Origin of the sequence: Marvinbryantia formatexigens DSM 14469 (genome assembly GCF_025148285.1) — a bacterium.
Taxonomy (GTDB): domain Bacteria; phylum Bacillota; class Clostridia; order Lachnospirales; family Lachnospiraceae; genus Marvinbryantia; species Marvinbryantia formatexigens.
Genome location: NZ_CP102268.1, coordinates 3235596 through 3350938 on the forward strand (window position 1 = coordinate 3235596; position 115343 = coordinate 3350938).

Genomic DNA, 115343 nt, shown 5'->3' on the forward strand with positions numbered 1-115343 from the left:
AAAAATCCCCGGTCTCTTTCAGATAAGCGGCTACGGCGGCAATCAGCCAGAGCGGGTCGTCGTTGAAGCCGCTGCCGATGTCCAGATTTCCCTTCTTTGTAAGAGGCTGATACTGGTGATAAGCGCTTCCGTCCTCAAACTGGGTGGCGGCGATATCCAGAATCCGCTCTCTGGCGCGCTCCGGAATCAGATGCACAAAACCGAGCAGGTCCTGGCAGGAATCGCGGAAGCCCATCCCGCGTCCGGTGCCGGATTCGTAATAGGATGCGGAGCGTGACATATTAAAAGTAACCATGCACTGATACTGGTTCCAGATATTAACCATGCGGTTGACATGTTCGTTGCCGCTCTCGACCGTAAAACGGGAGAGAAGCCCGTCCCAGTATTCGTTCAGCTGCGCGAACGCCGCCTCTGCCTGACGGGGTGTGGCAAAGCGCGCAAGAAGCGCGTGTGCGCCGTCCTTGCGGATAACGCCGGGCGATTCCCATTTTTCCTCTTCCGGGTTTTCGCAATAGCCGAGCACAAATACAAATTCCTTTTCCTCGCCCGGTGCGAGAGAAAGATTGATCTGATGGCTGGCAATCGGATACCAGCCGCTGGCAACAGAGCCGCGGCACTTCTTTTCCCGGACGGCGTCCGGAATGGCGTTTCCATTGCCTGCTCCGAGAAAGACGTCCCGGCTGGTATCAAAACCGTCCACGGGAACATTTACACTGAAGAAGCTGTAATGATTCCGGCGCTCCCGGTATTCCGTCTTGTGATAAATGGTGCTTCCCTCGATTTCCACTTCTCCGATGCTTAAATTGCGCTGGAAATTGTTCATGTCATCGATGGCATTCCAGAGGCAGAATTCCACATAGGAAAACAGAGAAATCTGTTTCTTTGCGGAAGAAGTATTTTTCAGCTTCAGATGGTTGATTTCGCAGGCGGCGTCCACCGGAACGAAAGCAAGCAGATTGGCTTCCAGTCCGTTTTTGGAGGAGCAGAAGCGGCTGTAGCCCATACCGTGACGGCATTCATAGGAATCGACCGGTGTGCGGGAGGGCATGGTTCCCGGATTCCAGATGGTTCCGTTATCATTAATATAGTAATATTTCCCGTTGGAATCCGGCGGGAGGGAATTATAACGGTATCTCGTAATGCGCAGGAGCTTGGCATCCTTGTAGAAGCTGTATCCGCCGCAGGTGTTGGAAATAAGGGAGAAGAAGTCACGGCTTCCCAGATAATTAATCCAGGGGAGCGGAGTGTCCGGTGTAGTAATCACATATTCTTTTGCCATATCATCAAAATGACCGAAGTTCATAGCGAGACCTCCTAAATTATTTTATAATACGAAATACAATTCGGGAAAAAACGGAAAAATTAAAAACGAAAACGAATAAGTTGAGAAAAAATAAGAGAAAGCACGGCAAAGAAAAACTCTGTCTTTTATAGTATAGCGAAAATAATAGGAAAAATCAATAATAATCTGAAGGAAAAATGAAAAAAAGAAGATGAATTGCACGAAAAGAGAAAGCGGAGGATTCAGCCGTCCGAAAAAATCGGAAAGAAGAAATCAAAACACTTGGTTACGAAAATTTTCGTAGAAAAATGGTTTTTGTTATAAAAATGACATAAAAATGTAAAAAAGAGAAAAGCAAAAATTGTGCAGTAGGGAGAATGAATGCAAAATGCACAAACAAATGGAAAAAAGACTTGATTTTTTGTGCCAGATAGAATAAAATGAGTTTACGAAAACGATTAAGGGAAAAGAGAAAAGAAAGAGAGAGGATCCCGATGGTTTCCATGAAAGAAATTGCCCGCCGGTGCAATGTTTCGGTAGCCAGCGTCAGCAAGGCTATCAATGGATACATGGACATCGGCGAAGAAACCAGAAACTTCATCTTAAAAACGGCGTCAGAAATGGGATATTTCCCGAATTCCTCTGCGAGGACGCTGAAGACAAAGAGAAGCCACAATCTCGGAGTGCTGTTTATGGATGAAGCAATGAGTGGTCTGACACATGACTTTTTTAATCATGTGCTGGAGAGCTTTAAACGCACAGCAGAGGAAAAGGGTTACGACATCACCTTTACAAACGGAAACATTTCCGGACAGAAGATGACCTATTACGAACACTGCCGGTACAGGGGTGTGGATGGCGTGGTGATTGCCTGTGTGGACTGTAATTCGGAGGAAGTACGGGAGCTGGTCAATTCCGAGATTCCCGTAGTCACAATCGACCATATATTTGATGGAAGGATTGCGGTCGTATCGAATAACGTCCAGGGAATGCAGGAGCTGGTTTCCTACATATACAGTATGGGACACCGCAAAATTGCCTACATCCACGGAGAGGATGGATCGGCGGTAACAAGGAACCGTCTGGGCGCGTTCCACAGAACGCTGCATCTGCAGGGAATAGAGGTGCCGGATGAGTACACGATTATGTCTCCCTACCGTGATGCGGACGGAGCTGCGGCGGCAACCGGACAGCTTCTGGATCTGAAAGATCCGCCCACCTGTATCTTATATCCGGACGATTTTGCTGCCATTGGAGGAATCAACGAAATCCGCGAAAGAGGACTGAGAATCCCGCAGGATATTTCTATTGCGGGATACGACGGAATCATTGTTGCAAGGGTTCTGGAGCCGAAGCTGACAACTATCTGTCAGGACACGGAGGCAATCGGAAGAATTGCGGCGGAGAAGCTGGTGAACCTGATAGAGCATCCCAAAACCGCTCTGATAGAAAGGTATACCGTAGACGGCATGTTGTTCAAAGGCGCTTCTGTAAAACGGATAGAACCGTCGCAAAGCAAAAACAAAATTTAAGGAGGAAGTAAGAATGAAAAAGAGACAGATTATCAGCACGGCACTGGCAGCTACGATGGTTGCTTCACTTGGTCTGACCGCAGGTGCGGCTACGGATGTGGCAGTGAATGACCTCGCTTACACAGGCGAACTTGAGATTATGCATTATTCGACCTCAGAGGAAGCGGAAGGCAACGGCGGTTCGGACGGATTCCGTACAACGCTGGCTGCATGGAAAGAAGCGCATCCGGAAATCACGGTGAACGAAAACGTTCTGGCGAACGCAGAGTACAAGACACAGATCGCTACGCTGGCGGCGGCGGATGACCTCCCGGATGTATTCCTGCTGCAGGGTATGAATACCATCGACTGGGCGGAGCAGGGACTGGTTTACGACCTGACAGACACCATCAAGGCGTCACCGTACTACGACGATTATAACCAGGCATACTTCACCCCGTTTACATACAACGATTCCATCTACGGCTATCCGGCGCTGACAGGCGGCACCTGCACCGTAGTGATTTACGACAAGGCTATGTGGGCTGAGGCAGGCTACGATACCTTCCCAAGCACATGGGAAGAGGTAGAGAAGGCTTCCGAATACTTCAATGAGCAGGGCATCTACACGATTGCATTCGGAAACGGCGGCAAGTGGCAGGCGAACTCCGACTTCCTGTCCACGCTGGGCAACCGCTACACCGGTGCAGACTGGTTCATCAGCCTGATTGAGAAGAGCGGCGCTGCTTTCACAGACGAAGCATTTGTGAACGCGCTGACAGAGATGCAGAGACTCTTCACAGAGACCTCCATCTTCAATGAAGATTTCAACGTAGTAACAAACGAAGATGCACGTGAATACTACATTTCCGGTTCTGCTGCAGCATTCATCGGCGGTAACTGGGATGAATCCTACATTGCGGCTACACTGGGCGGAACAGATGAAGTAGAAGGAACCGACCCGGAGAAATTCGCGAACATCGGATTTGCAGTGCTTCCGCAGCCGGCGGACGCTACCGAGGCTCCGAATTCCCAGAATATCGGTCTTGGCTATGCGGTAGCTATCAGCTCCAAGGTTGCTGAGGACCCGGATAAGCTGGCGGCGGCAATCGACCTGGCACAGGAACTTACCGGACCGGCATTCTCCAGCTTTGTAGCAGAGAACTATGCACTGAGCGGACTGACAACGGTTGACGAGGTTGACCTTTCCAGCTTCGACCAGATCACACAGGATTTCTACAACTGGTCCTATGTTGACACAGAGCCGTGCGAGATTTATGACTCCTATCTGACAAACGCTGTATGGGATGTTCTGAATACAGACCTGCAGACCATGCTCAACGGAGAGATAACTCCGCAGGAGGTTGCAGAGAACGCACAGGCGGCATATGAGGCAAATTATTAATCATGGCAGGCCGGGAAGCTAAAAAGGCGGCTTCCGAAAACAGAACGATGTGAAAAAGTGTGGAACCGTTCTGCCCGCGGCAGTGGGCAGAACGGTTTTTAAACGGCAGGAAAGCGAGGAGTAAAGAATGTTAACGACAATTAAGCCGAAAGGCAAAACAATTTTTTTGTACCTGCTGATTCCCGTGGCAATGTTTGTATTCACCGTGTTTGTACCGCTGATCACCGCGTTTGTGTACAGCTTTTTTGAGTGGAAGGGCGGACCGCAGAAGACCTTTAACGGTCTGGAAAACTATATAACGCTGCTGCACGACAGCACCTTCTGGGAGTCATTCGGGCACAATATGTATCTTGTTGTGGCGTGTATTATCGGTCAGGTCGGCATTGCGTTTGTACTTGTTATGATGGTAAATTCCAAGCTTGTCAGATTCAAGGCGATTCACCGTACCTTCGGGTTCTTCCCCAGCACGATTTCGGCTGTATGCCTTGGCCTTATCTGGAACATGATTTATCACAATCAGTATGGTATCATCAACTGGTTTCTGCGTGCCATCGGGCGCCCCGATCTGTGCCAGGTGTGGCTGAACAATACGAAGCTTGTCATGCTGCTGGTAACGATTCCGCTTATCTGGCAGTATATCGGTTATTATATGGTCATTATTCTTTCTGCGATTGCATCTATTGATACGGACATTTTTGAGAGCGCGGAGCTTGACGGAGCCAACGGTTTCCAGAAGGCGGTTTACATTACGCTTCCTCTCATTAAAAATACAATGCTGGTATGCATTACGCTGTGTATCGCCGGCAATATGAAGGCTTTCGATAATATTTACGTTATGACAAAGGGCGGACCGGGTACCGCATCAATGGTTATGGCAATGTACGGCTACCAGATTTCGTTCAATCAGAGTAACATGGGATACGGAAGCTGTATTTCCGTGGCGATTTTTGTTCTCTCGCTGCTGGTAATCGGCGGATCGCGCGGACTGATTGGCTGGCTGACCAGAGAAAAGGAGGCGTAGGCATGAAGGGTATAAATGGTACGAAAGTAAAAAGAGGCATTCTCGGTTTTTTCATGAACGCCATCCTGATTATATTTTCATTTTCCTGCATTTTTCCGATTATCTGGATGTTCTATTCCTCACTGAAGGAAAAGCGCGCATTTAATGCAGATATTATCGGACTTCCGAAGGACCCGACGCTGAGTAACTATATCAGGATTCTCACCAATCCGGATTACCATCTGGGAGAATCCATGTGGAACAGTGTGCGCACGACGCTTATTTCGATCATACTGATCGTGCTGTTCAGCTTTATCGTCGGCTATATTCTGGCAAGAATAAAATTTAAGATGAACCGCGTTTTATACGTGATGTTCCTGATGGGTATGCTGATCCCGATCCACTCTCTGCTGGTTCCGATTTACGTCGTATTCCAGAGATGCGGAATTTCCAACAAATGGTTTACCCTGATTCTGCCTTACGTTTCCTTTGGATTGCCGATGGGGATTTTCCTGGTCGAGGGCTTTGTCAAGTCGGTCCCGGTATCGCTGGAGGAAGCGGCGGCGATTGACGGCAGCAGCTTCAGCCGTACACTGTGGACGGTTATTTTCCCGATCTGCCGTCCGATTCTGGTGACGGTGGCGATTATCCAGGTATTCAGCTGCTGGAATGAATTTTCCTTCGCGCTGGTACTGATCAAGGACGTATCCCTTCAGACCGTGCCTCTGGCGCTGACCCAGTTTAAGGGACAGTTTGCGTCGGATTATCCGAAGCAGATGGCGGCGATGCTGATTACGATGGCGCCGATTATCGTGCTGTACTTCGCATTCAGCAAACAGATTATCAAAGGTATGGTTTCCGGAGCCGTGAAAGGCTGAGTTTTCTTATGGTCCTTGCAGCGGATGCAAAGACCTGCTTAAACTGTTACTATAGGGCTGCACAAAATGAATTTCAAGGATTCTGAAAATAACCCTTCATCCATTTTGTGCAGCCTTTTAAGATAATGACAAAAACATGTGGCATAAGGAGGACAAAGAACATGAAATTTACAGAAGGCTACTGGCTGCGCAGCGAGCGTGCCAACGGACTGTTTGCTGCGGAAGCATATGCGGTTGAAAAGATTCCGGGCGGTATGCGGGTGGTTGCGCCGGTCACAAGAATCGGCAGCAGGGGCGATACGCTGAATATGCCGGTGATTACCATAGAATTCCGGGCGTGCGCGAAAGGGACGATATCCGTAAAGGCATGGCATTATGAGGGCTATGACAGCCATCTTCCGCAGTTTGAAAAAAAGGAGGACATCTATGACGCTGATGTGCAGATAAGCGAAGAGGAGGCGGTGCTCGACACCGGTCTTCTGAAGGTGCGCGTCAGCCGGAAGAATTTTGGCTATTCCTTTGAGGCAGATGGAAAGGTACTGACCTCCTGCGGGTTCCGGAACCTTGGCTATATGCGCTGGGACAGGCAGGTCAGCACCATGTATCCGGCGGATAATTATCTGACGGAAGCTCATAAGCCCTACATGGTGAACGAGCTGTCTCTTTCCGTGGGCGAGCGGGTGTACGGCTTTGGCGAGCGGTTTACGGCTTTTGTGAAAAACGGACAGACGGTGGATATCTGGAATGAGGACGGCGGCACGGCGTCCCAGCTTGCGTACAAAAACATTCCGTTTTATATGACAAACAGAGGCTACGGCGTGTTTGTGGACTGCAGCGATCATGTTTCCTTTGAGGTAGCGAGCGAGAAGGTGGAGTATGTGGGCTTCTCGGTTCCGGGCGAGTCTCTTTCCTATTATTTCTTCTACGGACCGCAGCCGAAGCAGATTCTGAATGCTTACACGGCGCTGACCGGGCGTCCTGCCCTTCCGCCGGCGTGGTCGTTCGGGCTCTGGCTGTCCACTTCTTTTACAACAAATTATGACGAGGAGACGACCAGCTTCATGATTGACGGGATGGCGCAGCGCGGGATTCCGTTGCGGGTGTTCCACTTTGACTGCTTCTGGATGAAGGCTTTCCACTGGTGCGATTTTGAGTGGGATAAGGACTGTTTCCCGGATATCCGGGGCACGCTGGCGCGTTATCATGAAAAGGGACTGAAAATCTGCGTGTGGATCAATCCGTATATTGCCCAGGGAACGCCGTTTTTCAAAGAGGGCGCCCAGAACGGCTATCTGCTGAAGAGGGCGGACGGAAAAGGCGTATGGCAGACGGATAACTGGCAGGCGGGCATGGGACTGGTTGATTTTACAAATCCGGACGCTGTCCGCTGGTATACCGGTAAGCTGAAAACGCTCCTGGACTGCGGGGTGGACTGCTTTAAGACGGATTTCGGCGAGCGGATTCCGGTGAATGTCTCTTATTATGACGGAAGCGACCCGCATGCGATGCACAATTACTATACCTTCCTTTATAACAGGACGGTATTCAACCTGCTGAAGGAAGTAAAGGGCGAGCAGGAGGCTGTGCTGTTTGCGCGGAGCGCGACGGCGGGATGCCAGCAGTTCCCGGTGCACTGGGGCGGCGACTGCTTTGCCAATTATCCGTCGATGGCGGAGACGCTGCGCGGCGGACTCTCCTTTGCCATGAGCGGCTTTTCCTTCTGGAGCCATGATATATCGGGCTTTGAGAGTACGGCGACGCCGGACCTGTATAAGCGGTGGGCGGCTTTTGGTCTGCTCTCGACGCACAGCAGGCTTCACGGCTCCAGCAGCTATCGTGTTCCCTGGAATTTTGACGAGGAGGCGTGCGACGTAGTTGCATTCTTTACGAAGCTGAAATGCAGGCTGATGCCGTACCTTTACGCAAAGGCGGTTGAGGCGCACCGGGAGGGAACGCCGGTGATGCGCCCGATGGTATTTGAGTTTATGGAGGATACAGCCGTGGCTTATATCGATACGCAGTATATGCTGGGCGAGGCGCTGCTGGTGGCTCCCATATTCCGGGAGGATTCCGTGTGCGAATATTATCTGCCGGAGGGAACCTGGACGCATCTGCTCGACGGCGGCGTAAAGGAAGGCGGCATATGGCGCAAAGAGACTTACGATTATTTTTCGCTGCCGCTGTATGTGCGTGAGAATACGCTGCTGGCGCTGGGCGCGGACGAGACGCGGCCGGATTATGCGTATGAAGAGGGAATGTCCCTGCGGCTCTATCAGCTTCAGGACGGACAGACGGCGGTGTGCCGCGTGCCGGATACCGCCGGGGAGATTGTAAACGTGATTACCGCCCGGCGAAAGAATGCAGAGATCACCCTGTGCCTTGAAAAAGCCGCCGGGGATATCCCGCTTACCATATATGACGGGGAATGCACAAAGGAGACGGTGATTCCGGCGGGAACCGGAGAACTTCAGGTTTCACTGGAGGACTGACAGCGACAAAAAAAGTTTCCGGCTGTGCTGCCAGATGACAGCCGCACGGCCGGAACAGCTTTGACAGATGAGAAGGAGCGCAAAATATGATAACACAGAGTTTAAACGGTATCTGGCGGATGCGCCGCGTGGGAGACGATGGCTTTCAGGAGGCTGTTGTTCCCGGAACGGTTTATACTGATCTGCTCAGAAACGGGCAGATGGAGGACCCGTTTTTTAAGGATAACGAGCAGAAGGCGCTGAAGCTGATGGATGAAGACTACGAGTATGTGACAGAATTTCCCTGCGGAGGCGGACTGTCTGCGTGCGACCGTGTTCTGCTGCACTTTGACGGAATCGATACGCTGGCGGATATTTATCTGAACGGAGTGCATCTGGGGGACGCCTGCAATATGCACCGCATCTGGGAGTTTGAGGTGAAGCAGCTTTTAAGACCGGAGAAAAATGAGCTGCGCGTCGTCCTGCACTCCCCGACAAAATATATCGCAGAAGCTTTTAAGGTGAGCCAAACGCACGGCTCCGAGGATGCGATGGACGGCTTTGTTAATATCCGCAAGGCGCACTGCATGTTTGGCTGGGACTGGGGCGCACATTTGCCCGACGCCGGACTGTTCCGTCCGGTCACGCTGCTCGGCATCGATGAGGCGAGACTGGAGAGCGTTTACATCCGGCAGGAGCACGGGGCGGATGCGGTGACGCTGCATTTTGAAGTGGAGGCGTCCGGCGGCGGATGCGGCAAAGCGGATGCGCGGGGACTGCATTATGAGGCGGAGACAGACGGCGGCGGATGCGGCAAAGCGGACGCGCAGGGACTGCATTATGAGGTGACGGTCACGGCGCCGGACGGCACGAAGATAACGGCTGCGGGCAGCCCCGGAAAGCTTGTGATAGAAAATCCGCAGCTCTGGTGGCCGAACGGCTACGGAGAGCAGAATCTGTATACCGTGGAGGTTGCACTGTATGCCGGGGCGGAGGCGTGTGGAGACCAGATGGAACATCAGACGCAGCCCCGCGCGAAAAAACTGGATGTCTGGGAGAGAAGAATCGGTCTGCGGACCATGACGGTACACCGCGAGAAGGACCAGTGGGGCGAATCCTTTGCCTTCCAGGTGAACGGCATCGACATTTTTGCGATGGGAGCGGATTATATTCCGGAGGACCATCTGCTTGGCAGAGTGACGCCGCAGACCACCCGCACCCTGCTGGAAAAGGCGAAATGGGCGAATTTCAACTGTATCCGCGTCTGGGGCGGCGGCTACTATCCGGAGGACTGGTTTTATGATATCTGCGACGAGCTTGGTCTTGTCGTTTGGCAGGATTTCATGTTCGCCTGCGCGCTGTACGATTTGACACCGGAGTTTGAGGCGAATATCCGGGCGGAATTTATTGACAATATCAAACGGCTGCGCCATCATGCGAGCCTGGGACTGTGGTGCGGAAATAATGAGATGGAGCAGTTTGTGTTCGAACGCAATGAGTGGCTGACGAAGCCGCAGGAGGTGCGCGATTATTTCCTGATGTACGAGCGCATCATTCCGGAAATTCTGCAAAAATATGACCCGCAGACCTTCTACTGGCCGGCGAGCCCGTCGTCCGGCGGCAGCCTGGATTTTCCGCAGGACCCGGACCGGGGCGACGTGCATTACTGGGAGGTATGGCATGGCAATAAGCCGTTTACAGAGTACCGGAAGTATTTCTTCCGCTTTGTGTCGGAGTTTGGCTTCCAGTCCTTCCCGGCGATGAAAACGATTGAACAGATCAGCGATGACCCGTCCGACTATAATATCTTCTCCTATGTTATGGAGAAGCATCAGCGCAACGGCAGCGCGAACGGAAAGATTATGAACTACATGCAGCAGACGTACCGGTACCCGTCGGATTTCCGGACAGTTCTGTACGCTTCGCAGCTTTTGCAGGCGGACGCCATCCGCTACGGGGTGGAGCATTTCCGCAGAAACAGGGGACGCTGCATGGGAGCGGTATACTGGCAGCTTAATGACTGCTGGCCGGTAGCTTCCTGGTCGTCGGTGGATTACTGCGGGCGTCTGAAAGCGCTGCATTATTACGCCGGAAGATTTTTTGCTCCGCTGCTGTTATCCTGCGAGGAGCAGGGACTGATGACCTCCGGCAAGGACCTGAACCGGGAGCATTTTACGTTTGAAAAATCTATCCGCCTTAATGTGGCAAATGAAACCAGAGAGGAGGCGGTGGTGACGGTGCGTTATGCCCTGCGCAATCCGAAAGCGGAAATCCTGCGCAGCGGGGAAGAAAAAGTAATGGTGCCGGCGCTGACCAGCGTGTGGCTGGATAAGGTGGAATTTCCGGATGCCGATATTTACACGGAATACATCAGCTACGAGCTGGAAAAGGACGGGGAGATTCTCTCGGACGGAACCGTAAACTTTTCCTATCCGAAGTATTTCCGCTATGAAGATCCGGAACTTACGTACCGGCTGATTGGCGATGAGATAGAGGTTTCCGCGAAAGCTTACGCAAAGAGCGTGGAGATTCTCAACGAAGAAGAAAATCTGCTTCTGAGTGATAATTACTTTGATATGAATGCCGGTACAAAGCGTGTAAAGATTCTTGGCGGGGAGCCGGTGGGAATCCGCCTGCGCAGCGTTTACGATATTAAATAATGAAAGTATGTCGGCTGATGCCGGTATCATTTCACAGAAAAGTCGATTGCCCCGCGGTTTTGCCGCGGGGTATTTGAATTTTTGCAGATACATGGTAGAATAAGAGTGATTTGTACGGATAAAAAGAGGGACGGTGAGAGACGTGTGGAGTTTTTTGCTGGGGCTGGCAGTGGGGCTGTGCGCGGCGTTTTCTATATACCGGCGATACCGCGCGCAGCGGCAGGAGCTGCGCAGGCTGAATGAGGAAATTGACCAGATTCTGCATGGAAATACGCATCTGGAGCTGAGCCGGTTCCGCGAGGGAGATATCAATGTCCTGCGCGACGAGATTTATAAAATGACGGTGCGCCTGCGGGAGCAGACGGAGCGGCTTTCGGAGGATAAGTGTAATCTGGCGGACGCCCTGGCGGACATTTCCCATCAGATTCGCACGCCGCTTACTTCTCTGAATCTGATGAACGCCCGGCTTATGGGCGGCGGGCTGACCGGGGAGGAGCGGCAGCGCATCTGTCTGGATATGCGCAAAATGCTGGAGCGGATTGAATGGCTGGTGACATCGCTTCTGAAGATGTCGAAGCTGGAGGCGGACGCGATTACCTTTAATATAGAAGAAATCCGCATGGAAGAGTTTGCGGGGGCGGCGCTGGAGCCGTTTCGCATCCAGGCGGAAATCCGCGATATCCATCTGGAAACAGCGGGGGAAGCGGATGTCTCTTTCCGGGGAGACCGCGCCTGGACGCTGGAGGCTGTCGGGAATATTATTAAAAACTGCATGGAGTATACGCCGGAGGGCGGCAGCATCCTTGTTGCCTGGGAGGAAAATCCGCTGTATGTGCAGATAGCGGTGACGGACAGCGGACCCGGCATTGCACCGGAGGATCTGCCGCATCTGTTTGAGCGCTTTTACCGCGGGAAAAATGCCGGGGAAGGGAGCTTTGGCATCGGGCTGTCGCTGGCGCAGATGATCGTCAGCCGCGAAAACGGCGTCATCCGCGCGGAAAATGCGCCGGAGGGCGGAAGCCGCTTTGCTGTGCGGTTCTATAAAAGTACGGTGTGAAGCAGCAATTCAGCCATATGAAGTGACAAATCTGTCACCGGAAAGTCATGGTATTGTCATCTGCGGACTTTATACTGTGAGCATAAAAGGAGCGCAGTGCAAAGCCCGCCCGCAAAAGTACGGGCGGGGAGGAAAATGCAGACTGCGCACATGCAGAAGGGAGCGGTATCATGGAGATATTGAAGGTAGAGCATCTGTCGAAGGTGTATGGAAAAGGGGAAAACGCGGTGGCTGCCCTGCGGGATGTGTCCTTTTCCGTGGACAAAGGGGAATTCGTGGCGATCATCGGTTCCTCCGGTTCCGGAAAATCAACGCTGATCCATCTGATCGGCGGGGTGGACCGTCCGACGGGCGGAAAGGTTTTTGTGGACGGCAAAGATGTTTACGCGCAGGACGAGGAGGCGCTGGCGATCTTCCGGCGCAGGCAGGTGGGGTTGATCTATCAGTTCTACAATCTGATCCCGGTGCTGGATGTGGTGGAGAATATGACCTTACCGGTGCTGATGGACGGCAGACAGGTAAACGAAGAGCGTCTGCAGGAAATGCTGGACATTCTCGGTCTGGAGAATCGTAGGCATCATCTGCCGAACCAGCTTTCTGGAGGACAGCAGCAGAGGGTTTCTATTGGAAGAGCGCTGATGAACGCACCCGCCCTGGTGCTCGCGGATGAGCCGACGGGAAATCTGGACTCGGCAAACAGCCGGGAGATCATGCAGCTTCTGCGCTATTCTAATGAAAAGTACCGGCAGACGATGATCGTGATCACCCATGACGAGAGCATTGCACTGCAGGCGGACCGCGTGCTGGAGCTGGAGGACGGGAGCATTGTGCGAAATGAGGTGATCCGCAGATGAAAAATATTTTTTTTGTCATCACCTTAAAAACAATGCGCCAGAACCGCGCACGGACGATCGTCACCATTATCGGCGTTATTCTGTCGACGGCGATGATTACGGCGGTGACGACCTTTGGAATGAGCATTCTCGGATTTCTGCGCGATTATGAAATCGAACGGAGCGGAAACTGGCACGTCATGGCGCAAAGCGTTCCCACGGAAAAGGTGACAGAGCTCACCGGGGATGAGCGTGTGGAGGCTGCCGTACGCATGGAGGAGCTCGGCTGCATAAAATGGGATAAGGCGATGGATAAAGGAAACGCCTGGGGTTATCTCTGCCTGGAGAGTCTTCCGGCAGAACGGCAGGATATGTTACCTGTTACGCTGCGGGAGGGAAGAATGCCGGAAAATGAGAACGAAATCATTATCCCGTCGTATCTGGCGGTCAATGAGCCGGCCGGAGAGGAGACAAAGGTCGGCGATGTGCTGGAGGTGGAGGCGGGAGACGTTTATATAGACGGTGAGCGCCTTTCTCCGGCAGTCTATGTGGAAAACGAGCTGGCGGGAACGGAAACGCTGGAAAATACCAGGAAGCTGATGCTGACGGTAGTGGGCGTGTACGATTACGTTCTGTTTGAGACATACTGGAATGCTATCGCCACATTTATGGTGTATTGCGGTCCGGTTTCTCAGCCGTCTGCGTATGCGGATGTGCTGGTGCGCATGAAGGATGCGCGGGAGGTTTACCGCTTTGCAGAGGACATGGAGGGAATCGCAAAGAAGTATTCTTTTAACAGCTCGCTGCTGCAGTGGGAGGGCGCGGCTGACAACAGTAATTATCAGAGCGTACTGACAGGGCTGGTGGCGATTGTGACCGGACTGATTATGGTGGGAGCAGTTTCACTGATTTACAATGCATTTTCCATTTCCCTGCGGGAGCGGACGACGCAGTTTGGACTGCTTTCTTCCATCGGCGCGACAAAAAGACAGCTTCGCCGGTCACTGCTTTATGAGGCGTTTTATGTAAGTATTATCGGGATTCCTGTCGGTGTGCTTTCGGGAATCGTGGGAATCGGCATCACGCTGCGGTATGTCAGCTACGGAATTACCGGGATGATGCACGGCGTGCAGCGCCAGATCGCGCTGAGAACGTCGGCGCCGGTGCTTGCGCTTACCGTGCTGCTGGCGCTGCTGACGGTGCTTCTGTCTGCCTGGGTGCCGTCCCGGCGCGTCAGCAAAATCTCTCCGATAGAGGCGATCCGCGCCAGCCGGGATATCAGGGTTCCGCCGCAGAAGACGCCGGCAAAGAGAGGATTGGCGGGACTGTTCGGGCTCTCCGGTATGCTTGCCGACAAAAATTACCGCAGAGACCGCAAAAAATACCGGAGTACGATTTTCTCACTCACGCTCAGCATTGTACTGTTTGTCTCGGCAATGAGCGTCAGCGATGCGCTGAAAAGAACCGGCTCCTTTGTTCTGGAGGCGCCGGAGGTGGAGCTACAGTATGTGATCGACAGCTATCCGGAAGGGCAGACGCGGGAGAGCATCCGGACGCTTCTTACAGAGCAGGACGGCGTGCAGAAGGTGATCTGCTATCAGAGAGGCGTCCGGTATCTGGGATTTACGCAGAAGGTGCTGGAGGAGCAGGTGGAAATGAAGGATTACAGTACGCCGACGCTGCTTGAAGGAGAGCAGGCGGGAGCGGTTCTGGCGTATGTTCTCATCCTGCCGGACGATTTGTTTGACGCGGCGCTGCGGGGACAGGGGCTGGACCCGGCGGATTATCACGGACAGGAGACGCTGACGGCGGCGGTCTATGACACATACCGGTATTTTAACCCGGAAACGGAGCGCTATGAGCGGTATGAAATGTTTTCAGAGCTTCCGGCGGCATGTGAGATGGGATGGCTGGAAACGATACAGAAAACGGGAAGCGGTACAGACGATGAGACCGGTGCAGAGAAGGAAAGCGGCGGAAAGGAAACGCTGGTGCTGAACCGGCAGAATTCTCTGGTGCTGCAGGGCAGGCTGCAGGAGCTGCCGGAGGGAATCGTGGACAGCTATGAGAATTCTCCCCGCGTGCTGGTGCCGGAGAGCGAGGCGCAGCGCTGGAATCTGACGGCGGAGGAATCCGGGGGATTCTCCGAACGTTTTTCAATCATGTGCAGCGATTACCGGACTCTGTATGAGAAGCTGGAGGAGGACGGGAAAGAGATGGGGCTGCCGGATGTCAGCGAGCAGACGCTGCTCAATCTGGCGGCGCAGTACGAGCAGGACAGAAGCTTTCTGATGGCGATGGATATCCTGTCCTTTGGGTTTGTGACGCTGCTGACGCTGGTGGCGGCGGCAAATGCGTTCAACACGATTTCCACCAATCTGCTGCTTCGCCGCCGGGAGTTTGCGATGCTGCGCTCGATGGGAATGTCGGGGCGCGGTCTGAAAAAAAAGATGTGCTTCGAGAGTATTCTGTATACGCTGCACTCCATCCTGCCGGGAGCTATCCTGGCAACGGGCGTCAGCTATCTGGTGTATCTGGTGCTCCATGTGGGAGCGGATACGGTATTCCGTATTCCGTGGGCGGCGATCGGGCTTGCCGCGGCGGGCGTATTTGTGATTGTATCGGGAACCATTGCTCTGACCATGCGGAAAATACAGAAGGCGGATATCTGCGAAGAACTGAAAATGAATGAATAGAGGGCGTACAGAAATATTTACGGCACCAGCAGATAAAATCTGCCGGTGCCGTAAACATTTAGAGGATATAATGTATGTAAACTTCCGTCCCGCAATGGCTTTGGGAAAAGGAAGATTGTTGTTTGTCGAAGCCGGTTTGATGCAGACGCGCCGTACACCGCGTCGGCTTCATTTGATGTTTTTAGTATAGGACAGGTTTGTGTCCAAATGTTGTTTGAATTCGAAAAAAACTCTTAAAGAAAAGCAAACAAAGTAAAAACTGAAAATTGTAAACTGAATGAAAAAATATAGTTGACAATCGGGCGCTCTTTGTGTACAATCGCAATGTAAACAAATAATAAAGAAATGGTTTACAATTCTTCCGCCGCCGGAAGGACTCCGGGCGGAGAGAGTTTCTGACAAGATGAGGAGAGCGTGATTATGGAAAACAAAAAAAGAATTTCAACAAGAAATGTAGTTTTTACCGGCATGTTTGTAGCGGTGCTGGCGGTACTTTCGCAGATAGCGATTCCGATGCCGTCCGGTGTTCCGGTGACGCTGCAGACCTTTGCGGTGGCGCTGACGGCGTATGTGCTCGGCTGGAAAATGGGGACGGCGGCGACAGCGGTCTACATACTGCTCGGCGCGGTGGGCGTTCCGGTATTTGCAAATTTCAGCGGCGGCGCGGACAAGCTGGTCGGCATGACCGGCGGTTTCATCTGGGGCTTTCTGTTTATGGTGATTCTGTGCGGGCTGGGAATGAAGCAGAAAAATAAAATCCTCCTCGTGGTATTAAGCGCGGCGGGGCTGGCAATCTGCCATCTGCTCGGCATCTTCCAGTTTATGGCGGTGATGGAAATGGAGTTTGTTCCGGCGGCGCTGGCGGTTTCCGTACCGTACCTGGTAAAGGACATTATCTCGGTAGTGCTGGCATATTTCGTGGCGCTGGCGGTGCGCAGAGGACTTTCTGCGGCGAACCTGGCTTATGGAATGTAGTCTCAGGCTGCGCATTCATCATCTGCTGTGCATCCCGCTGTTTGTAGGATACGGATACAGCGACGGCTTCTGCAGAAATATGGAGAACATGATTGGAATGCTGGAGGCGCATCAGGATGAACCTTTGAATGCGGTCTGCGCGCCGGATATCATCTGCGCAGGCTGCCCGAATCTGACGGCGGAAAACACCTGCCGGACGAGCGGAATGCAGGTGGAGAAGAAAGACGCCGCGCTGGCGGAAGCGCTTGGCATAGAGCAGGGACAGGTCTATACTTACCGCAGGCTGAAAAAACTGGCGGCGCAGAAGCTTACGGAGGAAATCTTTACCGGCTCCTGCAAAAACTGCCAGTGGTACGCAAAAGGTTTGTGCTCTTTTGAAAAATGGAAAATATTTTCAGACATCAATGCAGGAAAAAGCGAATAATTTTGAAGAAATATATTGACAAACGCACAAAAATGTGTTAAAAAAATATCAAAGAAAAGGGAGTAGCTTACATCGTACAGTCGAATCAGATGGTACATGCGGCGTCAGAACGATATTATTATCCGCCTCATGTGAGCAAATAGCGAGACTTTTGTTTCAGGGTATACACTGAAATGAAAGTCTTTTTTTACACAGAAAATGATTCTGAAGCTTTTTGTGAAACAAGTCGCTTTGCCGGGATGAGCGCGGAAAGCTCCCTTCTCTTTGGAACCGCAGACAAATGCACATACGGGAGGAAAAGGTATGACAGAATTCAGAAACGAAGGCGACTGGACGGGGGAACCGGAGGAGCTGAAGAAAAATGAACAGAAGAGAAGAAAAGGCAAAAAGGGGAAGGGAGCAGTCAAGATTGGCATTGCGGCTGCTGCCGCTGTGATACTGGTGGCGGTATTCGCGGGCGATTCCTTTTATCAGATTGGCGAGGAGGAGCAGGCAGTCCTGGTGACGATGGGAAAACCGAAGGCGGTGCCGGAGACCGGACTGCATTTCAAGATTCCGCTGATTCAGTCGGTATACAAGGTAAATACGACGATACAGGGCTTTCCGATCGGCTATGACCTGGCGACGAACGAGAACGTGGAGGACGAGAGCCTCATGATTACCTCGGACTACAATTTTATTAATGTAGACTTTTTCGTGGAATACCGGATTACGGAGCCGGTGCAGTATCTGTACGCGGCGGGCGAGCCGGAGGCTATTCTGAAAAATATCGCCCAGAGCTCCATCCGCACGGTGGTCGGCAGCTATCAGGTGGACGATGTGCTGACCACGGGAAAAGGGGAAATCCAGTCGAAAATCAAAGACATGATTACGCAGAAACTGGAGGAACAGGATATCGGCATCCAGCTCGTGAACATTTCCATGCAGGATTCCGAGCCGCCGACAGCGGAGGTTATCCAGGCATTCAAGGAAGTGGAGAATGCGAAGCAGGGCAAAGAGACTGCGCTGAATAACGCGAACAAATACCGCAACGAGCAGCTTCCGGAGGCGGAGGCAGAGGCGGACCAGATTATCAAGGAAGCGGAAGCGCAGAAGCAGACGCGCATCAACGAGGCGGAAGCGCAGGTGGCGAGATTCAACGCCATGTACGAGGAATACCGCAAAAATCCGGTGGTCACCAAGCAGCGTATGTTCTATGAAACGATGGAGGAGGTGCTGCCGGGCATGAAGGTCGTGATCGACAGCGGAGACGGCGTACAGAAGGTACTGCCGCTGGATTCCTTTACCGGGGAAGACGCGGCAGCAGCGCGGGAGAGCGCGCAGACAGAAGCGGAAACAGAGACAGGAGGAAGATAACTATGAAGAAAACAGCTATTGCGGCAGCGGCGGGAGCGGTTCTGGCAGTGGTTCTGCTTGGTTCCTCCCTCGTGGTGACAAACAAAGACGAATACAAGCTTATCCGGCAGTTCGGCAAGGTGGTAAAAGTGGTGGACCAGGAGGGCGTCAGCTTCAAGGTGCCTTTTGTGCAGAATGTTTCCACGCTGCCCAAGCAGACTCTTTTGTACGATCTGACGCCGTCGGACGTCATTACGAAGGAAAAGAAAACCATGATCAGCGACAGCTACGTGCTCTGGCGCATCAGCGACCCGCTGAAATTCGCGCAGTCGCTGAACTCGTCGATATCGAATGCCGAGAACCGTATCAATACAGCGGTGTACAATGCCACCAAAAATACCATCGGCAGCCTGTCACAGGATGAGGTAATCAGCGGACGCAACGGAAAGCTTTCCGAAGCGGTGATGACGAGCGTGGGGGACAATCTGACGCAGTACGGTATTGAGCTGCTGGAATTTGACATGAAGCAGCTCGACCTGCCGGACGACAATAAGGCTTCCGTTTACGAGCGTATGATTTCCGAGCGCAACAACATTGCGGCGACCTACACAGCGGAAGGAAATTCGGAAGCCAAAGTCATCCGCAATACCACGGACAAGGAGGTCGCGATCCAGATTTCCGATGCAAAGCGGCAGGGCGAGATCCTGGTCGCGGAAGGCGAGGCGGAGTACATGAGGATTCTGGCGGACGCCTACTCGGATGAGGACAAGACCGACTTCTATTCTTATGTGAGAAGTCTGGACGCGCTGAAGGCTTCCATGACCGGGGAAAACAAAACGATTGTGCTGCCGGCGGATTCGCCGATCGCGCAGGCGTTTACCGGGGAATAGAGGAAAAAACCTGAAAAATTTTTGCATTCTTCTGGACAAGTGAAAAATATTGGACTATAATGTATGACGTAAAATTAAATAACATTTGCTGGTTTGAAGCCAGCCGTTGCAAGTTCCGCAAGGATTAATAGAGAAACCGGTGCAAGTCCGGTACGATCCCGTCACTGTGATAGCGAGTCTGAGAGCATTTATGTCACTGGATTTTGATAAAGAAGATCTGGGAAGGCGCTTTTGGGCGATGAACTTAAGTCAGGAGAACTGCTTGCGATTGTTTTTCGTTTGATTCTTACGGTCGATAAGAAGCAGCAGGTAATTTGTGTGTGAAATTATGCCCGTATCAGTCTGTGATACGGGCATTTTTGCAGGCGGGAACTTAGTGAGAGCTAATTTCTGCGCAGCAGGGAAATTTTGCGCAAAAATGCGCAGGCTGTCATGCCTTACATTCAGATATGATACATATTTGCGGTGCCGCGGGAAGAGAAAAACTTTTTCTGCGGCTGTTTTGTTTTAAAACGGGAAATGTAGGAAGGAGAAACAATGTCAAAGAAACAAATTGGAAAAAGGCTTCTGCAGATTCTGGTAGTCCTGTTTGGCGTCACCTTTTTCACCTTTGCGCTCACCTATCTTTCCCCCGGCGACCCGGCGGAAATCATGCTGACAGAGTGCGGAAACCTGCCGACGCCGGAGCTGCTGGAGCAGACCAGGCATGAGCTGGGACTCGACCAGCCGTTTCTGGTGCAGTATGGAAACTGGCTGAAGGGCGTCCTCACCGGGGACATGGGCAATTCCTATGCTTTTAAGATTCCGGTGGCGGAGAAGCTGATGAAGTGCTTCTGGCCAACCATGAAGCTATCGCTGTTTGCGCTTCTTCTGATGATTGTATTTTCGATTCCCTGCGGAATCCTCTCGGCAGTTTATCAGAACAAGTGGCCGGACTATCTGATACGCGGCATCACCTTTATGGGCGTATCTATTCCGAGCTTCTGGATCGGTCTTGTGCTTCTGAGCATTTTCGGCGTGCAGCTGCGCTGGGTAAACGTGGCGGGCGGTACGACGGACTTTAAGGCGATGATTCTGCCGGCGGTCACACTGGCGATGTCCATGTCCTCCAAGTATACCAGACAGGTGCGCAACGCTGTTCTGGAGGAGCTGCGGCAGGACTATGTAACAGGCGCCAGAATGAGAGGAATTAAGGAGGGGGCGATTCTCTGGAAGCATGTGCTGCCCAACGCCATGCTGCCCATCGTTACCCTGCTGGGACTGTCCCTTGGCTCTCTCCTTGGAGGTACGGCAGTCGTGGAGATTATCTACAACTGGCCTGGTATGGGAAGCATGGCGATCAAAGCGATTTCCTGCCGCGACTATCCGATGGTGCAGGGATATGTGCTGGTGATCGCGGTGCTGTATATGGCGATTAATATTCTGGTTGATCTGTCCTATACCTGGCTCGACCCAAGAATCAAGGAGGTCAACTGAACATGAAAAAGAAGAACTTTTTTCTGGAGCATAAACAGTTTACCATTTTCTTTATTCTGGCGCTGGCTATCGCGGGCGTAGCGATTTTCGCTCCCTGGATCGCGCCGAAGGACCCGCTGGAGGCTGTTATGACGGATTCCCTGAAGGCTCCCTGCAAGGAATATCCGCTGGGCGCCGATAAGCTGGGAAGAGATCTGCTCTCCAGGGTAATCTACGGCACCAGAACCTCTCTGGTATATACGCTGATTCTGGTGGCGACGATTTTCGTTACGGGAACGGTGCTGGGTATTATCGCGGGCTATTTCGGCGGCTGGATCGACCAGGTCATCATGCGCGTTGCCGATATGATGATCTCCTTTCCGGGAATGATTCTTGCGATCGCGATTGCCGGTATGCTGGGTGCGAGCCTCCGAAACGGCGTTATCGCCATTACGGCGGTGAGCTGGCCCAAATATGCCCGTCTGGCGCGCAGTATGGTTTTAAAGCTGAAACGGAATCTGTACGTGGAGGCTGCTGTGGTAAACGGTACCAGTACGGCAAAAATTTTGTGGAGGCACATCCTTCCCAACATGCTGACGACCATGACGGTGACAGCGGCGGCGGATATGGGAACGATGATGCTGGAGCTGGCATCGCTCTCCTTCCTCGGTTTTGGCGCGGTGGCGCCCACACCGGAATGGGGACTGATGCTGAACGAAGGAAGAACCTATATGGCGAAAGCTCCGTGGCTGATGATCGCGCCTGGTATCGCCATTGTAATTGTAGTAGTTGTGTTTAATATGCTCGGCGACAGCATCCGTGACATTCTGGATCCGAGACAGGAAAATTAGAGGAGGAAGAACAAATGAAGGTAAGAAAGATGAAAAAATTAGCGGCGGCAGTGGCAGTCGGCGCAGCCGTAATGGCGGCGGGCGCGGTGGTTTCCGCAGCAGGCACGATGACCATCGGCGTGACCAGCTTTGCAGATACGCTGGAGCCGACGGAGCAGTATTTCAGCTGGGTAATCTCCCGTTACGGCGTCGGACAGGGTCTGACAAAATTTGACGAGGAGGGCAACATGGTTCCGTGTCTGGCGACAGAGTGGAGCAACAGCGAGGACGGAAAAACATGGACCTTTACCATCCGCGAGGGCGTGAAGTTCTCCAACGGCAATGATATGACGCCGGAGCTGGTGAAGGCTTCTCTGGAGAGAACCTTTGAAATGTCCAACCGTGTGCCGGAATTCTTTGATGTGGCAAGCGTTGAGGTAGACGGGCAGAATCTGATTTTCAATCTGAACAGAGCAAACGCAAACATGGCAGGCTGCCTTGCGGACCCGCTGTTCCTGATTATGGACACCAGCATTGACAACTCCAATATTGCCATGTCCGGTCCTGTCTGCACAGGTCCCTATGCTTTCCAGTCCTTCGACCCGTCGGGTGATACGGTTGTGGTGCGCAACGAGTATTATTGGGACGGTGAGGTGCCGAATGACAGCGTGACGCTGCGCATCATCGGCGACCAGACGACCCGTTCGATGGCGCTGCAGTCCGGCGAGATCGACGTGGCATATAATCTGAAGACAGAAAACGTATTTGAATTTGACGGCAACGATGCTTACACCATCCAGTCTCTGGAATCCCTGCGCTCCACCTATGCATTTATGAACCAGAACGGCGCGCTGGGTGATCTGGCGCTCCGTCAGGCGCTGCTGCGCGGTCTTGACAAGGAGACCTACACAAGCGTGCTTCTGGAGGGCGGCGCTACCCCGGCAAAGGCTCCGGTTCCGCCGACACTGGATTATGGTTATGACGAACTGAACGACGCAAATGCTTATGACCCGGAGGGCGCAAAGCAGCTTCTGGCGGATGCCGGTTACGTGGACAGCAACGGGGACGGCTATGTGGAGACGCCGGAGGGCGAGCCGCTGGAGCTGACCTTCGTATATTATGACAGCCGTGCAGAGCTGGGCGTTTACGCGCAGGCGGCACAGGCGAGCCTGAAGGAAATCGGTATTAACATCAAGCTTGACTGCGTGTCCTACGAGACGATGCTTGATCGCCGTGATTCCGGACAGTATGATCTTCTGATCTGGAACGTGCTGGTTGCAAACACCGGCGACCCGGAGAACTATCTGCGTGAGAACTGGTACAGCACCTCCGCAAACAATACAGCGGGCTATGCGAATGCGGACGTTGACGCATGGCTGGATGAGCTGGCGGCGACAATGGATGCCGATGCGAGAAGAGAGCTGATTATAAAGATTCAGCAGGCGATTATGGACGACGCGGCAACCGTATTCTTCGGATATGAGAATACCTTCCTGATTTCCAAATCTTCTGTGGAAGGACTGGTTATGTATCCGATGGATTATTACTGGGTAACAGCGGACATGAAAATGGCGGAATAAACGCGGCGCGCATCAAAGGAGCGGAAACTATGCTGGAAATTAAGGATTTGGCAGTTCAGTATGGGAAACAGTCTCCCACCATCGAGCATTTTAATCTTTCCATGAAGAAGGGCGAGATTATCAGCGTGGTGGGAGAGAGCGGAAGCGGAAAAACCACGGTCATCCGTGCAGTCCTCGGCGCACTTGCCGGGGGCGGCCGGGTGACGCAGGGCGATATCACGTTTCACGGGGAATCCCTGCTGAAGTATTCGAGAGAGGAATGGCGGAAACTGCGCGGCACGAAGATGTCCATGATTTTCCAGGATTGCGGCGGGACACTGAATCCCATCCGCAAAATCGGCAGTCAGTATGTGGAATATATCTGTACGCACAGCAGCCAGTCGAAAAAGGAAGCGTGGAAGCTTGGCACCTCCATGCTGGAAAAGATGCGTCTGCCGGAGGCGGAAAATGTGATGAACAGCTATCCGCATCAGTTGTCGGGCGGTATGCGCCAGCGCGTCGGCATCGCGATGGCGATGACTTTTAATCCGGAGCTGCTGCTGGCGGATGAGCCGACCAGCGCGCTGGATGTGACGACGCAGGCGCAGATCGTGCGGCAGATGATGGAGCTGCGGGACAAGTCGCAGACAGGCATTATCATTGTTACGCATAACCTGGGCGTGGCGGCTTATATGGCGGACAAGCTGATCGTTATGCAGTACGGTAAGGTGGTGGACGCGGGCACGCGCGACGAGGTGATGAACCACCCGACAAACGATTATACAAAGAGGCTGCTGGCGGCAGTACCGGAAATGGAGGGAGAACGGTTTGTTTCATGAAGCAGATGTTGTGATGAAAGCAGAGCACATTGTAAAACAGTTTCCCGCCTCCCACGGACGGACGCTGACGGCATGTAATGATGTGAATCTGACGGTGTATAAGGGAAAGACGCTTGGCATCGTGGGCGAGAGCGGATGCGGAAAGTCTACCTTCGTGCGGATGGTGATGTCGCTGGACGACCCGACGCAGGGAAAGATTCTCTATCACGGACGGGATATGGCGTCGATGACGAAGAAGGAGCGCTGGGAAAACCGGCAGAATATCCAGATGGTATTCCAGGACCCGCTGGCGTCCTTTAATCCCAAGATGAAGATTATTGATATTCTGACGGAGCCGCTGATGAATTTTGGAAAGCTGAAGCGGAGCGAAAAAGAGGCGAAGGCGCGTGAGCTTCTGGAAATGGTGGAGCTGCCGGCGGATTTTATGTACCGTTACCCGCACAATATGAGCGGCGGACAGCGGCAGAGAGTCAGCATTGCCCGCGCACTGTCGCTGGAGCCGGAGATTCTGGTGTGCGACGAGGCGACGTCGGCGCTGGATGTTTCTATCCAGAGAACGATTATTGAGCTGCTGGTGCGCCTGCAGGAAGAAAAAAATGTCAGCATGATTTTTATCTGTCATGACCTGGCGCTGATTCAGTCGTTTGCGCATCAGATTGCCGTGATGTATCTGGGACACATTGTGGAGGTGATTCCGGGCGCGGATGTGGCGACGAAGGCGGTGCATCCGTACACGCAGGCGCTGCTGGGCGCGCAGTTCTCCATTCATATGGACCAGAATAAGAAGATTGAGAGCATTGAGAGCGAGGCGCCAAGTCCGCTGGATGTTCCGAAGGGCTGTCCTTTTGCAGACCGCTGCGAACACTGCATGGAGAAATGCCGGTCGCAGAAGCCTGTGCTGCAGGAGATTGCTCCGGGGCATGAGGCGGCGTGCCATTATGTGGCACAGCAGCAGGCGCACGCCTGAGCGGATGGGTGCGGCGTGTTGGAGGATGTCTGGATGGCGGACCGGCGCGCCGCACCTGGATGGAAATAATGGGGGACTTTTGACCCCCGATATCATATTATAGATAGAAGGGCAGACGATATGAGAAAAAGAAGGTTTGCGGTATTTGGAATCATGCTCTGCTTTTTGCTTCTGTTCTGCGTGGGCGCGCAGGCGGAGGAGGCATCGGAGGATGGCACGGAGACGATGAAAATCGGCGTGGTCGTATATGACCCGGACAGCTCGGAAATGAGTATGTTCAGCAATTATTACCGTGATTATATCCAGGAGGGTTTTCCGGTGCAGTTTTTCTTCTCCGGCGCGGTTGCGACAGCGGAGGAGGAAAATCAGTTTATAGAAGCGGCAAAGGAGCAGGGGGCGGAGGGGATCATTTCCTTCTGCGGTTATGATCTGGAGAGCACGCTGGCGGTGTGCGCGGAAAATGAGCTGTATTATGTGCTTGGCTCAGGTATTGTTGCGGATGAGGCGTTTGACGCTGTGAAGGATAATCCGTGGTTTCTCGGCTCGGTAGGACCAGATCCGGCGGATGTGTACCAGACAGGTGTTAATATGGCGGAGTATTTTCTGGAGAAGGGCGCAAAGTCTTACGTGATTATGACGGGCGGCGCGTCCAGGGGAAATGCCACTCACGCATCCCGTGTGGAGGCGATGCTGGAGACATTTTCTGAACAGGCGGGGCTTGTGCTGGACGGCGAGGCGTCTGAGCTTGCCGCGGCAGAGGTGAATACGACGCTGACAAGCGCCGACGGAAGCATGACGGTGACGCTGGTGCCGGATTATACGGAGAACGGCGCCGGGCTTCAAAATCTGGAGGAGGCGTTTGCCGCCGGGAACTGCGATGCGCTGATGAGCGCTTTTCATGCATCCACGTATCTCGATAAGATTGCAGAAAAGGAAGCGGCGCAGGGAAGTAATATTATGGTAGGCGCGATTGACAGTTTTACGGAGGAGAATTTCGAAGCGATTAAGACGAAGGATTCTTTTGGAAATCCGCCGATTGATTATGTGGAGGGCAAGTATGCCTCTATGGCGGGTCCGGCTTTTGCGATGCTTTATAATGCGGTTTCCGGATATCCGGAAGCGAACTCGGAGGATGGCGGGGCAATCCGCCTGTATCAGGGATTCTGGGTGGCAAAGAGCCGCGAGGAGTATATTGAGCTGTACGGCTATACGACCGGTATCTATGAGAACGCTTATAGCTGCGAGGATCTGATGCAGGTAATCCGGGTGTTTAATGAGGAGGCGTCGCCGCAGGCGCTGAAGGAGCTGACGGAAGCGTATACTGTGGAGGATGTGAAAGCGCGGATAGTGAATGGCTGAGTAAATGAGTAATTGAGTAATTGAGTGGCTGAGTGGCTGGGCGGTGGAAACCGCCCGGCTTGTTGCTGCCATGCATACGACAAAAACGTCCAGTGGACGTTTTTTGGTTTATGCGTGTAGCTGCGTCTGTCGGATATGTTGCGCTGCATGCGTGCGGCTGCGTCTGGTAGATATGCTGTGCTGCATGCTTACGGCTGGACCCGGCACCATGCCTTCCGCCGCAGACACGTTGCTCTTTTTGACCTTGCTGCGCCGCCTATTGGCAGCAATTTTGCCTCCATAGAAGCTGGTCGGACAAAATTGCTGCCGCTATGCTCGCAAGGTCTGCAAGAGCTGCCTATCGTCTGCGGCGGAAGGCATGGCGCCGGGTCCGCCTGTCAGCGGCAGAGGCAGTATATTTGGCAGAAGCAGAAGCGGGAGGCGACGGCGGTTATTTTGCCGGATGTACAGTTGACAGAGTGCCATATCGGAAGCGAAAATGATAGAGCGAGGTGTCGGGCGTTTTGCCGGATGCAGAAGCGGCAGGGAAGGGCGCCGACGGTGTGCAGTGTTGGATGCGGAACAGAAGGCAAGGCGCCGGCGGTGTGCAGTGTCTGATGCAGGGGCAGAAGGCAAGGTGAGGCGGAGTGCAGTGCTGGATGCGGGGCAGAGGGGAGACGCCGACGGTGTGCAGTGTTGGATGCGGGGCAGAAGGCAAGGCGCCGACGGTGTGCAGTGTTGGATGCGGGGCAGAGGGGATGGCGCCGACGGGGGTGTGTCTGATACAGGGGCAGCCGGGAAAAATTGACAGATTGTAATGAGGAGGATGTGCATGAGGATTGGAAGTATGGAGATTGGACCGGGAGAGAAGAAAGCGGGCTGGATTCCGGTGGAGGGAACGTCCTGGCGGCTGCCGGTGACGGTTATCTGCGGCGGCGCGGGGAAGACGACGCTGATTACGGCAGGGATTCACAGCGCGGAGCATGTGGGCGTGCAGGCGGTGATAGAGCTGGCGGGAGAGCTGCAGCCGTCGGAGCTTGACGGGACGGTGATTCTGGTTCCGGTGGTGAATGTCAGCGGTTATGGATACCGCGGGACGAGCATGGTCCGGGAGGACGGAAAGAATCTGAACCGTGAGTTTCCGGGGAGCAGGGAAGGCACTACGGCGGAGAAAATCTGCCGGACGGTGACGGATATTCTCTTTCCGGCTGCAGATTACTATATTGATTTGCATTGCGGGGATTATTTTGAGGATTTGTATCCGTATGTGTATTATGTGGGACCGGTGGAGGAGAAGGTGCGCGAGGTGGCGCGGGCGATGGCTTCTTGTGTGGATGTGAAGTATGTTGTGGAATCGCAGATTACGACAGGAGGCGCTTATAATTATGCCAGCGCGGCGGGAATCCCGTCGGTTCTTCTGGAGCGCGGCGGCAGAGGACTGTGGAGCCGTGCGGAGGTGGATGCGGATAAGGCGGATGTAAGGCGTGTTCTGGAGCATATTTATGGCTCTGCATGGATGGCAGAGAGTGAGCAGGCAGGACGGGCAGATAACGGGCGGCAGTCTGAACAGCCGGCGGGAGATGGCAAGAATATACGTCCGGTGGAAGCTGGTCAGGCAATGCGGCAGGCAGGCGTCGGTCAGACGGTGCTAACAGATGTCCGCTATATAGATGCGCCCGGAAGCGGGTGCTGGTATCCATTTTTTTCTGCCGGGGATATTTGCGGGAAGGGCGCGGTTCTCGGTGAGGTACGTGATTATTTTGGAAATGTGATTCATATTTGCCGGGCGGCGGAGCGCTGCGTCATTTTGTACCAGACGGTGAGCCTGAATCTGCCGGCGGGCAGCCCAATGGTGGCATACGGGGTATTGTAACGCGTCCGCGGAAAAGGCTAAGTCATGCGGGAAAAGCAAAGCCTGCGGGAAAGGAAAAGACCTGCGGGAAAGGCAAAGCCTGCGGAAGAGGAAAAGCCCTCCGGAAGAATCCGGAAGGCTTTAAGGCAATGTCAGAGCGCTTTTTCGGCGTTCTGTCTCCGTTTTTCCAGTGCGACGGTCATTTCTTCGCGGATGCCGTCCAGCTTATAAAAGTAGGTAAGTATTGCAATCAGCAGACAGAGAACGATTGGAATCCAGATGAAGCATATCTCTATGTAGGAGAGTGCTTTTTCTGTCTGCACGGCGTTTGCCACGTAGCCGCCGCTTTTTAGGAAGATACCGATGACAAAGCTTGTCAGTCCCATTCCGCCTTTTACGAAGAAGCCCTGGAAGGCGGCAATCAGTCCGGATACGCTGGCGTTCTTTTTGTATTCCGAATAATCGATGACATCCGGCTGCATGGCAAAGGTAAGACCGAAGATGCCGTAGATTCCCAGTCCGGTTATTACCAGACCTGTCAGCAGACAGACGGCGGAATTTTTTCCGGCAAATATGAGCAGGTCCCCGGCGATGTATAAAGCGACACTGAAGAACATCAGACTTCGTTTGCTGAACCGTTTTTCCAGCTCCGGCAAAAGCAGCAGCATCGGGAGTCCGGACAGAATGCCGAGGATTCCGACCAGAGAGAGCCAGTCCGGTCTGTTCAGGTTGTACTTAAAATAGTAGATGACCGTGGTGCTTCTGACAACGTAGAGTGAAAAATAGAACAGGTTCAGCAGAAACAGAATCCATGCCTGCCCGGTCAGCCCTTTGAAGTCGTCGAAGATAGAAGTGTGCTCGCGGCTGACGGATGGCGGAACGACTTCCTTTGTGCTGGCAAATGTCACAAAGAAAATCAGCATGGCAGCGATTCCGTAGATGGTCATGGTTATAAGATATCCACGCGCTTCGTCCCCTTTTCCGAAAAAGGATACCAGAGGCGAGGTGATGGACATAACGATGGCGGTTCCTGCCATTGCGCACACCATTCGTGTGGATACCAGAATGTCGCGCTCATGGACGTCGGAGGTAAGACGCGGAACAATAGTGTTCAGCGGAATATTTACCACCGTGTACGCTGTGCAGAGGAGGCAGTAGGTTATGTAAGCCCACACCAGCTTTCCGGTGCTTCCGAAATCCGGAATATAGAAGGTGAGAAATGTAAATATGGCAAACGGGACGGCGCCAAGCAGGAAGTACGGTCTTCCCTGTCCCCACTTTGAGTGTGTCCGGTCGACGATCAGTCCCATTCCGGTGTCTGTTATTGCGTCAATAAATTTTGTTACAAGCATCATAGTGCCCGCCGCTGCGGCGGTAATTCCGAATACATCTGTATAAAAAACCATCAGATAGGATGCCATCGTACTGAAAACAAGATTACATCCGAGGTCCCCAATACCGTATCCAATTCGCTTTCCCCATTTTTTCATGGCGTTCTCCTTTTCGATTTTTATTCCCGCGGGCAATGAGCCGGGTGCCGTGCCTGCCGCGGGGTATTTCGTTGTATGATGCCAGGGTCAAAAGGTCTGAGCTCACATGAGCTTGCTCATAAGTGGGCGTAAGACCTTGGGACCCGCCCCGATATGAGCATAAAAGTGGGATGTATATCCCACGATATGCGAATAGCGGGTAGGATTGTGGAAGTGCGAAGCACGTAACAATCCGTAGGCATCATATTTAGGGCTTTTGCCCCCAACATCGTTGCATTATGCGGATGGTACGTTTTGTTAAAAATACCTCCGGCTGCGGATGCCGCCGGAGGGTAGTATTCCCGCATGCAGCAAAACAGGTGGCTGAATCTGTGCGGATATCTGGCGGTGCGGGGATTTGTTCCCCGCGGTTTGCTGCACGCAGCATTTTGCGTCCCGCAGTTTTTCTGCGGGGTATTGACTCATTTTAGAAGCAGGTGAATGCTCCGTCGATGATGAAGTCTGAGCCTGTTGTGAAGGTGCTGGTATCTCCGGCGAGATATACGCAGATGGATTCCAGCTCTTCCGGTTTGCCCATTCTTCCGAGCGGTGCCATTTCGTTCCATTTCTCAATCAGCGGAATCAGTGTCGGGGAGTTCAGAGTAAGCTCTGTTCCGATGTATCCCGGACTGATGCTGTTTACGCGCACGCCGCGCTTTGCCCATTCAATGGCGAGCGATTTTGTAAGCTGGATGACGCCGGCCTTGGAAGCGTTGTAAGCGCACTGCGGCTGCGGAACATTTACAATATGTGCGGACATGGAAGCGGTGTTGATGATGGAGCCGCCGCCGTTTGCCAGCATGTATTTTCCGGCTGCAATATCCGTGAGGAAGATGCCGTTCAGATTGATGTTGATGACTTTGCTCCACTGCTCCCAGGTCATTTCTTCCGCCGGGGCGTTGATGCAGATGCCTGCGTTGTTGTGGCAGAAATCAAGTCCGCCGAGCTCCTGCACGACCTGTGCGACCATCGCGTCTACCTGGTCTTTGTCTGTGCAGTCGGTTTTGATGGCGATTACCTTTCTGCCTGTTTTTTCTGCGATTTCTGCAGCGGTTTTCTTTGCTTCTTCGATGTCAAGGTCTACGATTGCCACATCCGCGCCAGCTTCAGCGAAGGCGGTTGCCGTACACTTTCCGATACCTCTGGCAGCGCCGGTAACAAATCCTTTTTTTCCATCCAGTCTCATTTTTTCAATAATACCCATGTTCGTTCTCCTTTTCTTTTTGTAAAACTGTTTATGAATTTAATTTTGTAAAACGGTTTTATTTATTGTGATATTATAGTAACTCATTTTGCAAAATAGGTCAATATTACATTGTTTACAAAGTTGAATGTCGATTTTTGTATATAATTACCAAAGAGGGGCGATGCACGGCTGTGAACGGAGTGAACAGCAGCCGGTATCCGGGGTATTCCACCTGTCCGGGGGATTTTTGTTGAAATAGAAGAAGATAAATTGTATAATGATTTTAGCAAATGGTTTTGCGAATATGACACCGGGGAGGAGCCTGCTATTATGAATACATTTTCGCTTACGGATATAAAGAAGAAAAATCTGTCGGATGTTTATCATTTTATTTATTATCATCCGGACTGCTCCAAGCAGTCGATTGCCAATGCGCTGGAAATCAGTCTGCCGACGGTTTCGCAGCATCTTTCCACGCTGTTGGAGGAGAGGCTGATTGAGAAAGCGGGGCAGCTTGCGTCGGCGGTGGGACGGCGTGCGGCGGCATACCGGATTATTCCGGACGCCCGGATTGCCGTTGGAATTGAGATACTGGATAAGAAGGTTTATATTACCGCGCTGAATCTGTATGGAAAGAAGGAGGCGAAGGAGCGGTATAGTCTGGTTTTTCATGCTGACGATTTGTATTTTGATGATTTGCAGAAGCTTGTGAAGGAGTTTATGCAGAAGTACCGGTACCGGGAGGAGCAGCTTCTTGGAATCGGTCTGGGTATCCAGGGGCTGACTTCGCCGGACGGCGCGCGCGTTACTTATGGAAAAATTCTTGACTGTACGGGATGGTCTATCGGGCGGTTTGCCGGTTATTTTCGTGTGCCGTGCAGATTTCTTCACGATGCGGAGTGCGCGTCGAACAGCGAGCTCTGGGAGAATCCGCAAATCAGTGACGCGATTTATCTTTCTATCGGGCAGCATCTTGGCGGTGCTGTGATACTTGGCGGCGAGTTGCAGAAAGGGCTTACCGGAAAATCCGGTACCTTCGAGCATATGTCGCTGGTGCCGGACGGGCGGACGTGCTACTGCGGAAGGAAGGGCTGTGCCGAGTGCTACTGCTCCGGTGAGTTTCTTGCAGGACCGGGGATGGAGCCGGAGGAGTTTTTTGCGAAAAAGGAGCAGGGCGACGCCGCCTGCCTGGAAAGGTGGGAGGAATATCGCCGGTATCTGTCCATGCTGATTAATAATCTTCATATGGTTATGGAAAATACGATTATTCTCGGCGGCAATATCGCGTCGCTTTTTTCGGAAGAGGATATTGCGGCGGTGCGGGCGGATGTGCTGCAGCGCTCCACCTTTCTGGATGATGTTTCTTATATCATTCAGGGAAAGTGCCGCAGCGATGCCGTGTCTATCGGAGCGGCGCTGCCGTTCATAAAAGAATTTCTCCGGGACATCGGGACGGAAGCCGCGATGTGAACCGTGTGTGGTCTGCGGCTGTGTGCATGACTAAGGCGTGTTTTTGACCGTACTTACAGTATGGCACCGGGATCGCCTGCCAGCAGGACGGGTGAAAGATGGGATGCAGTTCTAAGAAGTATGTGTGGAGGGATAATTAACCTGCACTTGACCTGTTACTATAGGTCAAGTGCAGGTTAAGTTGAAAAACTAATAATATGATTTTTCCGGTTTATATTCGTGGTCGTCGAGGAGGTTTTTTTCAAATTGCATAATATCCTGCACTTTGCAGTCCAATATCTGGCATAGTACGTCGATCGTATGAGTGTTTACATACGCGTTTGCGCGCAGGCGGCTTAATTGTCCGGCTGAGAAGTTATGCTCTTTAATGAGTTTGTATTGTGTAATGCCTTTCTTTTTCATTGTTTCCCAAAGTGGTTCGTAAGTTATCATTATCTGGCTGTCCTTTCAAGTTTAGTTTCTACTTGAATATTAGCCAGTTGCGGGGTATAATAATATTAGCCATATATGGCTAATATAGAAAGGAGAGAGAAAAATGAGAAAAAAGAAAGGGAAAATGTGGAAGCTGCTTTTAAAGAGCCTGTTTCTGTGGGCGATGATTGTTTTTGCCCTTCCAGGGGTCAAAACGGATGCGGCAAAGATTACGCTCAACAAAACGAGCGTTTCTATTTATGAGGGAAAAACGTATAAGCTGGCTTTAAAAAATGTGACAAAAGGGAAAAAGGTAACATGGAAATCAAGTAAAAAAAGTGTAGCAGTAATTAAAGCAAACGGGACTTCCTGTACGATTACTGGAAAAAAGAATGGAACGGCTGTTATCAGCGCAAAAGTTGGAACAAAGACATATAAATGCAAAGTAACAGTGAAAAAATTGCCAGTAGCTTTGTCGGCCAAGACAAAAACCGTAAATGCAGGTTCCTCTTTCACACTATCTTTGCAAAATACATCTTCTACTGCAAAATGGAGCGTTTCAAATAAAAAAGTTCTGTCACTGAAGAAACTTGGAAAAAACAAATATAAGATTAGCGGTTTAAAGGCTGGGAAAGCAAACGTATATGCGCAAATTGGCAAAAAGAAATATACTTGCGCAGTGACGGTTAAAGCAAAGCCGGCTTCAGCAAAACCAGCGCCGACCTGTGTAGCAAATCAGACAGTGTATGTACATGACACAAATATCCTTGATATTCCAGACTGTTTTATTTTTATTAAGAATCTGGATAAAAATGCAGCGATTACAAACATTAAATCTTCAAATACATATATAAAAGCTAAAAAAAGAAATGGGATGGATGCTATTCAGGTAGCAGCTGCTTCTTATCGCGATAATGCCGACCTTGCAAATATGACATCAAAGATTTCATTTTCGGTGATCCAAAATGGGAAGACTTATAATTTGTCATGTAATATTATTGTGAAAGAAATGGAGTCACCTTTCAGCAGCTTTAAAATCGGGGAACAGGAGTTTGCAGGGCAGTACAAAGGAACTATGAGTGTGAGTGCAGAAATTACTGGCAGAAAAGTGATTTCCGTAAAAATGGCACCGGGATATATATTAGATCAGATTCTGGTATCTTACGGCTCAGATTCTAAGGAAGTGAAGAATGGTTCGGCTGTTGATTTTGATAAAGGAGATAATGCACATATAACTGTAAATTATCATATGACAAAAGCTCCGGTGAATTATGTTGCGCCCACATCATGGGATGCTGTGTCAAAGTCACCTCTGCATAGCTGGATATATTTCATTGGCTGGTCGTTTTAGAAAAGGATGATAAAATCTGCTTTTTTAATTTGGAATGCAGCAATATGCGTAATGCGCCCCCGGAACGAAAGTTTCGGGGGTTTGTAATAGTAATAGGAGAAAGCCGTGCAGTAAACTTCGTGGCAGAGCCGCTCAGTCACGGGCATTCGCCCTAATGAAAAATCTGTGAGGAGCAGAAAGGAGCTGTCTTGAAAACTAGTTTCAGAAACAGCTCCATAAGGTTATTTGGTAATTTTTACACGTTTGGCGCTACTCCAGCTTGAGTAATAGGTGGTCTTTCCGATGGTTTTGTAGCCTCTGACAGAGATTTGGTATGTTTTTCCTTTGGTCAGTCCGGTCAGTGCCTTTTGGCGGACGGAAGCCTTCACCTTCACGGTTTTTGTGACGGAGCCTGTCTTGTAAGCTATCTGGTAGCCTGTAACACTGGCCGTCTTCTTCCATATGACGGAGATTTTTTTGCCGGAAATGTTTTTCGCACTGGTGAGAACAGGCGTCTTCAGCTTGACGGCATGGCAGTATTTGCAGGTATTATTTTTATACGTGTGCTTGGCTGTCACTGTCTTTTTGCAGGTCTTGCACACGGCCTTATGTTTGGTGTTGCTGGCAATCGTGTAGGTATACTTGTGACCCTTCGCTTTGCTCTGTACTATTTCTACGCTTTCTTTTATAGAAAGATTTCCCAGTGTAGCGGATGCGGTATAGATGGTACTTCCGGCTTTCGTGCAGGTGGCCGTGGTTTTTTGGGTAACGGTACATTTTACGGTTTGGGTGCTGCCGCAGCTACTGCAGGTAAAAACAGCATTGCATGAAGTAATCCCTCTCCATATAAGTTCCGGGTTTTCATATTGATGTCCGGTAGCGGGGATACTCTCTCTTTTTTTCGCGCCGCAGACGGTACAGGAATAAGCCTTTGTTCCGGCAGCCGTACAGGTGGCGTTCTTCTCAAGTTTCGGGTTTTCATATTGATGTCCGGTAGCGGGGATGCTCTCTTGCTTTTTCGCGCCGCAGACGGTACAGGAATAAGCCTTCGTTCCGGCAGCTGTACAGGTGGCATTCTTCTCGATTGTAGCGCTTGCCGAATACTGATGACTTCCGAGGGGACCATATTCCTTTCCGCAGAGAACGCATACCGCCTTGTGCTGACAGGTAGCGGTACCGCCTGTGTGCTGGCAGGTGGCGGGTGTGGTTGTCGTATCACTCAGTGAGAAGAAATTTACCTGGTACTGTACGGACAGATTCGTTCCGGTAATAGTGACCTGGAAAAGGTCGCCGGAATTGTAATTACCAATCCCGGCCGGTCTGAAAATAATACATCCTTTCTGACCGTAATTAGAATTCTCGATATAGAAATCACCGTTCGAGGAGCTTTTGGAGAACGACCAGGTACGTCCGTCGTTAAGTCTTTTCAAGGTTACGGATGCATTTGCGACCGGGGTACCCATAGAGATACTCCAGGGCATCGCCTGGTCAAAAAATTCAAGCGGCATATTTTGAGCCGGCCAGGCGACTCCTTTGTATGCCGTAGGCTGGCCACTGCCGTCAAAGGCATACATGGCATAATAGTCATTGTCAATGCCAAAGCCTGTATATTGCATGGTCGGGTTTAGGCACCATCTTCTGTGACCCACACGGTCGATGTTGTTGCTTTGCTTATCGGACATCCAGCCAAAGACGATTTCGTCATACAGCGTTTTGTATCCCCAGCCAATATTGGAGGAGCGCGCGCCCTGCGAAGCCTTCTCGTACATCGCATCGCTCATGCCGGGGAGCTGTGCAGGATCATGGGATAAATATCCCTGTACATAATTAATCAGCGCCGCTGCCTGGGCCAATTCTTGATAATCGGTTTTGATCTGTACATTATAGGGAATACCTGCAATGTAGCGAACCATATTCAGTGTGTTTAAGCCGTTTTGGAGCGTCGCTGAGCTGACCTGTCCGAGACTGTATGGCGCTGTGTTTACGGGTGGATTCGTATAACTGGTTGCCAGTTTTCTGGGGTTCAGTTTTTTCATCATTGCCTTGATTTCGCTCTGTGAGTGGACATCTACGCTGATGCCGGTTGCGGCACGCGCCTGTCCGGCGGGAAATACAAGGCATAGCAGCATTAGAATACAGGCGAAAGCTGTTTTCATGCAATAGTTTTTTCTCTTTCCTGATTTCATACATTTTCTCCCTTATTTTGCAAGTTTACAGTTATAAATTTTCATTTTTATCATAGCATACTTGACGGGGTGGTTCAAGCAATAAACAGCTATATTCGCATGGTCATGATTTTTACGGTTACCTTCCACGGGGGAAGTAATCGGATTTTTTCCCTAAGCCTGGAAGCTTATAATTGTTTCAGTAGTTCTTGTGATTACTTGGAATTTTTTGTAAAGTTTTTTTATATAGCGTAATACGGAGCAATAATCAAACGCCCGAACGGCATTTACTTTGCTGCTATTTTGATACTGGATGCCCAGACCTTGATATTTTTGATGAAAACGGTCCCTTTGTTGATTATAAGGGTAACAAGACGGAGAAAAAGCTGTGCAAGCTCCCGCAGGCGATTACCAGAGTGCCGCGAGCCGTGCAGTGAGCTTCGCGGCAGAGCCGCTCAGTCACGGGCATTCGCCCTATATGTCCCATCCGCCAGATGCCCGTTTGTGCGCAAGCGCCCACGGGCGATTACCAGAGTGCTGCGAAAGCCGTGCAGTGAACTTCGCGGCAGAGCCGCTCAGTCACGGGCGTGCGCCCTATGCATCCATCAAGGAAAGTTGTCTGCTGTGAGCAAGCTCCCGCAGAAACTTTCCTTTTTGGATGCGCACGGCTTTCTTGTATCGTGAAAAGTACAAAAAATGTGATTTTTTGCGCAAGGGAAAATAGACAAGTTACCGGATTTGTGATATGATAATTCTATATGAGAAGCTTCGGGGCTGCCTGGAGAGCATTGTGCCGCGCAAAGCGGCTGCGCTGTCCGGCAGACTGGTATGCCGTATGGACATGCTGTATGGGTATGCCATATGAGCGGGCAGAGCCGGGGCTTCGGGTCATATGGTTCACATATGAAAGCCAGAACCCTCCGGGGTTCAAAAAAATAAGGAGGAATATCAAAAATGGCAAGAAAAATGAAAACGATGGATGGTAACCATGCTGCAGCTCATGCTTCTTATGCATACAGTGATGTGGCGGCTATCTTCCCCATCACCCCGTCATCTGTTATGGCTGAAGCCACAGACGAATGGGCAACCCAGGGCAGAAAGAATATCTTCGGACAGGAAGTCCAGGTAACGGAAATGCAGTCCGAGGCAGGTGCAGCAGGTGCCGTACACGGTTCCCTGTCAGCAGGTGCTCTGACAACTACCTACACAGCTTCCCAGGGTCTTCTTCTGATGATTCCGAACCTGTACAAAATCGCTGGTGAGCAGCTTCCGGGTGTATTCAACGTATCCGCCCGTGCAATCGCAAGCCATGCGCTGTCCATCTTCGGAGACCACTCTGATGTTTACGCATGTCGTCAGACAGGTGCAGCTATGCTGTGCGAATCTTCCGTACAGGAAGTTATGGACCTTACACCGGTTGCACACTGTGCAGCAATCAAGGGACGCATCCCGTTCATCAACTTCTTTGACGGCTTCCGTACATCTCACGAGATCCAGAAGATCGAGACATGGGATTACGAAGACCTGAAGGATATGGTAGATATGGATGCGGTTGAGGCATTCCGCAATCATGCGCTGAATCCGAATCATCCGTGCCAGAGAGGTTCTGCACAGAACCCGGATATCTTCTTCCAGGCAAGAGAAGCATGTAACCCGTACTACGATGCTATGCCGGCAATCGTACAGGAATACATGGACAAAGTAAATGCTAAGATCGGCACAAACTACAAGCTGTTCAACTACTACGGCGCAGAGGATGCTGAAAAAGTTATCGTTGCAATGGGTTCCGTATGTGATACCATCGAAGAGACCATCGACTACCTGATGGCAGCAGGCGAGAAGGTTGGTGTTGTAAAGGTTCGTCTTTACAGACCGTTCAGCGCAGAGGCTCTGATCGCAGCTATCCCGGAGACTGTTAAGCAGATCACCGTTCTTGACAGAACAAAAGAGCCGGGCGCTATGGGCGAGCCACTGTTCCTGGATGTTGTTGCAGCTCTGAAGGGCTCCAAATTCGATTCTGTTCCGGTATTCACAGGACGTTATGGCCTTGGTTCCAAGGATACCACACCGGCACAGATCGTTGCGGTATACAACAACACAACAAAGCAGAAATTCACACTTGGTATCGTAGATGATGTTACCAACCTGTCTCTGGAACTGGGCGCTCCGCTTGTTACCACACCGGAAGGAACCATCAACTGCAAATTCTGGGGTCTGGGTGCAGACGGTACCGTAGGTGCTAACAAGAACTCCATCAAGATCATCGGCGACAACACCGACATGTACGCACAGGCTTACTTCGATTATGACTCCAAGAAGTCCGGCGGTGTTACCATGTCCCACCTTCGTTTTGGTAAGAAGCCGATTAAATCTACCTACCTTATTCATAAGGCAAACTTCGTTGCCTGCCACAACCCGTCCTATGTACGCAAGTACAACATGGTACAGGAGCTGGTAGACGGCGGTACATTCCTTCTGAACTGCCCGTGGGATATGGAAGGTATCGAGAAGCATCTTCCGGGACAGGTTAAGAGCTTTATCGCAAACCACAACATCAAATTCTATGTAATTGATGGTATTAAGATCGGTAAGGAAATCGGTCTTGGACAGCGTATCAACACTGTTCTGCAGTCTGCTTTCTTCAAACTGGCGAACATCATTCCGGAGGAGCAGGCAATCGACCTCATGAAGGCTGCTGCAAAGGCTACCTACGGACGTAAGGGTGACGCTATCGTTCAGATGAACTACGACGCGATCGACGCCGGCGCAAAGCAGGTTGTTGAGATTACCGTTCCGGAGAGCTGGAAGAATGCTGCTGAGGAAGACATCATTGCTAAGGATGTTACCGGAAGCAGAAAAGACGTTGTAGATTTCGTAAATACTGTTCAGCATGCGGTAAACGCACAGGAAGGAAACAACCTGCCGGTATCTGCGTTCAAGGATTACGTGGATGGTTCCACACCGTCCGGTTCCGCAGCATTCGAGAAGCGCGGCATCGCGGTAGATATCCCGGTATGGAATCCGGATAACTGTATCCAGTGTAACAGATGTTCCTATGTCTGCCCGCACGCTGTTATCCGTCCGATCGCTCTGACAGAAGAAGAAGCAGCTGCAGCTCCGGAAGGCATGAAGACTCTGCCGATGACCGGTATGGCTGGCTACAAGTTCGCTATGGTAGTATCCGCTTATGACTGTACCGGATGCGGCTCCTGCGCAAATGTCTGCCCGGGCAAGAAGGGTGCAAAGGCGCTTACTATGGAGAACATGGAAGCAAACGCAGGCAGCCAGAAGTATTTTGACTATGGCGTAACACTGCCGATCAAGACAGACGTTGTAGAGAAATTCAAAGAGAACACCGTAAAGGGTTCCCAGTTCAAACAGCCGCTGCTTGAGTTCTCAGGCGCATGCGCAGGCTGCGGTGAGACACCGTACGCAAAACTGATCACCCAGCTGTTCGGTGACAGAATGTACGTTGCAAACGCAACAGGATGCTCCTCTATCTGGGGTAACTCCTCACCGTCCACACCGTACACCGTAAATGCTAAGGGACAGGGTCCGGCATGGTCCAACTCTCTGTTCGAGGATAACGCAGAGTTCGGTTATGGTATGCTGCTGGCTCAGAAAGCACTCCGTGACGGTCTGAAAGTAAAGGTACAGGCTCTGCTTGACTGCGACTGCTGCGGCGAAGATGTAAAGGCTGCTGCACAGGAATGGCTGGATACCTTCAGCGTAGGCGGCGCAAACAGCGTAGCTACCGACAAGCTGGTTGCAGCATGCGAGGCATGCGGATGCGACGACTGCCAGGAGGTTCTGAAGCAGAAAGACTTCCTCGCTAAGAAATCCCAGTGGATCTTCGGTGGTGACGGATGGGCATACGATATCGGATTCGGCGGCGTTGACCACGTTCTTGCAAGCGGCATGGACATCAACGTAATGGTATTCGATACCGAGGTTTACTCCAACACAGGCGGACAGGCTTCCAAGGCTACACAGCCGGGTGCTATTGCACAGTTCGCTGCTGCAGGTAAAGAAGTGAAGAAGAAAGATATGGCTTCCATCGCTATGTCCTACGGCTATGTATACGTAGCACAGATCGCTATGGGTGCTGATTACAACCAGACCGTAAAGGCTCTTGCAGAGGCAGAGGCTTATCCGGGACCGTCACTGATCATCGCTTACGCTCCGTGTATCAACCACGGTATCAAGAAGGGCATGAGCAAGGCGCAGACAGAGGAAGAGCTGGCTGTAAAGGCTGGTTACTGGCATCTGTTCCGCTTCAATCCGCAGGCGGAGAACAAGTTCACCCTGGATTCCAAGGCTCCGGACTACACCGGATACGAAGAGTTCCTCAACGGAGAAGTACGTTACAACTCTCTGAAACGTGCAAATCCGGAAAGAGCTGCAAGACTCTTCGCAAAGAACCAGAAGTGCAACGAAGAAAGATATGCATATCTGAACAAACTGGTTGGGCTGCACGCAGCAGACAAAGAGTAATTTCAGATAATTTACGGGGATCGGCGCATATGCGCCGGTCCTTTTTTACAGGTTGCCAAATATCCGGAGGGAGCTGCCAGTGGCAGCTCCTGCAGGTGCGGCGTTTCCGCCGCCGGGTGCAGTATGCATTGGTTTCCAACGCAAATATGTTGATTTCCTTGTTTTGCTGCGCCGCCTATCTGACAGCTTCCTTCGCAAACTCGCCTGTGTTCCACAGGCTCAGACATGCTTCGGAAACTGTCGCTATGCTCGCAAAACTGCGAAAATCTGCCAATTATTTGCTTATGGAAATCGATGATACCTGCACCAGGGCAGGCGGAAATACAACGCGGAGACCGTATGCATCGAAATCTTTCGTGACGTTATTTGTTATGGCAAAAGTGGAGTGTGAGAGTATGAAATTACTTGCTGAAATTGCTCCGGCGGAGTTTGATGTATTACACTAAGGTGCCATTGCTGAACTAAAAGTGAAGAAAAATTCAAAAATACAGTTAATTCAATGATTTGACGCTCTGCTTTGCGTATATAAGCTTCTATCGCAAACCTGCCTGCGGCTTGCAGCTTCGGGGATATTGATGTATACGGGAATCCGCTGCATATGTCCTGCCGCAGACAATAGGAAGCTTTCGCAGATTTTGCGAGCATAGCGGCAGCACCCGGAGCGTGTCTGAGCCTGCATGGCAGGCGAGTTAGCGGAGGGGCTGCCCGATAGGCGGCGCAGCAAAATCAAGAAAAGCAACGTGTCTGAGGAAGGACATATGACAGACGGATTCCGGAGAACACCCGGTGCAGTTCCCGGATACGTACCTGCAGGATCTGCCACTGGCAGCGCCTTTCGTATGCATGGCAACTAAAAAACGTCCGCCGGACGTTTTTGTCATATGCATGGCAACAAAAAAAGCTGACAGGCAACCGTCAGCTTTTTCTGCATATTTTTAGGATGTCAACTGGCTTTTTTAAGCGGCCTTCACTTTGGTTTTCTTCATATACAGAGAAATCTCTGAAAATACGAAGCTCAGTACCAGAAGTGCGGCGCAGGTGTAAAGCTCGTTCATGTGCTGGAAGGGCTCGATGCCGTAAATCGTATCGGAAATCGGCCAGATCATTAGGCGCACGAACATCAGACAAGCGATGCCGCTGCCTGCGCAGAGCACCACCGGAGCATATGCCGCGATCTTATTGATGAGCAGCATAATGATGGCAACCGCTGCCGTGATGCCAAGCAAAAGGCATACATTTGAATCATAAATTTTTTCCTTATATGTGATAGAACTGAATTTCATCCCATATACGACGGCAGACGCAATGCAGAGAACGGCTGCGATAATGCCGACATAGAAGCCCGCTGCTTTCTTAACGGGACCTTTTTGTGTGTTTGTCATAAGAAAACTCCTTTCCCTCTCGAAACCTTAGATTAGGAATACCTGGAATACTTAAAAAAGCAGAGCGGCCGCATTGTGTGCCGGTGTCCAGACAGGCGGGCTGTGCCGTTTTAAGGCTTTTTGTATGCGTGCATATCCTGCAGAAGGCTTTCAGAGGGCATCCGGAAACCGCATTTTCCGGGCGCCGGCGCGAAAAATCCCGGCAGAAGAGCCACACATATTGTCAAAAACAATTATGACATGGAATAGAATTTCTGTCAAATTGCCAGAGCAAAAATCGGCGGTTCCGGGAAAGAGAAAAACAGCAATTTACGTCAGTGAAAAAAGAATACACGACAAAAATATTGACTTATGAAAAGAAAATGAACGTGAATGAACCGGATGTCGCATTGCGGCGTAGTGCGAATTGTACACGACATCGGGCAGACCTTTCCAAAAACGGGAAAAATGCCTATAATAAAGACAACTATATGTATTTGTTTTGTATAAAAATACCCTTGCGTCCGTCGCGCATCTTATCCGGTGTGATGCAAAATAGACGGAAGTTATGCAAAACAGCGTGCGCGCTCCCCGCATGGAGGCGTACAGATACGAAGTTAAGGCATGGCAGAAATCCCATTGCGGAGCGATTCGGAACGGATTTTTGCAGACACCGGTCCAGCCAGACCGGACCGGTACACACACAATTTCAAGAAAGAGAGGAGACTGTATATGAGGTCCTCAAAGAAAAGAACGCTCAAGAAGGTATTAACGAACATCTTTGTCATTCTGCTGGTGCTCGTGTATTTCGGCAGCTCGGTTGCAAGCGAGTTTACCGGACAGATTAACTCTTTCCTGGGCATTTCCACATCAAAAATGGTCAACAAGGATGGCAGCCCTGTTGATGAAAATGCATATGCCAGATACTATGAGAGCGAGTTTACATCGGTTGCCGACCTGAAGGCTGCCGGACTTGCAAAGGTGCGTGAGGTGGAGGGCGAAGGCGCCGTTCTGCTGAAAAACGACAACAACACACTGCCGCTGCAGGGAACAGAAGTATCCCTCTTTGGTGCAACGGCAATCTCCCCGGTATACGGCGGTACCGGTTCCGGTGCGGTATCCTCAGCGGATGCTCCTTCCTATAAGGACGTCATGGAGGAAGGCGGTTTCACCGTTGTCAACAGCGAGCTGCTTGACTGGTACCTTGCAGAGGAATACGGGCGCGACTTTGATGAAGGAAACATCAACGAGGCTTCCTGGAAATCTATCCAGAAGTCGGATGCGGTAGATTCCTTCGGAAACGGCGAGGCGGCAATCTTCGTTGTCGGCCGTGTCGGCGGCGAGGCAAACGACCTCAAGAGCGTAAACCATGATGACGGACAGAACGGCGACTATCTGAGACTGAACAAGAGCGAGCGCGCTGTCCTGGAGGGTCTGAAGGAATATAAAGATGAAGGAAAGATTTCCTCCATCATCGTGCTGATTAACAGTGCGAACCCGATTTCCGCAGACTTTATCAACGAAGAAGACTACGGCATCGACGCGGCGCTGTGGATTGGTTCTGTGGGACAGACCGGTCTGTACGCGGTGGCGGACATCCTGTCCGGCGCGGTAAACCCGTCCGGTTCTCTTCCGGATACCTGGTGGATGGATAACCTGCTTGACCCGGCGATGGCGAACTTTGGAAGCTACACTTATGAAGGTTCAGAAAACTATGACTTCGGTTCCCACGGACGTGTGTACAATATGTACGTTGTATACCAGGAGGGCATTTATGTCGGCTACCGCTACACCGAGACGCGCTACGAGGATGTGGTGCTCGGCACGGAGAACGCGGGCGACTACGAGTATGACGAGGTTGTGGCATATCCGTTCGGCTACGGTCTGAGCTATACTGAGTTTGAGATGTCCGACATGGAAGTAAGCAAGAGCGGCGAAGGTCAGGATACCACCTACACAGTATCTGTCAATGTGACAAATACCGGCGACGTGGCGGGCAAGAAGGCCGTACAGATTTACGCGCAGAAGCCGTACACCGATTACGATAAGGAAAACCAGATTGAAAAGGCGGCGGTAGAGCTGGTCGGCTACGGAAAGACCCAGATGCTCGAACCGGGCGCAAGCGAGACCGTTACGGTAGAGGTACCGGAATACTTCCTTACCTCCTACGATGCATACGGCACCGGCGTTTATATTCTGGACGAAGGTAAGTATTACTTCACGGCGGCGGACAACTCCCATGTGGCGGCAAATAATATTCTTGCGGCAAAGGGCATGAAGGTGTCTGACGGCATGACAGAAGAGGGCAATGAGGACATGGTTTACGATGTGGACTATGACTTCGACAGCGAGACCTATGCGACGGCATACGGCACCGGCAGCGAAGTGACCAGCCTGTTTGCGGATACGGATATCAACCGCTACGAAGGAAGAGGCGACAACTCCGTTACCTATATCAGCCGCAGCGACTGGGAAGGCACAACGATGCTGTTTACCCCGGATGATGACGAAGGCTACAATACAAACTATGTAAAACTGACGATGACAGATCAGATCGCGGCGGATGTTGTGCTGGATGATTCCGACCTGCCGGAGAACGACGGCAACTGGCCGACGATGGGCTCCACAGAGACCACCTACCAGTTAATCGATATGCTCAATGACGAGAGCGGCAACCCGATTCCGTACAGCGATGAGAAATGGGAAGAATTCCTCGACCAGCTCACCTACAGCCAGCTCAGCCAGCTCTGCGCAGTCGGTCTGCGTATGACGGTTGCGGTACAGGAAATCGGTAAACCGGAAACCCTCGACCACAACGGGCCGAGCGGTGTGACACAGGCGTACAGCATCGGACCGAACGGTTATGCAACGCAGACGAACGACCCGGATAAGAGCCTGACAGGTACCTGCTATCCGTGTAACGGCATTATCGCGGCAACCTTCAACGACCAGCTCGTGGAGGAAGTCGGCACACTGATCGGCGAGGATGCAATGTGGGCAGGCTACGCAGGCTTCTACGGTACTGGTCTTAATATTCACCGCACCCCGTATGCAGGACGTGTGTTTGAGTATTATTCGGAGGATGGTATCCTCACCGGTCTGATTGCAGGCGTGGAGACAGCGGCGATCCAGTCCAAGGGCGTTTACGTTTACAACAAGCACTTTGCGCTGAATGACCAGGAAGAACAGCGTCAGGGTATCGGTACCTGGTGTAACGAGCAGGCGCTGCGTGAGCTCTACTTAAGAGCTTTCGAGCTTCCAATCGTAAATGCGGATGCGAAGTGTGTGATGACGGCGTTCAACCGTCTCGGCGCACACTGGGCAGGTTCCTATTATAATCTGATTACGTCATGGCTGCGCGGAGAAGCCGGCATGACCGGTTTTGCAGTAACCGATATGTATGACGGCAGCTACATGTCCAAGCCGCATGAGGTGCTGGCAGGAAACGATATTCCGGATAACTATCCGGGTGTGAGCGGAACAAATGTGGAGAACGCGGCGAGCGACCTCGGTTTTGAGTTTGCTGATTATGGTCCGGGCGCTTCCAAGGAGAACGCACAGATCGCGCAGGCAATGAGAGAATCCGCACACCGCATTCTGTACACCGTTGTACATTCCCGCGGTATGGACGGCATCAGCGCAGACACCATGATCGTGCAGGTAACGCCGTGGTGGTCCACGCTGTTGACGGTTCTGACCTATGTATTTGCGGTACTGTCACTGCTTTCCGCTATCTGGCTGGTTCTGGATATTGCAGGCATCAGCTTTAAGAAGAAAAAGAAGGCGTAATTCCGGCATACAGGTCCGGGCAGAAGCTGCCCGGACCGTAAAAAGAAAGGAAAAAAATTATGAGAAGACGTGAAAGTCTCCTGGACCGGGAATGGCAGTTTGCCGGACCTGGCGGAAAAACTACAACCGTCCGCCTTCCCCATACTTGGAATAATATCGACGGACAGGACGGCGGCAACGATTATTACCGCGGCACCTGCACCTACACGACCACCTTTGCGGCGCCCGCTTTTGCGGCGGATGCGGAGTGCGTTTATCTGGAATTTGACGGAGTGAACGCGACGGCGGACGTCACGCTGAACGGGCATCCCTGCTGTCATCATGACGGCGGCTATTCCACCTTCCGCGTGGAGGTGACGGATCTGCTGCAGACGGAAAACAGCCTGCAGGTGGCGGTGGACAACAGCGTGAACGACCATGTGTACCCGCAGAAGGCGGATTTTACCTTTTACGGCGGCATTTACCGTGACGTGAAGCTGATCGTGGCGAACAAAAAGCACTTCGATATGGACCACTTCGGCGGACCGGGCGTGAAGATTACGCCGGTCGTGGACGGAGAGGACGCGAAGGTAACGGTGGAGAGCTGGAACAATGCGCCGGAGGCGGAGACGGTCATCACCATTCTGGACGCTGCCGGAAAGCCGGTGGCGGCGGGTGCGGGAAGCAACGCGGTGATCGTGATGAAAAAGCCGCACCGCTGGGACGGCGTGAAGGACCCGTATCTGTATACGGCGGTCGCGGAGCTGAAGGAAGACGGAAACGTGCTCGACGAGGTGCGTCTGCGCTTCGGTGTGCGCGCGTTCCATGTAGATAAGGATAAGGGATTTTTCCTGAACGGGCGCTGCTACCCGCTGCGCGGCGTGTCGCGCCATCAGGACAGAAAAGGGCTGGGCAATGCGATTACGCAGGCAGAGCACGATGAGGACCTGGAGCTGATACGGGAAATGGGCGCAACCTCCATCCGTCTGGCGCACTACCAGCACAGCCAGTATTTTTACGACCGCTGCGATGAAATGGGTTTTGTGGTGTGGGCGGAGATTCCCTATATTTCCGAGCACCTGACGAATGGACGAGAGAACACGATTTCGCAGATGAAGGAACTGATTACGCAGAACTATCATCATGCCTGTATCGTGTGCTGGGGCGTATCGAATGAGATTACGATTTCCACAAAGGATAAAAAGGATATGCTGGACAACCATCACGTGCTGAACGATCTGTGCCACGAGATGGACTCCACCCGCCTGACGACGCTTGCCTGCTACGCAATGTGCGGACCGTTCAACAAGGTGGCGCATATCACGGATATTGTGGGCTGGAATCTGTATCTTGGCTGGTATGTTCCGGGACTGTTTTTAAATGACCTCTGGATCAGCTTCTTCCATCTAGTATATCCGAAGCGCTCCCTGTGCTTTTCGGAGTACGGCTGCGAGGGAATGCCGAATCTGCATTCGGCGCATCCGCGCCGCGGCGACCACACGGAGGAGTACCAGGCGAAGTACCATGAATTTATGCTGCGCTGCTTTAACCGCCATCCGTATATGTGGGCGAATTATGTGTGGAACATGTTCGATTTTGCGGCGGACGCGCGTGACCAGGGCGGCGAGCCGGGCATGAATCACAAGGGGCTTGTGACCTTCGACCGCAAGACGAAGAAGGACAGCTTTTATCTGTACAAGGCGTTCTGGAGCGACGAGCCGTTCGTGCATATCGCCGGAAAGCGCATGGCTGACCGCACGGGCGAGAACACGAAGGTGAAGATTTATACGAACCAGCCGCATGTGAAGCTGTATAATAATGGCAAGGTGATGGGCGAGGCGGATGTGGATAAGGTTGTTACCTTTACCGTGCCGCTCTCGGATGTGAATAAGCTGGAGGTGCGTGCGGGCAAGCTGCGCGATACGGCGGTGCTGAAAAAGGTGAGCAGCCCGAATCCGTCCTACAAGCTGAAGAAGGATAAGAATAAGCAGAAGAGCAACTGGGTGTAGCGCGCTGTCCTGCTGAAGAAAAAATGAAAGGAGTCTGTAGAAATGAGTGATTCTGCAAAGACGACCAGAACAGAAAGCGTGAACCGCGCGAAAGCATACCAGCTTGTGCTGTTTCCGCTGAATAACGGCGCCACGAACGTATACTTTGTGCTGGTACTTTCCTATATTGCCATGTTCGGCAACGGAGTGCTGGGGCTGTTGATGGCGTTTGCAACTATCATGGTAACAGCGATGCGTCTGTGCGACGCGATTACCGACCCGATTATCGGTGCGCTGATTGACCGCACCAGCGGAAAATTCGGTAAGTTCCGCCCGTTTATGATTCTCGGAAACCTGATTATGGCGGTGAGCATCCTTGTGCTGTACCTGCTTACGCCGATGATTCCGGAATCCATGATGTGGCTGCGCTACGTGGCGTTTGTTGTATTATATTTTGTATGGGTAATCGGTTATACCTTCCAGACCTCCTGCACCCGTTCCGGGCAGACGGTTCTGACAAATGACCCGAAGCAGCGCCCGATGTTCACGCTGTTCAACACGGTGGGAAGCCTTATCGGTATGGGCGCCATGCAGTTCTTGGCGCCGATTATCCGCTCCAACGTGGGTGACTACAATACGGCGGCATTCTACCGCGTGCTGGCTCCGCTGGGTATCGCGATTTCTATCGTGCTGACCATTCTGGCGGTCATCGGTATCTGGGAGAAGGACCAGCCGAAGTATTACGGAATCGGCGGAGACAAGGCCGAGAAGGTAAAGGTTTCCGAATACATTGAGATTATCAAGGGCAACAAGCCGATGCAGCGTCTGATGGTTGCCGGCGCGGGCTGTAAGCTGGCGCTCGCCATTGCGACGAACGTATCCGTTCTCTGTATGCTGTACGGCAGTATGATGGGAGATTACGACGGACTGTATCTGCCGATGATGGTGCTCGGTTATGCATGCTCGGCTCCGTTCTTCCTGCTGACCATCCGTACCTCGCAGAAGCACGGACAGAAGGCGTCCCTGGAGAAATATGTACGCCTCGCGCTGATCATGTACATAGGTGTGCTGGTGCTGCTGCTGTTCTGGAGACAGGGCGACCCGCGGTTCAACCTTTCACTTATGGGAGAGAACGGTCTTTCCATTAACCTGTATACGGTGCTGTTTATCATTTTCTTTGGTATCGGCTACGGCGCATACTATTCTACCGCGGACATGCCGATTCCGATGGTGGCGGACTGCTCGGACTACGAGACGTACCGTTCCGGAAAATACATTCCGGGTATCATGGGTACGCTGTTCAGTCTGGTGGATAAGCTGGTTTCCTCGCTGGCTACCACGGTTGTGGCGCTGGCGGTATCCTGCATCGGTCTGAAGGATTTGCCGGCGGCGGAGACGCCGTATGCGGCGGGTATGAACTGGGTAGTAATCGTGCTGTTCTGCATTATCCCGATGCTGGCATGGCTTGCTACGCTGATCGCCATGAAGGGCTACACGCTGACAGGTGCGAAAATGAAGGAGATTCAGGCGGTGAACGCGGCGAGAAAAGCAGCGATCGCCGATGGAAAGACGATGGACCAGGCGATGAAAATGTACCAGACCATCGACCAGGTTCCGGGGGAATTTAAATAATGCCAGGACTGCTCTATAGTGGGCAGCAAAGCCAGGGAAAAAGTTAAAAATATGCGATTTCTCATTTGTAAATTTTACATTTCTATATTATAATAGAGCATAGAAGTGGCGGAATAACCGCAGAACACAGTATCCGTGCGGATAATGTGCTTCGGCGGTTATTTTCGTTCAGAATCAGCATGGGCATCCCGGACGGACTGCCTGTGGCGGCGAGGGAGGAAGAGTATGCTTCTGATTGCGATTGTAGATGACGATGCAAAGGAGATGCAGGAGCTGGTCGGCTGTGTGGAGCACTATTTTAATGCCAGGGGTGAGGAGCATGTCATCCACCGGTATTATGATGGGGTGGAGTTTATCCGCAGCCGGGAGCTGTATAATATCGTGTTTCTGGATATCCGTCTGGGCGATATGGACGGGATGGACGCGGCGAAGTTCCTGCGTATTGTAAATAAAGAGGCGCAGCTTATCTTTGTGACCCACATGGCGCAGTTTGCCATCCGCGGCTATGAGGTGGACGCGATGGATTTTATTATAAAGCCGATAGACCAGTTCTCTATCGACCGTGTGCTGGACAAGGCTATCAAGCGTATCAATGACAGCACAAATGTCACGCTTGCCCTGAAGACCTCGGACGGTATTGTGAGCATACCCTCCAACAGCATTTACTATGTGGAGGTGTACGACCACGATCTGATTTATCACACGGAGCAGGGAGAATATAAGGTGCGCGGCAGGCTGGGCGAGGTGCGCAAAAAGCTGGATGACCGCAATTTCATCCAGTGCAACCGGTCCTACCTTGTCAATATGCGGCATATTAAGCGGGTGGGCAGTGATTTTGTGGAAGTAAACAATGAGCGCGTGCAGATTTCAAAATCGCATCAGAAGGAGATAGAGCAGCGCTTTATTAACTTCCTGGGGAAAAGCGTATGATGACGCCGGTCTGGTGGATACGCGATATCGACTGGCGCATATCCTCCGGAATCATTTTTTTCATCCATCTTGTTGTCTGGAACCGCGGGGAGAAGCAGCGCTCCTTTGGTGCGCGCATCCTTCTGAGCTTCGCCCTGCTCTGCGCGGCGAGCTGGTGTATGCGCTATACGCTGGAGGTCGTCCTGTCCGCAAAAGCGCTGATGGCGGTCGGCTACAGCTTTTACATCATGGTGCTGAGTCTGCTGTTTATCCTCTGCACCCGGTTCTGCTATCATATTTCCAGCGATATTGTTATTTTCAACAGCATTATCGCGCTTACCATTTACCGGATATCCTGGGACGCGGTAAAGCTGATTTCTGCGATCCCGGTCAGCCCGGACGCCGCCTGGACGGGCGGAAGCCCCTTCCAGTCCATTATGTCCTATCTGCTGTATGTGATGATTGAGATATGCTGTGTGAGACTGTATCAGCATTTTGTACGGCGCGATGTATCCTTCCCGCTGAAGGAAATCTGGTGGATATACGTTGTGATTCTGCTCAGTCAGATGCTGCTGGAGTTTATGTATCAGCTTCTGTATCAGGGAAACACTATGGCGGGGATGCTGTTTTTCCTGACGGCGCTTTTGTACAGCATTGTAAATTTTATTCTGCTGCTGATGATGGCGTCTCTATCGCTACTGCAGCATGAAAACCTGAGTATGCAGAATTTTATCAGCAGCAAGCAGCGCTACTATGAAATCAGCCGCGAGGGAATTTTATCCCTGCAGATTAAATGCCACGATTTGAAGCATTATATCAATCTGCTGCGTTCGACGGACGGGCAGCGGCAGTTTCAGAAGTACCTGGACAGCCTGCGGGATTCCATCGATGAATTTAACACGGTGGTGGATTCCGGCAATAAGAGCCTGGACGTTGTGCTGACGGAAAAAAATATCATCTGCTCGATGAACGGAGTGCGCTTTACGTATATCGTGGACGGCAGGCTGTTTTACTGTCTGACAGACATGGAGATTTACGCGCTCTTCGGAAACGCGATGGACAATGCCCTGGAGGGAATGGAAAATGTGGCGCACCCGGAGAAGAAGTTTATTTCCCTGCGGGCGGCAAGACGCGACGATATGGTGATTCTGGTGGTGGAGAATTACTTTGAGCATGAGCTGAAATTTGAAAACGGCTTGCCGGTCACCACGAAGGAGGAAGAGCATCACCACGGCTTCGGGCTGCGCTCGATTATTGCAATCGCGCAGCAGCACGGTGGAAACGCTTCCGTGGAGGCGGAGGGCAATACCTTCCGGCTGACGGTATCCATGCGGATTGAGCCGCAGGACGGGGAGAATGTATAAAGAACGCCGGAAAAATCCTGCGGTGGAAATGTCAGAATACACAAAAATAAAAAACATTTACGACAAAAATTATGATATTCGCGAAAAAACTATACACTTGCGATGGAAAAATGGAGAGTGCCGCAGAGAGGGTGCTCTTCTTTTTTGTGCAAAAGTGTGGTATACTCGGAACAAATGAATCAATGGTCCGTGCATTGATTTGATTTTACAAAACTTCATATCAAAAGGAGGATAAATGTATGAAGAAAACTATGAAAAAAGCTGTCAGCGTGATGACTGCGACAGCGATGGCAGCGTCTCTGACGACCGCGGCTTTTGCGGAAGAGGGAAGCTCTGCCGAGTACATTGCGGCGCCGTACAGCGTTGACGAGGAGCTGCAGGGACCGACGGAGTATCTCGACCCGGTGTTCTATGAGAACGCGGACGGACCGACCATCGGCGTTACGCTGGTTGGCGTGATCCAGCAGGACGGCCTTTATTTCAAGGACAGCGACAACGACCAGGAGCTTGACGCATTTGAGGACTGGCGTCTTTCCACAGACGAGCGTGTGGCGGACCTGCTCACAAAGCTGAACAGAGAGCAGCGCGTGGGTCTTCTGGTAAACCAGCTTATGTGCAGCCCGACCGCAAAATCTGCGGAAGAGGTTTACGATGAGGAAGGCAATGTGATTTTCAGCCAGCTTATGACGGTAACTCCGGATGCGCTGCATATGGTGCTTGCAGAAGAAGAGGAAGATGGCGAAGAAGGAGATTTTGCTTCGAAGGCTGCAGGAGCAGCGGCAGGCATGGGGGCGGAAGCACGTCCGAACAGCACCGGCGAGATGCTTACTTTTGAGAGCCGTTCCGGTGTACTTCGTGTGACAACGGATGCAGAGACCGGCGCACTGTGGACAAACGCAGTAAACATGACGGCAGAGTATGCGGCAGTTGCCAAGAGCGAGCCGACCGTGCCGTTTACCATCATTTCCAACCCGCAGGCAATCTATGCGGCTCCGGCATCGGAAGGTATCGCAGCTGCTGTAATGGGCGACGTTGCAGCGGACGGAGATTACAGCCTGGTAGAGCGCTATGCGGATATCGACCGTCAGGTATGGGATGCAAAGGGCATCAGCCGTATGTACGGTCCGCAGATCGACCTTATCACAGACCCGCGCTGGAACCGCAACAACGGTACATACTCTGAGGTTCCGGATGTAACGGCGGGCATCGCTTCCGCGCTGGTATCCGGTTATCAGACGGGAACAGACGGCGTGCAGGACGGCGATGTTGCTCTGATCATGAAGCACTTCCCAGGTGACGGCGCAGCTTACAACGGCTACGAGTCCCACAATAAGATCGGTGAGTGGCGTGTATACCAGACAGAGGGTTCTCTGGAGAAATATCAGCTTCCGGGCTTTGCAGCGGCAATCGACGCAGGCGTTGCCGGCATTATGCCGGGCTACAGCCGTCCGGCGGACGAAGGCACCTACGGCAGCGTGGCTCAGAGCTACCAGGGTGTGGAGCTTGACCCGGAGCAGCTTGCAAATGCGTACAATACCACCATCCTCGGCACACTGCTGAAGGATACAATGGGCTTTGACGGCTTTATCAATACCGATTCCGGTATCGTGGAAATGGGTATGCAGTTCGGTGCGGAGGATCTGACCGTTCCGGAGCGTATCGCGGCAATCATCAACGCAGGTTCTGATGTAATCGGCGACTGGTTCAGCGGCATTAACTGGGATGCTTTCTATGAAGCATATGACCAGGGTCTCATCGAGCAGGAAGCGCTTGACCGTGCAAACGGCAATACGCTGGCAACTGTTTTCGAAATGGGACAGTTTGAGAATCCGTATAAGGATGTAGAAGAGAGCAAGGCAACTCTGGACGGTCTGGCAGCAGATATCGAAGCAATCGGCACCGAGCTGAGCCAGAAATCCGTTGTTCTGATGAAGAATCATGAGAGCGTACTTCCGCTGGCAGACACTTCCAAGAGCGTTTACATCGCATCCTTCACAAGCGCAGGAGAAGATGAGGCGGCTCTGGAAAACTGGACGGCTGCATTTGAAGAGGCTGGTTACACCATCGCAGGCAGCGCGGAGGAAGCGGACATCGCATTCCTGGATGTAGTTCCGGGAGGCGTTTCCAACAGCAACACCTTTATGAACGTTATCGACCTGGTAGACGAGCTGGAGGTTGATGAAGTAAATCATCCGACAGATGCGTCCAAGACAGGCGAGACAGTAGAAGCTACCACTCTGATGGATGTAGAGGATATCCCGGAAATCGCAGATGCGGTACATGCAAACGGAGGTATCGTAATCGCTTCCATCGACATCAGCAGCCAGTGGATCCTTACAAACCTTGAGCCGTACTGCGACGGTCTGATCGGTTCTTTCTCAACACCGGTTTCTGCACGTATGGATGTGCTCACAGGCGCTTACAACCCGACCGGTAAGCTTCCGGTAACAATGGTTTCCTGCAACGAAGTGATCGCAGTAAACGAAGTGACCGCAGAAAACGGCGAGACCTACGAAATCTGCGTATCCCCGAACGATGTTCCGGGTTATGACAAAGACCAGTATATCGCAGAGGATGTACTTGCACAGTCTCCGTCCGGCAGCTTTGCATACCAGGATGCAGACGGCAACATGTACAGCGCATGGTATGGTCTGAGCTATGATTCCGCAGAAGCGGCTGCAGAGGATGCGGTTGAAGAAGCTGTAACTGAGGCAGCAGAAGCGGCAGAGACAGAAGCAGAAACTGAGGCGTAAGCCGGAAAACTGGAACAAAAAGTGTAAGCCGGATGCGGCGGACCGTGCACAAAAACGAGACATTGTGATATGTTTTTGCGATAACACGGGCAACAGAACAGGCAAAAGAAAAATGAGCAAAATTCTGCGCCGGGAAAGGCAGACTATACAAAAATAAAATCCGTTGACGGCAAAAATAGGACACTTTGCGACAAAATAATATTTTCGCGTTGAAAAAATGGAGGTACCCGTATTTTACGGGTACTTCTTTTTTGTGCAAAAGTATGATATTCTATGCGCATAAAAGGAGCCGGTAGTGGATTATGCTGGTTCCATTTAAAATACATACCAAAAGGAGGACAAGATGAAGAAAACAATGAAGAGGACGGTCAGCGTGGCGACAGCACTGACGATGGCGGCATCACTGACGGGCGCAGTTTTTGCGGAAGATACAGCGGAATATATTGCGGCGCCATATACGGTGGAAGAGGGAATCGAATGCCCGACGGAGTATCTGGCTCCGGTATTCTATGAGAATGCGGACGGTCCGACCATCGGTGTGACGCTGGTTGGCGTTATCTCACAGGATGGCATGTACTTTAAGGACAGCGACAACGATCAGGAGCTGGATGCTTTTGAGGACTGGCGCCTCAGCTCAGAGGAACGTGCGGCGGATCTGATTGGAAAGATGACGCAGGAGCAGCGCATCGCACTTCTGAAGAATGCGCTGGTAACCAGCCCGTCGGCGACAACGGCGGACGAGGTGTATGACGAGGAGGGGAATGTTATCCTCAGCCAGCTTGTGATGCTTCCGGTGGAAGAGGATGAAAACGCAGAGGAAGAGGGCGAGGCGGACCCGATGGCGGCGCTCGGCTCCGGTTTTGATTATTCAAATGTGACGGTGGCAGAGGTACGCTCCGGCGTTCTCCGCAAGGATACTGATACGGAGACAGGCGCACTCTTTAACAATGCGCTGAATCAGCTGTCCGAGTTTACGGCGGTATCAAAGGGCGAGGTAAATATTCCGTTTATGCTGATTTCCAATCCGATGACTACCGGCTACCCGGCGACGCAGGGCTTTGCGGCGGCTGCGATCGGTGACGGAAATTATGATCTGATCCAGAAGTTTGCGGAGCTGGATGCCGAAATCTGGGATGCAAAGGGCATCCGCCAGATGTATGGTCCGCAGATCGACCTGATTACGGACCCGCGCTGGAGCCGTAACGAGACGACCTACACCGAGGATCCGGAGGTAATGTCCGGTATCGCAAATGCGCTGGTTGTCGGCTATCAGCATGGCACAGACGGCGCGCAGGATGGCGATGTTGGTCTGATCATGAAGCATTTTCCGGGCGATGGCGCTGCGGAAAATGGATTTGAATCGCACTATGGCATGGGACAGTGGCGCATTTATGCGACCGAGGGTTCCCTGGAGAAATATCAGCTCGTTGGTTTCCAGGCTGCAGTAGACGCGGGCGTTGCAGGTATCATGCCGAGCTACAGCCGTCCGGCTACTGACGGACGCAGCGCAGCACAGAGCTATAAGGGCGTTGAGATTACTCCGGAGGAAATCGGAAGTGCGTACAACACCACGATGCTTCAGACGCTGCTGAAGGATACGATGGGCTTTGACGGCTTTATTAACTCCGATTCCAACATCATTACAAATCAGTTCTGGGGTGCAGAGGATATGACCGAGGCGGAGCGCTACGCGGCTGTTATCAACGCGGGCTGTGATGTTGTCGGCGACGGCTTCAGCGCAACGATGGACCTGACGTCTGTTACGGAAGCGGTGACATCCGGTCTGGTGACAGAGGAAGCGTTTACACGCGCAACCACAAACCGTATGGTATCTTACTTTGATATGGGCATGTTTGACAATCCGTATCGCGATGCGGCAGAGAGCAAGGCGCTCGGCGAAGAGAAGGCGGACGAAATTTCCGCTATGAAGACGGAGCTGAACCGGAAGTCGGTCGTTCTGATGAAGAATCATGAGAATGCACTGCCGCTTTCCGATACCTCTAAGAAGGTTTATGTTGCATCCTTCACGGCAAACGGAGAGGATGAGACAGCTCTGGAAAACTGGACGGCTGCTTTTGAAGGTGCCGGATACACGCTTGTTGAAAGCGCGGAAGAAGCGGATATTGCATTCCTGGATGTAGTTCCGGGCGGCGTTTCCATGAGCGCGGAGTACATGGCGGTTCTGGATCTGGCAGATGGTCTGGAGGCTGACCAGGTGAGCACGGAAGACCAGAAAGAAAAGACCGGCGAGACGGTTGACGTTACCACACTGTCTGACGTGGAGGATATTGCGGAAATCGCGGATGCGGTACATGCAAACGGCGGTATCGTGGTGTCATCTGTGAATATCTCCAATCCGTGGATTCTGACGAATCTGGAGCCGTACTGTGACGCGCTGCTCGGTTCCTTCTCCACATCGGTAGAGGGACGCATGGATGTTCTGACCGGCGCTTACAATCCGACCGGCAAGCTCCCGGTAACGATGGTATCCTGCAATGAAGTGATTGCAGTAAACGATACGGATATCGACGGCACGACTTACCCGGTATGCGTATCCCCGAACGATGTTCCGGGCTATGACAAAGACCAGTATATCGCGGAGGATGTGCTTGCACAGTCCCCGTCCGGCAGCTATGCATACAAGGATGCGGACGGCAACGTATATACATCCGGCTTCGGTCTGAGCTACGGCGCAGCGGAAGCGGTGGCAGATGCAGGAACAGCGGCAGGTGCGGCCGCAAAAGATAAGCCGGAAGCGGAAACAGAAGAAGTAACGGAAGACGCAACAGAAAGTGCAACGGAAGCACAGACCGAAGCGGCGACAGAAAGCGAGACGGAAGCGACATCAGAAAGCGCAACTGAGGCGCAGACGGAAGCAGCGGAAACCGAAACAGCAGCGGAAGGCGCAACGGAAGTGCAGACGGAGGCGGCTGAAACGGAAACAGCTGAAACAGAAACAGAGGCGGCGTAATGTCCTGAATTGCATGCCAATGTTCTGTCGGATTGCAGCCGTGCAAGTGGAAAATTTTGCGCCGGAAAAGACAGATTACACAAAGATGAAGATGATTAACGACAAAATATGGCTGTTCACGACAGAAAAATCTGCTCGCGACAAAAAGAGCGGGATAGCCGCATTCTCCGGGTGCTTCTTTTTTGTGCAAAAGTGTGATATTCTATTATCTATAAAAAATAATAATTAAGGGGTACCCTGTCGGGGCTTCCCCTTCAGCGAAAGGAGAACGATTTATTATGAAAAAGCAATTTGTTGCAGCATTGATGGCACTGATGATGGTTCCGGTAAGCGTATCCGCAGAAGATGCAGATATCTCTATGGAGCTGAATTATGAAGCAGCACCGGAAGATTACGAGGGCACCTGGACACTGGTAAATGCGTATACCGCAGATGACGGTATTCTGGAAGTAGCTCCGGATGCGTGCACATTGGAAATCGAGCTGAGCATCGACGCAAACAAGCTGGTAGACGAAGCTGCTTATATCCATGCAGATGCCACCAACCTGCAGGGAACCATGTCCTTTAATCATGACGATATCGATGTAGAGGACTACAAGTGCTCCGCAAGCTGGGAGAACTGGACAACCGTAGATGTTGTGGGCGAAGGCGAGTGCAACTTCAGCGGCGCAGACAAATTCAAAATCCGTGATGATGACGAAGGCGTTTTCTTTGACGTAATCACAGGCGTGGAAATCGACGACATGGAGCTCTTTGACGTAATCGGTCTGAATGCAGACGGACAGCTCATCGTTGGTTACTCTGAGGATCACATCGAGAAGGATGCTGACGCAGAGTGGTCTTACGCTTACATCTTCGAAAAAGCAGAATAATAGTTACTGCTTACTTCGTTTACAGCAAGTATTTGAGGCTGGCGGGAACAGTAGAACATAGCGTAATTATGCAGCGCGCCGGGCAGGGCAGAGAAAAGCTCTGCGGACAGCGCGGTCAGACAGGGGAGGAAATCCGCAAAAGGGTTTTCTCCTCTTTTGTCTTTTTACGCCTGGCGACGTACATTTCTAACAGATAAAGGTTTCCTATCTGCTCCGGCAGCTGAATGGGTAATGTAATGCTTTTTTTGTTTCATGAATCCATTTCAGTACATCACTTTTCATCTTATATTTTGAAAGAACCTCACTGGAATTAAAATTTGTTATATTTTTGGAGGGTAACCGAGTAGTTACGTGGGATGCGGTAAATATGGGAAAGTTTCATAAAAACAACTTGCATAATTTGAAATCTCATATTATAATTTATATGCAACAAGAAAACAGTGTTGACTTCTGCTTCTTCCTGTGATATAGTGTTTTTATCGAAAGCGTGCTAATCTGTAGCTTCTGGATTACAATTCAAAGCCGTTCGGCTGCACATTTCAGAAAAATACTATAAAAAATAGGAGGATGGAAATTGGCGGAAAAAGATATTATTTTAAAGGAGTACCAGAGAGACAGCAGACATTTCTGCGATTTTGTGAACGGAGCGCTCGCACAGGGCAGACCTTTGCTGAAAAGAGGGCAGCTTGTCCCGGTGCCGACAGAGTTGGTACTGGTAAAGGACACGGAAGAGGATGATGAGAACGCGGTTGTAAAAACCGTACAGCGCTTCCGCGATATCACCGGGAAGGCGGAAGCAGATAAAAATGCGGGATGCATTATCGTTGCAATACAGAACCAGACAACCGTGGATTACGGGATGCCGCTGCGTGTGATGCTGGAGGACGCCCTGGAGTATGATGTGCAGAGGCGCACAAAGAAAAACCGGAAGCTTCATAAGGGCGAGAAGCTCTGCCTGGTAATCACTCTGGTTTTTTACTATGGCACCACACCCTGGAGGGCACCTTCAGACCTTGCGGAGATGATAAGCGTTCCGCGGGAATTCAGACAGCTCAGGGAATACATACAGTCGTATCCAATCGTGGTGGTGACGCCGGAAAATGTCGACACCGCCTGCTTCCGGGGCGGCTGGCAGGAGATTTTAGAGATTCTGAGGCGGCAGAACGATGAGAAGGAAATGGGACGCTATCTGGAGAAAAACCGGGCAATATACGAGAAACTTCCGGAGGATACCAACCGGGTAATCTTCGCGCTGACGGACCATCTGGACTATTACAGGGAATTAAAAGAGAAAGGGGAGAAAATCACGATGTGCAAGGCATTTACCGACCATTACAAATCGGGAGTGGAAGAAGGAAAAAAGCAGGGCATGAAGCGCGGAAGAAGGCAGGGAATTAAGCAGGGTAAAAGACAGGGGATGGATATGGGTATCCGTGCGATGATAGAAACCTGCCGTGAACTTAAGATACCCAGAAATGAGACGAAAAAGAGAGTTATGGATAAATGCCGGATTACAGAAGAAATGGCAGAGCGATATATGGCAAAATACTGGTGAAAACAGGAAAATTACGCAAAAACCTCTTGACCTGGAGCAAACTCCAGATGTTATACTGCATAAAAGCCGGAAGAGAATGGCAGAGCGGCAGCATGCCGCCGGTGGAAGGCAGGGAGAATGTATGACGATTTCAGAAGTAAGCAGGAAATACGGGCTGACGCAGGATACGCTGCGCTATTATGAGAAGGCGGGGATGATACCGCCGGTCCACCGCACGGCAGGCGGTCTGCGCGATTACACGGAGGAGGACTGCGGCTGGGTGGAGCTGGCGAAATGTATGCGCGGTGCGGGACTGCAGGTGGAAGCAATCGCGGAATATGTAAGGCTTGCGCAGCAGGGTGACGGCACCATAGCGGACCGCTGCAGCCTTCTGAAGGAGCAGCGCGTGCAGCTAAAGGAGCAGCTTCAGTCCGTGGAGGCGGCTCTGGAACGTCTGGATTACAAAATAGCCTGCTACGAAGAAGCGGTGAAAACCGGCGTGCTGAAATGGCACTGAGTATCCGGCGGATGTGCATGGAACCGGTGGTGGTGTCTGGCATCATCAGACAGTTAAGAGACCGGAGGATTTGTACAAAAAAATCAGCCGGGATGTGGAACGTCCGGTGCAGAAAGAAGGAGGATATGCGATGATTTACAGAAAATTCCAGGATTTAGAATTATCGGCGCTTGGCATGGGAGCAATGCGTCTGCCGGTGATTGACGGAAACGACAGTGTGATCGACGAGGCGGCAGTAAATGAGATGGTGGCGTATGCCATGAAGCAGGGAATCAATTATTACGATACAGCCTGGGGCTATCACAATGGAAATTCCGAGCTTGTCATGGGCAGGGCGCTGGCAAAATACCCGCGGGAAAGCTTTTATCTTGCTACCAAATTTCCGGGCTATGATTTGTCAAACATGGATAAGGTGGAAGAAATTTTTGAGAAGCAGCTGGAAAAATGCGGGGTGGAATACTTTGATTTTTACCTGTTCCATAACGTATGCGAAATGAATATCGACGCCTACCTCGACCCGAAATACGGCATTTTTGAATATCTGCTGAAGCAGAAGGAGAACGGACGCATTAAGCATCTGGGCTTTTCCGCGCATGGCAGCTACGATGTGATGAAGCGTTTTCTGGACGCTTACGGTGAGCACATGGAATTCTGCCAGATCCAGCTGAACTATATTGACTGGGAGTTCCAGAATGCGAAGGAAAAGGTGGAGCTCTTAAAGGAGCATCATCTGCCGGTATGGGTGATGGAGCCGCTCCGCGGAGGAAAGCTGGCAAAGCTTTCACCGGAGAATGAGGCGAAGCTGCAGGCACTTCGTCCGGAGGAGGGGATCCCGGCGTGGGCGTTCCGCTTCCTGCAGACGCTGCCGGAGGTGACAATGGTGCTTTCCGGAATGTCAAACGAAGAGCAGCTGAAGGATAATATCAGAACCTTTGGTGAAGACAGACCGCTTTCAGAAGAGGAAATGAAGACGCTCCTGGAGATTGCCGGTCAGATGACGGGCGGAGTGCCCTGCACGGCATGTCATTACTGCGTATCACATTGTCCGCAGGGGCTGGATATTCCGATGCTGCTGAAGCTCTATAATGAGCATTCCTTTACCGGCGGCGGATTTATTGCGCCGATGGCGCTGATGGCGGTGCCGCAGGAAAAACAGCCGGGCGCCTGCCTGGGCTGCAGAAGCTGCGAGGCGGTCTGTCCGCAGCAGATTAAGATTTCTGAAGCGATGGCAGATTTTGCGGCAAAGCTGAAATAATAAAAAGACGCTGTCCTGTCCGGCGGCAGATAACAGGGCAGTCTGGCCGGACTGATACGAAGCAGACGCGCCGGGAACAGACCATTTATCAGACAAACTCCGCGAAAATGTACAAAATTTGTACATTGTGCGGAGTTTGCCTATTGTTGCGGAAAAAGGTTCTCTCTAAGATAAAGGCAGAAGCCGTTTGGTGAATCTGGAAATAAAGCGGAAAAACGCGTTTTCTGAAGGAGGGAATGACTATGGACGTGTCAGATGGGATGATGAAATCCGGGCTGAAGATGGCAATCGATTATATCGGAAAGGATCCGGATGTAAATATGGGCAGGCTGATGGACTGGGTGGACCGCATAGCGGGGGAAGGACCGGAAAGCTGCGAGCCGCAGAGAAAAGTCTTCCGGAGAATACTGGAGGAACCGGACAGCAGCATGTACCGGCTTCTGAAAAATCTGTGGACGGACATTGACGGGCGCGTGCTGAAGACGATTTTCGAAAATTATGTGCTGAATGCAAAGCTGACCGGCAGGCAGCAGCGGGAACATCTGGGCAGACGGTATGAATGCAGTATTCCGCAGGTGATTCTGATTGAGCCGACCTCCGCCTGCAATCTGCGCTGCAGCGGCTGCGGTATGAGCCGGTACGGCAGCAGACGGGATCTGAGCTTTGACGAGCTGGATTATTTCATCTGCCAGGGCAAGGAGCTTGGCGTTTATACGTATATCTACGCAGGCAGAGAGCCGCTGATGAGAAAATATGATTTGATTGCGCTCTGCCGGAAGCATCATGACTGTCAGTTCCTGGTATGTACCAATGCTACCCTGTTAAATGAGGAGTTTGCGGAAAAGATGCTGGAGCTGAAAAATCTGATCCCGGTAATCCGCCTGGACGGGTTTGAGGAGGAGATGGAAGGGCGTTACGGAAAAGGAACCTTTGCAAAGATTGTGGAGGCGATGGAGATTCTGAAAAAGAAAAGGCTCCTCTTTGGCATCCATGTCTGTTATACCGGCGGGAATATGGAATTTGTCAGCAGCGACAGCTATATCGGGCAGATAATGGAGTGGGGCGCAAAGTTTGTGTGGTATTTTCCGTATATGCCGGTTGGAAAGAGCGCGGCAGGGGCGCAGGCAGTCGGGGAGCAGCCACAGACAATCTCCGGCCGGCAGGCAGTTCCGGGAGAGCCACAGACAGTCTCCGGGCGGCAGACTGTCCGGGAGAAACTGCAGCCGACAGGGGAGCAGCGCGGATTTATGCATCAGAGAGTGCGCGGGCTGCGCCGCACGTACCCCATCTTTGCGATAGATTTTCAGAGCGGTGGGAAGTATGCGGACAACTGTTCCGGTGGCGGAGAGTATGCGGACGACTGTTCCGGTGATGTGAAACAAACAGACGGCTGCTTTGGCGACGGACGTCGTTATCTGCATATCAATGCCGACGGGGATGCCGGACCGTGTACGTCCCTCCACTATCCGGAATTGAACATCCGCAGGCAGTCGCTGCTGGAGATTCTGCAGTCGCCGGTCTTTACAGCATAACGATGCCGGCTGTCCGGCGAAAGTGTTAAAAAAATAACTGGCGGCGCCGCGCGGGCTGTGATAAGATAAGGAAAAGAGAATGCGAAATTGGGAGGTAAGCATGTCACAGCTCACGGAGAGAGCGATTGAAAAATCGTTTATCAGACTTTTAAATGAGGTGCCGTTCGATAAAATTACAGTAAAGGATATCGTGGAGGATTGCGGGATCAACCGTAATACCTTCTATTATCACTATGAGGATATTTTTGATTTGCTGCATAAAGTGTTTGAAAAGCGGGCTGCGGAGGTGCTGGCGGAGGGGATTGCGCAGAACGACTGGCAGGAGAGCTTTCTGCGCTGTACGCTGTACGCGCTGGAAAACCGCAGAGAAATTTATCATATCTATAATTCCGTAGACCGCTGCCAGCTGGAACGCTTTCTGTACAATGTGGCCGGCGAGATTATGTTGTCCTATGTGCGCGCACAGGCGGAGGGGATGCAGGTTTCCGTGGATGATATCGGGACGATTGCGGATTTTTACAAATGCGCGCTGGTGGGGATTGTGCTGGAATGGCTCGACGGAGGCATGAAGCAGGAGCCGGAGGAATTTATCCGCCGGGTCGGATTCCTGCAGGAGGGCAGCATCGCCCGGATGCTCGCAAGAGCGGCGCAGGAGAGCGGAGCGCAGCAGCAAAGCGGAGCGTAGTCAGCAGGCGTGCGCAGACCAGAAAACTTCCGTCTGTGCGGCTGGATGCTCCGAAGAGCTTCCAGAGCATTGATTCATTCGCAAAAATTCAGACAAAACAGGGTCCATGCACAAAAAATGTGCATGGATTTTTTTATGCCTATAGAAAAAACGCCGGGCGTCTGGCATATTACCAGATGTAAAACAAAAGGGAAGGAAGTAGATAATATGTTAAAAGTCGGGGAGAAAATCGTGAAATACCGCGTTCCGGTTTTCATTCTCAGCCTGCTGCTTCTGATACCGTCGGTGATAGGCTACATTAACACCAGGATTAATTACGATATCCTTTATTATCTGCCGGACAGTATCGAAACCATGCAGGGACAGGACATTCTGGCGGAGCAGTTCGGCACCGGCGCTTACTCTATGTTTCTGTGCGAGGGCATGGAAAATAAGGATGTGGCGGCGCTGAAGGAGAAGCTGGAGCAGGTAGAGCACGTGGAAAAAGTCGTCTGGTACGACAGTATTCTGGACTTGAGCGTTCCGATGGAAATGCTGCCGGATAAGGTGCTGGAGTTTTTCAACAAAGACGATACCACGATGATGTTTCTGATTTTTGATACGACGACCTCGGCGGACGAGACGATGGACGCCATTAAGGAGATACGCTCGATTGCCGGAGCACAGTGCTTTTTAAGCGGCATGTCGGCAATCGTCACGGACACAAAGGAGCTGGCGGACAGCGAGATTGCCATCTATGTGCTGATCGCCGTGGTTCTCTCGGCAATCGTGCTGGCGGTGACGATGGAATCCTTTTTTGTGCCGGTGGTTTTTCTGCTCGGAATCGGCATGGCGATAGTATACAATCTCGGAAGCAACGTGTTTATGGGAGAGATTTCTTACATTACCAAAGCGCTGACGGCGGTCCTGCAGCTCGGCGTGACAATGGATTATTCCATATTTCTCTGGCACAGCTACCAGGAGCAGCTCGGCGTGTTTGCGGACAGGAAGGAGGCAATGGCGCATGCCATTGAGAAAACCTTCAAGTCGGTGGCGGGCAGCTCGCTGACGACGGTAGCGGGGTTTGCGGCGCTCTGCTTTATGAGCTTTACCCTCGGTCTGGACCTGGGTATTGTGATGGCGAAGGGCGTTGTAATCGGCGTGATCTGCTGCGTCACGGTGCTCCCGTCCATGATCATGATTTTCGACGGGGTTCTGGAAAAAACGAAGCACCGCGCGCTTCTGCCGGAGCTGCCGAGGCTTTCCGATTTCATTATCCGGCACTACCGGATTTTTGCAGTGCTGCTGGCTGTATTGATTCTCCCGGCGGCATACTGCCAGAATCACGCGCCGGTTTATTACAATCTGGACGCCTCGCTGCCGGAGGAGCTGCCGAGCATCCAGGCGAATAATAAACTGCAGGAAAAATTCAATATGGGAGCGCTGCACATGCTGCTCATCGACAGCAGCCTGCCGTCAAAGCAGGTACATGAGATGATTGACGAGATGGAGCAGGTGGACGGCGTAAAGGACGTGCTTGGTCTGGAGACGCTGCTCGGCAGCCGGATTCCGGAGGACATGATTCCGGACTCCATAAAAGAGATTCTGGAGAACGAAAACTATGAGCTGATGCTGGTAAACAACGAATATCAGGTTGCCACGGATGAGGTGAATAACCAGATTGCAGAGCTCAACACGATTCTGAAAAAATACGACCCGGACGGGATGCTTGTCGGGGAAGCGCCCTGCACAAAGGATTTGATTACCATTACCGATAAGGATTTCCGCGTGGTCAGCGCCGTTTCCATACTGGCGGTATTTGTCATCATCTGCTTTGTATTCCGCTCGCTGTTTCTGCCGGTGCTGCTGGTTGCGGTGATTGAATTTGCCATTTTTATCAACCTTGGCATACCGTATCTGACAGGGACGCAGCTTCCGTTCATCGCATCCATTGTCATCGGAACCATCCAGCTTGGCGCGACGGTCGATTATGCGATTCTGATGACGAGCCGCTATGAGAAGGAGCGCAGCGGCGGAAGGAGCAAGCACGAGGCTGTCCGCATTGCCCACCGCTCCAGCATGAAATCAATTATTGTCAGCGCTGTCAGCTTTTTTGCGGCGACCTTCGGGGTGGGCATGTATTCCAACATCGACATGATCAGTTCGCTCTGCACACTGATGGCGCGCGGCGCGCTGATCAGCATGGTGGTTGTGCTTTGTATGCTGCCTGCGATGTATATGATATTTGACAAAGTAATCTGTAAAACAAGCAAGGGCTTTAAGGGGGCAAAATAATTATGAACAGAAACCGTAAGATAAGGAAATCGATTGCCGCCGCAATGGCGGGTGTGCTGCTGGCAGGGCAGGGCGCGGCGGGCGTCTGCGCAGAGAGCGTCAGAGACACGGAAAGCCGGGAGGCAGAAGCGTCATCTGAGGGTGCCAGAGAAACGGAAGCACCAAAAGCGGACGAAGCGTCCCAAAGCCGGGAGGCAGAAAAGGTGAGTGCACAGCCGGTCGGGGAAGGCGCGGAAAAAGAAGAGACCGTCTACGTGAAGGCGTCGGCGGACGGCGAGCCGCAGGAGGTGATCGTCAGCGCCTGGCTGAAAAATACCGGCGGGACGGACACACTGACAGATATCACTGCCCTTCAGAATATTGAGAATGTGAAGGGCGAGGAAACTTTCACGCAGAATGGGTCCAAGGTGGTCTGGAATGCCGGAGGAAACGATATCTACTATCAGGGAACGACCGATAAGGAGCTTCCGGTGGAGGTGCAGGTCTCTTATTATCTGGACGGACAGGAAATTTCTCCGGAGGAGCTTGCCGGGAAGGATGGTCACGTGCGTATCCGGTTTACTTATGTAAACCACAAAAAGGACGGGGAGGTCTATACGCCGTTTGCAATGGTGACAGGCGTGGTGCTTCCGTCCGGACAATTTTCCAATGTGACGGCAGAGCATGGGCGCGTGCTCTCGGACGGCGAGAAGGAAATCGTGGTCGGCATGGGCTTTCCGGGCGTTTCCGAGAGCCTCACCCTGGAGAAGAAGGAAGAGCTGGAGGATATTGAAATCCCGGATTATTTTGAGATGGAGGCGGATGTGACGGATTTTGAGCTGCCGATGACCATGACGGCGGCGACGAATCTGGATTTATCGAAGCTTGGCCTTGACGATATCCGGAATCTGGATGAGCTGGAAGATGCCGTCGAAGAACTTGAGGACGCGGCAGATGAGCTGACAGACGGCAGCGGAGAGCTGGCGGACGGCGTGAAGGAGCTGCGGGATTCCTGTGTGGAGCTGATTGACGGCATGACAGAGATTGACGAAAACATGGGAACGCTGGCGGACGGAATCGCGACGCTGGACAGCAAAAAAGAAGAACTGCTAAGCGGCGTCCAGTCTCTGGTATCCGGGATTGATACGTTAAACGGCAAAAAAGGTGATTTAATTTCCGGCGTCGGCAGTCTGACGTCCGGCATCGATACCCTGAACAGCAAAAAGGGTGATCTGATTTCCGGCGTCAATGCCCTGAAGAGCGGAAGCAGTGAGCTTGCCAGGGGAAGCAGGGCCTTGCAGCAGGGAATCGTGCAGTACACGGACGGCGCGGATACGCTGAAGGCGGGCGTGGAGACTTATGTGGACGGTGCGCAGCAGTTTGTACAGGGAACAGATGCCTATATTGCCGGAGCGGACCAGCTTGCAGGCGGCGTCATTACACTGAATGAGCAGGTGCAGGCACTGGCGGGGCAGCTTGGCGCGGCGCTGGAAAATCCGGGCGCAGACCTTTCGTCGGCAGCCGCGGCAATCGATACCTGCATCAGCGCGCTGGAGGCTTCGATTGCGGGAAATCAGTCAGTGCTGGCAACGCTGCAGGGCGTGCAGGCAAACCTGCCGGGCAGTCTGCCGGAGGCGCTGGGCGGCTATGCGGAAACCTACAACAATTACGTGGGGCAGCTAAACGCCAGCATCGCGCAGCTTCAGACGGATATCGCATACCAGGGGCAGGCGAAGGAGGCGCTGACGCAGATAAAAGCGGCGCTTGCAGGCGCTGCGGGAGCAGGCGGCACGGATATCAGCGGGGCACTGCAGACCCTGACGGCTGCTACACAGCAGCTCTCTGACGGAGCGACGGCGCTCACAGCAAATGATGAAACCCTGAGAGCAGGCGGCGCACAGCTTACAGAAAAGGGCGAAGAGCTGAGAGCGGGAGCTGCGCAGCTTACCGGAAAGAATGAAGAATTAAAACAGGGCGCGGCACAGGTGGCTGCGGGAGCCGGACAACTGAAGAAGGGCAGCGCACAGCTCTCCGACGGTGCCGGCGCACTCGGCAGCGGTATCGGTCAGCTCTCTGACGGCGGACACCAGCTCTCCCAGGGCGCGGAGGCGCTTGGAAGCGGCGTGCAGCAGCTTTCTGACGGCGGACATCAGTTATCCTCCGGCGCGGCGGCGTTTGCGGACGGCATTGTCCATCTTGCGGACGGCAGTACGCAGCTCAAAGACGGAACCGCACAGCTTGCGGAGGCGGGCGGCAAACTCGACGAGGGCACGCAGGAGCTCTCAGACGGAGCGGAGGAGCTTGCCGACGGCATGAAGGAATTTAAAGAAGAGGGCATCGACAAAATTACCGGCGCCCTGGAGGACGATCTGCAGGATTTCCTCGACCGTCTGGAGGAAATGAAAGACGCCGGAGAGAACTACAGAAGCTTTGGCGGAGAAGCGGAAAGCGGCAGCGTAAAATTTATTATCGAGACGGCGGGCATTGCAGATTAAAAGCTCTGCCGCCGGCAAAAAGAATCCCGGATAACAATGGGATTCTTTTTTTTGTCGTTTTCTGACCTCCTTGCAAAATTATGGAAAAGAATATATAATGGTCTCGACGCGGTTACGGTATAGGACCGCAGAAACTGGTTATGATGTGAAAATAGTATGATATTTGGAGGTTTGCAGATGTTTCGCAGTTTACCGCAGTATGATGTAATTAAGACGGAAGAGATTGCCGATGTCAAGTCGACCGGCACGCTGCTGCGTCACCGCAAAAGCGGCGCGCGCATCCTTCTTCTGGAAAATAATGATGAAAATAAGGTATTTGGCATTGGCTTCCGCACGCCGCCGTCGGACAGCACGGGCGTGGCGCATATCCTGGAGCACAGCGTGCTCTGCGGGAGCGAGAAATTCCCGTCCAAGGACCCGTTTGTGGAGCTGGCAAAGGGGTCGCTGAACACCTTTCTGAATGCGATGACCTATCCGGATAAGACGGTATATCCGATAGCGAGCTGCAATTTCCAGGATTTCTGTAATCTGATGGAAGTGTATATGGACGCGGTGTTTTTCCCGAATATTTATCATAAGGAAGAGATTTTCCGGCAGGAGGGCTGGAGCTATATTCTGGAAAATCCGGAGGACGAGCTGACCTGCAACGGTGTGGTATACAATGAAATGAAGGGGGCGTTTTCCTCGCCGGACGATATGCTGGACCGTGAGATTATGAATTCCCTGTTCCCGGACACCCCCTACGGGGTGGAGTCGGGCGGTGACCCGAAGGTGATTCCGGAGCTGAAATATTCGGATTTTCTTTCCTTTCACAGCCGCTATTATCACCCGTCCAACTGCTACATTTACCTCTACGGGGATATGGATATGGAGGAGCGGCTGGCGTGGCTGGACAGAGAATATCTGTGCAGATATGACGCAATGGAAATCGATTCCGCCATTCCCCTTCAGAAGCCGTTTGACAAGCCGGCGGAGCTGACGATTGCCTACCCGGTTTCCGAAGCGGAGGAGGAAAAGGACAACACGTATCTGGCATGGAATGTGGTAGTGGGCGAAGCGTCCGATGTCAATCTGTCCTTTGCGATGGCGGTGCTGGAGTACGTGCTGCTCTCTGCGCCGGGCGCTCCGCTGAAGCAGGCGCTTCTGGACGCGGGCATCGGAAAGGACATCGAGGGCGGCTACGACGGCGGCATCCTGCAGCCGGTGTTTTCTGTGGTAGCAAAGTTTGCGAATGCGGAGGATAAGGATAAATTCGTTTCCGTAATCCGGGAAACGCTGCAGAAGCTGGCGGATGCGGGGCTGGAGAAGAAGGCGCTGCTCGCCGCCATCAACAACCTGGAATTCAAGTTCCGCGAGGCGGATTACGGCAACTTCCCGCGCGGACTGATGTACGGCATCGACACCTTTGACAGCTGGCTCTACGACGATAACGCGCCGTTTGATTACCTGAAGCAGCTTGAGGTCTGCCAGTTCCTGAAGGAGCAGACGAAAGGGCGTTATTTTGAAGAGCTGATAAAAAGCTTCCTGATTGAAAATACCCATGCTTCCGTGATCGTCATGGAGCCGGAGTGCAATCTGACGGCAAAGGAGGACGAGCGCGTGCGCGGGAAGCTGGCGCAGTACAAGGCGTCCCTGTCTGCGGAGCAGATCGCGGAGCTGGTGGAGAACACGAAACGGCTGCGCGCCTTCCAGGAGACGCCGTCCACGCAGGAGGAGCTGGAGAAGATTCCGCTGCTCAGGCTTTCCGACATCGGAAAAGAGGCGGCGCCGCTGTACAATAAAGAAGAAAACGTGGATGGCACGACGCTGGTCAGCCATGAAATCGATACCAATGGGATTGCCTACATCGATTTGCTGTTTGACGCGGCGGCGGTGCCGGGCGATAAGGTGGAATACCTTGGCGTCTTAAAGGGCATCCTTGGCATGGTGGACACGGAGCATTACAGCTACCGCGAGCTCAGCAACGAAATCGACATCCACTCCGGCGGAATTTATCCGGCGGTGGACGTTTTTGCGGATACGGCGCATCCGGGAAATTACTGTGCAAAATTTGAAATGAAGGCGAAGGTGCTCTATGCGGAGCTGGATTTTGCCTTCGATATGATGGAGGAAATTCTGCTCACGTCGAAGCTGACGGACGAAAAGCGTCTCTATGAAATTATTGCGCGCATGAAATCGCGGATGCAGATGCGTCTGAATTCTGCCGGACATCAGGCGGCGGCAAACCGCGCAATGTCGTATTTCTCCGGCACGGCGGCGTTTGGCGACCGCACAACCGGAATCTCCTTCTATAAGACAACAGAGCTGTTGGAAGAGCAGTTTGATGATAAGAAGGAAGAGCTGACAGGTATTTTAAAGGAGCTGATGGCGGTGCTTTTCCGGAAGGAAAACCTGCTGGTCAGCGTGACGGCGGAGCCGGAGGCGCTGGATAAGATAAAGGAGCGCATCCGTCTGCTGCAGAAGAAGCTGGATGCAGCGTGCGCAGAAGCGGCAGGAGAAGAAACGGCAGATGCAGCGGCAGGTGCAGAAAATGCCGGTGCAGCAGCGTGCGCAGACCGGGCGGATAAAGTGAGTGCATTACACGGACTGGCGGCGCCGCTTGGCAAAAAGAACGAGGGCTTTGCGACCTCCTCGCAGGTCCAGTATGTGGCGACGGCGGGCAACTTCTGCCGGGCAGGCTGCACCTACACCGGGGCGCTGCGCATTTTAAAGACCATTATGGCATATGAATATCTGTGGACGAACATCCGCGTGCAGGGCGGCGCATACGGCTGCATGAGCGGCTACGGGCGCACGGGCGATACGTATTTCGTATCCTACCGCGACCCGAATCTCGGAAGAACGCTGCAGGTGTATGAGGGCATCACGGAATATCTGAAGAGCTTCAGCGTGAGCGACCGCGACATGACAAAATATATCATCGGAACGATGAGCGAGGTGGACACGCCGCAGAATCCGCAGGCAAAGGGCGCCAGATCGCTGGCGGCGTATCTGTGCCACATCACGCAGGAGGATTTGCAGCGTGAGCGCGATGAAATCTTAAGCGCCACGCCGGGAAATATCCGGGCGCTTGCGCCGCTGGTGGAGGCGGTTCTGAAAGAGCACTGCATCTGCGTAATCGGAAACGGAGAGAAGATAAAAGAAGAGAAGGAGCTGTTCTGTGAGGTAAAGCCGCTCATTGGCAGCGGCTCAGACGGGTCGCAGCCGGGCTGAACGGTTACGCTTACCGGGCAGGGAGAATGTGAATGAAACTGGATTTAAACGAATTGAAAAATAACGGCGGTACAAAATCGGGGTTCGTGACGCTCATCGGGCGTCCGAACGTCGGCAAATCCACGCTGATGAATCATCTGATCGGGCAGAAAATCGCGATCACCTCGCGCAAGCCGCAGACGACCAGAAACCGTATCCAGACGGTCTATACCTGTGACCGCGGGCAGATTGTGTTTCTGGATACGCCGGGCATCCACAGGGCGAAAAACAAGCTCGGCGAATACATGGTAAACGTTGCCGAGCGCACGCTCTCCGAGGTGGATGTAATTTTATGGCTGGTGGAGCCGACTACCTTTATCGGCGCGGGCGAGCAGCATATCGTGCAGCAGCTTAAAAAGGTAAAGCAGCCGGTGGTTCTGATTATCAATAAAATTGACACGGTGCAGAAGACGGAGGTGGCGAAATTTATTGACGCCTACCGGAAAATTTATAATTTTGCGGATATTATCGCGGCGTCCGCGCTGCGCGGACAGAATCTGCAGGAAATCATAGATGTCATCTTTAAATACCTGCCCTATGGACCGATGTTTTACGATGAGGATACCATCACCGACCAGCCGCAGCGCCAGATCGTTGCGGAAATGATACGCGAGAAAGCGCTGCGCTGCCTGGACGAGGAGATTCCGCACGGCATTGCGGTGGCAATCGACCGCATGACGGAGCGGGAAGATGGGGGAATGTTTGACATTGACGCGACCATCATCTGCGAGCGGGATTCCCACAAGGGTATTATTATCGGCAAAGGCGGAGCGATGCTGAAGAAAATCGGCTCCGCAGCCCGGACGGATATTGAAAATATGCTGGAGGCGAGGGTAAACCTGAAGCTCTGGGTGAAGGTGAAAAAGGACTGGCGGGACAGTGATTTTCTGATAAAGAATTTCGGCTACGATAAAAAGGAAATCTAAAAGCGGAGCGTGCGATGAGTGAGAGACTGGAACTGACAGGCATGGTGCTGTCTGCCGTCCCTGTGGGGGAATACGACAAGCGAATCGTGCTTCTGACGAAGGAGCGCGGGAAGATAAGCGGATTTGCCAAAGGCGCAAGGCGGCAGAACAGTCCCCTTATGGCGGCGGCAAAGCCGTTTTCTTTCGGAACCTTCGAGTGTTACGAGGGACGCACCTCCTATAATATCTACCAGGCGCAGATAAGCAATTATTTCGAGGGGTTGTCCCTGGATTTTGAAGGGGCGTATTACGGTATGTATTTCCTGGAATTTGCTGATTATTATGCGCGGGAAAACAGCGATGAGAAGGAGCTTTTAAAGCTTTTGTACGTTTCCCTGCGCGCGCTGGAGAATCAGCATCTGCCCAAAAAACTGGTGCGGTATGTCTTTGAGCTGCGGGCAATGGTGATAAACGGGGAGTATCCGGAGGTCTTTTGCTGCACGGTCTGCGGGAGCACGGAGCATCTGACGGGATACAGTCATGCGGGAAACGGCGTGGTCTGCGCGGACTGCCTGCGGGCGGCACATGCGGAGACGCTGCTGGAGTCTACCATATTTACGATGCAGTACGTGGTTGCGACGCCCCTTGAGAAGCTGTACACCTTTACAGTGTCGGAGGAGGTGCTGGAAGAATTCGCGCGCCTGCAGGACCGCTTCCGGAGAACATACGTTGACAGGAAATTCAAAACGCTGGAGATTTTGGAAAGTTTGCAGATTTAGAGTTGAAAATGAGGGATAATGTTAGTATAATCATTTATGAATGACTTTGGGAGGATTGATGGATGAAAAAGGGGTGCGTCATAGGTTTCGTGCTGTGTTCCGGTCTGCTTTTAACGGGCTGCAGCAGCTTTTCGCCGGCGGTCAGCGGAATCTCCATAGACAAGAAGGGAGCTGTCACGGAGTTCGTACGCGAGGAATTTGATCAGAGCTACTATGACAAAGGGGAGCTGGAGGAAGGGCTGGATGCCCAGATGAAAAGCTACAACGACAGCGCCGGGACGAAGGCGGTAAGGAAGCAGAGTCTCAGCGTAAAGGACGGCATAGCGCAGCTTCGCATGAAGTATGCCAGTACGGAGGATTACGCAGAATTCAACCATCTGGACTTTTACGCCGGGGATATCCAGGGCGCGGTGCAGGCGGGGTATGCCTTCGAGGGAAAGTTTGCGGAGGTGACCGACGGAAAGGTCTCGCAGGAGACGCTGGTGTGGGGTTCCGCCATCATGACAGGGAAAAATTATCAGACGGTCGCGCTCCGGCAGGCGATGCTGGTCGAGGTTCCGGGGACGATTAAATATGTCAGCGAAAATGTAAAGGTGACAGACGCATCCACGGCGGTCATCGAGGAAAACGAAACGGCGTATATTTTATATGAGTGAGGAGAATGATTTATGGAAAAGACAATGGAAAAAATCGTAGCGCTTGCGAAATCAAGGGGATTTGTTTATCCGGGCAGCGAGATTTACGGCGGTCTGGCAAATACCTGGGATTACGGCAATCTGGGCGTGGAGCTGAAAAACAACGTAAAGCGCGCATGGTGGCAGAAATTTATCCAGGAGAATCCGTATAATGTCGGTGTGGACTGCGCGATTCTCATGAACCCGCAGACCTGGGTGGCTTCCGGACATCTGGGCGGATTTTCCGACCCGCTGATGGACTGCAAAGAGTGCCACGAGCGTTTCCGTGCCGATAAAATCATAGAAGATTACTGTGCAGAGAAGGGCATCGCGCTGGAGGGCAGCGTGGATGCGTGGACACAGGAGCAGATGAAGAACTTCATTGATGAGCACAATGTTCCGTGCCCGACCTGCGGAAAGCATAATTTTACCGATATCCGTCAGTTTAATCTGATGTTCAAGACCTTCCAGGGCGTAACGGAGGATGCAAAAAATACGGTTTATTTAAGACCGGAGACGGCGCAGGGCATTTTCGTAAACTTTAAGAATGTGCAGCGCACCTCCCGGAAAAAGATTCCGTTCGGTATCGGTCAGATCGGAAAATCCTTCCGCAACGAGATCACGCCGGGCAACTTTACCTTCCGTACCAGAGAGTTCGAGCAGATGGAGCTGGAATTCTTCTGCGAGCCGGATACCGACCTGGAGTGGTTTGCGTACTGGAAGCAGTTCTGCCTTGACTGGCTGCACAATCTCGGCCTGAAGGATGACGAGGTGCGTTACCGCGACCACGAGAAGGAGGAGCTGAGCTTCTACAGCAAGGCGACCACCGACGTGGAATTCCTGTTTCCGTTCGGATGGGGCGAGCTGTGGGGCATCGCAGACCGTACAGATTATGACCTTACCCAGCATCAGAATGTATCCGGACAGGATCTGACGTATTTTGACGATCAGAAAAACTGGAAGTATGTGCCGTACGTTATTGAGCCGTCGCTGGGCGCAGACCGTATGGTGCTTGCGTTCCTCTGCAGCGCTTACGATGAGGAAAATATCGGAACGGAGGAGAAGCCGGACATGCGTACCGTGCTGCACTTCCATCCGGTGCTCGCTCCGGTGAAGATCGGTGTGCTGCCGCTCTCCAAAAAGCTGAATGAGGGCGCGGAGAAGATTTTTGCGCAGCTCTCAAAGAAATACAACTGCGAGTTTGACGACCGCGGAAACATCGGAAAGCGTTACCGCCGCCAGGATGAAATCGGCACGCCGTTCTGCGTGACCTACGATTTCGAGTCCGAGACCGACGGGGCGGTCACCGTCCGCGACCGCGATACGATGGAGCAGGTTCGCGTGAAAATCGACGAGCTGGAAGCGTATTTTGCAGATAAATTTACGTTTTAATGATGAAATATCTTTGGTAGCGTGCGCCAGTCTGCCCTGAGCAGTCTGCGCGCTCAATATAAAAACATTTTAGGAGGAAATTATCATGAAGGGTAATATTGTAGTAGGACAGTCCGGCGGACCGACAGCGGTTATCAATTCCAGTCTCGCTGGTGTTGTCAGCAAAGCAAGAGAGCTTGGCGTAAAGAAGATTTACGGTATGCATCACGGCATCCAGGGCTTCCTCAATGAAGATCTGGTAGATATGGGCGAGTACATTAAAGAGGACAAGGACATCGAGCTCTTAAAGAGAACGCCGTCCGCATTCCTTGGCTCCTGCCGTTACAAGCTGCCGAAGATCGAGGGCAACGAGGAAGTTTACGACAAGATTTTTGCGATCCTGGAAAAATATGACATTGAGTGCCTGTTCTACATTGGCGGAAACGATTCTATGGATACCATCAAAATGCTGTCTGATTACGCAGCTTTGAAGGGCAAAACACAGAGATTTATGGGTGTTCCGAAGACCATTGACAACGACCTTCCGATTACCGACCACTGCCCTGGATACGGCTCTGCAGCAAAATATATCGCAACTTCTCTGAAGGAAGTTATCCGCGACAACGCAAGCTTTGGTATCGAAAAACCGACCGTTCTGATCTGCGAGATCATGGGACGTCATGCAGGCTGGCTGACAGCAGCGGCAGCGCTGTCCAGAGACGAGGACTGCGAAGGTCCGGATATGATCTACCTGCCGGAAAGAACCTTTGACTACGACGATTTCCTTGCAAGAATCAAGGATCTCTCCGTGAAGAAGAGCTCTGTAGTGGTAGCTGTTTCCGAGGGCGTGAAACTGGCTGACGGACGTTTCGTATGCGAGCTGGGCGGCGGCTCTGATTTTGTAGACGCATTCGGACACAAGCAGCTTTCCGGCTGTGCGGTAACGCTGGCAAACAAGGTTGCGGCAGATACCGGTCTGAAGACCCGTGCGATTGAGTTCTCCACTCTGCAGAGAGCGGCAACACACGTTGCTTCCCTGAACGATATCAACGAGGCATTCAACGTTGGTTATCTGGCATGCAAGGCGGCTGACGAAGGTCAGACAGGTATGATGATCACCATTGATGTGAAAGAGAGAAGCCCGTACCAGGTAGGATACGGCATCTACGACATCCATCAGATCGCAAACGTAGAGCGTCCGGTTCCGGATGAGTGGATTTCTGAGGACGGCACCGACGTTCTGGAAGGCTACGTTGAGTATGCGCGTCCGCTGATCCTCGGCGAGCTTACTCCGCTGATGGTAAACGGTGTTCCGAAGCATCTGGTACTGAGCAGAGATAGCTATCGCAAATAAAAAACATCCGGAGCATGATGTGATGCCGGGGTATTTGATACTTACGGCGTTGGTGCACTGCACTGCCAGATATCCGTGCCCTAAAGGACTAGCCCTTGCAGGGCGTCGCAAGCACGGTACCTGGCTCATTGCCCGCGGGAATAAAAGTGTAAGATGGGGCTGCCTTGGCAGCCTCATTTTTGTTGCCGTGCATACGACAAAAACGTCCGGTGGACTTTTTTTACTCCGAAAATAATTTCTGAGACAACAATAAATGTTTAAAAATTCAAGAAAATACAAATAATTCACAGTATTTTAGACAAATTAACATCTAATAAAAATTTATTTGAAAAATATTTAAAAATAGTGTTGACAAATCTGAGGGGCTGTGCTATTATAATTTCAACAACAACAAATACCTGTTAAGTGACGAGAAAGCTTAATAAACTATTTGATAGTTGTTTAGAAAACGAAAGGAGGTTAGTCCAATGGACACAGAAGTCTCATGTAATATTCAATATGAATGTGGTAAAGCAAATGTATCCTGCGGAAATGACCTTTATATCTGAACCGATTAGAATCGAATATATCGAGCTTAACCGAAGAAAGAAAACGGATTACAGATGATAAAGCATTTGCTATACATATTGAATTAAATTTCTGGAATGAAGATTTATCAGTGCATGAAGCAGAAGATAGACAAAGCGGAAGATGGTACAATATCTGAAATCAGAAAAAATCGGAAGAAGAAAAGCTGCTGATAAATAGAGAATGACAGAATAAAGACCACGTAAAATGATGATACACGATGGCAGGATGAAAGATACTTCGGTTAAACATTATCATATAGATGACGACGAACAAAAAAATAAGTTAATATGGAAAAGAAAAAGACCGTTATCCACTGCGATAGCGGTCTTATTACTGACATTGATAGCGGATATTTTTACTGGATACTCCTCCGGCAGGCGGCAAAAACGGCTCTTGCATTTCCGTGAAAGCTGTGCTATAGTGATAATGAAAAAAGCAACCGCCCACAAGGTGGGTTGACCAGATTGGGACAGAAAATCCACCCCTTAGGGTCAAAGTTTTAGGGTGGTTTTTCTATGCGTTAAGACACTACTTCAAATTCACGGAAATGAATGTCAGTAATGCCAATATGAACATGCCGAAAGCCATAAGGTCTTTGAAATCAAATGAATGATTGTTCATATGCATCACCTCCACACTATGTAGAATGAAGGTCTTCCCACCCTGCAACACGGTTGCATGCTTATGATATCACATAAATGAATAATAATCAACAAAATATCGGAAAAAGAATATCGAAGAAATTACTTGACATATCCGGGAGAGTATGGTATTCTTTCTAAGACTGCCGAAGACAGCAGGTGCCGCAAGGCATAAGGTTCAAAACGCCTGCCGAGGAGTAAAGAATTTCGATAGAAATGATTTATGAACCTCTCTGTCACGCAGAGAGGTTTTTTGGCGGTACACAAACGAATAAGGAGGTGCACCATTCATGGCAAAAGTGGAACAGAAGAAGCCGATCGTAGCCGAGATCAGTGAAAACATCAAAGATGCGCAGTCAGTGGTTCTCGTTGCTTACAGCGGAATCAATGTAGAGCAGGATACCGCTCTTCGTAAAGAGATGAGAGAAGCTGGCATCGTCTACAAAGTGTACAAGAACACAATGATGAATTTTGCGTTCAAGGGCACAGAGTGCGAGCCGCTTACCAGTCATCTGTCCGGTCCGAATGCGGTTGCTATCTGCAAGACGGATGCGACTGCTCCGATCAGAATCGTTGCGAAATATGCAAAGACCGTTCCGTCTCTTAAATTGATCGCTGGTGTGGTTGAAGGCGGATATTACGATGAAAAGGCAATCCAGGCGCTGGCAGACGTTCCGTCCAGAGAAGTATTGCTTGGAAGACTGCTTGGCAGCATGCAGTCGCCGATTGCAAACTTTGCGCGTGTTATTAAGCAGATTGCAGAAAAAGAAGCAGAAGCATAAGGCAGGAGGAGCTTTCCTGTAAAAATTATCAAAATAAAAACGGAGGAAAATGAAAATGGCAAAATTAACAACTGCTGAATTTATTGAAGCAATTAAAGAGTTAAGCGTATTAGAATTAAACGAATTAGTAAAAGCTTGCGAGGAAGAGTTCGGTGTATCCGCAGCAGCAGGCGTTGTTGTAGCAGCAGCAGGCCCGGCAGAAGCTGAGGAAGAGAAGGACGAGTTCGATGTAGAGCTGACAGAAGTTGGTCCGAACAAGGTTAAGGTTATCAAAGTTGTTCGTGAAGCAACCGGTCTTGGTCTGAAGGAAGCAAAAGAAGTTGTAGACGGCGCTCCGAAGGTTGTAAAGGAAGCAGCTTCCAAGGCAGAGGCAGAAGAGCTGAAGACAAAGCTCGAAGCAGAGGGAGCAAAGGTTACTCTGAAATAAATATTACTGTTCCCGGCAACGGAAAAAGAACAGAAAAGATAAGGACTGGTGCATTGCGCCGGTCCTTTTTTTATGTTACACTGGAGTTGTCCGGAAATTATCTAACAGTCAGATGTTCCGCGGCGTTCGCCGGATGCGTGTGCAGGCATTCACGCCTGGCTTATTGCCCGCGGGAATAAAGTGCCGGACAGAAGATGAGACATGAGAAAAGGGGGAATTTGAAAATGGCTACACCACATAATGCTGCAAATATGGGCGATATCGCCGAGACAGTTCTGCTTCCGGGAGATCCGCTCCGCGCGAAGGTGATCGCGGAGACGTATCTGGAGGATATCACACAATTTAACAGCGTGAGAAATATGTTTGGATACACGGGCACGTATAAAGGAAAGAAGGTGTCCGTTATGGGAACCGGAATGGGCTGCGCGTCCATCGGAATTTACAGTCATGAGCTGATTCATTTTTATGGAGTGAAAAATCTGATTCGCGTCGGTTCCTGCGGCTCCATCGCAAAGGACATTAAGCTGGGCGAAATCATCATGGCGCAGGGCGCCTGCACGGACAGCAACTACGCGCACCAGTATCAGCTTCCGGGAACGATGTGCGCGATTGCGGACTATGAACTCTTAAAGACGGCGCAGGAAACAGCGGCGGAATTTGGCTATCCGTACCGCGTCGGAAATATCCTTTCCTCGGATATTTTTTACACGGAGACGCCGGAATGGCAGCAGTGGGCAAAAATGGGCGTGCTTTCTATCGAAATGGAGAGCTTTGCTCTGTACTGTAATGTGGCGCGCGCAGGCGTGAAGGCGCTCGGTATTTTCACCGTTTCCGATTCCATCGTAAATGGTGAGGAGCTGGATGCAGAGGCGAGACAGAATGGGTTTACCAATATGATGCAGGTGGCGCTGGAGACGGCAGTCAGAATTTAACATGAAAGTCCCGGACGGCAGATACGGGAATGCGCAGCATGGAGCATCTGGCTTTCATGTATGAACAACCAGAGAATTCCCGGACGGCAGATACGGGAATGTAAAGCATGGAGAAAAACGCAGAATGGACGGAGAACAGAGACGGAAAGAAATCATCAGACTGCTGGAGACGGGATGCGAACCCGTCTCCGGCGCTGCGCTGGCAAAGCGGTTCGGTGTCAGCCGCCAGGTGATCGTGCAGGACATTGCGCTGCTGCGCGCGACAGACAAGACAATTCTTTCCACAAACAAGGGCTACCTGATTTACGGGGGGAATCACCGGAACATGTGCAGAAGGACGGTTGCGGTGAAGCATACGGATGCGCAGATGAAGGATGAGCTGTACACGCTGGTGGACGCGGGCGCGCGCGTACTGGACGTGGTGGTGGAGCATGATGTCTACGGGCAGATTGCCGCGGATTTGATGATCGCGTCGAGAAGAGACGTGGATGAGTTTATTGCCAGGATTTTTGCCAACAGGGCGAAGCCGCTGAAGGAGCTGACCTGCGATACGCATTTTCATACGCTGGAGGCGGAAAATGAGGAAATTCTGGACGAAGCGGAAAAAAGATTAAAAGAAAAGGGATATTTACTTGATTTTGCCGGAAACTTGTAGTATGATTGCCAGGTGACATGCAGGTGACAAGACACTTGACAATACAACGAGGAGGCAGTTATGAAAGTATTTACGAAATGGTTAAACCGTGTGTTCATTGATGGGTTAAGCGGAATGGCACACGGTCTTTTTGCGACGCTGATTGTCGGAACGATTATCCAGCAGATTGGCACGCTGGTGGGCGGCGGCATCGGAGACACCATTTTCTTAATTGGAAAGGTTGCCGCGGCGCTTACCGGCGCGGGCATTGGCGTCGGTGTGGCAAGCAGGTATAAGGAAAGTCCGCTGGTTATCCTGTCCGCGGCGACGGCAGGTATGGTCGGCGCTTTTGCCAGTAAGCTGCTGGCGGGGCAGGTCCTGGTGGACGGCGTGATGCAGTTCTCCGGTCCGGGAGAGCCGCTGGGCGCGTTTATTGCCGCATACATAGGAATCGAAGCCGGACATCTGGTATCCGGTAAAACGAAGGTGGATATTCTGGTGACGCCGATTGTCAGCATCGGGGCAGGCTCTGCGGTCGGACTTCTGGCGGGACCGCCGATTTCACAGCTTATGACAAGCCTGGGTGCGCTGATTAACTGGGGAACCGAACAGCAGCCGTTTCTGATGGGAATCGTGGTATCGGTGCTGATGGGCATGATTCTGACGCTGCCAATCAGCTCGGCGGCGCTTGGCGTTATCCTGAATCTTTCCGGTCTGGCAGCGGGCGCGGCAACGATTGGCTGCTGCTGCAACATGGTCGGTTTTGCGGTGGCAAGCTACCGTGAAAATAAAGTCGGCGGTCTGCTGGCGCAGGGCATCGGCACTTCCATGCTCCAGGTGCCGAATATCGTGCGCAAGCCCATCATCTGGCTGCCGGCGATTCTGTCAAGCGCGATTCTCGGTCCGGTTGGCACCATGCTTCTGAAAATGACGAGCAATGCGACCGGTTCCGGCATGGGAACGGCAGGTCTGGTCGGACAGATTATGACCTGGCAGGTGATGACGGCGACAGAAGCGCCGGAAATCGTGCTGATTAAAATCCTGGCGATACAGATTATTCTGCCGGCGCTCGTGACGCTTGCCATTTCCGAGGCGATGCGCAAATGGGGATGGATCAAGCCGGGCGATATGAAACTGAATTTATAAAGGAACACAGTCTGGAACAGCCGCTTAGCCGCGGCTGTTTTTTGAATGCAGATAAGCATGCGGCAGAGAAAAATGCGAATGTCCGCTCTGCGATATTTCCTTTAAGAAAATCCACCTGATTTAAGTTTTTGGAATATCGCTTTTTTACAAAAGGGGTTATAATATGAGTCGGAGGACAAATGGATGGAGGCTCATTTATCGGACAGCTTATAATATGAGCCGCAAATTACAAAACTGCTTTGGAGGTGGTGCGGATGGGACCGGGGAAACGGCTGCTTGCAAAATACAATAGCTGGAAGCTTGGCAGAAAGCTTCTGGTGGCTTTTGCACTGGTTTCGATTATTCCGATTCTGTTCGTCCAGATTGTCGCGTTCCAGATAAATAAAAACCAGATGACGGAAAAGATAGACGAGCTGATGGTCAGCAATCTGACGCAGATAGCCGAGCGGGTAAATTTAAATCTGAAGATATACACAAATCTTATTTACCAGATTTATAAGGATGAACAGGTTATCGACAATATCCTTGCGCTGGAGGATGACCAGGACAGCAGGAAGGCGGTTGCCTATAACCAGGTAGTCAACCGGCTGAAGCAGTACCACAACAGTGAAGCCGGTATCCGCTGCCTGAGTATTGTATGCCCGGACGGCGGAGCGGTGGTCTACGATTTTGAGACAGATTCCTCGCTGAACACTGTCTGGCAGGATTATTCAGACCTTCGTCAGACGCCGCCCTATCTGGAGTCGGCGGATGCGCCCGGCATGGTGGTCACAGATACCATGAATTTTAACGGGAAGGAAAAAGGACATTTCTATCACATATCAAAGCGTATGTTTGATTTTGACCATCTGGAGCGGGGCTGTATCGCGACGGTTATCATGACGATAGAGGAGCGCTCGCTGAATGCCATCTGCAGCAACGGCGACATGGATGAGTACAGCATCAATTTTATCATTAATGAAGAGCGCCGGGTCGTTTCTTATCCGGATGAGGACTTTGCGGGAATCGTCATGAACCCGGAGCTGGAGATAGAAGATTTTGTGCGTGTTTCCGGATATCTGCGCAACCGGGATATGACGATTAACCGTTACGAGGACCCGATAACCGGATGGATTTTCTGCAATGCCTATGATAAGGATTATATGCTGAAGGATGTGACGAGGACGCAGCAGGCGCTGGTACTGATTACGGTGCTGACGCTTTTGTTTGCAACCAGCCTGATTATATACACGGTGCGCACGATGGACGCGTCTGTCCGTTCTGTGGTGTCCGGGATGCAGCAGGTCCAGAAGGGAAATCTGGATGTGGTCGTGCCGGTGCGTTCTTTTGATGAAATCGGAACGATTGCAGATAATTTTAACGATATGACCGTGAAGGTAAAAGAGCTGATTGAAGAGGTGGGCGAAGCGAAGGAGCAGCAGAAGAATGCGGAAATACGGGCGCTGGAGGCACAGATCAATCCGCATTTTCTCTACAATACGCTGGATTCCATCAACTGGATGGCAATCGAAAAGGGCGAATTTGAAATCAGTAAAATGCTGCGGGACCTTGGCGTGATTCTGCGCTACAGTGTAAATAAAAGCAATCAGATGGTCAGTATCTGGGAGGCGGCGGACTGGCTGGAAAAGTACATCAGCCTGCACCAGATGCGGTTTAACAATGCATTTTCCTGTGAAATAAATGTAGAGGAGCGCATCCGGGGTGGAAAGATATATAAGCTGCTGCTGCAGCCGTTCGTAGAAAACTCGATTCTGCACGGCTTCCGTGATATTGAGAGCGGAGGATTATTGCGGATTGATATGTCGTCTGCGGAGGATGGCGGCGGGATTACCATCATTATAGAAGATAACGGAAAGGGGATGCCGCCCCATCTTCTGAAAAACTACAATGATAAGGAAAAAGCAATCGCGGATGACGGAAGAGGCATTGGGCTGCATAATGCGTTCGCCAGAATGCACATGTATTACGGGGATGAGGCCTCCTGGAACGTAAGCAGCATCTGTGGTATGGGGACTGTCGTAACGCTGCGCCTGCCGCTTCGAAAGGGGGAAGAGCCATGAGAATACTGATTGTGGAGGATGAGATAAAAATCCGGACCGGAATGTCGAAACTGATCTCCGCCCACACCGCCCACACGATCGTCGGCGAGGCCAAAAACGGGAAAGAAGGGCTGGAGCTGATTCTCCGCCTGCACCCGGACCTGGTGATTTCAGATATCCGGATGCCGGTGATGGACGGACTGGAGATGCAGGAGGCGGCAAACCGCGCGGGCGTGAAATGCCATTTTATTATATTGAGCGGCTATTCGGAATTTGAATATGCCCAGAAAGCGCTGCGCTACGGAGCGGATGACTATCTGCTAAAACCGCTGGCGGCGGAGGATGTGACGGAAGTGCTGGAAAAAATCCAGAATCTCGTCCGGGAGGAGGAAAAGCGGACGGTGCAGAGTGCGGAGGGACTGCTGCGCGATATTCTGCTCGGAGGAAGAACGATCACAGAGGAGGATTATAAGAAGCTGGAGCGGCTTGCAAAGCTGCGGGAAGGAGAGCCGTGTTATCTGGCGGCAGGCTGCCTTGGGGACGCCAATGCAGGATATGCCGCGTCCGCTGCCCGGCAGTGGGAGCAGATAAAGAGCCTGGAACCGGAACTGCGAATCGTTTATACGATGCTGGAAAATACGCAGGAAATGTTCTGTCTGATTCAGGGGCAGACGGATAGCGGGCTGCTTGCGGAAAAAATGACACGCCGGCTTTACCGGAATCTGTCCGTGGAAGATATGCCGGTCTGGGCTGTTATAGAATTGGAAAATCTGCGGGAGCTGAAGGAAAAGGCGGCAGAGCTGCGCAGCCTGTATCTGTACGGGATGCTGCTCGGATACCGCACGGTTCTGACGAAAGAGCGGGCGCAGGAATGCGGCGGAGGGGAGTACCAGTATCCGGCGCATCTGGAGGGGAAGCTGAAGGTATCCATCTGCAACGGCACCGCAGAGGAGCTGAAGCGGGATGCGGAAGCCTTTATGAGGTATGTCAGAAATTTAAAATGCAGCCCGGTGTATTTCCGAAAAGCTTATGGAAAAATGATTGCTTTTATGGAGAATGTCTGCAGCGAGGTGAATCCGCAGGCGTACAGGCGGATGCAGGAGAGTGAGATAGAAAAGACGGCGGCGACCGCGCTGACGATAAAAACGCTGGAGGACTGTTTTCGCAGGGAAATCGAGATTATTTTGTCGGAGAAGGATAAAAAAGAGGATATCCGCAATTATACGATACGGAGGGCGATTAATTTTATCCGGGAGCATTACCGGGAAAATATTTCGCTGGAGCTCCTTGCGGAGCATCTGGAAATCACGCCGGAATATCTGAGTACCCTGTTTAATAAAGAAGTGGGAATCAATTTTACAACCTTCTTGAAACGCTTCCGTATCAGTCATGCCAAGCGGCTGCTAAAGGGAAGCAGCAAGAAAATTTATGAGATATCGGAGGAGGTCGGTTATCATGACCCGAAATATTTTAACCGGGTCTTTAAGGAGGAGGTAGGAGTATCGCCGGGAGATTACCGGCAGATGAGCTGACCGGAATGGAGGAGCTGCAATGAAAAAAATAATAGCTGTACTGCCGGTGGTCTGTATGGTCCTGCTGTGCGGCTGCAATCAGAAGGACGCCCGTAATCTGCCGCCGGCGGGCAAAGAAACGGAAAAAATCGTTATCTGGTCGTACTATGAGACGCAAGCGCAGAGAGAAGGACTGGATGAGCTGGTGCGCAGCTTTAACCAGTCGCAGAATGAGTACCGGGCGGAGTGGGAATATGTGCCGATGACCGGGTTTGTGAAAGGACTGTCGTCGGCATATACGGAAAACGACCTCCCGGATATGGCGATTATTGACAATCCGGATATGGCGGCGCTGATTCAGATGGGACTTTTTGAGGATATTACGCTGCAGGCGCAGGAGTGGGAGCTGGAGAACGAGTGTTATCCGTCCATGCTGGAAACGCTGAAATATGAGGGAAAATATTACGGGATTCCGTTTAACTGCAACAGCACGGCGCTGATTTATAATAAAGAGCTGTTTGCGGAATATCATCTGACGCCGCCGGAGACGTGGGAAGAGCTGCGGGAGGCGGCGAAAAAGCTGACAACTCCGGAACGAAGCGGCTTTGCTATGTGCTGCATCGAGAGCGAGCAGGGAGCGTTTCAGATTCTGCCCTGGATTCTGGCGGCGGGAGAGGATCCGCAGAGTCTGGGCGGGGAGGCGACCGTGGAGGCATTTGCCTTTCTGAAGTCGCTCCTTCTGGATGGAAGTATGTCGGAAAACTGTATTAATCTGACGCAGACGGACCTGGCGCTGGAATTTGCCGAAGGACGCGCGGCGATTATACAGAACGGACCGTGGGTTTTTCCGCAGCTGGATGAAGCGGGAATTGACTATGGCATTGTCCCGGTTCCGGGCAGAGAGAGAAACAACGCGGTGGTGGGCGGGGAGAATATCGGCATTTTAAAAGGCAAGAACCTGGAAGGCTCCCTGGCATTTCTGAGATTTTGCATAGAAGGGGATGAGATAACGGAATTCTGCCGGAAGGCGAGCGTCCTGCCGGCAAAAATTTCCGCAGCCAGGGAAAGTGTGGAAAAGCGGCCGGAGCTGGCGGTATTCCAGCAGCAGATGGAGAACGCGGTTACGAGAACTTCGATCCCGCACTGGAGCGCCGTCTCCGGGAAGCTGAGCGAGGGAATCTATAGGATTATTTCACAGGAAGAAACGCCGCAGCAGGCGGCTGCCGCGCTGCAGGAAAACTGACCAGAAATTTGTCCACCATTCTTAAATAATTAGAATTACACAGAAAAAGGACCTCCTTTATAATGAAATTAACAGCAGGAGCTGAGAAATTTCACAATAAAGGAGGTTTTTTCATGAAATTTAAGAAGGTATTGACAGCGGGCATCGCGGGCGCAGCCATTTGTGCGATGATGGCGGGCACGGCATCCGCGGCAGGACAGGAAGTGGTCATCTGGGATTACTTCGAGACGGATGCGCAGAAGGAAATGATGCAGACTCTGATTGACGGATTTAATGAGTCGCAGGACGAGTTTACGGCATCCCATGTGTATGTTCCGTTTGCGGATTATGAAAAGCAGCTTACGCTCGGCATTGCTTCCGGGGAGCTTCCGGATCTGGTAATTCTGGATGGCTGCAGCATGGCGTCTTTCATCCAGCTTGGTCTGTTCGGCGATATCTCAGATGCGGAAATTAACTGGGACGAGTACATCCAGGGACCGCTGGAATCTACCATGATGGATGGAAAGCACTACGGTATCCCGTTTGCGACAAACTGTACGGCATTGTATTACAACAAGGATATGTTCGATGCGGCGGGCATTGCATATCCGGATGAGAATACGACCTGGGACGACTTCCGCGAGATGGCGAAAGCGCTGACGAAGGACGGCGTATATGGTTTCGGAAACGCGGCAACCAATACGGACGAGGGAACCTTCCAGTGCCTGCAGTGGCTGTATACGGCGGGCGGTTCCTATACGGATATCGAGGGCGGTATTGACGCATACAGACTGATGCAGGAAATGATTGAAGAAGGTTCCTGGACAAAGGAATGTGTAAACTGGACGCAGTCCGATGTTAATAACAACTTTATGGCGGGCAACCTGGCAATGCAGCAGAACGGTCCGTGGCAGATTCCGGGTATCGAGGCAAATGCTCCGGATCTGAACTACGGCGTAACGGTGCTTCCGAAGAGAGACGCAGATTCCGGTCAGGCAACCTCCATTCTCGGCGGTGAGAACATGGGCGTGGTAAATAAAGAGGATATGTCCGGGGCAAAGGCATTTCTCCAGTATTACGACCAGACTGAGGTTATGGTAAATGCAATGAAGCAGTATGGCTCTTATCCTCCGAAGACAGAGGCGGCGCAGGACAGCTACTGGACAGACGACCCGATTCAGAAAGCATTCCTGACGCAGATTGAAACTTCGATTCCGAGAGGACCGAGCGCATCCTGGCCTTCTTATTCCAGCGCCATCCAGACAGGCTTCCAGGAAGTTATGACTTCCGCAAAGACGCCTGAGCAGGCGGCGGCAGATACGCAGGCGGCCGTTGACGCAGTGCAGTAAATAAAAATGGGAGGCTGCCGCAGAGCTTGCGGCAGCCTTTGTAGTTATGCGGGGCATCGACCCTGTTGAGTGCGCAAAGCGCACGAAATATCAACCACCCGCTATGCGGGTGCGCGGTGATTGTTATACAAAGAAATCACCTTTACGCCTATAATAGAGGTGTCCAAGCCACTATATAGAAAGGAAAGGTGATTTCAATGGCGAAGAAAGCCAACTCACTTGCACATACAAAGTGGATGTGTAAGTATCATATCGTCTTCACACCAAAGTATAGACGAAAAATGATTTACAATCAATACAAAGAAGACCTAAGAGATATTATAAAACAACTTTGTAATTATAAAGGTGTTGAAATAATAGAAGGTCATCTTATGCCAGACCATATTCATATGCTGGTAAGTATTCCGCCCAAAATAAGTGTATCAAGTTTCATGGGATATTTGAAAGGGAAAAGTGCCCTAATGATGTTTGACCGCCACGCAAATCTGAAATATAAATTTGGGAACAGACATTTTTGGGCAGAAGGATACTATGTCAGCACAGTAGGTCTCAATGAGGACACCATAAAGAAGTACATTCAGGAGCAAGAGAGAGCGGATATTATGATGGATAAATTGAGCGTGAAAGAATATGAGGACCCCTTTAGGGGTAGTCGGTAATACAAACGCCCCTTGAAGGGGCAGCGACGAGTGAAAAGCAAAGTGGCTTGAACGAAGTGAGAGCCAGCGCCTTGAGACGCGGGCCTAGTAACAAAGGCTTATAGCCGAAGCGCGAGCCACCCGTTAGACGGGTGGCAGCGACTGCCATGCATCCGAAGGGAGGAAGGGGAGGCAATGAAAAAGCACAGAAAACTGAACGGCGGTGCAAAGATGGGATTTTTGTTTGCGCTGCCGGCGGCAATTTATATGATGATTTTCATCGGTTATCCGATGATTCAGAACCTGATTTTAAGCTTCAAAAACGTAGATGTCTATTCCTTTGCGCAGCCGGATAATCAGAAATTTATCGGATTTCAGAATTATATAGAGCTGTTTACCAGCGGAAATTCCATCATGACAAAGGCGATTATCAATACCCTGATTTTTACGGTCGGTTCCATTTTCTTTCAGTTTATCATAGGATTCGGGCTGGCGCTTTTATTCAGCAGAAAATTTCCCGGCTGCTCTTTCTTCCGGGGCGTGACGATGATTTCCTGGCTGCTGCCGGTCACGGTTGCGGGGCTTCTCTTCAAATTTATGTTTGCAAGCTCCGGTGGTATCGTCAATCAGTTTCTGATGGCGCTGGGGCTGATTGAGAAGCCGATGGAGTGGCTGCTTCAGCCGAAAACGGCAATGGTGGCGATTATTATTGCCAATATCTGGATTGGAATACCTTTTAACATGATGCTGCTGATTACCGGACTTACCACGATTCCGGCGGAGGTTTACGAGAGCTGCAGCCTGGACGGGGCGAATAAGCTGCAGACATTGTTCCGGATTACCATCCCCATGATTAAACCGGCGATTATGTCCGTGCTGACGCTGGGGTTTGTGTATACGTTTAAGGTGTTCGATCTGGTATGGGTAATGACCAAGGGCGGACCGGTAAATTCCACAGAGCTTGTCTCGACCTATGCGTACCGTCTTTCTTTTGAAGAATTCCAGTTCAGCAAGGGAGCTGCCGCGGCGAACATTCTGTTCCTGATTCTTCTGGTGGTCGGAATCTTTTATATTAAACTGATAAATGAAGAGGAGGAGATTATGTAATGGGTAAAAAGGAAAAACGCAGCCAGTTTATTGCATTTTTGTGCGGCGCTATTATTTTTATTATATTTATCTTTCCTCTGTACTGGATGGTGGTGACAGCGCTGAAAACGCAGGTGGAAATTTTCGAGATTCCGACGCCGCTCTGGCCGCGGGATCTGACGCTGGAGGCGTTTAAGCAGCAGCTATCCTCGTCAAGCGATACACTGCGCGGGTTTAAAAACAGCGCGATTATTGCGGTGGGCGCAACGATTATCTCCACCGTGCTGTCCATCCCGGCGGCATATGGGCTGGCAAGGTTCCGCTTTAAGGCGAAAAAGGCGCTGATCTTGTTCTTCCTGATTACGCAGATGCTGCCCTCCACGCTGGTGCTCACCTCGCTCTATATTATGTTTTCGCGGGTGGGGCTTTTAAATACCTACTGGGCGCCGATTCTTGCGGACGCCACCCTTGGCATTCCGTTCAGCATCATCATTCTGCGCACCTACTTTTTGTCGATTCCGAAGGAGCTGGATGAGGCGGCGAATATCGATGGCTGCGGATACTGGAAGTCGTTTTTTACCATCATGCTTCCGATTGCGAAGCCCGGTGTGATCGTGGCAGCGGTGTTTTCCTTCGTCTATGCGTGGGGCGATCTGATTTACGGGATTACCTTTATCACGAACCCGACTATGCGGCCGATTACATCGAGTATTTATAATTATGTCCAACAGTATCAGACACTGTGGAATTCTACGATGGCATTTGGTATAATTGCAATATCTCCGGTAGTGCTGATTTTTATTTTCATGCAGAAGTACATTGTCAGCGGACTGACGAACGGAGCAGTAAAAGCATAAAGACAGGGACAGGAGGAAGCGATGAGATTACATTCAGCAGATTTAAAAAACATTTCAATCAGAGACGGCTTCTGGTCGAAGCATGTCGATCTGGTGCGCAGCGCGATTATTCCCTATCAGTGGGAGGCGATGAACGACCGGATTCCGGACGCGGAGTCGAGCCATTGTCTGGAAAACTTCCGCATTGCGGCGGGCAGGACGAAGGGAGAGTTTTACGGAGCGGTCTTTCAGGATACGGACGTGGCAAAGTGGCTGGAGGCAGTCGGCTTTTCCCTTGCCTGCTATCCGGATGCGGAGCTGGAGAAGACGGCGGATGAGGTGATAGACCTGATAGCGGAGGCGCAGTGCGACGACGGCTATATCAATACGTATTTTACCATCAAAGAGCCCAAAAAGCGCTGGACGGATCTGTGCGAGGGGCACGAGCTTTACACGGCAGGGCATCTGATGGAGGCTGCGGTGGCATATTACCAGGGAACCGGAAAAAGAAAATTTCTTGACTGCATGTGCAGATTCGCCGATTTAATCTGCGATACCTTTGGCACTGAGGAAGGAAAAATTCATGGTTATCCGGGACATGAGGAAGTGGAGATCGGACTGATTAAGCTGGCGGACGCAACCGGAAACAGGAAATATCTTGAGCAGGCAAAATATTTTGTCGATGCGCGGGGCGTGGGAGAAAACTACTTTATGAAGGAGATGAGCCGTCCGGATTACAAGATGATTTTCCCGGAATTTGCCGATTACACGCCCGCCTACTCCCAGTCGCATCTGCCGGTCAGAGAGCAGACGACGGCGGAGGGACATGCCGTGCGCGCGGTGTATCTGTACTGTGCGATGGCGGATATCGCCGGCGCGTACCAGGATGAGGCGCTGCTGCGTGCGTGCGAAACGCTCTGGAACAACATCGTGGAAAAACGGATGTATCTGACCGGCGGCATTGGCTCCTCCGGTATCCTGGAGCGCTTTACGGTGGATTATGATCTGCCGAACGAATATAATTATTCGGAAAGCTGCGCGTCCATCGGTCTGGCGCTGTTCGGGCTGCGGATGAATCAGATTATGCGCGACGGAAAATATATGGACGTGGTCGAGCGGGCGCTCTATAACACGGTGCTTGCGGGGATTGCGCTGGATGGAAAGAGCTTCTTTTATGTAAATCCGCTGGAGGTGTGGCCGCCGGCGTGCATGGAGGGAACCTCGAAAAGGCATGTAAAGCCGGTGCGGCAGAAATGGTTCGGCGTTGCGTGCTGTCCGCCCAACATCGCCCGGACGCTGGCATCGCTCGGACAGTATATCTACGGGGTGGATGAGGAAAACAGGGCGCTGTATGTCAATCTGTTTATTTCCAATGAGAGTACGATTGAGCTGGGAGAGGCGCAGGCGGCGGTCAGGCTGACGACGACGTATCCGGAGGAAGCATCCTTCACATTGGAGATAAAAAGCCTTCCGGAGGAGGGAATGGATGTCTTCCTGCGCGTGCCGGATTTTGCAGAGAATTACAGCGTGACTGTGGCGGGGACAGAGCAGCCCGCGCAGCCGGAAAATGGCTATGTCAGAGTACACGCGGATGCGCCGTGTACGATTCTGGTCTCCTTTGCGATGCCGGCGAAATTTGTCTATGCCAATCCGCAGGTGCGTGCGGATTCCGGCAAGGTCGCCATTGTGCGGGGGCCGCTTGTGTACTGTCTGGAGGAGGCGGACAACGGGGAAAACCTGCCGGCGGTATATGTGGACACCGCCGCCGGACTGGAGGAGAAAAAATCCCCGCTGTTTGGCGGAATCGTGACGGTAACGGCACGTGGAAAACGGATCGCACCGCAAAGCTGGAAGGGTGGTCTGTACGGTACAGAAAAACCGGAGCTTACGGACTGCACCCTGACCGCTATTCCCTACCCGTACTGGAGCAACCGCGGACAGGGTGAAATGCTGGTCTGGATAAAAGAACTGAATCACTGAACTGTTACACTCTCAAAAAATCCGTGGAAATTCCGCGGATTTTTTGTTGACATGCCCTTTGGCTTGTGTTATAGTATAGGTTGCATTATCGTGCAGAAGTGTACCTCAAGGGGTAATTATGCCCAAAAACAAATTGGTGATTTCTGGCAGAAACCTGGGAAAAATGTGTACACTTTTATATAAAAAGACAGGGGTGAAACGTCAATGGAGAAAAACAGGATACGTCCTATCAAAAACGGCAACAGTTTCCGGATGAGCTACTCCAGGCAGAAAGAGGTATTGGAGATGCCGAACCTCATCGAGGTACAGAAGGATTCCTACCAGTGGTTTCTGGACGAAGGGCTGAAGGAAGTTTTCGATGACATCTCGCCGATTCGTGACTACGGTGAAAAGCTGAGTCTGGAGTTTGTGGATTTCAAGCTTTGTGAGGATGATGTGAAGTATTCGATTGAAGAGTGCAAGGAACGGGATGCGACGTACGCTGCGCCGCTGAAGGTCAAGGTACGGCTTCACAACAAAGAGACAGATGAGATTAACGAGCACGAGATTTTTATGGGAGACCTGCCATTGATGACGGAGACGGGCACCTTTGTCATCAACGGTGCGGAGCGTGTTATTGTCAGCCAGCTTGTCCGCTCTCCGGGCATCTACTATGGGATCGCCCATGATAAAATCGGAAAAAGACTGTTTTCCTGTACCGTTATTCCGAACCGCGGTGCATGGCTGGAATATGAGACGGACTCCAACGACATTTTCTATGTGCGTGTAGACAGAACGCGAAAGGTTCCCATCACCGTTCTGGTGCGTGCGCTCGGCATCAGCACCAATGCGGAGATTCTGGAGCTGTTTGGCGAGGAGCCGAAGATCGTGGCGACGCTGGCGAAGGATACGGCGACCAACTACCAGGAGGGTCTGCTGGAGCTGTACAAAAAGATCCGTCCGGGCGAACCGCTTGCCGTGGAGAGCGCAGAGAGCCTCATCATGGCGATGTTCTTCGACCCGCGCAGATATGACCTGGCAAAGGTCGGACGCTACAAATTCAATAAAAAGCTGCTGCTGCGCAACCGTATCGCCGGACATGTGCTGGCGGAGGATGTAATCGACCCGTCCACTGGCGAGATCCTGGCGGAGGCAGGCACGAAGGCGACGCGCGAGCTGGCGGATACCATCCAGAACGCAGCCGTTCCGTTTGTGTGGGTGCAGACGGAGGAGCGCAACGTAAAGGTGCTTTCCAGCATGATGGTGGATATCACAAATTATGTGGATATCGACCCGCAGGAGGTAGGCGTTACGGAATTAGTATATTATCCGGCGCTGAAATCTATACTGGAAGAAAATAGCGATATCGAGGATATCAAAGAGGCGATCCGCCGCGATATCCACGATCTGATTCCGAAGCATATTACAAAGGAAGACATCCTTGCTTCCATTAACTATAATATTCATCTGGAATACGGCATCGGTACCGACGATGATATCGACCATCTTGGAAACCGCCGTATCCGTTCCGTCGGCGAGCTGCTGCAGAATCAGTACCGCATCGGTCTTTCCAGACTGGAGCGTGTTGTCCGCGAGCGTATGACTACGCAGGACCTGGAGGGGATTTCCCCGCAGTCGCTGATCAATATCAAGCCGGTGACGGCGGCGGTGAAGGAATTCTTCGGTTCCTCCCAGCTGTCCCAGTTCATGGACCAGAACAACCCGCTCGGCGAGCTGACGCACAAGAGACGTCTCTCCGCCCTGGGACCTGGCGGTCTGTCACGGGACAGAGCCGGATTCGAGGTCCGCGACGTACATTACTCCCATTACGGAAGAATGTGCCCGATTGAGACGCCGGAAGGTCCGAACATCGGTCTGATCAACTCACTGGCGTCCTACGCAAGAATCAACCAGTACGGCTTCATTGAGGCGCCGTACCGTGTAATCGATAAATCCGACCCGAAGAATCCGCGCGTCACCGACGAGGTCGTTTACATGACGGCGGACGAAGAGGATAATTACCATGTAGCGCAGGCGAACGAGGCGCTGGACGAGGAAGGTCATTTCATCCGTAAGACCGTATCCGGACGTTACCGCGAGGAGACGCAGGAGTACGACCGCGCAATGTTCGATTACATGGACGTATCCCCGAAGATGGTGTTCTCCGTCGCTACGGCTCTGATTCCGTTCCTGCAGAACGACGACGCAAACCGCGCGCTGATGGGTTCGAACATGCAGCGTCAGGCGGTGCCGCTTCTGACGACCGAAGCTCCGGTAGTTGGTACCGGTATGGAAACAAAGACCGCGGTCGACTCCGGTGTGTGCGTGGTGGCAAAACATGCCGGTACGGTGGAGCGCGTTACTTCAAAAGATATTGTTATCCGGACGGATGACGGAAAGCGCGATGAGTATCATCTCACCAAATTCCTGCGAAGCAACCAGAGCAACTGCTACAACCAGAAGCCGATCGTCTTCAAGGGCAACCGCGTGCAGGAGGGGCAGGTTATCGCAGACGGACCGTCCACCTCAAACGGTGAGATTGCGCTGGGTAAAAACCCGCTCATCGGTTTCATGACCTGGGAGGGTTACAACTACGAGGACGCCGTACTTTTGAGCGAGCGTCTTGTTATGGATGACGTTTATACTTCCGTTCATATTGAAGAATATGAGGCGGAGGCGAGAGATACAAAGCTGGGACCGGAGGAGATTACCAGAGACGTTCCGGGCGTCGGCGACGATGCATTAAAGGACCTCGACGAGAGAGGTATTATCCGCGTCGGTGCGGAGGTTCGTGCGGGCGATATCCTGGTCGGCAAGGTAACGCCGAAAGGCGAGACCGAGCTGACGGCGGAGGAGCGTCTGCTGCGTGCGATCTTCGGTGAGAAAGCGCGCGAGGTGCGTGACACCTCCCTGAAGGTGCCGCACGGTGAGTACGGTATTGTCGTAGATGCGAAGGTATTTACGAGAGAAGCGGGCGACGAGCTGGCTCCGGGCGTAAACCAGGCGGTGCGCATTTACATTGCGCAGAAGAGAAAGATTTCGGTCGGCGATAAGATGGCGGGCCGTCACGGAAACAAGGGTGTTGTTTCCCGTGTGCTTCCGGTGGAGGATATGCCGTTCCTGCCGAACGGACGTCCGCTGGATATCGTGCTGAACCCGCTGGGCGTGCCGTCCCGTATGAATATCGGACAGGTGCTGGAAATCCACTTAAGTCTTGCTGCAAAGGCACTTGGCTTTAACGTTTCCACCCCGATCTTCGACGGCGCGAACGAGAATGATATTATGGATACTCTGGATCTGGCAAATGATTATGTCAATCTGGAGTGGGAAGAATTTAAGGCAAAGCATGAGGAGGAGCTGCTGCCGGAGGTGCTGGATTATCTCTATGAGAACAGAGACCACCGCAAGCTCTGGAAGGGCGTGCCGATTTCCCGCGACGGCAAGGTAAGGCTGCGCGACGGAAGAACAGGCGAATACTTCGACAGCCCGGTTACGATCGGACACATGCATTACCTGAAGCTGCATCATCTGGTGGACGATAAGATCCATGCACGTTCCACCGGTCCGTACTCTCTGATCACGCAGCAGCCGCTGGGCGGTAAAGCGCAGTTCGGCGGACAGCGTTTCGGAGAAATGGAGGTATGGGCGCTGGAGGCATACGGCGCGTCCTATACACTGCAGGAAATTCTGACGGTGAAGTCGGACGACATCATCGGACGTGTAAAGACCTACGAGGCAATCATCAAGGGCGAGAACATCCCGGAGCCGGGTATTCCGGAGTCCTTCAAGGTGCTGTTAAAGGAGCTGCAGTCCCTTGGTCTGGATGTGCGCGTGCTTGGCGAAAACCAGAAGGAAGTAGAAATAAAAGAAACCGTGGAATACGGAGAAACAGACATACGTTCTGTGATAGAAGGAGACAGAGGCTATCGGCGTGACGACGACGCTCCGCTTGGAGACTACGGCTACAGTGAGCAGGAATTGGACGGCGATGAACTGGTAGACGTGGAGGAAGAGCCGGACGACGATGAGTTCTACGGAGATTTCGACGACAGTTATGTAGACGAGAACGAGTAAGGAGGGAACCGTTTTATGCCGGAAACAACAAACAATGAAGGGTATCAGCCGATGACGTTCGATGCAATTAAAATCGGACTGGCATCTCCTGATAAAATCAGAGAATGGTCCCACGGCGAGGTAAAAAAGCCGGAAACCATCAACTACAGAACTTTAAAGCCGGAGAAAGACGGGCTGTTCTGTGAGCGCATTTTCGGTCCGAGCAAGGACTGGGAGTGCCACTGCGGAAAATATAAGAAAATCCGCTACAAAGGCGTAGTCTGCGACCGCTGCGGTGTGGAAGTCACCAAATCCAGCGTCCGCAGAGAGCGCATGGGACACATCGAGCTGGCGGCTCCGGTATCCCATATCTGGTACTTCAAGGGCATCCCGTCCCGCATGGGACTGGTGCTCGACCTCTCTCCGCGCACGCTGGAGAAGGTGCTGTACTTTGCCAACTACATCGTTCTGGATGCGGGTAACACCAATCTGATGAAGAAGCAGGTGCTGACCGAGAAGGAATACCAGGAGGCAAGAGAGGCTTACGGAGACGGATTCCGCGTCGGCATGGGCGCGGAGGCTATCAAGGAGCTTCTGGAAGAAATCGATGTGGAGAAAGAGGCGGTGGAGCTGCAGGCGGCTCTGAAGGATTCTACCGGTCAGAAGCGCGCCCGCATCATCAAGCGTCTGGAGGTTATCGAGGCATTCCGCGAATCCGGCAACCGTCCGGAATGGATGATTCTGACAGTCATTCCGGTCATCCCGCCCGATATCCGTCCGATGGTACAGCTGGACGGCGGACGTTTTGCAACGTCTGACCTGAACGACCAGTACCGCCGCATCATCAACCGCAACAACCGTCTGAAAAGACTGCTGGAGCTTGGTGCTCCGGATATCATTGTAAGAAACGAAAAGAGAATGCTGCAGGAATCTGTGGACGCCCTCATTGATAATGGACGCCGTGGACGCCCTGTTACCGGACCGGGCAACCGCCCGCTGAAATCTCTTTCCGATATGCTGAAGGGTAAATCCGGACGTTTCCGTCAGAACCTGCTCGGAAAACGTGTCGATTATTCTGGACGTTCCGTTATCGTAGTCGGACCGGAGCTGAAGATTTACCAGTGTGGTCTGCCGCAGGAAATGGCAATCGAGCTGTTCAAGCCGTTCGTTATGAAGGAGCTGGTGGCAAACGGCACGTCGCATAACATTAAAAATGCAAAGAAGATGGTAGAACGTCTGGAGCCGCAGGTGTGGGATGTCCTGGAAAAGGTCATCAAGGAGCATCCGGTTATGTTAAACCGTGCACCCACACTGCACAGACTTGGTATCCAGGCATTTGAGCCGATTCTGGTACAGGGTAAGGCAATCAAGCTGCATCCGCTTGTCTGCACGGCATTCAATGCCGACTTCGACGGCGACCAGATGGCTGTCCATGTGCCGCTTTCCGTGGAAGCACAGGCGGAGTGCAGATTCCTCCTGCTCTCCCCGAACAACCTGCTGAAGCCGTCCGACGGCGGCCCGGTGGCGGTTCCTTCCCAGGATATGGTCCTCGGTATCTACTACCTCACGCAGGAGAGACCGGGCGCGAAGGGCGAGGGCAAGTTCTTCAAGAGCGTAAATGAGGCGATTCTTGCGTATGAGAACGGCGTCATCACGCTGCAGAGCAAGATTAAGGTCCGCGTGACAAAGAATGTGAACGGCGAGGAAAAGACCGGCGTGATTGAATCCACGCTGGGAAGATTCATCTTCAATGAGATCCTTCCGCAGGACCTGGGCTTTGTAGACCGGAGCATTCCGGAGAATGAGCTGAAGCTGGAGGTGGATTTCCACGTCGGCAAGAAGGGTCTGAAACAGATTCTGGAAAAGATCATCAATACCCACGGGGCGACGAAGACGGCGGAAGCGCTGGATGATATCAAGTCGATGGGTTACAAATACTCGACGAAAGCAGCCATGACGGTATCTATCTCCGATATGACGGTGCCGCCGGAAAAACCGGAGCTGATCGCGAAAGCGCAGGATACGGTGGATAAGATTACGCGCAACTACAAGCGTGGTCTGATCACGGAGGAGGAGCGTTATAAGGAGGTCGTGGAGACCTGGAAGACGACCGATGATATCCTTACAAAAGCGCTGCTGGATGGTCTGGATAAATATAATAACATTTACATGATGGCGGATTCCGGTGCGCGTGGTTCCGATAAGCAGATTAAACAGCTTGCCGGTATGCGTGGTCTGATGGCGGATACGACCGGACACACCATCGAGCTTCCGATTAAGTCGAACTTCCGTGAAGGTCTGGACGTACTGGAATACTTCATGTCGGCGCACGGCGCGCGGAAAGGTCTGTCCGATACGGCGCTGCGTACCGCGGACTCCGGTTATCTGACGAGACGTCTTGTCGACGTTTCCCAGGAGCTGATTATCCGCGAGGTGGACTGCTGCGAGGGCAAGGACGAGATTCCGGGCATGTATGTGAGCGCATTCATGGACGGCAAGGAAGAAATCGAGGGCCTGCAGGATCGTATCACCGGACGTGTCTCCTGCGAGACGATCCGCGATAAGAACGGCGAAGTTATCGTAGAGGCAAACCATATGATTACGCCGAAGAGAGCGGCGCGCATCATGAAGGATGCTGTTACGCCGGAGGGCAAGCCGTATGAGCAGGTGAAAATCCGTACCATCCTTACCTGTAAATCCCATATCGGTATCTGTGCGAAGTGCTATGGCGCGAACATGGCGACCGGTGAAGCGGTGCAGGTGGGTGAAGCTGTCGGAATCATCGCGGCGCAGTCCATCGGTGAGCCGGGTACACAGCTTACGATGCGTACCTTCCATACCGGCGGTGTTGCCGGCGGCGATATCACACAGGGTCTTCCGCGTGTCGAGGAGCTTTTTGAGGCGAGAAAGCCGAAGGGTCTTGCGATTATCACGGAAATCGCCGGAAAGGTGGAAATCCGCGATACCAAGAAGAAGCGTGAAATCATTGTGACGAACGAGGAGACCGGTGAGGCGAAGACTTACCTGATTCCGTACGGTTCCCGTATCAAAGTGCAGGACGGCGTTGTTCTGGAGGCAGGCGACGTGCTGACAGAAGGAAGCGTCAACCCGCACGATATCCTGAAGATTAAGGGCGTGCGCGCCGTGCAGGATTACATGCTGCGTGAGGTACAGCGTGTATACCGCCTGCAGGGTGTGGAAATCAACGATAAGCATATCGAAGTCATTGTGCGCCAGATGCTGAAGAAGATCCGCGTGGAGGAGTGCGGCGATACCGAACTTCTTCCAGGTACAACGGTTGATATCCTTGATTTCGAGGAGGCAAACGCAAAGGCGCTTGAGGAAGGTCTGAGACCGGCGGAGGGCAAAGAGGTAATGCTCGGTATCACAAAAGCTGCTCTGGCAACCAATTCCTTCCTGTCCGCAGCATCCTTCCAGGAGACCACCAAGGTGCTCACGGAGGCGGCTATCAAGGGTAAGATCGATCCGCTTGTAGGTCTGAAGGAGAATGTTATCATCGGTAAGCTGATTCCGGCAGGTACCGGTATGAAGCGCTACCGCAATGTACATCTCAGCACGGAGTACCAGCAGGATGAGGAGGAAATCGACCTGACCGAAGAGGAGGACGATGATGAGCTTCTCGATTTAGAGGACGATGCATTGGACGATCTGGAGGAGCTTGACGGTCTCGATGAATCCGAAGAGCCGGAGGATGAGGAACCGGAGGAAGAAGAGCCGGAGGAAGAACCGGAAGCTGAGGAAGACGGCGAAGAAGAGCCGGAAGAATAAAGAAGAGTAAAAGAAGCACAAAAGAAGCATGAAGAAAAACGGCGTCGGATAACGCAGAAAGTTATCCGGCGCTGTTTACATTTTCGGAATTGAGATTGCCGGAAATAGATTGTATTACTGGTTTACAGATATTAGGAATGCAGGGATGCAGATGCAAAAGCGATTGCAAAGATTGTGAAAGTGTGCGAAAATACAAAAAAGGATTATAAATCAGGTGAAAAAATGGAACGGAGGGGAAGCAGAATGAGAAAAGCAATGCCAATAGGCGTGGACGATTTTGAAGATCTGATTACAAGCGGCTATTATTATGTGGACAAAACCATGTTTATAAAGGAGCTGCTTGACCTGCAGGGAAAGGTGAATCTGTTTACCCGTCCCCGGCGTTTCGGAAAAACACTGAATCTGAGTATGCTGCAGCATTTTTTTGAGGATACGGGAAGCACAGAGAAGAACGAGGCAAACAGAAAACTGTTTTGTGGGCTGCAGATTATGACTGTCGGTGAAGAATATACAAAGCAGATGGGAAAATATCCGGTCATCAGCCTGACACTGAAATCGGCAAAACAGAATACCTTTGAATCGGCGCTTTTTAAAATAAAGGAAGAGATTGCAGGGGAGTTCAGACGGCACGAGATTCTTTTGGAATCTGAAAAACTGTCGGAGGAAGACAGACAGATATTTCGGAGGATTATGAACCGGAAAGGCGCTTACGATGAATATTCCGGCGCACTGAAATTTCTCAGCGAGTGTCTGTTTAAAGTGACAGGGGAAAAGACGGTTATTTTGCTGGATGAGTACGATGTACCGCTGGAAAATGCTTATTTTTCCGGATTTTATGATGAGATGGTAAGCTTTATACGTTCACTTTTTGAATCAGCGCTGAAGACAAACAGATTCTTGAAGTTTGCTGTAATAACGGGCTGTCTCAGGATTTCCAGGGAGAGTATTTTTACAGGGCTGAATCATCTGAATATCATTTCTGTACTGGACAGAAGATACAGTGAGCATTTTGGCTTTACAGAGCAGGAAGTATTGCAGGCAATGATGTATTATGGGGTGGAAAAGCGTTTTGACGATATGAAAAGGTGGTACGATGGCTATACCTTTGGGGATACAGAGGTGTATAATCCGTGGAGTGTGATAAAGTTCCTCTACGACCTGGATGCCAGTATAGACGCTTTTCCGCGTCCATACTGGATCAACACCAGCTCTAATGAGATTGTTAAAGAAATGGTAAAGAGGGCTGACCGGGAAATGAAGGGTCAGCTGGAGATGCTTCTGGACGGGAAAACGCTGGATATTCCGGTACATGAAGAGATTACTTACGGAGACATGTATGACAATGGGGAGAATCTGTGGAATTTTCTGTATTTTACTGGATATCTCACAAAAAAAGAAGAATATTTCTCAGAGGCTACCATTTTTTTGAAGGTCCGGATTCCGAATGTGGAAGTGAAAACAATCTATCAGAATACAATTCTGAACTGGTTCCGGGATAATTTAAAAAAGCAGGATTTCCGGGATCTGTACCGGGCGATGGAAAACAGAGACGCTGGCAGGATGAGTGAAATTTTAAATGAGCAGTTGTGGTCTACAATCAGTTTTTATGACAGCGCAGAGAATTTTTATCACGGATTTCTTGCGGGAATTTTAAGTCAGAGCGAGCAGTACCTGGTTCAGTCTAACAGAGAAACGGGAGATGGCCGCTGCGATTTGATGATAAAAAGCCCGTCCCTGCGGGGAAAAGCGTTTGTCATTGAATTGAAGGTGTCGAAGGAAATTGATGATTTGGAAAAAGACGCTGAAATTGCCATCCGGCAGATTCATGACAGGGGGTATATAAAAGAACTGCAGGCAGAAGGATACCGTGATATTACCTGTTACGGGATATCCTTTTTCCGGAAGGATTGCGAAGTGCGGCTGGATGAAGCGTAAGCCATTGTTTTTACATTTGCCGGAGCCGTCCTAAAAAGTGATATAGCCTCATAAGGAACTGACGGCAGAAATTAGCCTGACATTAACATAATTGAAACAAAACGCAAACCTTATAAAAACAATTTACTGTTATAGTAATGACATAAACAAAAAACAAGAAAGCAAGAAACAAAAATCAAAAATAAGAAGGAGAGACAGAATATGGCAAAGTCAAAGCTGGTACAAGCAAATGAAAAGATTGCGGAAGGGGTTGTCGGCGGCTACAAAAAAATTGAGGAGGGAGTCGTTGGCGGTTACAAAAAAATCGAGGAGGGCGCAGTCGGCGGCTTCACAAAAATGGCGGACAGATTTGTCGACAGCTTTCTGACAAAAGAAGGCGAGACTGTGGAGGAGGCAAAAGCAAGACTTGCGGCAGAACAGAGGGAGAGAGAAGAAAAAACACCGCGGCATCATTGATCAGTATAGCGGGTGCATTGCTGGTTCCCTTTATCAGAGGATTGAAATAAAAAATACTCCTTTTCGATAAGATTGAATTCTTACCGAAAAGGAGTCATTTTTTACCAGGAACACAGATTATTTATATAACTGCCCGTTTACTACTGTATAGGTAACACCATTATGTTTAATTGTACCATTGTAGTTTGTTGCAAGCTCGCCGCTAATGATGTAGAACATTTGACCATCGTAGGATGCAATACCGGTATGCTGTGTCTGAAGCTGACCGTTGGCTGTAAAGTGCCATTTTCCATCTTTCGGATCCTGCCAGAGACCATTTGCTTCCCTTGCAATCCGTCCAGCCGCAACAATAAACTTACCTCCATTATACTCAACAATTCCATTCATATCTGTATCCAGATAGCCATTTTCCAGATAGAACCACTCATTATCATACAAAGCAAGTCCTTTGTATGCATTCTGTATCTGCCCCAGAGAAAAGAAGTAGAATTTATCACCCGCCATCGTCTCATCCAGTGCATCCTCTATCAGATGCAGACCGTTCATATCTGTTGCAACCGTGCCATTTTTGATATAGAACTTACCGCCATTATACTCTGTGAGTCCCACGAAACCTTTATCTACTTCGCCTTCTGTAAAATAGTAGAATTGATTCCCTGTTGTTGTGTCATCCAGTTCATCCGCTATCCAATGCAGACCGTTCATATCTGTTGCAACTGTGCCGTTTTTGATATAGTATTTATAGAAAAGAAGATTGGCAAAATTAACTTCCACGATTCCTTCGAAGCTTGTATCTACTTTGCCATTTGTAAAGAAATAGTATCTATCAACTGTTGTCTTCTCTCCATCATCCACTGCTGTCGATACCCAATGCGGACCGTTTAGATCCGTTACGGCCACGCCATATTCAATATAGAATTTAGTGCCATCCTCATATTCCGCTAGTCCGGTAAAAGTATATCCACCATCTACTTTGCCGTTTTTAAAGAAGTAATATCTGTCACCTGTTGTCGTTTCATCTCGTTCATCCTCTATTAGGTACAGACCATTCATATCCGTTGCGACGGTTCCATTTTTAATATAATATTTATCTTTTTGATATTTGAGATTCGGGATTCCTTCAAATTCGGCATCTATTTCATCACCTACATAATAATAAAGTTTTCCGTCCTCACCTTCCCGCAAATCTTTAATCAGTTCTGGGACATACTCTTTATCAATAGTAATCACCCGCTCCGACGACCCGCCATAGCATTCTAATTCTTCTACACTGCCGTCATCGTTCTGATGCATAATATGTGCTTTTATACGAACTTCGCATTCATCTGCATCCTCATTTACCGTTAGATAGGCACGCTGGTTATTTTCTTTATTTACTTCAATCGAAATGGCGTCTTTACCTTCAATAATCTCCCATTCAACATAAAAATCCAAAAATTCGTCAGCATGATGTTCTCCATCAACATCATAATTGTAATTAATTTTTGGACCGATTTCTATAGTTTCTCCCGGCTTCATGGTAGAGCGTATGCCAATCGACCAGTTTTCACCTACATAAGTAAACATTTCCATGTAATAATATTCATCCGGGTACAGACTGGGAAAATCACTTCTGCTCTGTTTAGCGTTTTTTTGTTCTTCAGAAGCAGGCTCTGCGTTTACTTCGGAGGTTACTTCTGTCGCAGTCTCTGTTTCTATTTCAGAGATTACTTCTGTCACAGTCTCTGTTTCTGTTTCGGAGGTTGCCTCTGTCACGGCCTCTTCCACGGTTTTGTCGCCCTCTGATATTTCCGGTGTGGTATCCGGTTCTTTTTCAGTATCTGCCGTTTCCGATACCGGTTCTTCAGACAACAATTCTGCTATGTAAGTTTCTTTCTGTTCAGCCTCTGTCTGCGCCTCTTCTGCAAAGACAGCAAAAGAGCTGCTGCCTGTTACCAGTGCCGCAGTCAGAAAGAAAGCTGTTGCTTGTTTCCAATGTCTCCTCATTCGACGTTCCTCCCTCTGGGTTATATTTTTTCCAGTATAGCATGACTTTACTTTTGTTACAATGTCACTTTTTGACAAAATCACCAGTTTTTTATTACTTAATTATGAATGGCAGGTATTACATTTAGCATTTGCGGAAAGCCGGGGAACTAGACAAAAATTCGTTTGTTGCAAATTTTGCAAAGGCTCGGACGTCCGCGGACAACATGGAGCAGCGGAAGCCGCTTTTATGAATTGAAACGGCGGAAAAAGTGTGCTATCATGAACGCATGGGCAATATACACGGAAGAACGAAAGGTTTGGACGTGGGCTGTCCGTGCGTTTTTGCTATCTGGGAGTGCGGGCAGTATATCAAGGATGGGGAGGGATTTTATGAAGCTGACAAAACTTCTAGAAAGAGTGGAGTATGAATGCGTACAGGGCAATACAGATATTGAGGTGACGGATATTGTCAACGATTCGCGAAAGGTGCGGGAAGGCTGCCTGTTTTTCTGCATAAAGGGCGCGGTTGCGGACGGTCATAAATATGCGGCGGAGGTGGCGCAGAAGGGCGCCGGGGTCCTGGTGGTGCAGGACGATGTGCAGGTACCCGGAGACGTTACAGTCATTAAGGTGGCGGACAGCCGCTACGCGATGGCGCTGATAGCGGCGGCGTGGTACGGGCATCCGGCGGAAAAGCTCAAGGTAATCGGCATTACCGGCACCAAGGGAAAGACGACGACCACCTATATGATTAAATCAATTCTGGAGGCTGCCGGGCACAAGGTCGGGCTGATCGGCACGATCGAGGCGATTATCGGAGATAAAGTGATTCCCGCAAGCAATACCACGCCGGAATCGACGACTATCCAGAAATATTTTGCGGAAATGGCGGAGGCAGGCTGCGACTGCGTGGTGATGGAGGTTTCCTCCCAGGGGCTGATGCTGCACCGCACGGTGGGTTTTACCTTTGAAATCGGTATTTTTACGAACCTTGAACCGGACCATATCGGACCTGCGGAGCACGAGAACTTCGAGGACTATCTGCGCTGCAAGGCGATGCTCTTTAAGCAGTGCCGTCACGGTATCTTCAACGCGGATGACGCGCATCTGGAGGCGATTCTGGAGGGGCATACCTGCGATGTGGAGACCTACGGATTCGGGGAAAAGGCGGATTTCCGGGCATCGGAGGCGCAGCTCGTCTCAAAGCCGGGCTATCTTGGCATTGCCTACCATGTGACAGGAAAGCGCAATTTCTTCGTGGAGATTGACATTCCGGGCAAGTTCAGCATTTACAATTCGCTGGCGGCAATCGCCGTCTGCGATTATTTCGGCGTGGAGGAAGAGAAAATGATTGCGGCGCTCAAAAAGGCGAAGGTGAAGGGTCGCATCGAAATGATAAAGGTTTCCGACGAATTTACGCTGATGATTGATTATGCGCACAACGCCATGAGTCTGGAGAGCCTGCTTACCACGCTGAAGGAATACAATCCGGGCAGGCTGGTCTGCGTGTTTGGCTGTGGCGGCAACCGCTCGCGCGCCAGACGCTTTGAAATGGGCGAGGTTTCCGGAAAATATGCGGACTTCACCATCATTACCTCCGACAACCCGCGCTATGAGGAGCCGGAGGCAATCATAGCGGATATCGAGACCGGTATCGCAAAGACCGATGGAAAATACATCAAAATCACTGACCGCAAGGAGGCAATCGCCTACGCGATCCATCACGGGCAGCCGGGCGACGTCATTGTGCTCGCCGGAAAAGGGCATGAGGATTACCAGGAAATCTGCGGCGTGAAGCATCCGATGGATGAACGGGTGCTGATAAAGGAGATATTGGCGGAGGATAAGGCTTGACGGAATCACTCTTTGCAGATATTATTGTAGATATTTCACATGAAAGGCTGGACCGGACCTTTCAGTACCGCATCCCGGAGGCGCTGCGCACAGAGGTGCGCCAGGGAAGCGTTGTGCGGATTCCGTTCGGAAAGGGAGGGCGCATAACAAAGGGCTATGTGATGAAGCTTACCGGGACGCCGGAGATTGAACCCTCAAGGATAAAGGATATCTGCGAGGTGGTGAGCGGCGATGCCGGCACATCCGGCGAGGACCGTCTGGTGGCGCTTGCCGCCTGGATGCGGGAGCGCTACGGCTCCACGATGGTGCAGGCGCTGCGCACAGTCATTCCGGTGAAACAGAAAATAAAGCCGCGGCAGAAAAAAAGCCTGCGTCTCCTGCTGGATGAAGAGCAGACACAGGAAAAAATCGCGTTCTATCGGCAGAAAAACCAGCGCGCAAGGCTGCGTCTCCTGGAGGCGCTGGAGGTGGAGCAGGAGCTGCCCTATGAGCTGGCGACGGGCAGGCTGAATATTTCCGCTGCCACGGTGAAGGCGATGGAGGAGCAGGGCGTGCTTGCCTGCGAGACGGTGGCGGTCTACCGCAACCCGGTACACCAGAGCGGCGCTTCCAATATCCGCATTCCTTTAAATGAGGAGCAGAGCCGCATTGTGGAGGATATCCGCAGAAACTGGGATAATCCGCAGCAGACCGTCTCCCTGATTCATGGGATCACCGGCAGCGGCAAGACAGAAATTTATATGGAGCTGATCGATACGGTGATCGCGCGCGGGCAGCAGGCGATTGTCCTCATTCCGGAGATTGCATTGACATATCAGACGGTGATGCGTTTTTACCGGCGGTTTGGCGAGCGGATTTCCATTATCCACTCCCGGCTCTCTGCGGGGGAGCGCTACGACCAGTTCCAGCGGGCGCGCGCCGGGGACATCGATGTGATGATCGGACCGCGCTCGGCGCTGTTTACGCCGTTTCCGGACCTTGGCATCATCATTATCGACGAGGAACATGAACCGACCTATCAGAGCGAGCAGACGCCGCGCTATCATGCGCGGGAAACAGCCATTAAGAGAGCGGAGCTGGAACATGCAAAGGTGATTCTCGGCTCGGCGACGCCCTCTCTGGAAGCCTACAGCCGGGCGCTGGATGGGGAATACGCTCTGTACACATTAAAGAAACGGGCGAAGAACAGCTCGCTTCCGGAGACGGTGGTGGCGGATATGCGGCGGGAGCTTGCGGAGGGCAACCGCTCCATTCTGGGAAGGACGCTGAAAAAAGAGCTGGAGCAGTGTCTGGCGCGCGGGCAGCAGGCGATGCTGTTTTTAAACCGGCGCGGCTATTCCGGCTTTCTGTCCTGCCGTGCGTGCGGTCATGTGCTGATGTGCCCGCATTGTGATGTCTCGCTGTCTCTGCATAATAACGGCAGGATGGTCTGCCATTACTGCGGCTATACAGAGAGGCGCCCGGCGCGCTGCCCCAAATGCGGCTCGGAATTTCTGAGCGGCTTTGGCATCGGCACACAGCAGGCGCAGGAAATGGTGGCGCGGGAGTTTCCGCAGGCGCGCATTCTGCGGATGGACATGGACACCACAAGAGAGAAGGATGGACACGAAAAAATCTTATCTGCCTTTGCAAACCGGGAGGCGGATATTTTAATCGGTACCCAGATGATCGTCAAGGGGCACGATTTTCCGGATGTGACGCTGGTGGGGATTCTGGCGGCGGATCTGTCGCTGTTTGCAGACGATTACCGGGCGTCGGAGCGCACCTTCCAGCTTATCACGCAGGCGGCGGGGCGTGCCGGAAGGGGAAAAGAACTCGGCAAAGTCGTGATACAGACCTACGACCCGGAGCATTACTGCATCCGCACAGCGGCGGCGCAGGATTACGAAAGCTTTTATGAGGAGGAAATCAGCTACCGCATGGTGGCGGGCTATCCGCCGGCGAGAAAGATGCTCTCCATTCATGGCACCTGCCGCGACGAGCAGCATCTCGGTGTGGCGATGGAGTATTTAAGGCGGCTGGCGGAGCGCATTTATAAAAACAGTGAGGGAAATATTATCGGACCTGCCCCGGAGAGCATTGCAAAGATACAGGAGGTGTACCGCAGGGTACTTTATATCAAAGCAGGAACGATGGAAGAGCTGACGGCGATCAAAGACCGTCTGGAACAATATATTGAGGCGAACGATGGCTACCGCAGTGTGGGCATCCAGTTCGATATGAATGAGTAGCTGCGCAGGCGCTGCCGGCAGAGAGGACCGGGAGAGAGCGGCGGCGCAGACAAAAAAAGGAGGAAAGAAGCATGGCAATCCGCAATGTGAGAATACAGGGAGATAAGGTACTGGAGAAAAAATGCAAAGAGGTAAAAGAGGTGACGCCGCGCATCCGCACGCTGATTGATGATATGTTTGATACCATGTACGAGGAGGGCGGCGTGGGACTGGCGGCGCCGCAGGTCGGCATTTTAAAACGCATCGTCGTTATCGACACGACGGGCGAGGAGCCGCATGTCCTGATTAATCCGGTGATAGAGGAAACCTCCGGCGAGCAGCGGGGCTATGAGGGATGCCTGAGCCTGCCGGGCAAGAGCGGTATCGTGACACGCCCGAATTACGTGCGCGTGCGCGCATTTGATGAGAATATGCAGGAGTACGTCCTGGAGGGCACAGAGCTGCTGGCGCGGGCCATCTGCCACGAATGCGACCATCTGGAAGGAATTATGTATACTTCGAAGGTAGAGGGGAAACTCTATGATAATTCTGAAATTCCGGAAGAGGAGGAAGAAGCATGAGAGTAGTGTTTATGGGAACGCCGGACTTTGCGGTCGGCACCCTGCGGGCGCTGATTTCGTCGCGGCATGAGGTGGCGGCGGTCTTTACGCAGCCCGATAAGCCGAAGGGCAGAGGAAAGTCGGTGCAGATCACACCGGTGAAGGAGGAAGCTCTTGCCGCCGGGATACCGGTATTCCAGCCGGTGCGCGTGCGCGAGGAGAGTGTGCTGGAGCAGATAAGGGAGCTTGCACCGGAGGTTATCGTCGTGGTTGCCTTCGGTCAGATAATTCCGCAGGCGGTGCTGGATATCCCCAGGTACGGCTGTGTGAATGTCCACGCTTCGCTGCTTCCGAAATACCGGGGAGCGGCGCCGATCCAGTGGGCGGTCATCAATGGAGAGGAATTTTCCGGCGTGACGACGATGCAGATGGACGCCGGGCTGGATACCGGCGATATGCTGCTGACGGAGAAGGTGGCGCTTGCGCCGGATGAGACCGGAGGCAGTCTGTTCAATAAACTGAGCGTGACCGGCGCACAGCTTCTGTTAAAAACGATGGATGCGCTGGAGAATGGCAGCGTGACGCCGCAGCCGCAGCCGGCGGAGAGTCCGACCGCTTACGCGGCGATGTTGAAAAAGACGGACGGCGAAATCGACTGGAGCAGAAGCGCCGCAGAGATTGAGCGGCTGGTGCGCGGGCTGAATCCGTGGCCGAGCGCTTACACGCATCTGAACGGAAAGACGCTGAAAATCTGGCGGGCAGAGCTGTATGAAAAAGATGGAGATGGCGCGTCCGGGGAAGCGGATGAAAAGAGGACCGCGGCAGAGAAAGCAGAGAAAGAGATGTGCACGGCGCCGGGCACGGTGGTAAAGGTGACAAAGTCTGAGCTTTGCGTGCAGACGGGAGACGGTGTGCTCTCTCTGACGGAGGTACAGCTGGAGGGGAAGAAGCGCATGGATACTGCAGCTTTCCTGCGGGGCTTCTCCGTGGCGGAGGGAGCGCGGCTTGGCAATTAAATATCTCCGGTACGGCGGGCGTGTGGGCGCGCTTCCGGTGAAAGCGCAGGCTGCACAGAACGGAGACGGAAAGGAGCATTTTATATGATGTTACTCAGCTATGCAAATAATTTTTACGGGTATGGTTACGGATATCGCGGATTATATTTTGACCCGACGATGATTCTGGCGCTCCTGGGGCTTATCCTCACGATGATTGCGAGCGCCGGGGTGAATTCCACTTTTGCAAAATACAACCGTGTGCGCTGTATGCGCGGCATGACGGGAGCGGAGGCGGCGCAGCAGGTGCTGCACGCGGCGGGGATCTACGATGTGCAGATACGCCATGTCAGCGGGAAGCTGACGGACCATTACGACCCCAGAAACAAGACGTTAAATCTGTCAGACAGCACGTTTTCTTCCAACTCGGTGGCGGCGGTCTGCGTGGCGGCGCACGAGTGCGGACACGCGGTGCAGGATCAGAAAAAATATGGACCGCTGGTGCTGCGCAGCACACTGGTGCCGCTGGCAAACTTTGGTTCCCAGCTTTCCTGGCCGGTGTTTGTGATCGGACTTATTTTCTCCCTGCAGCCGCTGGTGATGGCGGGGATCATCCTGTTTTCCCTGGCGGTGCTGTTCCAGCTTGTCACGCTGCCGGTGGAATTTAATGCTTCCTCACGGGCGCTGCGCATTCTGGAGGATACCGGGATGCTGGGCGCGCAGGAAATGACCGGGGCAAAAAAGGTGCTGCGGGCTGCGGCGATGACGTATGTGGCGGCGCTTGCAAGCTCCATGCTGCAGCTTCTGCGTCTCATTCTGCTCTCCAGGAGGAATGACCGTGACTAATATCGTAAACACGAGAGAAATTATTCTGGGAGCGCTGATGGCGATTACGGAGGAGGAACAGTACTGCCATATTGTCCTGCGCGATGTGCTTGCAAAGTACCAGTATCTGGAAAAGCGTGACCGGGCGTTTATTTCCAGAACGGTGGAGGGGACAATGGAAAACATGATTCAGATCGATTATATTCTGGAACAGTTTTCCACGGTGAAGGTGCAGAATATGAAGCCGGCTATCCGCAATATTCTGCGCATGTCCATCTACCAGATGCAGTATATGGACGGCGTGCCGCACGCTGCGGTCGTCAACGAGGCGGTAAAGCTGACGCAGAAAAAAGGCTTTTATACCCTGAAGGGGTTTGTAAACGGCGTGCTGCGGGCGGCGGAGAGAGGCATCGGAGAGGTGCGTTTTCCCGATGCGGAGCGCACGCCGCGCAAGTATCTTTCGGTGCGCTATTCGATGCCGGAGTGGATTCTGCAGAAATGGCTGGCGCAGTTTGATTTTGCAACGGTGGAGAAAATCTGCCGCGGGCTGTGGCAGGAGAGCCGCACCTGCATCCGCTGCAATTTAAGCCGCGCGCCGAAAGAGACGATTATTGAAAAGCTGCGCGAGCAGAACATCACGGTAAAAGAGGTACCGTATCTGCCCTACGCGCTGGAGATTTCCGATTACAATTATCTGCAGGCAATCAATGCCTTTAAAGAGGGACTTTTCCAGGTGCAGGATGTCAGCTCCATGCTGGTGGCGGAGGTGGCGGCGCCGAAATGGGGCGATTACTGTATCGACGTCTGCGCGGCGCCCGGCGGAAAGAGCCTGCATTTATCGGACAAGCTGAACGGGAGCGGCTATGTGGAGGCGCGCGACCTGACGGATTATAAGGTGTCGCTGATGCAGGAAAATCTGGAGCGCACGGGGCGGATCAATATGACCGCCATACGGCAGGATGCGACTGTATTCGACGGCGCTTCTGTGGAGAAGGCGGACATTCTTCTGGCAGACCTGCCCTGTTCGGGGCTGGGTGTGATCGGCAGAAAGCCGGATATCAAATATAAAATGACAGAGGCGAAGCAGCAGGAGCTTGTGAAGCTGCAGCGGAAGATTCTGGATACGGTGTGGTCCTACGTTAAAGTGGGAGGTACGCTGATCTACAGTACCTGCACCATCGGCGCGGATGAAAATCAGTACAACGTCAAATGGTTTCTGGAAAATTATCCCTTCCGTCTGGAGAGCATCGACCCGTATCTGTGCGACGCCCTGAAGAGCCGCACCACAAAGGCGGGATATCTGCAGCTTCTGCCCGGCGTTCACGGGACGGACGGTTTCTTTATCGCAAGATTTAAGAGGGTGAAATGATGGCGGACGGCATGAACAGAAAGGATTTACGCTCCCTGGGCTATGAGGAGCTGCAGCGGGAGCTGGAGGCGCTGGGGGAGAAACCTTTTCGCGCAAAGCAGATATATCAGTGGCTTCATGAAAAGCTGGCGGACGGGGTGCAGGAAATGACGAATCTTCCGGCAAAGCTGCGGGAGACGCTGGATGTCAGATATCTCTGCAGCAGCCTGGAAATGGTGGATGTACTGGAATCAAAGGCGGACGGCACGCGCAAATATCTTTTCCGTCTGCAGGACGGCAACGTCATCGAGAGCGTGCTGATGAAGTATCATCACGGAAATTCTGTCTGCATTTCTTCGCAGGCGGGCTGCCGGATGGGCTGCCGTTTCTGCGCGTCAACGCTGGGCGGTCTGACACGCAGTCTTCTTCCGGGGGAAATGCTGGACCAGATTTATAAAATCCAGAAGCACAGCGGAGAGCGCGTCTCCAATGTCGTGGTGATGGGCACCGGCGAGCCGCTGGATAATTATGAAAATCTGGTAAAATTTATACATATGTTAAGTGATGAGCATGGGCTCAACATCAGCCAGCGGAACATCACCGTCTCCACCTGCGGCATTGTTCCGAATATTTACCGGCTTGCCGCAGAAAAGCTGCAGATCACGCTGGCGCTCTCCCTTCATGCGCCGACGCAGGAGAAGCGCATGGAGCTGATGCCGATTGCCCGTAAATACGAACTTTCTGAGGTGATGGAGGCGTGTCGCGCCTATTTCCGGGAGACGGGGAGAAGGCTTACCTTTGAGTACAGCCTGGTGGGCGGCGTGAACGATTCGCAGGAGGATGCAAGAGAGCTTGCCGTTCTGCTGGACGGGCTGAACTGCCATGTGAATCTGATTCCGGTCAATCCCATTAAAGAGCGCAGCTTCGTGCAGTCGGAGCGGCGGGTGATCGCGGACTTTAAAACAAAACTTGAAAAATACGGAATAAATGTTACAATTAGAAGAGAAATGGGCCGCGATATCGGCGGCGCATGCGGTCAGTTGAGAAAAAGTTATCTGGACAGGACTGAAGGAGAGGAATAATCATGGAATCATATTGTATTACGGATGTTGGCCGCATCCGCAGCGTCAATCAGGACTACGTGTTCGCGTCCGATACGCCGGTGGGAAGACTGCCGAACCTTTTTGTCGTCGCAGATGGCATGGGAGGACACAACGCAGGAGACCGCGCATCCAGCTATGCGGTGGAGGTTTTTCTGAGGAATGTAAGATGGGAGCGGGACAAAAATCCCATCCGGATCATCCGCAGATCCATTGAAAAGGCGAATACAAAGGTGCTGGAGGAAGCAAATTCCAGGGAAAAATATCAGGGAATGGGCACCACGATGGTGGTGGCGACCATTGTGAAGGATATTCTGTATGTGGCGAATGTCGGCGACAGCCGTCTATATCTGATTGGCGGAAAGTCTATCCGCCAGATCACCAGGGACCATTCGCTTGTGGAGGAAATGATCCGCGCGGGCGGTCTCACCCGCGAGGAGGGACGCTATCATCCCGATAAAAACGTGATCACACGGGCTATCGGGGTGGAGGAGAGAGTGGCGATAGATTTTTTTGACGTGCAGGTGTCGAAGAATGACACGCTGCTGCTCTGCACGGACGGGCTCAGCAATATGCTGACGGACGAGGAGATGAAGCGGATTATTACGGAGGAGAGCAGCCTGCGCATTGCGGGAAAACGTCTGGTGGAGGCTGCCAATAAAAATGGAGGCTCTGACAATATTACGGCGCTTCTGGTCAGACCGCGCGGAAATGAGGTGAAAAAGTGTTAAAGGAAGGCATGTTTATACAGGGACGCTATGAAATCGTCGGGAAAATCGGAGCCGGCGGCATGGCGGATGTGTACAAGGCGAGAGACCACAAGCTGAACCGGTTCGTTGCAGTGAAGGTCTTGAAGAACGAGTTCCGTTCAGATAAAGCATTTATCACAAAATTCCGGGCAGAGGCGCAGGCGGCGGCGGGACTTGCCCATCCGAATATCGTAAACATCTACGATGTCGGTGAGGACCGGGATATCAATTTCATCGTTATGGAGCTGGTGGAGGGAATTACCCTGAAGGAGTACATCGCGAAAAAGGGCAGGCTCTCCGTGCGGGAGGCGACCAGCATTGCCATCCAGGTCTCACAGGGACTGGAGGCTGCGCACAACAGCGGCATTATCCACCGGGATGTCAAGCCGCAGAACATCATCATTTCCACGGACGGAAAGGTGAAGGTGACGGATTTCGGCATCGCGCGCGCGACTACCAGCAACACCATCAATACGACGGTGATGGGTTCGGTGCATTACAGCTCGCCGGAGCAGGCGCGCGGCGGCTACAGCGACGCCAAGAGCGATATTTATTCGCTCGGCATTACCATGTACGAAATGCTCACCGGGCATGTGCCGTTTGACGGCGATACGACGGTGGCGATCGCCATCAAGCATCTGCAGGAGGAAATCAAATCTCCGGAGA

The 115343-nt window shown here is 51.9% G+C and carries 78 protein-coding genes, 1 pseudogene, 1 riboswitch and 1 other annotated feature (2 of these 81 cut by a window edge); of the genes and pseudogenes, 72 read left to right on the top strand and 7 right to left on the bottom strand.

Features of this window, described 5'->3' with window-relative positions; genetic code table 11:
- Window positions 1–1303: the 5' portion of a glycoside hydrolase family 94 protein gene (locus NQ534_RS15170; protein ID WP_040782901.1), read on the bottom strand. 1133 nt of this gene lie to the left of the window's left edge; 1303 of the gene's 2436 nt are visible here — the first part of the coding sequence; the start codon lies at window positions 1301–1303; the stop codon falls past the left edge of the window.
- Window positions 1304–1776: 473 nt separating this feature from the next.
- Here NQ534_RS15170 and NQ534_RS15175 point away from each other — a divergent pair, with 473 nt between their 5' ends.
- The 21 genes and pseudogenes from NQ534_RS15175 (at window position 1777) to NQ534_RS15275 (ending at window position 28275) form a co-directional block, all read left to right on the top strand.
- Window positions 1777–2814 carry a LacI family DNA-binding transcriptional regulator gene (locus NQ534_RS15175; RefSeq protein WP_040782903.1) on the top strand — a complete coding sequence of 346 codons (1038 nt, stop codon included), beginning with the start codon at window positions 1777–1779 and terminating at the stop codon, window positions 2812–2814.
- A gap of 13 nt (window positions 2815–2827) precedes the next feature.
- A complete protein-coding gene (locus NQ534_RS15180) occupies window positions 2828–4198 on the top strand; it encodes an ABC transporter substrate-binding protein (RefSeq protein WP_006861659.1) in 1371 nt (456 codons plus the stop codon).
- A gap of 127 nt (window positions 4199–4325) precedes the next feature.
- Entirely contained in the window at window positions 4326–5219 is an 894-nt protein-coding gene (locus NQ534_RS15185; protein WP_006861660.1) for a carbohydrate ABC transporter permease, read from the top strand.
- Between the two features lie 2 nt (window positions 5220–5221).
- Window positions 5222–6076, top strand: coding sequence for a carbohydrate ABC transporter permease (locus NQ534_RS15190; RefSeq protein ID WP_006861661.1), 855 nt, complete (start codon window positions 5222–5224; stop codon window positions 6074–6076).
- A gap of 161 nt (window positions 6077–6237) precedes the next feature.
- Entirely contained in the window at window positions 6238–8565 is a 2328-nt protein-coding gene (yicI, locus tag NQ534_RS15195) for an alpha-xylosidase (protein WP_006861663.1), read from the top strand.
- Window positions 8566–8651: 86 nt separating this feature from the next.
- Window positions 8652–11204, top strand: a complete 2553-nt coding sequence (locus NQ534_RS15200) for a beta-mannosidase (protein ID WP_006861664.1) — start codon at window positions 8652–8654, stop codon at window positions 11202–11204.
- 133 nt (window positions 11205–11337) lie between these two features.
- A complete protein-coding gene (locus NQ534_RS15205) occupies window positions 11338–12261 on the top strand; it encodes a sensor histidine kinase (RefSeq protein ID WP_006861665.1) in 924 nt (307 codons plus the stop codon).
- Window positions 12262–12431: 170 nt separating this feature from the next.
- Window positions 12432–13115: an ABC transporter ATP-binding protein gene (locus tag NQ534_RS15210; protein WP_006861666.1), complete on the top strand. Its 684-nt coding sequence runs from the start codon at window positions 12432–12434 to the stop codon at window positions 13113–13115.
- Window positions 13112–15790 (top strand): ABC transporter permease, encoded by a 2679-nt coding sequence (locus tag NQ534_RS15215; protein ID WP_006861668.1) that lies wholly within the window; start codon window positions 13112–13114, stop codon window positions 15788–15790. The genes NQ534_RS15210 and NQ534_RS15215 overlap by 4 nt, the downstream gene beginning before the upstream one ends.
- A gap of 420 nt (window positions 15791–16210) precedes the next feature.
- A complete protein-coding gene (locus tag NQ534_RS15220) occupies window positions 16211–16765 on the top strand; it encodes a biotin transporter BioY (protein ID WP_006861670.1) in 555 nt (184 codons plus the stop codon).
- Window positions 16755–17189 carry a DUF1284 domain-containing protein gene (locus tag NQ534_RS15225; RefSeq protein ID WP_006861671.1) on the top strand — a complete coding sequence of 145 codons (435 nt, stop codon included), beginning with the start codon at window positions 16755–16757 and terminating at the stop codon, window positions 17187–17189. The genes NQ534_RS15220 and NQ534_RS15225 overlap by 11 nt, the downstream gene beginning before the upstream one ends.
- Window positions 17190–17492: 303 nt before the next feature.
- On the top strand, window positions 17493–18545 hold the full coding sequence (gene hflK, locus NQ534_RS15230) for an FtsH protease activity modulator HflK (RefSeq protein WP_006861673.1): 1053 nt from the start codon (window positions 17493–17495) through the stop codon (window positions 18543–18545).
- A gap of 2 nt (window positions 18546–18547) precedes the next feature.
- On the top strand, window positions 18548–19414 hold the full coding sequence (gene hflC / locus NQ534_RS15235; protein ID WP_006861674.1) for a protease modulator HflC: 867 nt from the start codon (window positions 18548–18550) through the stop codon (window positions 19412–19414).
- A gap of 93 nt (window positions 19415–19507) precedes the next feature.
- A riboswitch (cobalamin riboswitch) is annotated at window positions 19508–19694 on the top strand.
- A 257-nt stretch (window positions 19695–19951) separates the two neighbouring features.
- Complete coding sequence (gene nikB, locus NQ534_RS15240; RefSeq protein WP_006861676.1) at window positions 19952–20890, top strand: nickel ABC transporter permease; 939 nt, start codon at window positions 19952–19954, stop codon at window positions 20888–20890.
- A 2-nt stretch (window positions 20891–20892) separates the two neighbouring features.
- Window positions 20893–21720, top strand: a complete 828-nt coding sequence (gene nikC, locus NQ534_RS15245) for a nickel transporter permease (RefSeq protein WP_006861677.1) — start codon at window positions 20893–20895, stop codon at window positions 21718–21720.
- A 14-nt stretch (window positions 21721–21734) separates the two neighbouring features.
- Entirely contained in the window at window positions 21735–23279 is a 1545-nt protein-coding gene (locus NQ534_RS15250) for an ABC transporter substrate-binding protein (protein ID WP_006861678.1), read from the top strand.
- 101 nt (window positions 23280–23380) lie between these two features.
- Window positions 23381–23848 (top strand): annotated as a pseudogene (locus tag NQ534_RS21910) (ATP-binding cassette domain-containing protein); the annotation flags it as partial.
- Between the two features lie 238 nt (window positions 23849–24086).
- Window positions 24087–25064, top strand: a complete 978-nt coding sequence (locus tag NQ534_RS15260; RefSeq protein ID WP_040782908.1) for an oligopeptide/dipeptide ABC transporter ATP-binding protein — start codon at window positions 24087–24089, stop codon at window positions 25062–25064.
- A gap of 120 nt (window positions 25065–25184) precedes the next feature.
- Window positions 25185–26423 carry a type 1 periplasmic-binding domain-containing protein gene (locus NQ534_RS15265; RefSeq protein ID WP_006861681.1) on the top strand — a complete coding sequence of 413 codons (1239 nt, stop codon included), beginning with the start codon at window positions 25185–25187 and terminating at the stop codon, window positions 26421–26423.
- 638 nt (window positions 26424–27061) lie between these two features.
- A complete protein-coding gene (locus NQ534_RS15270) occupies window positions 27062–27220 on the top strand; it encodes a hypothetical protein (protein WP_157200727.1) in 159 nt (52 codons plus the stop codon).
- 14 nt (window positions 27221–27234) lie between these two features.
- Window positions 27235–28275 carry a M14 family metallopeptidase gene (locus NQ534_RS15275; RefSeq protein ID WP_006861684.1) on the top strand — a complete coding sequence of 347 codons (1041 nt, stop codon included), beginning with the start codon at window positions 27235–27237 and terminating at the stop codon, window positions 28273–28275.
- 131 nt (window positions 28276–28406) lie between these two features.
- Here NQ534_RS15275 and NQ534_RS15280 read toward each other — a convergent pair whose 3' ends face one another.
- Entirely contained in the window at window positions 28407–29744 is a 1338-nt protein-coding gene (locus NQ534_RS15280; RefSeq protein WP_040782913.1) for a glycoside-pentoside-hexuronide (GPH):cation symporter, read from the bottom strand.
- Window positions 29745–30210: 466 nt separating this feature from the next.
- The gene (locus NQ534_RS15285) at window positions 30211–30987 is read right to left on the bottom strand and encodes an SDR family oxidoreductase (RefSeq protein WP_006861687.1); all 777 of its coding nucleotides are present in this window, start codon (window positions 30985–30987) and stop codon (window positions 30211–30213) included.
- Between the two features lie 312 nt (window positions 30988–31299).
- On the opposite strand from NQ534_RS15285, the gene NQ534_RS15290 reads away from it, so the two are divergent.
- The gene (locus NQ534_RS15290; RefSeq protein ID WP_040782915.1) at window positions 31300–32439 is read left to right on the top strand and encodes an ROK family transcriptional regulator; all 1140 of its coding nucleotides are present in this window, start codon (window positions 31300–31302) and stop codon (window positions 32437–32439) included.
- A gap of 189 nt (window positions 32440–32628) precedes the next feature.
- Here the strand turns inward: NQ534_RS15290 and NQ534_RS15295 are convergent, their stop codons facing one another.
- Window positions 32629–32871: a helix-turn-helix domain-containing protein gene (locus NQ534_RS15295; RefSeq protein WP_006861689.1), complete on the bottom strand. Its 243-nt coding sequence runs from the start codon at window positions 32869–32871 to the stop codon at window positions 32629–32631.
- Window positions 32872–32974: 103 nt separating this feature from the next.
- On the opposite strand from NQ534_RS15295, the gene NQ534_RS15300 reads away from it, so the two are divergent.
- Entirely contained in the window at window positions 32975–34201 is a 1227-nt protein-coding gene (locus tag NQ534_RS15300; RefSeq protein ID WP_006861690.1) for an Ig-like domain-containing protein, read from the top strand.
- Window positions 34202–34422: 221 nt separating this feature from the next.
- Here the strand turns inward: NQ534_RS15300 and NQ534_RS15305 are convergent, their stop codons facing one another.
- A complete protein-coding gene (locus NQ534_RS15305) occupies window positions 34423–36366 on the bottom strand; it encodes a fibronectin type III domain-containing protein (RefSeq protein WP_050778299.1) in 1944 nt (647 codons plus the stop codon).
- 933 nt (window positions 36367–37299) lie between these two features.
- Between NQ534_RS15305 and nifJ the strand changes: the two genes are divergently transcribed.
- Both nifJ and NQ534_RS15315 read left to right on the top strand, forming a co-directional pair.
- Entirely contained in the window at window positions 37300–40839 is a 3540-nt protein-coding gene (nifJ, locus tag NQ534_RS15310; protein WP_006861697.1) for a pyruvate:ferredoxin (flavodoxin) oxidoreductase, read from the top strand.
- Between the two features lie 245 nt (window positions 40840–41084).
- Window positions 41085–41285, top strand: coding sequence for a hypothetical protein (locus tag NQ534_RS15315; protein WP_040782918.1), 201 nt, complete (start codon window positions 41085–41087; stop codon window positions 41283–41285).
- 510 nt (window positions 41286–41795) lie between these two features.
- Here NQ534_RS15315 and NQ534_RS15320 read toward each other — a convergent pair.
- The gene (locus NQ534_RS15320) at window positions 41796–42221 is read right to left on the bottom strand and encodes a hypothetical protein (RefSeq protein ID WP_006861701.1); all 426 of its coding nucleotides are present in this window, start codon (window positions 42219–42221) and stop codon (window positions 41796–41798) included.
- Window positions 42222–42932: 711 nt separating this feature from the next.
- Between NQ534_RS15320 and NQ534_RS15325 the strand changes: the two genes are divergently transcribed.
- The 38 genes from NQ534_RS15325 (at window position 42933) to NQ534_RS15510 (ending at window position 103068) form a co-directional block, all read left to right on the top strand.
- A complete protein-coding gene (locus NQ534_RS15325) occupies window positions 42933–45989 on the top strand; it encodes a glycoside hydrolase family 3 C-terminal domain-containing protein (RefSeq protein WP_074679929.1) in 3057 nt (1018 codons plus the stop codon).
- 59 nt (window positions 45990–46048) lie between these two features.
- Window positions 46049–47977, top strand: coding sequence for a glycoside hydrolase family 2 protein (locus NQ534_RS15330; RefSeq protein ID WP_006861704.1), 1929 nt, complete (start codon window positions 46049–46051; stop codon window positions 47975–47977).
- A gap of 42 nt (window positions 47978–48019) precedes the next feature.
- Window positions 48020–49588 carry an MFS transporter gene (locus tag NQ534_RS15335; RefSeq protein ID WP_006861705.1) on the top strand — a complete coding sequence of 523 codons (1569 nt, stop codon included), beginning with the start codon at window positions 48020–48022 and terminating at the stop codon, window positions 49586–49588.
- A gap of 225 nt (window positions 49589–49813) precedes the next feature.
- Complete coding sequence (locus NQ534_RS15340) at window positions 49814–50518, top strand: LytR/AlgR family response regulator transcription factor (RefSeq protein WP_006861706.1); 705 nt, start codon at window positions 49814–49816, stop codon at window positions 50516–50518.
- The gene (locus NQ534_RS15345; RefSeq protein WP_006861707.1) at window positions 50515–51861 is read left to right on the top strand and encodes an ATP-binding protein; all 1347 of its coding nucleotides are present in this window, start codon (window positions 50515–50517) and stop codon (window positions 51859–51861) included. Before NQ534_RS15340 ends, NQ534_RS15345 begins: the two co-directional genes overlap by 4 nt.
- A gap of 239 nt (window positions 51862–52100) precedes the next feature.
- Window positions 52101–54614, top strand: a complete 2514-nt coding sequence (locus tag NQ534_RS15350) for a glycoside hydrolase family 3 N-terminal domain-containing protein (RefSeq protein ID WP_006861709.1) — start codon at window positions 52101–52103, stop codon at window positions 54612–54614.
- Window positions 54615–54957: 343 nt separating this feature from the next.
- Window positions 54958–57585 carry a glycoside hydrolase family 3 protein gene (locus NQ534_RS15355; protein ID WP_006861711.1) on the top strand — a complete coding sequence of 876 codons (2628 nt, stop codon included), beginning with the start codon at window positions 54958–54960 and terminating at the stop codon, window positions 57583–57585.
- A gap of 278 nt (window positions 57586–57863) precedes the next feature.
- Complete coding sequence (locus tag NQ534_RS15360; RefSeq protein WP_006861713.1) at window positions 57864–58457, top strand: hypothetical protein; 594 nt, start codon at window positions 57864–57866, stop codon at window positions 58455–58457.
- A gap of 574 nt (window positions 58458–59031) precedes the next feature.
- Entirely contained in the window at window positions 59032–60012 is a 981-nt protein-coding gene (locus NQ534_RS15365; protein WP_006861716.1) for an Rpn family recombination-promoting nuclease/putative transposase, read from the top strand.
- Between the two features lie 121 nt (window positions 60013–60133).
- Window positions 60134–60508, top strand: a complete 375-nt coding sequence (locus NQ534_RS15370) for a MerR family transcriptional regulator (RefSeq protein ID WP_040782925.1) — start codon at window positions 60134–60136, stop codon at window positions 60506–60508.
- Window positions 60509–60638: 130 nt separating this feature from the next.
- Window positions 60639–61763: an aldo/keto reductase gene (locus NQ534_RS15375; protein WP_040783025.1), complete on the top strand. Its 1125-nt coding sequence runs from the start codon at window positions 60639–60641 to the stop codon at window positions 61761–61763.
- Window positions 61764–62005: 242 nt separating this feature from the next.
- Entirely contained in the window at window positions 62006–63295 is a 1290-nt protein-coding gene (locus tag NQ534_RS15380; RefSeq protein WP_040783028.1) for a radical SAM protein, read from the top strand.
- Window positions 63296–63395: 100 nt separating this feature from the next.
- Window positions 63396–63980, top strand: coding sequence for a TetR-like C-terminal domain-containing protein (locus NQ534_RS15385; protein ID WP_040782928.1), 585 nt, complete (start codon window positions 63396–63398; stop codon window positions 63978–63980).
- A gap of 207 nt (window positions 63981–64187) precedes the next feature.
- On the top strand, window positions 64188–66254 hold the full coding sequence (locus tag NQ534_RS15390; RefSeq protein WP_040782930.1) for an efflux RND transporter permease subunit: 2067 nt from the start codon (window positions 64188–64190) through the stop codon (window positions 66252–66254).
- Window positions 66255–66256: 2 nt separating this feature from the next.
- Window positions 66257–68728 carry a coiled-coil domain-containing protein gene (locus NQ534_RS15395; protein WP_006861723.1) on the top strand — a complete coding sequence of 824 codons (2472 nt, stop codon included), beginning with the start codon at window positions 66257–66259 and terminating at the stop codon, window positions 68726–68728.
- Between the two features lie 177 nt (window positions 68729–68905).
- On the top strand, window positions 68906–71941 hold the full coding sequence (locus NQ534_RS15400; protein ID WP_176944182.1) for an insulinase family protein: 3036 nt from the start codon (window positions 68906–68908) through the stop codon (window positions 71939–71941).
- Window positions 71942–71973: 32 nt separating this feature from the next.
- A complete protein-coding gene (era, locus tag NQ534_RS15405) occupies window positions 71974–72906 on the top strand; it encodes a GTPase Era (RefSeq protein ID WP_006862648.1) in 933 nt (310 codons plus the stop codon).
- Between the two features lie 14 nt (window positions 72907–72920).
- Window positions 72921–73664, top strand: coding sequence for a DNA repair protein RecO (recO, locus tag NQ534_RS15410; RefSeq protein ID WP_006862649.1), 744 nt, complete (start codon window positions 72921–72923; stop codon window positions 73662–73664).
- Window positions 73665–73726: 62 nt separating this feature from the next.
- On the top strand, window positions 73727–74320 hold the full coding sequence (locus NQ534_RS15415; protein WP_006862650.1) for a hypothetical protein: 594 nt from the start codon (window positions 73727–73729) through the stop codon (window positions 74318–74320).
- Between the two features lie 12 nt (window positions 74321–74332).
- The gene (locus tag NQ534_RS15420) at window positions 74333–75730 is read left to right on the top strand and encodes a glycine--tRNA ligase (protein ID WP_006862651.1); all 1398 of its coding nucleotides are present in this window, start codon (window positions 74333–74335) and stop codon (window positions 75728–75730) included.
- Between the two features lie 85 nt (window positions 75731–75815).
- Window positions 75816–77063, top strand: a complete 1248-nt coding sequence (locus tag NQ534_RS15425; RefSeq protein WP_006862652.1) for a 6-phosphofructokinase — start codon at window positions 75816–75818, stop codon at window positions 77061–77063.
- Between the two features lie 1339 nt (window positions 77064–78402).
- Window positions 78403–78538, top strand: a sequence feature (ribosomal protein L10 leader region).
- A gap of 26 nt (window positions 78539–78564) precedes the next feature.
- Window positions 78565–79056: a 50S ribosomal protein L10 gene (gene rplJ, locus NQ534_RS15430; protein ID WP_006862655.1), complete on the top strand. Its 492-nt coding sequence runs from the start codon at window positions 78565–78567 to the stop codon at window positions 79054–79056.
- A gap of 55 nt (window positions 79057–79111) precedes the next feature.
- Window positions 79112–79483, top strand: a complete 372-nt coding sequence (gene rplL, locus NQ534_RS15435) for a 50S ribosomal protein L7/L12 (protein ID WP_040783844.1) — start codon at window positions 79112–79114, stop codon at window positions 79481–79483.
- 224 nt (window positions 79484–79707) lie between these two features.
- Window positions 79708–80415, top strand: coding sequence for a purine-nucleoside phosphorylase (deoD, locus tag NQ534_RS15440; protein WP_040783846.1), 708 nt, complete (start codon window positions 79708–79710; stop codon window positions 80413–80415).
- Window positions 80416–80539: 124 nt separating this feature from the next.
- Complete coding sequence (locus NQ534_RS15445) at window positions 80540–81070, top strand: transcription repressor NadR (protein WP_006862660.1); 531 nt, start codon at window positions 80540–80542, stop codon at window positions 81068–81070.
- Between the two features lie 60 nt (window positions 81071–81130).
- Complete coding sequence (locus NQ534_RS15450) at window positions 81131–82195, top strand: PTS sugar transporter subunit IIC (protein ID WP_006862661.1); 1065 nt, start codon at window positions 81131–81133, stop codon at window positions 82193–82195.
- Between the two features lie 254 nt (window positions 82196–82449).
- On the top strand, window positions 82450–84255 hold the full coding sequence (locus NQ534_RS15455; RefSeq protein WP_006862662.1) for a sensor histidine kinase: 1806 nt from the start codon (window positions 82450–82452) through the stop codon (window positions 84253–84255).
- The gene (locus NQ534_RS15460; protein ID WP_006862663.1) at window positions 84252–85766 is read left to right on the top strand and encodes a response regulator transcription factor; all 1515 of its coding nucleotides are present in this window, start codon (window positions 84252–84254) and stop codon (window positions 85764–85766) included. Before NQ534_RS15455 ends, NQ534_RS15460 begins: the two co-directional genes overlap by 4 nt.
- Before the next feature lie 19 nt (window positions 85767–85785).
- On the top strand, window positions 85786–86988 hold the full coding sequence (locus NQ534_RS15465) for a sugar ABC transporter substrate-binding protein (RefSeq protein WP_006862664.1): 1203 nt from the start codon (window positions 85786–85788) through the stop codon (window positions 86986–86988).
- 113 nt (window positions 86989–87101) lie between these two features.
- Entirely contained in the window at window positions 87102–88316 is a 1215-nt protein-coding gene (locus tag NQ534_RS15470; RefSeq protein WP_040783850.1) for an extracellular solute-binding protein, read from the top strand.
- A 197-nt stretch (window positions 88317–88513) separates the two neighbouring features.
- Complete coding sequence (gene tnpA, locus NQ534_RS15475; RefSeq protein ID WP_006862666.1) at window positions 88514–88975, top strand: IS200/IS605 family transposase; 462 nt, start codon at window positions 88514–88516, stop codon at window positions 88973–88975.
- A 174-nt stretch (window positions 88976–89149) separates the two neighbouring features.
- On the top strand, window positions 89150–90061 hold the full coding sequence (locus NQ534_RS15480) for a carbohydrate ABC transporter permease (protein ID WP_006862667.1): 912 nt from the start codon (window positions 89150–89152) through the stop codon (window positions 90059–90061).
- Window positions 90061–90897: a carbohydrate ABC transporter permease gene (locus tag NQ534_RS15485; RefSeq protein ID WP_006862668.1), complete on the top strand. Its 837-nt coding sequence runs from the start codon at window positions 90061–90063 to the stop codon at window positions 90895–90897. Before NQ534_RS15480 ends, NQ534_RS15485 begins: the two co-directional genes overlap by 1 nt.
- 21 nt (window positions 90898–90918) lie before the next feature.
- Entirely contained in the window at window positions 90919–92856 is a 1938-nt protein-coding gene (locus tag NQ534_RS15490; protein WP_006862669.1) for a glycoside hydrolase family 127 protein, read from the top strand.
- Between the two features lie 204 nt (window positions 92857–93060).
- Window positions 93061–96909 carry a DNA-directed RNA polymerase subunit beta gene (rpoB, locus tag NQ534_RS15495; protein ID WP_006862670.1) on the top strand — a complete coding sequence of 1283 codons (3849 nt, stop codon included), beginning with the start codon at window positions 93061–93063 and terminating at the stop codon, window positions 96907–96909.
- Window positions 96910–96924: 15 nt separating this feature from the next.
- Window positions 96925–100677: a DNA-directed RNA polymerase subunit beta' gene (rpoC, locus tag NQ534_RS15500; protein ID WP_006862671.1), complete on the top strand. Its 3753-nt coding sequence runs from the start codon at window positions 96925–96927 to the stop codon at window positions 100675–100677.
- A gap of 243 nt (window positions 100678–100920) precedes the next feature.
- A complete protein-coding gene (locus tag NQ534_RS15505; RefSeq protein WP_040783921.1) occupies window positions 100921–102612 on the top strand; it encodes an AAA family ATPase in 1692 nt (563 codons plus the stop codon).
- A 201-nt stretch (window positions 102613–102813) separates the two neighbouring features.
- Window positions 102814–103068 (top strand): hypothetical protein, encoded by a 255-nt coding sequence (locus tag NQ534_RS15510; protein WP_006862674.1) that lies wholly within the window; start codon window positions 102814–102816, stop codon window positions 103066–103068.
- 117 nt (window positions 103069–103185) lie between these two features.
- Here the strand turns inward: NQ534_RS15510 and NQ534_RS15515 are convergent, their stop codons facing one another.
- Window positions 103186–105054 carry a hypothetical protein gene (locus NQ534_RS15515; protein WP_006862675.1) on the bottom strand — a complete coding sequence of 623 codons (1869 nt, stop codon included), beginning with the start codon at window positions 105052–105054 and terminating at the stop codon, window positions 103186–103188.
- Window positions 105055–105426: 372 nt separating this feature from the next.
- Between NQ534_RS15515 and NQ534_RS15520 the strand changes: the two genes are divergently transcribed.
- The 9 genes from NQ534_RS15520 to pknB all read left to right on the top strand — a co-directional run.
- A complete protein-coding gene (locus NQ534_RS15520; protein ID WP_040783853.1) occupies window positions 105427–106890 on the top strand; it encodes a UDP-N-acetylmuramoyl-L-alanyl-D-glutamate--2,6-diaminopimelate ligase in 1464 nt (487 codons plus the stop codon).
- Window positions 106887–109121, top strand: a complete 2235-nt coding sequence (priA, locus tag NQ534_RS15525) for a replication restart helicase PriA (RefSeq protein ID WP_006862678.1) — start codon at window positions 106887–106889, stop codon at window positions 109119–109121. Before NQ534_RS15520 ends, priA begins: the two co-directional genes overlap by 4 nt.
- Before the next feature lie 71 nt (window positions 109122–109192).
- The gene (def, locus tag NQ534_RS15530; protein WP_006862679.1) at window positions 109193–109681 is read left to right on the top strand and encodes a peptide deformylase; all 489 of its coding nucleotides are present in this window, start codon (window positions 109193–109195) and stop codon (window positions 109679–109681) included.
- Window positions 109678–110676, top strand: a complete 999-nt coding sequence (gene fmt, locus NQ534_RS15535) for a methionyl-tRNA formyltransferase (RefSeq protein ID WP_006862680.1) — start codon at window positions 109678–109680, stop codon at window positions 110674–110676. The genes def and fmt overlap by 4 nt, the downstream gene beginning before the upstream one ends.
- A gap of 84 nt (window positions 110677–110760) precedes the next feature.
- The gene (locus NQ534_RS15540) at window positions 110761–111501 is read left to right on the top strand and encodes a zinc metallopeptidase (protein WP_006862681.1); all 741 of its coding nucleotides are present in this window, start codon (window positions 110761–110763) and stop codon (window positions 111499–111501) included.
- Window positions 111494–112849, top strand: a complete 1356-nt coding sequence (gene rsmB, locus NQ534_RS15545; RefSeq protein ID WP_040783926.1) for a 16S rRNA (cytosine(967)-C(5))-methyltransferase RsmB — start codon at window positions 111494–111496, stop codon at window positions 112847–112849. The genes NQ534_RS15540 and rsmB overlap by 8 nt, the downstream gene beginning before the upstream one ends.
- A gap of 11 nt (window positions 112850–112860) precedes the next feature.
- On the top strand, window positions 112861–113910 hold the full coding sequence (rlmN, locus tag NQ534_RS15550) for a dual-specificity RNA methyltransferase RlmN (RefSeq protein WP_040783929.1): 1050 nt from the start codon (window positions 112861–112863) through the stop codon (window positions 113908–113910).
- Window positions 113911–113912: 2 nt separating this feature from the next.
- A complete protein-coding gene (locus NQ534_RS15555; RefSeq protein WP_006862684.1) occupies window positions 113913–114659 on the top strand; it encodes a Stp1/IreP family PP2C-type Ser/Thr phosphatase in 747 nt (248 codons plus the stop codon).
- A protein-coding gene (gene pknB / locus NQ534_RS15560; RefSeq protein WP_006862685.1) for a Stk1 family PASTA domain-containing Ser/Thr kinase crosses the window boundary here: on the top strand, window positions 114653–115343 show its start. The gene runs 1340 nt beyond the window's last position; 691 of the gene's 2031 nt are visible here — the first part of the coding sequence; its start codon is at window positions 114653–114655; the stop codon falls past the right edge of the window. Before NQ534_RS15555 ends, pknB begins: the two co-directional genes overlap by 7 nt.

Bases quoted from the DNA above. Each gene is read 5' to 3' on its own strand.
- NQ534_RS15175 (WP_040782903.1), top strand. From the start codon at position 1,777: ATGGTTTCCATGAAAGAAATTGCCCGCCGGTGCAATGTTTCGGTAGCC.
- NQ534_RS15180 (WP_006861659.1), top strand. From the start codon at position 2,828: ATGAAAAAGAGACAGATTATCAGCACGGCACTGGCAGCTACGATGGTT.
- NQ534_RS15185 (WP_006861660.1), top strand. From the start codon at position 4,326: ATGTTAACGACAATTAAGCCGAAAGGCAAAACAATTTTTTTGTACCTG.
- NQ534_RS15190 (WP_006861661.1), top strand. From the start codon at position 5,222: ATGAAGGGTATAAATGGTACGAAAGTAAAAAGAGGCATTCTCGGTTTT.
- yicI (WP_006861663.1), top strand. From the start codon at position 6,238: ATGAAATTTACAGAAGGCTACTGGCTGCGCAGCGAGCGTGCCAACGGA.
- NQ534_RS15200 (WP_006861664.1), top strand. From the start codon at position 8,652: ATGATAACACAGAGTTTAAACGGTATCTGGCGGATGCGCCGCGTGGGA.
- NQ534_RS15210 (WP_006861666.1), top strand. From the start codon at position 12,432: ATGGAGATATTGAAGGTAGAGCATCTGTCGAAGGTGTATGGAAAAGGG.
- NQ534_RS15215 (WP_006861668.1), top strand. From the start codon at position 13,112: ATGAAAAATATTTTTTTTGTCATCACCTTAAAAACAATGCGCCAGAAC.
- NQ534_RS15220 (WP_006861670.1), top strand. From the start codon at position 16,211: ATGGAAAACAAAAAAAGAATTTCAACAAGAAATGTAGTTTTTACCGGC.
- NQ534_RS15225 (WP_006861671.1), top strand. From the start codon at position 16,755: ATGGAATGTAGTCTCAGGCTGCGCATTCATCATCTGCTGTGCATCCCG.
- hflK (WP_006861673.1), top strand. From the start codon at position 17,493: ATGACAGAATTCAGAAACGAAGGCGACTGGACGGGGGAACCGGAGGAG.
- hflC (WP_006861674.1), top strand. From the start codon at position 18,548: ATGAAGAAAACAGCTATTGCGGCAGCGGCGGGAGCGGTTCTGGCAGTG.
- nikB (WP_006861676.1), top strand. From the start codon at position 19,952: ATGTCAAAGAAACAAATTGGAAAAAGGCTTCTGCAGATTCTGGTAGTC.
- nikC (WP_006861677.1), top strand. From the start codon at position 20,893: ATGAAAAAGAAGAACTTTTTTCTGGAGCATAAACAGTTTACCATTTTC.
- NQ534_RS15250 (WP_006861678.1), top strand. From the start codon at position 21,735: ATGAAGGTAAGAAAGATGAAAAAATTAGCGGCGGCAGTGGCAGTCGGC.
- NQ534_RS15265 (WP_006861681.1), top strand. From the start codon at position 25,185: ATGAGAAAAAGAAGGTTTGCGGTATTTGGAATCATGCTCTGCTTTTTG.
- NQ534_RS15270 (WP_157200727.1), top strand. From the start codon at position 27,062: ATGCGGGGCAGAGGGGAGACGCCGACGGTGTGCAGTGTTGGATGCGGG.
- NQ534_RS15275 (WP_006861684.1), top strand. From the start codon at position 27,235: ATGAGGATTGGAAGTATGGAGATTGGACCGGGAGAGAAGAAAGCGGGC.
- NQ534_RS15280 (WP_040782913.1), bottom strand. From the start codon at position 29,744: ATGAAAAAATGGGGAAAGCGAATTGGATACGGTATTGGGGACCTCGGA.
- NQ534_RS15285 (WP_006861687.1), bottom strand. From the start codon at position 30,987: ATGGGTATTATTGAAAAAATGAGACTGGATGGAAAAAAAGGATTTGTT.
- NQ534_RS15290 (WP_040782915.1), top strand. From the start codon at position 31,300: ATGAATACATTTTCGCTTACGGATATAAAGAAGAAAAATCTGTCGGAT.
- NQ534_RS15295 (WP_006861689.1), bottom strand. From the start codon at position 32,871: ATGATAACTTACGAACCACTTTGGGAAACAATGAAAAAGAAAGGCATT.
- NQ534_RS15300 (WP_006861690.1), top strand. From the start codon at position 32,975: ATGAGAAAAAAGAAAGGGAAAATGTGGAAGCTGCTTTTAAAGAGCCTG.
- NQ534_RS15305 (WP_050778299.1), bottom strand. From the start codon at position 36,366: ATGAAATCAGGAAAGAGAAAAAACTATTGCATGAAAACAGCTTTCGCC.
- nifJ (WP_006861697.1), top strand. From the start codon at position 37,300: ATGGCAAGAAAAATGAAAACGATGGATGGTAACCATGCTGCAGCTCAT.
- NQ534_RS15315 (WP_040782918.1), top strand. From the start codon at position 41,085: ATGCTCGCAAAACTGCGAAAATCTGCCAATTATTTGCTTATGGAAATC.
- NQ534_RS15320 (WP_006861701.1), bottom strand. From the start codon at position 42,221: ATGACAAACACACAAAAAGGTCCCGTTAAGAAAGCAGCGGGCTTCTAT.
- NQ534_RS15325 (WP_074679929.1), top strand. From the start codon at position 42,933: ATGAGGTCCTCAAAGAAAAGAACGCTCAAGAAGGTATTAACGAACATC.
- NQ534_RS15330 (WP_006861704.1), top strand. From the start codon at position 46,049: ATGAGAAGACGTGAAAGTCTCCTGGACCGGGAATGGCAGTTTGCCGGA.
- NQ534_RS15335 (WP_006861705.1), top strand. From the start codon at position 48,020: ATGAGTGATTCTGCAAAGACGACCAGAACAGAAAGCGTGAACCGCGCG.
- NQ534_RS15340 (WP_006861706.1), top strand. From the start codon at position 49,814: ATGCTTCTGATTGCGATTGTAGATGACGATGCAAAGGAGATGCAGGAG.
- NQ534_RS15345 (WP_006861707.1), top strand. From the start codon at position 50,515: ATGATGACGCCGGTCTGGTGGATACGCGATATCGACTGGCGCATATCC.
- NQ534_RS15350 (WP_006861709.1), top strand. From the start codon at position 52,101: ATGAAGAAAACTATGAAAAAAGCTGTCAGCGTGATGACTGCGACAGCG.
- NQ534_RS15355 (WP_006861711.1), top strand. From the start codon at position 54,958: ATGAAGAAAACAATGAAGAGGACGGTCAGCGTGGCGACAGCACTGACG.
- NQ534_RS15360 (WP_006861713.1), top strand. From the start codon at position 57,864: ATGAAAAAGCAATTTGTTGCAGCATTGATGGCACTGATGATGGTTCCG.
- NQ534_RS15370 (WP_040782925.1), top strand. From the start codon at position 60,134: ATGACGATTTCAGAAGTAAGCAGGAAATACGGGCTGACGCAGGATACG.
- NQ534_RS15375 (WP_040783025.1), top strand. From the start codon at position 60,639: ATGATTTACAGAAAATTCCAGGATTTAGAATTATCGGCGCTTGGCATG.
- NQ534_RS15380 (WP_040783028.1), top strand. From the start codon at position 62,006: ATGGACGTGTCAGATGGGATGATGAAATCCGGGCTGAAGATGGCAATC.
- NQ534_RS15385 (WP_040782928.1), top strand. From the start codon at position 63,396: ATGTCACAGCTCACGGAGAGAGCGATTGAAAAATCGTTTATCAGACTT.
- NQ534_RS15390 (WP_040782930.1), top strand. From the start codon at position 64,188: ATGTTAAAAGTCGGGGAGAAAATCGTGAAATACCGCGTTCCGGTTTTC.
- NQ534_RS15395 (WP_006861723.1), top strand. From the start codon at position 66,257: ATGAACAGAAACCGTAAGATAAGGAAATCGATTGCCGCCGCAATGGCG.
- NQ534_RS15400 (WP_176944182.1), top strand. From the start codon at position 68,906: ATGTTTCGCAGTTTACCGCAGTATGATGTAATTAAGACGGAAGAGATT.
- era (WP_006862648.1), top strand. From the start codon at position 71,974: ATGAAACTGGATTTAAACGAATTGAAAAATAACGGCGGTACAAAATCG.
- recO (WP_006862649.1), top strand. From the start codon at position 72,921: ATGAGTGAGAGACTGGAACTGACAGGCATGGTGCTGTCTGCCGTCCCT.
- NQ534_RS15415 (WP_006862650.1), top strand. From the start codon at position 73,727: ATGAAAAAGGGGTGCGTCATAGGTTTCGTGCTGTGTTCCGGTCTGCTT.
- NQ534_RS15420 (WP_006862651.1), top strand. From the start codon at position 74,333: ATGGAAAAGACAATGGAAAAAATCGTAGCGCTTGCGAAATCAAGGGGA.
- NQ534_RS15425 (WP_006862652.1), top strand. From the start codon at position 75,816: ATGAAGGGTAATATTGTAGTAGGACAGTCCGGCGGACCGACAGCGGTT.
- rplJ (WP_006862655.1), top strand. From the start codon at position 78,565: ATGGCAAAAGTGGAACAGAAGAAGCCGATCGTAGCCGAGATCAGTGAA.
- rplL (WP_040783844.1), top strand. From the start codon at position 79,112: ATGGCAAAATTAACAACTGCTGAATTTATTGAAGCAATTAAAGAGTTA.
- deoD (WP_040783846.1), top strand. From the start codon at position 79,708: ATGGCTACACCACATAATGCTGCAAATATGGGCGATATCGCCGAGACA.
- NQ534_RS15445 (WP_006862660.1), top strand. From the start codon at position 80,540: ATGGACGGAGAACAGAGACGGAAAGAAATCATCAGACTGCTGGAGACG.
- NQ534_RS15450 (WP_006862661.1), top strand. From the start codon at position 81,131: ATGAAAGTATTTACGAAATGGTTAAACCGTGTGTTCATTGATGGGTTA.
- NQ534_RS15455 (WP_006862662.1), top strand. From the start codon at position 82,450: ATGGGACCGGGGAAACGGCTGCTTGCAAAATACAATAGCTGGAAGCTT.
- NQ534_RS15460 (WP_006862663.1), top strand. From the start codon at position 84,252: ATGAGAATACTGATTGTGGAGGATGAGATAAAAATCCGGACCGGAATG.
- NQ534_RS15465 (WP_006862664.1), top strand. From the start codon at position 85,786: ATGAAAAAAATAATAGCTGTACTGCCGGTGGTCTGTATGGTCCTGCTG.
- NQ534_RS15470 (WP_040783850.1), top strand. From the start codon at position 87,102: ATGAAATTTAAGAAGGTATTGACAGCGGGCATCGCGGGCGCAGCCATT.
- tnpA (WP_006862666.1), top strand. From the start codon at position 88,514: ATGGCGAAGAAAGCCAACTCACTTGCACATACAAAGTGGATGTGTAAG.
- NQ534_RS15480 (WP_006862667.1), top strand. From the start codon at position 89,150: ATGAAAAAGCACAGAAAACTGAACGGCGGTGCAAAGATGGGATTTTTG.
- NQ534_RS15485 (WP_006862668.1), top strand. From the start codon at position 90,061: ATGGGTAAAAAGGAAAAACGCAGCCAGTTTATTGCATTTTTGTGCGGC.
- NQ534_RS15490 (WP_006862669.1), top strand. From the start codon at position 90,919: ATGAGATTACATTCAGCAGATTTAAAAAACATTTCAATCAGAGACGGC.
- rpoB (WP_006862670.1), top strand. From the start codon at position 93,061: ATGGAGAAAAACAGGATACGTCCTATCAAAAACGGCAACAGTTTCCGG.
- rpoC (WP_006862671.1), top strand. From the start codon at position 96,925: ATGCCGGAAACAACAAACAATGAAGGGTATCAGCCGATGACGTTCGAT.
- NQ534_RS15505 (WP_040783921.1), top strand. From the start codon at position 100,921: ATGAGAAAAGCAATGCCAATAGGCGTGGACGATTTTGAAGATCTGATT.
- NQ534_RS15510 (WP_006862674.1), top strand. From the start codon at position 102,814: ATGGCAAAGTCAAAGCTGGTACAAGCAAATGAAAAGATTGCGGAAGGG.
- NQ534_RS15515 (WP_006862675.1), bottom strand. From the start codon at position 105,054: ATGAGGAGACATTGGAAACAAGCAACAGCTTTCTTTCTGACTGCGGCA.
- NQ534_RS15520 (WP_040783853.1), top strand. From the start codon at position 105,427: ATGAAGCTGACAAAACTTCTAGAAAGAGTGGAGTATGAATGCGTACAG.
- def (WP_006862679.1), top strand. From the start codon at position 109,193: ATGGCAATCCGCAATGTGAGAATACAGGGAGATAAGGTACTGGAGAAA.
- fmt (WP_006862680.1), top strand. From the start codon at position 109,678: ATGAGAGTAGTGTTTATGGGAACGCCGGACTTTGCGGTCGGCACCCTG.
- NQ534_RS15540 (WP_006862681.1), top strand. From the start codon at position 110,761: ATGATGTTACTCAGCTATGCAAATAATTTTTACGGGTATGGTTACGGA.
- rlmN (WP_040783929.1), top strand. From the start codon at position 112,861: ATGAACAGAAAGGATTTACGCTCCCTGGGCTATGAGGAGCTGCAGCGG.
- NQ534_RS15555 (WP_006862684.1), top strand. From the start codon at position 113,913: ATGGAATCATATTGTATTACGGATGTTGGCCGCATCCGCAGCGTCAAT.